This window comes from Planotetraspora sp. GP83, assembly GCF_041262585.1.
Lineage (GTDB): Bacteria > Actinomycetota > Actinomycetes > Streptosporangiales > Streptosporangiaceae > JAOEGB01.
In genome coordinates this window covers 1-114,530 of sequence record NZ_JBGCBZ010000003.1, presented here as the reverse complement: position 1 = coordinate 114,530, position 114,530 = coordinate 1, and the positions used below count along the sequence as shown (strand labels likewise).

105 protein-coding genes, 1 tRNA gene, 1 pseudogene and 1 other annotated feature (1 of these 108 running past the window's edge) are annotated in these 114,530 nt (G+C 67.3%); of the genes and pseudogenes, 45 read left to right on the top strand and 62 right to left on the bottom strand.

Annotated elements, in window-relative coordinates; translation table 11 throughout:
- A protein-coding gene (locus tag ABH927_RS05345) for a response regulator (RefSeq protein WP_370018591.1) crosses the window boundary here: on the top strand, positions 1-561 show its 3' portion. 87 nt of this gene lie to the left of the window's left edge; 561 of the gene's 648 nt are visible here — the last part of the coding sequence; its start codon lies off the left edge, out of view; the stop codon is at positions 559-561.
- Between the two features lie 72 nt (positions 562-633).
- Here ABH927_RS05345 and ABH927_RS05340 read toward each other — a convergent pair whose 3' ends face one another.
- The 5 genes from ABH927_RS05340 to ABH927_RS05320 form a co-directional block, all read right to left on the bottom strand.
- Entirely contained in the window at positions 634-2,553 is a 1,920-nt protein-coding gene (locus ABH927_RS05340) for a multicopper oxidase family protein (RefSeq protein ID WP_370018590.1), read from the bottom strand.
- Positions 2,550-3,017 carry a DUF6220 domain-containing protein gene (locus tag ABH927_RS05335; RefSeq protein ID WP_370018588.1) on the bottom strand — a complete coding sequence of 156 codons (468 nt, stop codon included), beginning with the start codon at positions 3,015-3,017 and terminating at the stop codon, positions 2,550-2,552. Before ABH927_RS05335 ends, ABH927_RS05340 begins: the two co-directional genes overlap by 4 nt.
- A 183-nt stretch (positions 3,018-3,200) precedes the next feature.
- Positions 3,201-4,715 (bottom strand): MFS transporter, encoded by a 1,515-nt coding sequence (locus ABH927_RS05330; protein WP_370018586.1) that lies wholly within the window; start codon positions 4,713-4,715, stop codon positions 3,201-3,203.
- Entirely contained in the window at positions 4,712-5,359 is a 648-nt protein-coding gene (locus ABH927_RS05325; RefSeq protein ID WP_370018585.1) for an LppX_LprAFG lipoprotein, read from the bottom strand. The genes ABH927_RS05330 and ABH927_RS05325 overlap by 4 nt, the downstream gene beginning before the upstream one ends.
- 83 nt (positions 5,360-5,442) lie before the next feature.
- Positions 5,443-5,910, bottom strand: a complete 468-nt coding sequence (locus ABH927_RS05320) for a MarR family winged helix-turn-helix transcriptional regulator (RefSeq protein WP_370018583.1) — start codon at positions 5,908-5,910, stop codon at positions 5,443-5,445.
- A gap of 48 nt (positions 5,911-5,958) precedes the next feature.
- Between ABH927_RS05320 and ABH927_RS05315 the strand changes: the two genes are divergently transcribed.
- Entirely contained in the window at positions 5,959-6,900 is a 942-nt protein-coding gene (locus ABH927_RS05315) for a cation diffusion facilitator family transporter (RefSeq protein WP_370018582.1), read from the top strand.
- Here the strand turns inward: ABH927_RS05315 and ABH927_RS05310 are convergent.
- The gene (locus ABH927_RS05310; protein WP_370018580.1) at positions 6,880-7,527 is read right to left on the bottom strand and encodes a 4'-phosphopantetheinyl transferase superfamily protein; all 648 of its coding nucleotides are present in this window, start codon (positions 7,525-7,527) and stop codon (positions 6,880-6,882) included. The two genes, ABH927_RS05315 and ABH927_RS05310, sit on opposite strands and share 21 nt — an antisense overlap.
- A 364-nt stretch (positions 7,528-7,891) precedes the next feature.
- On the opposite strand from ABH927_RS05310, the gene ABH927_RS05305 reads away from it, so the two are divergent.
- Positions 7,892-8,320: a CBS domain-containing protein gene (locus tag ABH927_RS05305; RefSeq protein ID WP_370018578.1), complete on the top strand. Its 429-nt coding sequence runs from the start codon at positions 7,892-7,894 to the stop codon at positions 8,318-8,320.
- Between the two features lie 79 nt (positions 8,321-8,399).
- Here the strand turns inward: ABH927_RS05305 and ABH927_RS05300 are convergent, their stop codons facing one another.
- Positions 8,400-11,744 carry a S8 family serine peptidase gene (locus tag ABH927_RS05300; protein ID WP_370018576.1) on the bottom strand — a complete coding sequence of 1,115 codons (3,345 nt, stop codon included), beginning with the start codon at positions 11,742-11,744 and terminating at the stop codon, positions 8,400-8,402.
- 235 nt (positions 11,745-11,979) lie between these two features.
- On the opposite strand from ABH927_RS05300, the gene ABH927_RS05295 reads away from it, so the two are divergent.
- Positions 11,980-12,231, top strand: coding sequence for a Smr/MutS family protein (locus ABH927_RS05295; protein ID WP_203880454.1), 252 nt, complete (start codon positions 11,980-11,982; stop codon positions 12,229-12,231).
- 343 nt (positions 12,232-12,574) lie between these two features.
- On the opposite strand, the gene ABH927_RS05290 is transcribed toward ABH927_RS05295, so the two are convergent.
- Positions 12,575-13,975, bottom strand: a complete 1,401-nt coding sequence (locus ABH927_RS05290; protein ID WP_370019035.1) for a dihydroxyacetone kinase subunit DhaK — start codon at positions 13,973-13,975, stop codon at positions 12,575-12,577.
- A complete protein-coding gene (locus ABH927_RS05285) occupies positions 13,891-14,148 on the bottom strand; it encodes a hypothetical protein (protein ID WP_370019058.1) in 258 nt (85 codons plus the stop codon). Before ABH927_RS05285 ends, ABH927_RS05290 begins: the two co-directional genes overlap by 85 nt.
- 114 nt (positions 14,149-14,262) lie before the next feature.
- On the opposite strand from ABH927_RS05285, the gene ABH927_RS05280 reads away from it, so the two are divergent.
- The 7 genes from ABH927_RS05280 (at position 14,263) to ABH927_RS05250 (ending at position 25,672) form a co-directional block, all read left to right on the top strand.
- Positions 14,263-14,883 carry a hypothetical protein gene (locus tag ABH927_RS05280; RefSeq protein WP_370018575.1) on the top strand — a complete coding sequence of 207 codons (621 nt, stop codon included), beginning with the start codon at positions 14,263-14,265 and terminating at the stop codon, positions 14,881-14,883.
- Positions 14,884-15,224: 341 nt separating this feature from the next.
- Positions 15,225-20,462 carry a LamG-like jellyroll fold domain-containing protein gene (locus ABH927_RS05275; protein ID WP_370018573.1) on the top strand — a complete coding sequence of 1,746 codons (5,238 nt, stop codon included), beginning with the start codon at positions 15,225-15,227 and terminating at the stop codon, positions 20,460-20,462.
- A 198-nt stretch (positions 20,463-20,660) separates the two neighbouring features.
- Positions 20,661-21,515, top strand: a complete 855-nt coding sequence (locus ABH927_RS05270; protein WP_370018572.1) for a hypothetical protein — start codon at positions 20,661-20,663, stop codon at positions 21,513-21,515.
- A gap of 121 nt (positions 21,516-21,636) precedes the next feature.
- Positions 21,637-22,410, top strand: coding sequence for a cyclase family protein (locus ABH927_RS05265; RefSeq protein ID WP_370018570.1), 774 nt, complete (start codon positions 21,637-21,639; stop codon positions 22,408-22,410).
- Positions 22,407-24,167, top strand: coding sequence for a thiamine pyrophosphate-binding protein (locus tag ABH927_RS05260; RefSeq protein WP_370018568.1), 1,761 nt, complete (start codon positions 22,407-22,409; stop codon positions 24,165-24,167). The genes ABH927_RS05265 and ABH927_RS05260 overlap by 4 nt, the downstream gene beginning before the upstream one ends.
- A gap of 322 nt (positions 24,168-24,489) precedes the next feature.
- Complete coding sequence (locus tag ABH927_RS05255) at positions 24,490-25,236, top strand: lysophospholipid acyltransferase family protein (RefSeq protein ID WP_370018567.1); 747 nt, start codon at positions 24,490-24,492, stop codon at positions 25,234-25,236.
- 10 nt (positions 25,237-25,246) lie between these two features.
- Positions 25,247-25,672, top strand: coding sequence for a PPOX class F420-dependent oxidoreductase (locus tag ABH927_RS05250; RefSeq protein WP_370018566.1), 426 nt, complete (start codon positions 25,247-25,249; stop codon positions 25,670-25,672).
- Positions 25,673-25,692: 20 nt separating this feature from the next.
- Here ABH927_RS05250 and ABH927_RS05245 read toward each other — a convergent pair whose 3' ends face one another.
- Entirely contained in the window at positions 25,693-25,935 is a 243-nt protein-coding gene (locus tag ABH927_RS05245; protein WP_370019057.1) for a hypothetical protein, read from the bottom strand.
- Between ABH927_RS05245 and ABH927_RS05240 the strand changes: the two genes are divergently transcribed.
- The 3 genes from ABH927_RS05240 (at position 25,858) to ABH927_RS05230 (ending at position 27,515) form a co-directional block, all read left to right on the top strand.
- Positions 25,858-26,121 (top strand): hypothetical protein, encoded by a 264-nt coding sequence (locus ABH927_RS05240; RefSeq protein WP_370018564.1) that lies wholly within the window; start codon positions 25,858-25,860, stop codon positions 26,119-26,121. The two genes, ABH927_RS05245 and ABH927_RS05240, sit on opposite strands and share 78 nt — an antisense overlap.
- A gap of 65 nt (positions 26,122-26,186) precedes the next feature.
- Positions 26,187-27,050: an LLM class F420-dependent oxidoreductase gene (locus tag ABH927_RS05235; RefSeq protein ID WP_370018562.1), complete on the top strand. Its 864-nt coding sequence runs from the start codon at positions 26,187-26,189 to the stop codon at positions 27,048-27,050.
- A 132-nt stretch (positions 27,051-27,182) separates the two neighbouring features.
- Positions 27,183-27,515 (top strand): putative quinol monooxygenase, encoded by a 333-nt coding sequence (locus ABH927_RS05230; protein ID WP_370018560.1) that lies wholly within the window; start codon positions 27,183-27,185, stop codon positions 27,513-27,515.
- Positions 27,516-27,603: 88 nt separating this feature from the next.
- On the opposite strand, the gene ABH927_RS05225 is transcribed toward ABH927_RS05230, so the two are convergent.
- Positions 27,604-28,323: an HAD family hydrolase gene (locus ABH927_RS05225; protein ID WP_370018559.1), complete on the bottom strand. Its 720-nt coding sequence runs from the start codon at positions 28,321-28,323 to the stop codon at positions 27,604-27,606.
- Positions 28,324-28,395: 72 nt separating this feature from the next.
- On the opposite strand from ABH927_RS05225, the gene ABH927_RS05220 reads away from it, so the two are divergent.
- Genes ABH927_RS05220 through ABH927_RS05210 form a run of 3 tightly spaced genes read left to right on the top strand, consistent with a single transcriptional unit; the run spans position 28,396 to position 30,016 of the window.
- Positions 28,396-28,821, top strand: a complete 426-nt coding sequence (locus tag ABH927_RS05220) for a hypothetical protein (protein WP_370018557.1) — start codon at positions 28,396-28,398, stop codon at positions 28,819-28,821.
- Positions 28,815-29,048, top strand: a complete 234-nt coding sequence (locus ABH927_RS05215) for a helix-turn-helix transcriptional regulator (RefSeq protein ID WP_370018555.1) — start codon at positions 28,815-28,817, stop codon at positions 29,046-29,048. The genes ABH927_RS05220 and ABH927_RS05215 overlap by 7 nt, the downstream gene beginning before the upstream one ends.
- Positions 29,045-30,016: an NAD(P)-dependent alcohol dehydrogenase gene (locus tag ABH927_RS05210; RefSeq protein WP_370018553.1), complete on the top strand. Its 972-nt coding sequence runs from the start codon at positions 29,045-29,047 to the stop codon at positions 30,014-30,016. The genes ABH927_RS05215 and ABH927_RS05210 overlap by 4 nt, the downstream gene beginning before the upstream one ends.
- 82 nt (positions 30,017-30,098) lie before the next feature.
- Here the strand turns inward: ABH927_RS05210 and ABH927_RS05205 are convergent, their stop codons facing one another.
- The 3 genes from ABH927_RS05205 to ABH927_RS05195 all read right to left on the bottom strand — a co-directional run bounded on the left by ABH927_RS05205 (position 30,099) and on the right by ABH927_RS05195 (position 32,109).
- A complete protein-coding gene (locus ABH927_RS05205) occupies positions 30,099-30,782 on the bottom strand; it encodes a hypothetical protein (protein WP_370018551.1) in 684 nt (227 codons plus the stop codon).
- Positions 30,779-31,372 (bottom strand): RNA polymerase sigma factor, encoded by a 594-nt coding sequence (locus ABH927_RS05200; protein WP_370018549.1) that lies wholly within the window; start codon positions 31,370-31,372, stop codon positions 30,779-30,781. The genes ABH927_RS05205 and ABH927_RS05200 overlap by 4 nt, the downstream gene beginning before the upstream one ends.
- Positions 31,373-31,614: 242 nt before the next feature.
- Complete coding sequence (locus tag ABH927_RS05195; RefSeq protein WP_370018547.1) at positions 31,615-32,109, bottom strand: MarR family winged helix-turn-helix transcriptional regulator; 495 nt, start codon at positions 32,107-32,109, stop codon at positions 31,615-31,617.
- A gap of 95 nt (positions 32,110-32,204) precedes the next feature.
- On the opposite strand from ABH927_RS05195, the gene ABH927_RS05190 reads away from it, so the two are divergent.
- Entirely contained in the window at positions 32,205-33,071 is an 867-nt protein-coding gene (locus ABH927_RS05190) for a haloalkane dehalogenase (RefSeq protein WP_370018545.1), read from the top strand.
- A 315-nt stretch (positions 33,072-33,386) separates the two neighbouring features.
- Here ABH927_RS05190 and pruA read toward each other — a convergent pair whose 3' ends face one another.
- Together pruA and ABH927_RS05180 are read right to left on the bottom strand one after the other, a co-directional pair.
- On the bottom strand, positions 33,387-35,012 hold the full coding sequence (gene pruA / locus ABH927_RS05185; RefSeq protein WP_370018544.1) for an L-glutamate gamma-semialdehyde dehydrogenase: 1,626 nt from the start codon (positions 35,010-35,012) through the stop codon (positions 33,387-33,389).
- The gene (locus ABH927_RS05180; RefSeq protein ID WP_370018542.1) at positions 35,013-35,924 is read right to left on the bottom strand and encodes a proline dehydrogenase family protein; all 912 of its coding nucleotides are present in this window, start codon (positions 35,922-35,924) and stop codon (positions 35,013-35,015) included. It lies immediately after the preceding gene.
- Between the two features lie 75 nt (positions 35,925-35,999).
- Here ABH927_RS05180 and ABH927_RS05175 point away from each other — a divergent pair, with 75 nt between their 5' ends.
- Positions 36,000-37,160, top strand: a complete 1,161-nt coding sequence (locus tag ABH927_RS05175; protein WP_370018541.1) for a PucR family transcriptional regulator — start codon at positions 36,000-36,002, stop codon at positions 37,158-37,160.
- On the opposite strand, the gene ABH927_RS05170 is transcribed toward ABH927_RS05175, so the two are convergent.
- The 5 genes from ABH927_RS05170 to ABH927_RS05150 form a co-directional block, all read right to left on the bottom strand.
- Positions 37,114-38,301: a glycoside hydrolase family 16 protein gene (locus tag ABH927_RS05170; protein WP_370018539.1), complete on the bottom strand. Its 1,188-nt coding sequence runs from the start codon at positions 38,299-38,301 to the stop codon at positions 37,114-37,116. The two genes, ABH927_RS05175 and ABH927_RS05170, sit on opposite strands and share 47 nt — an antisense overlap.
- A gap of 109 nt (positions 38,302-38,410) precedes the next feature.
- Entirely contained in the window at positions 38,411-39,457 is a 1,047-nt protein-coding gene (locus tag ABH927_RS05165; RefSeq protein WP_370018537.1) for a glycosyltransferase, read from the bottom strand.
- 113 nt (positions 39,458-39,570) lie between these two features.
- Complete coding sequence (locus ABH927_RS05160) at positions 39,571-40,500, bottom strand: anti-sigma factor RsbA family regulatory protein (RefSeq protein ID WP_370018535.1); 930 nt, start codon at positions 40,498-40,500, stop codon at positions 39,571-39,573.
- Positions 40,497-41,321, bottom strand: a complete 825-nt coding sequence (locus tag ABH927_RS05155) for an MEDS domain-containing protein (RefSeq protein ID WP_370019034.1) — start codon at positions 41,319-41,321, stop codon at positions 40,497-40,499. Before ABH927_RS05155 ends, ABH927_RS05160 begins: the two co-directional genes overlap by 4 nt.
- A gap of 46 nt (positions 41,322-41,367) precedes the next feature.
- Positions 41,368-43,173, bottom strand: a complete 1,806-nt coding sequence (locus ABH927_RS05150) for a SpoIIE family protein phosphatase (RefSeq protein ID WP_370018534.1) — start codon at positions 43,171-43,173, stop codon at positions 41,368-41,370.
- Between the two features lie 98 nt (positions 43,174-43,271).
- On the opposite strand from ABH927_RS05150, the gene ABH927_RS05145 reads away from it, so the two are divergent.
- Positions 43,272-43,979, top strand: coding sequence for an ANTAR domain-containing protein (locus ABH927_RS05145; protein WP_370018532.1), 708 nt, complete (start codon positions 43,272-43,274; stop codon positions 43,977-43,979).
- Between the two features lie 164 nt (positions 43,980-44,143).
- Here the strand turns inward: ABH927_RS05145 and ABH927_RS05140 are convergent, their stop codons facing one another.
- The gene (locus ABH927_RS05140) at positions 44,144-44,500 is read right to left on the bottom strand and encodes an STAS domain-containing protein (RefSeq protein WP_370018530.1); all 357 of its coding nucleotides are present in this window, start codon (positions 44,498-44,500) and stop codon (positions 44,144-44,146) included.
- A 185-nt stretch (positions 44,501-44,685) separates the two neighbouring features.
- On the opposite strand from ABH927_RS05140, the gene ABH927_RS05135 reads away from it, so the two are divergent.
- From ABH927_RS05135 to ABH927_RS05125, 3 genes are all read left to right on the top strand, one after another.
- Positions 44,686-45,465, top strand: a complete 780-nt coding sequence (locus tag ABH927_RS05135; protein ID WP_370018529.1) for a SigB/SigF/SigG family RNA polymerase sigma factor — start codon at positions 44,686-44,688, stop codon at positions 45,463-45,465.
- Positions 45,466-45,590: 125 nt separating this feature from the next.
- A complete protein-coding gene (locus tag ABH927_RS05130; protein WP_370018527.1) occupies positions 45,591-46,004 on the top strand; it encodes an ATP-binding protein in 414 nt (137 codons plus the stop codon).
- A gap of 18 nt (positions 46,005-46,022) precedes the next feature.
- Positions 46,023-47,321, top strand: coding sequence for an NAD(P)/FAD-dependent oxidoreductase (locus ABH927_RS05125; protein WP_370018525.1), 1,299 nt, complete (start codon positions 46,023-46,025; stop codon positions 47,319-47,321).
- A 207-nt stretch (positions 47,322-47,528) separates the two neighbouring features.
- Here ABH927_RS05125 and ABH927_RS05120 read toward each other — a convergent pair whose 3' ends face one another.
- The 4 genes from ABH927_RS05120 to ABH927_RS05105 form a co-directional block, all read right to left on the bottom strand.
- Positions 47,529-47,924, bottom strand: coding sequence for a CBS domain-containing protein (locus ABH927_RS05120; protein ID WP_370018523.1), 396 nt, complete (start codon positions 47,922-47,924; stop codon positions 47,529-47,531).
- Positions 47,925-48,026: 102 nt separating this feature from the next.
- Positions 48,027-48,218, bottom strand: coding sequence for a hypothetical protein (locus tag ABH927_RS05115; protein WP_370018521.1), 192 nt, complete (start codon positions 48,216-48,218; stop codon positions 48,027-48,029).
- Positions 48,219-48,225: 7 nt separating this feature from the next.
- Positions 48,226-49,266: a hypothetical protein gene (locus ABH927_RS05110; RefSeq protein WP_370018519.1), complete on the bottom strand. Its 1,041-nt coding sequence runs from the start codon at positions 49,264-49,266 to the stop codon at positions 48,226-48,228.
- The gene (locus tag ABH927_RS05105; RefSeq protein WP_370018517.1) at positions 49,266-49,859 is read right to left on the bottom strand and encodes a hypothetical protein; all 594 of its coding nucleotides are present in this window, start codon (positions 49,857-49,859) and stop codon (positions 49,266-49,268) included. The genes ABH927_RS05110 and ABH927_RS05105 overlap by 1 nt, the downstream gene beginning before the upstream one ends.
- A gap of 121 nt (positions 49,860-49,980) precedes the next feature.
- On the opposite strand from ABH927_RS05105, the gene ABH927_RS05100 reads away from it, so the two are divergent.
- Positions 49,981-50,316 (top strand): DUF6458 family protein, encoded by a 336-nt coding sequence (locus ABH927_RS05100; RefSeq protein WP_370018515.1) that lies wholly within the window; start codon positions 49,981-49,983, stop codon positions 50,314-50,316.
- A 99-nt stretch (positions 50,317-50,415) separates the two neighbouring features.
- On the opposite strand, the gene ABH927_RS05095 is transcribed toward ABH927_RS05100, so the two are convergent.
- Positions 50,416-50,862: a hypothetical protein gene (locus ABH927_RS05095; RefSeq protein WP_370018514.1), complete on the bottom strand. Its 447-nt coding sequence runs from the start codon at positions 50,860-50,862 to the stop codon at positions 50,416-50,418.
- Between the two features lie 88 nt (positions 50,863-50,950).
- Here ABH927_RS05095 and ABH927_RS05090 point away from each other — a divergent pair.
- A tRNA-Pro gene (locus tag ABH927_RS05090) sits at positions 50,951-51,024 on the top strand.
- Between the two features lie 339 nt (positions 51,025-51,363).
- Here ABH927_RS05090 and ABH927_RS05085 read toward each other — a convergent pair.
- The gene (locus ABH927_RS05085) at positions 51,364-51,540 is read right to left on the bottom strand and encodes a hypothetical protein (RefSeq protein WP_370018513.1); all 177 of its coding nucleotides are present in this window, start codon (positions 51,538-51,540) and stop codon (positions 51,364-51,366) included.
- 63 nt (positions 51,541-51,603) lie between these two features.
- On the opposite strand from ABH927_RS05085, the gene ABH927_RS05080 reads away from it, so the two are divergent.
- Complete coding sequence (locus tag ABH927_RS05080; protein ID WP_370018511.1) at positions 51,604-52,032, top strand: pentapeptide repeat-containing protein; 429 nt, start codon at positions 51,604-51,606, stop codon at positions 52,030-52,032.
- 419 nt (positions 52,033-52,451) lie between these two features.
- Here ABH927_RS05080 and ABH927_RS05075 read toward each other — a convergent pair whose 3' ends face one another.
- The gene (locus ABH927_RS05075) at positions 52,452-53,375 is read right to left on the bottom strand and encodes an NmrA family NAD(P)-binding protein (RefSeq protein WP_370018510.1); all 924 of its coding nucleotides are present in this window, start codon (positions 53,373-53,375) and stop codon (positions 52,452-52,454) included.
- A gap of 94 nt (positions 53,376-53,469) precedes the next feature.
- Between ABH927_RS05075 and ABH927_RS05070 the strand changes: the two genes are divergently transcribed.
- The gene (locus tag ABH927_RS05070) at positions 53,470-54,036 is read left to right on the top strand and encodes a TetR/AcrR family transcriptional regulator (protein ID WP_370018509.1); all 567 of its coding nucleotides are present in this window, start codon (positions 53,470-53,472) and stop codon (positions 54,034-54,036) included.
- Positions 54,037-54,204: 168 nt separating this feature from the next.
- On the opposite strand, the gene ABH927_RS05065 is transcribed toward ABH927_RS05070, so the two are convergent.
- The 5 genes from ABH927_RS05065 to ABH927_RS05045 form a co-directional block, all read right to left on the bottom strand.
- The gene (locus ABH927_RS05065) at positions 54,205-55,536 is read right to left on the bottom strand and encodes a hypothetical protein (RefSeq protein WP_370018507.1); all 1,332 of its coding nucleotides are present in this window, start codon (positions 55,534-55,536) and stop codon (positions 54,205-54,207) included.
- Between the two features lie 139 nt (positions 55,537-55,675).
- Positions 55,676-56,359, bottom strand: a complete 684-nt coding sequence (locus ABH927_RS05060) for a 7-carboxy-7-deazaguanine synthase QueE (RefSeq protein ID WP_370018505.1) — start codon at positions 56,357-56,359, stop codon at positions 55,676-55,678.
- Positions 56,356-56,727 (bottom strand): 6-pyruvoyl tetrahydropterin synthase family protein, encoded by a 372-nt coding sequence (locus ABH927_RS05055; protein ID WP_370018503.1) that lies wholly within the window; start codon positions 56,725-56,727, stop codon positions 56,356-56,358. Before ABH927_RS05055 ends, ABH927_RS05060 begins: the two co-directional genes overlap by 4 nt.
- Complete coding sequence (gene queC, locus ABH927_RS05050) at positions 56,718-57,437, bottom strand: 7-cyano-7-deazaguanine synthase QueC (RefSeq protein WP_370018502.1); 720 nt, start codon at positions 57,435-57,437, stop codon at positions 56,718-56,720. Before queC ends, ABH927_RS05055 begins: the two co-directional genes overlap by 10 nt.
- A 239-nt stretch (positions 57,438-57,676) precedes the next feature.
- Positions 57,677-58,000, bottom strand: a complete 324-nt coding sequence (locus ABH927_RS05045; protein WP_370018501.1) for a hypothetical protein — start codon at positions 57,998-58,000, stop codon at positions 57,677-57,679.
- A gap of 224 nt (positions 58,001-58,224) precedes the next feature.
- On the opposite strand from ABH927_RS05045, the gene ABH927_RS05040 reads away from it, so the two are divergent.
- On the top strand, positions 58,225-59,787 hold the full coding sequence (locus tag ABH927_RS05040) for a hypothetical protein (protein ID WP_370018499.1): 1,563 nt from the start codon (positions 58,225-58,227) through the stop codon (positions 59,785-59,787).
- Positions 59,775-60,698 carry a hypothetical protein gene (locus ABH927_RS05035; RefSeq protein ID WP_370018498.1) on the top strand — a complete coding sequence of 308 codons (924 nt, stop codon included), beginning with the start codon at positions 59,775-59,777 and terminating at the stop codon, positions 60,696-60,698. Before ABH927_RS05040 ends, ABH927_RS05035 begins: the two co-directional genes overlap by 13 nt.
- 263 nt (positions 60,699-60,961) lie before the next feature.
- Here the strand turns inward: ABH927_RS05035 and ABH927_RS05030 are convergent, their stop codons facing one another.
- Positions 60,962-62,890, bottom strand: coding sequence for a hypothetical protein (locus ABH927_RS05030; RefSeq protein ID WP_370018496.1), 1,929 nt, complete (start codon positions 62,888-62,890; stop codon positions 60,962-60,964).
- 732 nt (positions 62,891-63,622) lie between these two features.
- Between ABH927_RS05030 and ABH927_RS05025 the strand changes: the two genes are divergently transcribed.
- Positions 63,623-64,237 (top strand): dihydrofolate reductase family protein, encoded by a 615-nt coding sequence (locus ABH927_RS05025; RefSeq protein ID WP_370018495.1) that lies wholly within the window; start codon positions 63,623-63,625, stop codon positions 64,235-64,237.
- Between the two features lie 178 nt (positions 64,238-64,415).
- On the opposite strand, the gene ABH927_RS05020 is transcribed toward ABH927_RS05025, so the two are convergent.
- From ABH927_RS05020 to ABH927_RS05010, 3 genes are read right to left on the bottom strand one after another with little or no spacing between them, the layout of a single operon-like run.
- Complete coding sequence (locus ABH927_RS05020) at positions 64,416-65,633, bottom strand: RNA polymerase sigma factor (RefSeq protein ID WP_370018493.1); 1,218 nt, start codon at positions 65,631-65,633, stop codon at positions 64,416-64,418.
- Positions 65,630-65,968 (bottom strand): YciI family protein, encoded by a 339-nt coding sequence (locus ABH927_RS05015; protein ID WP_370018492.1) that lies wholly within the window; start codon positions 65,966-65,968, stop codon positions 65,630-65,632. Before ABH927_RS05015 ends, ABH927_RS05020 begins: the two co-directional genes overlap by 4 nt.
- Before the next feature lie 14 nt (positions 65,969-65,982).
- Positions 65,983-66,573, bottom strand: coding sequence for a dihydrofolate reductase family protein (locus ABH927_RS05010; RefSeq protein WP_370018490.1), 591 nt, complete (start codon positions 66,571-66,573; stop codon positions 65,983-65,985).
- 275 nt (positions 66,574-66,848) lie between these two features.
- Between ABH927_RS05010 and ABH927_RS05005 the strand changes: the two genes are divergently transcribed.
- Positions 66,849-67,163 carry a hypothetical protein gene (locus ABH927_RS05005; RefSeq protein WP_370018488.1) on the top strand — a complete coding sequence of 105 codons (315 nt, stop codon included), beginning with the start codon at positions 66,849-66,851 and terminating at the stop codon, positions 67,161-67,163.
- A gap of 214 nt (positions 67,164-67,377) precedes the next feature.
- On the opposite strand, the gene ABH927_RS05000 is transcribed toward ABH927_RS05005, so the two are convergent.
- The gene (locus tag ABH927_RS05000; RefSeq protein ID WP_370018487.1) at positions 67,378-68,349 is read right to left on the bottom strand and encodes a helix-turn-helix transcriptional regulator; all 972 of its coding nucleotides are present in this window, start codon (positions 68,347-68,349) and stop codon (positions 67,378-67,380) included.
- A 44-nt stretch (positions 68,350-68,393) separates the two neighbouring features.
- Here ABH927_RS05000 and ABH927_RS04995 point away from each other — a divergent pair, with 44 nt between their 5' ends.
- Positions 68,394-68,867 (top strand): hypothetical protein, encoded by a 474-nt coding sequence (locus ABH927_RS04995; RefSeq protein ID WP_370018485.1) that lies wholly within the window; start codon positions 68,394-68,396, stop codon positions 68,865-68,867.
- The gene (locus ABH927_RS04990) at positions 68,864-69,319 is read left to right on the top strand and encodes a hypothetical protein (protein WP_370018484.1); all 456 of its coding nucleotides are present in this window, start codon (positions 68,864-68,866) and stop codon (positions 69,317-69,319) included. The genes ABH927_RS04995 and ABH927_RS04990 overlap by 4 nt, the downstream gene beginning before the upstream one ends.
- 132 nt (positions 69,320-69,451) lie before the next feature.
- Here ABH927_RS04990 and ABH927_RS04985 read toward each other — a convergent pair whose 3' ends face one another.
- Positions 69,452-70,288 carry a MerR family transcriptional regulator gene (locus tag ABH927_RS04985; RefSeq protein WP_370018482.1) on the bottom strand — a complete coding sequence of 279 codons (837 nt, stop codon included), beginning with the start codon at positions 70,286-70,288 and terminating at the stop codon, positions 69,452-69,454.
- A gap of 153 nt (positions 70,289-70,441) precedes the next feature.
- On the opposite strand from ABH927_RS04985, the gene ABH927_RS04980 reads away from it, so the two are divergent.
- A protein-coding gene (locus tag ABH927_RS04980; RefSeq protein WP_370018480.1) for an IS3 family transposase occupies positions 70,442-71,655 on the top strand; the annotation gives its coding sequence in 2 pieces (ribosomal slippage) (positions 70,442-70,721 and positions 70,721-71,655; 1,215 coding nt in all).
- Positions 70,720-70,836: a sequence feature (AL1L pseudoknot), on the top strand. Its footprint overlaps the gene before it by 117 nt.
- A gap of 388 nt (positions 71,656-72,043) precedes the next feature.
- On the opposite strand, the gene ABH927_RS04975 is transcribed toward ABH927_RS04980, so the two are convergent.
- The 4 genes from ABH927_RS04975 to ABH927_RS04960 form a co-directional block, all read right to left on the bottom strand.
- Entirely contained in the window at positions 72,044-73,351 is a 1,308-nt protein-coding gene (locus ABH927_RS04975) for a hypothetical protein (RefSeq protein ID WP_370018478.1), read from the bottom strand.
- Entirely contained in the window at positions 73,341-74,243 is a 903-nt protein-coding gene (locus ABH927_RS04970; RefSeq protein ID WP_370018476.1) for a phosphotransferase enzyme family protein, read from the bottom strand. Before ABH927_RS04970 ends, ABH927_RS04975 begins: the two co-directional genes overlap by 11 nt.
- A 591-nt stretch (positions 74,244-74,834) precedes the next feature.
- On the bottom strand, positions 74,835-75,050 hold the full coding sequence (locus ABH927_RS04965; protein WP_370018474.1) for a hypothetical protein: 216 nt from the start codon (positions 75,048-75,050) through the stop codon (positions 74,835-74,837).
- A gap of 47 nt (positions 75,051-75,097) precedes the next feature.
- Positions 75,098-75,301 (bottom strand): GNAT family N-acetyltransferase, encoded by a 204-nt coding sequence (locus ABH927_RS04960; RefSeq protein ID WP_370018472.1) that lies wholly within the window; start codon positions 75,299-75,301, stop codon positions 75,098-75,100.
- A 180-nt stretch (positions 75,302-75,481) separates the two neighbouring features.
- On the opposite strand from ABH927_RS04960, the gene ABH927_RS04955 reads away from it, so the two are divergent.
- Positions 75,482-76,321: an IS5 family transposase gene (locus ABH927_RS04955; RefSeq protein ID WP_370018470.1), complete on the top strand. Its 840-nt coding sequence runs from the start codon at positions 75,482-75,484 to the stop codon at positions 76,319-76,321.
- Between the two features lie 78 nt (positions 76,322-76,399).
- Here the strand turns inward: ABH927_RS04955 and ABH927_RS04950 are convergent, their stop codons facing one another.
- The 10 genes and pseudogenes from ABH927_RS04950 to ABH927_RS04905 all read right to left on the bottom strand — a co-directional run bounded on the left by ABH927_RS04950 (position 76,400) and on the right by ABH927_RS04905 (position 85,417).
- Positions 76,400-76,957, bottom strand: a complete 558-nt coding sequence (locus ABH927_RS04950; protein ID WP_370018468.1) for a hypothetical protein — start codon at positions 76,955-76,957, stop codon at positions 76,400-76,402.
- Between the two features lie 4 nt (positions 76,958-76,961).
- Entirely contained in the window at positions 76,962-77,948 is a 987-nt protein-coding gene (locus ABH927_RS04945; protein ID WP_370018467.1) for a hypothetical protein, read from the bottom strand.
- 6 nt (positions 77,949-77,954) lie between these two features.
- Positions 77,955-78,356 (bottom strand): hypothetical protein, encoded by a 402-nt coding sequence (locus tag ABH927_RS04940; protein ID WP_370018465.1) that lies wholly within the window; start codon positions 78,354-78,356, stop codon positions 77,955-77,957.
- An 18-nt stretch (positions 78,357-78,374) separates the two neighbouring features.
- The gene (locus ABH927_RS04935) at positions 78,375-78,767 is read right to left on the bottom strand and encodes a DUF4913 domain-containing protein (RefSeq protein WP_370018463.1); all 393 of its coding nucleotides are present in this window, start codon (positions 78,765-78,767) and stop codon (positions 78,375-78,377) included.
- Positions 78,764-80,506, bottom strand: coding sequence for a type IV secretory system conjugative DNA transfer family protein (locus tag ABH927_RS04930; RefSeq protein ID WP_370018461.1), 1,743 nt, complete (start codon positions 80,504-80,506; stop codon positions 78,764-78,766). Before ABH927_RS04930 ends, ABH927_RS04935 begins: the two co-directional genes overlap by 4 nt.
- Positions 80,503-81,708, bottom strand: coding sequence for a hypothetical protein (locus tag ABH927_RS04925; RefSeq protein ID WP_370018459.1), 1,206 nt, complete (start codon positions 81,706-81,708; stop codon positions 80,503-80,505). Before ABH927_RS04925 ends, ABH927_RS04930 begins: the two co-directional genes overlap by 4 nt.
- Before the next feature lie 175 nt (positions 81,709-81,883).
- Positions 81,884-83,328: pseudogene (locus ABH927_RS04920) on the bottom strand (SCO6880 family protein).
- Positions 83,325-84,446, bottom strand: coding sequence for a hypothetical protein (locus ABH927_RS04915; RefSeq protein ID WP_370018457.1), 1,122 nt, complete (start codon positions 84,444-84,446; stop codon positions 83,325-83,327). Before ABH927_RS04915 ends, ABH927_RS04920 begins: the two are co-directional and overlap by 4 nt.
- 66 nt (positions 84,447-84,512) lie before the next feature.
- Positions 84,513-85,130 (bottom strand): hypothetical protein, encoded by a 618-nt coding sequence (locus tag ABH927_RS04910; RefSeq protein ID WP_370018455.1) that lies wholly within the window; start codon positions 85,128-85,130, stop codon positions 84,513-84,515.
- Complete coding sequence (locus ABH927_RS04905) at positions 85,127-85,417, bottom strand: hypothetical protein (protein WP_261587598.1); 291 nt, start codon at positions 85,415-85,417, stop codon at positions 85,127-85,129. The genes ABH927_RS04910 and ABH927_RS04905 overlap by 4 nt, the downstream gene beginning before the upstream one ends.
- Before the next feature lie 193 nt (positions 85,418-85,610).
- Here ABH927_RS04905 and ABH927_RS04900 point away from each other — a divergent pair, with 193 nt between their 5' ends.
- The 3 genes from ABH927_RS04900 to ABH927_RS04890 are packed head-to-tail and all read left to right on the top strand — an operon-like array spanning position 85,611 to position 87,046.
- Positions 85,611-85,886 (top strand): helix-turn-helix domain-containing protein, encoded by a 276-nt coding sequence (locus ABH927_RS04900; RefSeq protein WP_370018453.1) that lies wholly within the window; start codon positions 85,611-85,613, stop codon positions 85,884-85,886.
- 15 nt (positions 85,887-85,901) lie between these two features.
- Positions 85,902-86,825 (top strand): NlpC/P60 family protein, encoded by a 924-nt coding sequence (locus ABH927_RS04895; protein ID WP_370018451.1) that lies wholly within the window; start codon positions 85,902-85,904, stop codon positions 86,823-86,825.
- Entirely contained in the window at positions 86,822-87,046 is a 225-nt protein-coding gene (locus ABH927_RS04890; protein ID WP_370018449.1) for a helix-turn-helix domain-containing protein, read from the top strand. The genes ABH927_RS04895 and ABH927_RS04890 overlap by 4 nt, the downstream gene beginning before the upstream one ends.
- A gap of 183 nt (positions 87,047-87,229) precedes the next feature.
- On the opposite strand, the gene ABH927_RS04885 is transcribed toward ABH927_RS04890, so the two are convergent.
- The 6 genes from ABH927_RS04885 to ABH927_RS04860 all read right to left on the bottom strand — a co-directional run bounded on the left by ABH927_RS04885 (position 87,230) and on the right by ABH927_RS04860 (position 94,732).
- A complete protein-coding gene (locus ABH927_RS04885; protein WP_370018447.1) occupies positions 87,230-88,363 on the bottom strand; it encodes an IS630 family transposase in 1,134 nt (377 codons plus the stop codon).
- 162 nt (positions 88,364-88,525) lie between these two features.
- Positions 88,526-89,380, bottom strand: coding sequence for a phosphoadenosine phosphosulfate reductase (locus tag ABH927_RS04880; protein WP_370018445.1), 855 nt, complete (start codon positions 89,378-89,380; stop codon positions 88,526-88,528).
- 152 nt (positions 89,381-89,532) lie between these two features.
- On the bottom strand, positions 89,533-90,189 hold the full coding sequence (locus ABH927_RS04875; RefSeq protein ID WP_370018443.1) for a hypothetical protein: 657 nt from the start codon (positions 90,187-90,189) through the stop codon (positions 89,533-89,535).
- Positions 90,190-90,342: 153 nt separating this feature from the next.
- Positions 90,343-91,254: a phospholipase D family protein gene (locus tag ABH927_RS04870; RefSeq protein ID WP_370018441.1), complete on the bottom strand. Its 912-nt coding sequence runs from the start codon at positions 91,252-91,254 to the stop codon at positions 90,343-90,345.
- A complete protein-coding gene (locus ABH927_RS04865) occupies positions 91,251-93,116 on the bottom strand; it encodes an ATP-binding protein (RefSeq protein ID WP_370018439.1) in 1,866 nt (621 codons plus the stop codon). The genes ABH927_RS04870 and ABH927_RS04865 overlap by 4 nt, the downstream gene beginning before the upstream one ends.
- Positions 93,113-94,732: a DEAD/DEAH box helicase gene (locus ABH927_RS04860; RefSeq protein ID WP_370018437.1), complete on the bottom strand. Its 1,620-nt coding sequence runs from the start codon at positions 94,730-94,732 to the stop codon at positions 93,113-93,115. The genes ABH927_RS04865 and ABH927_RS04860 overlap by 4 nt, the downstream gene beginning before the upstream one ends.
- 319 nt (positions 94,733-95,051) lie before the next feature.
- Between ABH927_RS04860 and ABH927_RS04855 the strand changes: the two genes are divergently transcribed.
- The 6 genes from ABH927_RS04855 (at position 95,052) to ABH927_RS04830 (ending at position 106,362) form a co-directional block, all read left to right on the top strand.
- Complete coding sequence (locus tag ABH927_RS04855) at positions 95,052-96,317, top strand: cysteine desulfurase family protein (protein WP_370018435.1); 1,266 nt, start codon at positions 95,052-95,054, stop codon at positions 96,315-96,317.
- Between the two features lie 57 nt (positions 96,318-96,374).
- The gene (locus ABH927_RS04850) at positions 96,375-97,487 is read left to right on the top strand and encodes a DUF4007 family protein (RefSeq protein WP_370018433.1); all 1,113 of its coding nucleotides are present in this window, start codon (positions 96,375-96,377) and stop codon (positions 97,485-97,487) included.
- Positions 97,484-101,062 carry an ATP-binding protein gene (locus ABH927_RS04845; protein WP_370018431.1) on the top strand — a complete coding sequence of 1,193 codons (3,579 nt, stop codon included), beginning with the start codon at positions 97,484-97,486 and terminating at the stop codon, positions 101,060-101,062. Before ABH927_RS04850 ends, ABH927_RS04845 begins: the two co-directional genes overlap by 4 nt.
- Positions 101,059-101,886, top strand: coding sequence for a phosphoadenosine phosphosulfate reductase family protein (locus tag ABH927_RS04840; RefSeq protein ID WP_370018429.1), 828 nt, complete (start codon positions 101,059-101,061; stop codon positions 101,884-101,886). Before ABH927_RS04845 ends, ABH927_RS04840 begins: the two co-directional genes overlap by 4 nt.
- Before the next feature lie 779 nt (positions 101,887-102,665).
- A complete protein-coding gene (locus ABH927_RS04835) occupies positions 102,666-103,979 on the top strand; it encodes a DNA sulfur modification protein DndB (protein ID WP_370018427.1) in 1,314 nt (437 codons plus the stop codon).
- Positions 103,980-104,382: 403 nt separating this feature from the next.
- A complete protein-coding gene (locus tag ABH927_RS04830; protein WP_370018425.1) occupies positions 104,383-106,362 on the top strand; it encodes a hypothetical protein in 1,980 nt (659 codons plus the stop codon).
- A gap of 185 nt (positions 106,363-106,547) precedes the next feature.
- On the opposite strand, the gene ABH927_RS04825 is transcribed toward ABH927_RS04830, so the two are convergent.
- On the bottom strand, positions 106,548-108,017 hold the full coding sequence (locus ABH927_RS04825; RefSeq protein ID WP_370018423.1) for a DNA phosphorothioation-associated putative methyltransferase: 1,470 nt from the start codon (positions 108,015-108,017) through the stop codon (positions 106,548-106,550).
- 171 nt (positions 108,018-108,188) lie between these two features.
- Between ABH927_RS04825 and ABH927_RS04820 the strand changes: the two genes are divergently transcribed.
- The gene (locus tag ABH927_RS04820; protein ID WP_370018421.1) at positions 108,189-113,576 is read left to right on the top strand and encodes a sacsin N-terminal ATP-binding-like domain-containing protein; all 5,388 of its coding nucleotides are present in this window, start codon (positions 108,189-108,191) and stop codon (positions 113,574-113,576) included.
- Positions 113,577-113,873: 297 nt separating this feature from the next.
- On the opposite strand, the gene ABH927_RS04815 is transcribed toward ABH927_RS04820, so the two are convergent.
- A complete protein-coding gene (locus ABH927_RS04815; protein WP_370018419.1) occupies positions 113,874-114,386 on the bottom strand; it encodes a hypothetical protein in 513 nt (170 codons plus the stop codon).
- Positions 114,387-114,530: the final 144 nt, after the last annotated feature.

Below are 114,530 nucleotides of genomic sequence, written 5' to 3'. Positions count from 1 at the left end.
GCCGTCGGCACCGGGAAGGACCTGGTCGAGGCCGTCGCCGGGCACCGGCCCGACGTGTCGGTGGTGGACGTCCGGATGCCGCCGTCCTTCACCGACGAGGGGCTCAAGGCCGCGGTCGAGGCTCGGGAGAAGGTCGAGGGCACGCCCGTGCTGATCCTCTCGCAGTATGTCGAGGTGTCCTACGCCGAAGACCTGCTGGCCGATGCCCGCGGCGGGGTCGGCTACCTGCTGAAGGACCGCGTCGTCGACGTCGAGGAGTTCATGGACGGCCTGCGCCGCGTGGCGGCCGGAGGGACCGTCTTCGACCCCCAGGTGGTCGCGCAGCTGATGGTACGGCGGCGCCGCGACGACCCCCTCGCCTCGCTGACGCCGCGCGAGCGGGAGGTCCTCGGGCTGATGGCCGAGGGCAAATCCAACCCGGCAATCGGGCGCCGGCTCGTCGTCACCGACGGCGCGGTGGAGAAGCACATCCGCGGCATCTTCGCGAAGCTCGGCCTCCACGCCGAGGACGGCGACCAGCACCGCCGCGTCCTGGCGGTGCTCGCCTACCTCCGCTCCTGAGGCCGGTCAGGCGGGCCTCAGGAGCGCCTCATACGGGCGTCAAGCGGGCCTCACGCGGGCCTCACGCGGGCCTCAGGCGGGATGGTTGCCCGCCGACACGTCGAAGGGGGTGGTGATCCCCTCGTAGGCCAGGTGGAACTCCATGCCCTGGGCGGCGTGGTTGAGGTCGTGGCAGTGCGACATCCAGATGCCCGGATTGTCCGCTATGAGGGCGACCTCCCAGACCTCGCCGGGAGCGACGTCGAAGGTGTCCATCCGCAGCCCGTTGGCCCGGACCCCGTCGCGGGACAGGATCTGGACGTGATGGCCGTGCGGGTGCATGGGATGGGTGTCCCTGCCCCGGTTCACCACCGTGATCTTGATGGTTTGGCCCTGCCGTACGAGCGGGGTGGGGATGTAAGGCCAGGCCTTGCCGTTGACCGTGTAGCCGAGCTTCGGCACGCCGTCCACGAGGGCCAGCGTCCTGTCCAGCACCCAGGTGACCTCCTGGTCGAACCGGCCGGGCACCGGGACGCGCGAGCCGTACCGCGTGATGTCGACGACCGGCCCCGAGGCGGCCGCGGGGGCCGGGGCGCCGGGGCCCGGGTTCCTGATCAGCAAGCCGGGATGACCTTCGGCGCACAGCAGGACCGGGCGGGACGGCATGGTGAAGGTCAGGTCGTAGCGCCCGCCCGCCGCCAGGTGCAGGCGCCGCCCGGTCAGGTCCGTCGCCCCCGGCACGTCGCCGCCGTCCACCGCCGCGATCCGGTACGGCACGCCGCTGAGCCCGAGGGTCAGCGGCAGGGAGTCGGTGTCCACGATCCGGAGCCGCACCGGGCTGCCAGGGGGGATGCTCGCCGTGGCGCGCTCGTCGGTGGGCGCGGAGCCGTCGACCGACATCGTGAGGCGGTCGCCGAACGTGTGCAGCGCGACCGTGTGATCCCCCTTCGGCGGCTGGGCGGGATCGACGATGAGCATCCCGAACAGGCCGCGTGGCACGGCGAGGCTGGAGTTCTGGTGGCTGTGGTACCAGTACGTGCCGGGATCGGTGGCCCGGAACCGGTAGACGTGCGACTGGCCCGGCTTCACCGCGTCCTGCGTCACGCCGGGGACGCCGTCCTCACCGCCGGGCACGTCGTAGCCGTGCCAGTGGATGGTGACCGGCTGGCCGGGCAGCCGGTTGAGCAGGGTGACCTCCACCAGGTCGCCCTGGCGGACACGTAACACCGGGCCGGGCACCTGGCCGTTGAACGACCACGCCTCGACCGTCCGCCCGGACGGCAGGCGGACCGTGGCGGGCCGCGCGGTGAGCGTGAACCGGCGGGCCTCCCTGCCAGAGGGGCCGAGCAACTGGTCGACGGGGACGCCGAAGGCCGTCGCGTCGTGCCCGGCGTGGAGGTGGCCGCCGGACCAGTTTCCCGATACCGCCCAGATCAAGGCGACGAGGAGCACGCTCACCCCGGCGAGCCGCCACCGGTCGCCGGACCGGCGTCCCGGAGAAAGACGTCCAGGAGAAAGAGGCCCGGGAGTGAGGAGCCGCCACGTGAGGGCGGAGGCACCGGAGAAGAGGGCCAGGACGGCCACGACCCCGCCGGCCGTCACGGGGTAGGAGATGACGACGCCGCATATGATCCCGGCGGCCGCTCCGTAGGCGGTCACCAGGAGGGGGAACGCGACACGCCGGGCGGACGGTTCCGGGCCCGGCCGCAGCAGCCGGGGCAGGCTGATCACGGCCGAGGCGAGCGCCGGAACGACGACCAGCGGAAGGGCGAGGGTCACCTTCTCGGCGACTAACGACCAGCCCGCGCGGGCGAGGCCGACGGTGACGAGCAGCCGGAGGGCGGTCACGGCGATCGCCGCGGCGCACAGCGCCGCGGCGGCCAGGAAGGTGCGGCGGGCGGCCTCGCGAGGCTGCCGCGCCGCCGTCAGGGCCACGCCCCCGGCCGCGGCCCACACCGCCGCGACCAGGATGAACAGGATCTGATCGAGGGCGATCAGCTGGGCCGTCGTCACGCTGGCGTGGTCACCCCGGTGCCGGACCGCGTCAGGACGGTCGTGTCCTTCGCCAGGGCGCGGGCCTTGCGGACCAAGATGACGGCCACGGCGAGGATCGCCACCCCGTCGAGAGCGTGGAAGCCCAGGACGGCGAGGCCGGCGGTGGTCGTCTTCGTCTCCGTCGCGCCGGCGATCTCGGCCAGCGGGAAGATGACGAACAGCTGCACCGCGACGAGCACGAACGGCACGATCGACAGGCCGATGAGCCTGCCGCCGGCCTTGGCGAAAGCGGCGGCGATGGTGGTGATCAGCGAGATCAGCGGGATGATCATCGTCCCGTTCATCACGTGGTAGCCGATGGCGGCGTTGGGGTCGCCGGGCGCCGGATGGGGTGTCTCGAACGCGCCGAAGGTGGCGAAGTAGAACTGGGCGAGCACGGCGACGAGTTGCAGGACCGTCAGCACGAAGTAGGCCTTGCGCATGGGGGGCTCCTTAAGCGAGCGGGAAAGCCCCGGGGGTTCTGCGGGGCCGTACGGACTTGCGTCTTACGGGGCCATGGTGCGGCGCGCGGCGTCCCGGGCGCACGGGACACTCGTCCCTGCCGGACCGGGAAATCTCACCACCGGGAAATCTCACCGCCGCCCGGTTCGGCGTCGACGCCTGCGTCAGGACGGGTGGGCTTCCGCGACGGGACTGCCGGCCACGCTCCTGCCGCGTTCGCGCCGGGGGAGGGCGAGGGCCGTCACCGCGCCGATGGCGCACAGGACCGCCGTGATCAGGAAGATCTCGGAGTATTCGAGGTGCAGGGCCGCCCTGACCTTGGCGGTGTAGCCGGCCACCCTCCTGGCGTACTCCACCGCGTCCACACCGATCGGCAGCGGCGTGTCGAGGTTCGCCGTGAGCGACTGGAAGCGGTGGAAGCCCCAGGCGGACAGCGCCGCCACGCCGAGCAGCATGCCCATCATCCGCGCCACCACGACGGCCGCCGACGCCACCCCGTGCTGTACGGCGGGCACGACCCGCAGCACCGCCGACGAGACCGGCGCGATGACGGCGCCCAGCCCGAGCCCGGCGACGACCAGGTCGGCGTCCACCCGCCAGCCGGCGGCGGCCAGGTCGGCGGGCCAGCGGGAGATCATCAGGTAGCCGGCGGCGGCGACCGCCATCCCGGCCACGGCCACCGGCCGCTCGCCGAAGCGCCGGGTCAGCGCCCCGCCGAAGAACGCCGCGACGGCCAGCGCGACCAGGAAGCGGGTCAGGACCAGCGCGCCGCCCACGGTGTCCTTGTCCAGGAGCGTCTGCGCGGCCAGTTGCACGTCCACGAGCGTGACCAGCAGCGCGGCCCCGGCGAGGAAGCTCACCGCGAGCGTCGCGAGCAGCGGCCGCCGGGGCACGCCCGTCAGGTCGAGCAGGCGCACCGGCGAGCGGACCTCCCAGGCCACGAACAGCACGGCCGCCACCGCCCCCGCCGCCACGCACGGCAGGCCCCACGGCGGCAGCACCGACCGGTCCGGCGACGGGTTGTAGAGCCCCGCCACGAGCAGGCCCAGCGCGAGGGCGAGCAGCACTCCGCCGCCCACGTCGACCCGCGTCTTGCCGTACGGCTCCCGCCTCGCGGGCACGCTGCGGTGCACGGCCACGGCGGCGAGCAGGGCGAGCGGCACGTTGATCCAGAAGATGCCGCGCCAGCCGGTGAGCGCGGCCAGCCCGGCTCCGTAGAGCGGGCCGAGCACGCTGCCGAGCTCCTGCGCGGCCCCGACGGTCCCGAGCGCCAACGGGCGGGAGCGCTCGTCCCACAGGTCGCCGACGAGCGCCATCGTGATCGGCAGCAGCGCGCCGCCCGCCACGCCCTGGAGCGTACGGCCCGCCACCAGGCCCGGCACGTCCTGAGCCAGCGCCGTGACCAGCGACCCGGCGGCGAACCCACCCAGGCAGGCGTGGATGAGCGGGCGCCTGCCGTACCGGTCGGAGAGCTGGCCGAGCAGCGGCATCGCCGCGACGTAGCCGAGCAGGAAGCCCGTGACGATCGGCGTCGCGCGCTCCAGGTGGTTCAGCGGGACGCCGACGTCCTTGGCGAGGTCGACGAGGACGGTCACGACCACGTACGCGTCGAGTGCCGCGAGCAGTACGGCGGTGCCTCCGACGCCGAGCGCGACGCGGCGGCTGTCCACGGCGGTCATGACGCGGGCGGCGTGATCGTCACGGGCGCGTCGTAGTCCGAGAGGGTGACGGCGACCGAGCCGCCGTTGAGCGGAAGGTCGATCTTGAGGAGCCTGCTGGTGGCCTTGTCGATCCACACGGTTCCGTTGACGCCCTGCTGGACGCCGGGGATGAGCTTGGCCAGGACCTGCTGGGCCAGCGTCACCGCCACTCGGTAGGCGTCCGCGCCGCCGACCTTCTCGACCGCCTCCGACCGGGGGTCCTTCGCCGTGGACAGCAGCTCGGGCACGCCGGTCAGCACCGCCGACGGGTCGTAGATGGCGGCGAGCTGCTGGCGGGTCATCGTCTGGAAGCCGCCGGTCGGGCCCTTGAAGTGCACCGTGTCACCGGCCAGCACGAACTCGAGCTCCTGCAGGCCGCCGAAGTCGATCTGCAGCGTGCCCTTGGCGTCGCCCTCCTTGGTGAGGCTGCCCTCGGCGTGCCGGACCGGGACGGCGGGGCGGTCCTTGGTCTCGATCGTGAAGGCGACGGTCTTGACGGTCTTCATCGCCTCCGCGGACCGCTTCAGCAGATCGGCGCCGCTGGGGATGGCGGCCTCGCTCTTGGAGCTGCAGGCCGTCGAGAGCAGGAGGGCGGCCACGACCAGCCAGACGATTCTTCTCACACGCGGATCGTAGCGATCGGTCCACGACGGCACGCGCTTGTGCGCGTATCGGTTTGGCCCACCCGCCCGATCGGACGACGGCCTCACCTGGCGGAGCGGACCTCCTGGAGGTGGTCGACGACCTGCGTGTAGATCTCCTCCACGGTGGCCACCTGAGCCGGGGTGAGCAGGTCGATGAAGTGACTGCGGACGCTGGCCACGTGGTCGGGGGCCACCCGCCGGATGGTGTCCCAGCCGTAGCCGGTCAGCACGGCGAACGTGCCGCGCCGGTCGTCCTCGCAGTGCTCCCTGATCACCAGGCCGGCCGCCTCCATGCGGGAGATCTGGTGCGACAGCCTGCTGCGGGACTGGATGGTGGCGTCGGCGAGCTCGCTCATGCGCATTCGATGCTCGGGGCTCTCGGATAGGTTGACGAGGATCTCGTAGTCGCTGAGTGACAGCCCGAACTCCTGCAGCTCCCGGTCGAGCTGGTGGGACAGCAGCCGGTGGGCGGCGAGATGAGCGCGCCACGCGCGCTGCTCCTGCGGGCTGAGCCAGCGGGGGTCTTCCATGTGCAAAGCATAAGATCGCAGGGGCCGGGCAGAGCGGACGGAGTGGCGATGGGCGAGAACGAGAACGGCGAGAGCCTTGGCACGGTTCTGGTGGCGGGCGCGGCCAACCTCGTCATCGCGCTGGCCAAGCTGGTCGCCGGCCTCATCAGCGGGTCGTCGTCGATGCTCTCCGAGGCCGCCCACTCGGCCGCGGACACCATCACCGAGGTGCTGCTCTTCACCGCGATCCGGCACGGCGAGCGCCCCGCCGACCGGCGGCACCCGCTGGGGCACGGCTCGGCCAGCTACCTGTGGGCCATCGTCGCGGCCGGGTTCACCCTGGTGGGCGGCGCCGGCTTCTCGCTCACGCATGGCTGGCACACGATCACCCACGGCGAGGACCTGGGCGACATCGGGATCTCCTACATCGTGCTCGCCGTGTCCTTCGCCATCGAGTCGGTCTCCCTGTGGAAGGGCCTGTCGCAGCTCCGCAAGGAGGCCGGCCGGTGGCACGTGAGCTCCGGCCGGCTGCTCAGGCGGACGGCCGACACCATGCTCAAGGCGGTCGTCTACGAGGACATCGCCGCGCTGGTCGGCATCGCGATCGCGGGCGCCGGTCTCGGGATGGCGCAGCTCACCGGCTCGTCCGTCTGGGACGGGATCGCGTCGATCGCCATCGGACTGCTGCTTCTCGTGGTGGCCCTCGTCCTCATCAGGACCAACGCCTCGCTCCTCATCGGCCAGGCGGCCCCCGCGATGCTGCAGGAGGAGATCCGGGCCGTGCTCGTGGCGCAGCCGGAGGTCGAGGCCGTGGTAGATCTCGTGACGCTGATGATCGGTCCCAACCAGATCATGGTCGCGGCCAAGATCGACTTTCTGGACGAGACGACCGGCGAGCGGCTGGAGCTGGCCTCCGACCGGGTGGAGAAGTGCCTCACCCAGCGGTTCCCCGAGATCAGGCAGGTCTTCCTCGACCCGACGCCGGGCCGGTCAGCCCCCCAGCAGGCGTAGCTTCGCGGGCTCGTCCGTGATCGCGGTGGCGATCACCGTGCCCGCCGTCCATTCGAGCAGGTGGCGGCCGTCCCATTCGAGGCTGCCGGACAGGCCGTCGTCGAGCGGCAGCCCGGACAGGTCGGCGTCCCGCAGCCGGTCGAGGGCCAGCTCGCCGCGCTTCACCAGAGCCTCCTTGCGCACCCACTGCCGGATGAGCTTGCGGTTGTCCCGCCCCACCAGCGCCGACTCGGACGGTGTCAGCGCGAGCGCGGCGAGGTTCTCGTCCGCCGGGCCGTCCGTCGCGTGCTCGGCGTCCACGCCGACCCTCCCGGGGCCCGCGGCCGCGCACACGTACCCGGAGGTGTGGGCCAGGCTGATCGACAGCGCGGGCTCCTCGGCCAGCCACGGCCGTCCGTGGGCCTGGCCGCAGTGGTCGCACCGCTGGACGACCGTCAGCATGCAGGCCCGGGTGCCCAGGATCTCGGCCGCGCAGTGCCGTACGAGCAGGTGGGCCGCGACGAAGTCGAGGCGGTCCTGCTTGCGGGTGAACCGTTCCGCGCGGGTGCGTTCCGCCTCGGTGAGCGTGCCTCCGACGACGTCGAGGACTGCGTCGGTGTAGCCGGCCACGGCCAGTGGGGGGCGCACCGGATCACCCTATGGGACCTATGTGACGACCGAGTGAACTGGCGGCATGGGAACGGGCCATTACCGGGCCCTTCTCCGTCGAGGCCGGCGGAGGCCAGTGGAGGCCGGTGGAGGCGGTCAAACCGTGGGGATCACCTTGGGGATCACCGTGCCCCCACAGGGTCAAAGGCCCTCAAGGGGAGAGCCGGTTGACGGCCATGTTTCTGGACAAGGGAGGGGCGATATTTTCCATACCCTGGGGTCAGGGGTCTTGACGGAGTTGGACAACCACTGTTGCCTGGGAAAACAGGCTTTGCCGCTCCCGCCGGACGGCCGGAGCGAGAGACGGGGTTCGCCCCCCGGAGCCCCGGAAAGGCGGTGTCGATTGCTCATCGGCTCGATCTTGCAGGCTAAGGGAACCAGCGTGGCGACGGTCCCCCCGGATGCCACGGTCATCGAACTACTGGCCACGCTGGCGAAGCTCAACATCGGTGCGGTGGTCGTGTCGGAGGACGGCACGACCATCGCGGGAATCGTCTCGGAGCGTGACGTCGTACGGCGGCTGCACGAGCGTGGGGCGGGCGTCCTCGGCCAGCCGGTGTCCTCCATCATGACGGCGGAGGTCCGCACCTGTGGTCTTGACACGAACGTGGAAGAGCTCCGCCGTACCATGACCAACCACCGCATACGGCACGTCCCGGTTGTGCGGGGCGGCCGGCTCGTGGGCATCGTGAGCATCGGCGACGTCGTGAAGAGCGCCATCGAGGAGCTGGAAACCGAGAAGGACGCCCTCGTCGGCTACCTCCAGAGGTGACCGGCGGGGTCACGGACAGAGGTGACAGACGCCAGGGGGCCCGGCGGACGATCCGCCGGGCCCCCCGCCTGCCTTCGCGCTACTGGACGGTGATCTTGTCGACCTCGACCGTGATGCCTCTCACCTGCGGGGTGGAGGTCCCGGTCGTGACCGTGCCGGTGCCCTTGGACACGCCCTTCGCCTTGAACGAGTAGGTGAGCGTGCCGCCGGGGGCGCCCGGCGTGCTGGTGATCCGGTAGTCCTGCGTGGGCGGACCGCTGATCTGGCCGCCCGCGTTGCCCTCGGCGTTCTCGGCGCCGACGGTCAGGCCGTAGGCCGCTCCGGGGTCACCCGGCAGGTGGGCGGGGTCGTAGGCGTAGGTGATGTCCTCGGTGCCGTTGAGCCCGATCCACTGCTGGAAGACCTTGAGGTCGCTCGTGCCGTACAGGTTGACGTGCCACTCGACGACCAGCCACCGGTTGGTCCCGTCGCTGAGGGTCCCGACGTAGACGCCGGGCGCGCCGGTGCCGTTGAGGTCGGTCCAGTACGACGCGAGCACGCCGTTCGGCGGCGCCTGGTCGGGGAGCGTCTGCGGCGCGAACGCGATGTCCGCCGAGCCGTTGGTGCCGCCCGCGACCGTGTAGCCGTTGGAGACGATGCCGATCTTGTTGTAGGTCCGGCCGGCGAAGACGTACGCCGGGACGTTGAAGTTCAGCGCCTCCTCGTCACCGATGGGCTGCGGCGCGATGCCGAAGTCCGCCAGTGACAGCCAGCCGCCGGCGGGGTTCTCGCCGGGCGCGATGCCCGGCTTGTCCGGCTGCCTGGCCGCGAGGGTCGCCTTCGCCGTCACGATCTGCGAGCCGATCTGGGTGGCCCCGGTGACGCCGGTGAGCCGCAGCTTGGAGTTGAGCGTGCTGACGGCGGTGACCTCGGAGTTCTCCAGCGTGTTGTTCTGGACGGACACGGTGCAGGTGGACTCCGCCGAGTTCAGGGCGATGGTGCTCGGCGCGCAGGTCTGGTCGATCGGGACCGCGCCCTCCTGGCGGAAGAACGCCACCGGGAGGTGCTGTTCCCTCGTGCCGCCGATCTGCTTGAAGTTCACCTGGCCGAAGTACTGCCCGTCGGGCAGGTCCGGCGCGGCGATCACGATGGTCACCTTGACGCTCTTGCCCGGCTTCACGCTGAACAGCGGCGGCAGCACGGTGATGCTCGCCCCGCTGACGGTGGTGCCCGACGCGGAGTAGGTGAGCGTCCTGCCGGTCGCGTTGACCAGCGTGCGCTTGGCCGTGATCACACCCGGCATGGTCGGCGCGTTCACCGACGGCAGGTTGAGGTCGATCCGGTTGAGCGGGTCGGCGGCGGAGGCGAGGTAGTTCGCCGCCGTCTCGTCGATGGTGAGGCCCGCGTCACCGGCCTTGGACAGGTCGATGCGGCCGCCGCCCAGGTCGAACGGGTCGGCCGGCGTGGTCCGGTCCGGCTTGGTCACCTTGGTGACGGCGGTGGTCTCCAGGGCCGACTTCACCTGGCCGGGAGTCCAGTCGGGGTGCAGGGCGAACACCAGCGCGCCCGCGCCCGCGACGTGCGGCGACGACATCGAGGTGCCCGCGATCGCCTGGAACAGGTTGCCCGGAGGGCCGTCCACCTCCGCCTCGGGAGTCGGGGTCTGGCCGGCGAGGATGTGCAGGCCCGGCGCGGTCACGTCCGGCTTGAGGAAGTCGCCGCCCGGTCCCCGCGAGGAGAACGTGGTCATCACGTCGCCCTGCCAGGTGGCCTTCTCGCCCTGGGTGAAGGTGGCCGTCGCGCCCGGGTGGGAGCTCAGCCAGCTCAGCAGCACGTCGGTCTCCGGCTTGTCGATGTGCACTGCGGGCAGCCAGTGGTTGTCGGTCATGATGTCCAGCGGCGTCGCGTTGTAGAGGATCATGCCCGCGGCGCCGCCCTTCTTGACCTGGGCGCCCTTGAGCACCCGGTTGGCACCCCGCTGGCAGGCGACGATCTTGCCGGTGAACAGCCCGGCTGGTGGCGTGCTGACGCACAGCGCGTCGTTGTACGGCGGAGCCGACGCGAGCACCACGGGAAGCGGTGTGGAGATCCCCTGCGTGATCGACGCGCCCTTGATGGACGGCCCGCCGGTCAGGGTGATCGTCGACTGGTACGTCCGCGCCTGGGTGGACGCGGCCACCGTGGTCACCCACGGGCTGCGGTGGTCGGTCGTCCCCGCGCCGGGCCCCGAGTTGCCCGCGGAGGCCGAGACGAACACGCCCGCCGCGTACGCGTCGAGGAACGCCAGCTCGACCGGGTCGCTGTAGGGGTCCGAGCCGCCCGAGATCGAGAAGTTGATCACTCGTACGCCGTCGGCGATGGCCTGCGCCACCGCGGCGGCCGAGTCGGACTGGTAGCAGCCCTCCGCGCCGCAGACCTTGTAGACGGCGACGTGCGCGGCCGAGGCGATGCCGTGGATCGCGCCGCGGTCGATGCCGAGCGGGTTCGCGTGCTCCACCGGGCCGCCCGCCGACGTGCTCGCGGTGTGCGTGCCGTGGCCGTTGGAGTCACGGGCGCTGTCCGGGTACGTCTCGCCGCCGACCAGCGCGTTGTACGTCGCGAGGAACGGCTGGCCGGAGATCAGCTTGTGGTTGCAGGCGAAGACGTCGCTCGCCTGCGTGAGGGGGTTGTCGCCGAAGTCGCAGGTCCGCGGGGTCCCGTCGGCCCTCGGCGGGGGAGCCGGGAGAGTTCCCGGGTCGGCGAACGACGGGTGCTCCGGCCACACGCCCGAGTCGAGGATGCCGACGATGACGCCCTTGCCCGAGGAGTTCGCGCCGCCGAGCTGGTTGTAGATCGTGTTCGCGCCGATGAACTCGGGGCTGGAGTCGGTGAGGGGCTGCTCCCTCTTGTCCTCCTGGACGGCGGCCACGCCCGGCAGCTTGAGCAGGTCGGCCGCCTTGTTGGCGGGGACTGTGAGGGCCACGCCGCCGTAGACCGTGCGGAGCTTCTGACCGACCTTGGCCCCGGCGACCTTCTTGCTCAGCTCGCTGAGGAAGGTGTCCTCGATGCCCTCGATGTGCTTGGTGTATTTGGCGGCGTCCGCGCTCTTGAGGTTGAGCGACCTGCCGGTGACCGACGGGCTGGTGCCCGGCAGGCCGGGCAAACCGCCCTTGTACGCGGCGAGCGAGTCGTAGTCGAGCTTGACCACGACGCTCGCCGGAGCCGCCGACTGCGACTTCAGCAGAGACTCGTCGCTCTTGGCGAGCTGGCCGCTCGGGGACTTCGCGCCCTGGACGCGCTCGGCGCCGGTGACCGCTGTAGCGTTCCAGGATCGCGACGGCGTGGGACTCGGGTCCGCGGCGGCGGATCCCGCGGGGACCATCGCGGCGATGAGGCCGAGACCGGCGACGACCGCGCTCGTGCGCAAGCTCGTGCGTAAGTAGGTAGGCGGGGGCTTCCTTGACACGACACCTCCCTGGAGACCGGTGAGGACCCGCCGCCCGCAGGCAGAGAGAAGTCGTGCCGCCCAGTTGGCATGGGAAGGTACGGCCCCTCCCCCTTGGGCGGCGAGCGAACGGCCACCCGTGTGGGTGGCCGAACCTGACAGGGAGTCTAACTAACGATCATTTTCAAGGCTAGATCGCTTTTTATGTTGATTTGGCATCCGCTTGGTGCCGGGGGCGAGCTTTAGACTCGTATCCGTGAAGCTCAAGCTGGATCTCCACGACATCTACAACAAGGGCGGCGAGATCGACCGGGCGCTGCGCGGCATCATCCAGGAGGCCGTCCAGAAGAAGGCCACCCAGGTGGAGATAATCCCGGGCAAGGGCTCCGGCCAGCTCAAGAAGAAGGTGCTCCGCTTTCTTGAGCAGAAGGAGATCAAGGCGCTCTACCACCGGATCGACAAGGACGCCAAGAACCACGGCCGCCTGTTCGTCTACTTCCGCTGGTAGGGAAAGAGTGAAAAGGGAGAGGGAAGAAGGGGAAGGGTTTTGATCATGCACGGGCTCCCGGAGGGGCCTGTGGCCAGGGCCAACCCGCGGCGTGATCATGCCCGGGTTCCGGGAAGTGTCCCGTCGGCAGCGCACCTCTTGAGCGTGATCATGCAAACGTTCCCTGCCGGGCATCCTGGCCAGCGCCGATGTCGACCGTGATCATGCACGGGCGCATCGGGTGAGAGCGGTGCATGATCGCCGAAGGGGGACGGCCATGTAGGACGGGGTGCCGAGGAAGGAGTGCATGATCACGCGCTGCGGTGTCGCAGCTCAACGCGGATGTGCGGGAGCCTGTGCATGATCACGCGGTGCGGTGTGTGATCACCCCCAAGAGTGTGTGATCACCCCAAGATGCCGGCTGGTCAGAGCTTGCGGAAGGTCCTGGCCTCTTCGGCGGCGTTGAGGACGGCTGCCAGGGACGCGACGCCTCCGCCGCCACCGCCACCGCCACCGCCGCCGCCGCGGCCAGTGCGTCCTCCATGGTCTTGTCGCCCTCGGCGGCCCCGCCGAGCTTCTGAACCCCGGCCAGCGCCGCGTCGAACGCCGCGGCCAGCTCGGCCAGGGCGACCTCCGGAGGCTCGCCCAACGTTCGCCCCATCTGCCGGAAGGCCGTGCCGTACAGGGGGCCGGAAGCACCCCCGACCTTGCGGATCAGCGTGGACCCGGCCAGCACCAGCACGGCGCCGTGGGTCCCGGGCGGCCCGTCCGCCAACGCCTGCCGTACCGCCATGAAGCCTCGGTCCAGGTTCGCGCCGTGGTCGGCGTCGCCGATCGCGGCGTCGAGCTCGGTGAGCCGGTCACGCTCGGCCTGTACGGCTGTCGCGATCTCCTCGATCCAGGCCAAAAAGAACGGTGTGTCCACCAGCGGCTCCTCGCGGGCGGTCGTCATCGGCCCCAGCGGAGCCCGGGGGTCCACCGGCGCGTCCCAGAGCCGGCTCAGCTCGTCGGTCAACTGGCACACCGTGACCGAGAAGCCCTGCATGTCCAGGCTGGTCACGTAGTTTCCCACCAGGCTGCGTACGGCTGTCGCGCCCTTCTCCTGGAGGTACGCGAAGACCTCGGCGAACAGGATGTACAGCTCCATGAGCGGGGTGCCGCCCATCCCGTTGACGAGGACGAGCGTCTCTCCGGACAGCGGGAGGTCGTCGTGAATGGCGCCCATGGCCGGCCGTACGATCTCGCGGGCCTCGCCGTGTGACGTGCGGGTGCGGCCGGGCTCACCGTGGATGCCGATGCCCAGCTCGATCTCAGTGTCGCCCAGCTCGAAGGTCGGCTTGCCGGCGGCGGGCACGGTGCAGGGCGTGAGGGCGACCCCGAACGACCGGCTGCGCTCGTTGACCTCCCGGCCGATCCGGGCGACGTCGGCCAGTGGCGCCCCGGTCTCCGCGAGGGCCCCGGCGATCTTCTCGACGAACAGCGTCGCGCCGGTGCCACGGCGGCCGGCGGTGTAGAGGGAGTCCCGCACGGCGACGTCGTCGTTGACGAGCACGCTGGCCACCTCGACGCCCTCGTCGGCGCAGAGCTCGGCCGCCATCTCGAAGTTGAGCACGTCGCCGGTGTAGTTCTTGACGATGTGGAGCACCCCGGCTCCGCCGTCCACTCCCTTGCCGGCCTCGATCATCTGGTCGGGGACGGGCGAGGTGAAGACCTCCCCGGGGCAGGCCGCGTCGAGCATGCCGTACCCGACGAAACCCCCGTGCAGCGGCTCGTGGCCGGACCCTCCGCCGGAGACCAGCCCGACCTTACCCCGGCGCGGGCGTCCCTCCGGAAGATCACCTTGTTGTCGAGGTCCACCCGGAGCGAGGGGTGCGCCGCCGCCAGGCCGCGCAGCGCGTCGGTGACCACCGTGTCGACGCCGTTGATGAGCTTCTTCATGACCCGCCGTCCTTATCGGTCTTAAGGACAACTTCTGCCCCAATCTGCCGTACGGCAAGCCCGAGGTGCTGGGAAGATCAAGCGACGGGGCCGGAACGGACATATGAGGTCGCGATGGATTTCGACCAGTGGGTGCATCGTGTGGTCGTCCTTCGGGACGGGGACGCGGACGATGTCGGCCCTCTCGACGTCGTTCGCGGGCTGACGGAACTGTTCTCGTCGGCTGGACGGCTCGCCGAGAAGTACTCGACGGGGCAGATCAATGCCGGGCTGTGGTTCCTTGTCGGTGAATGCGACATGCTTCATGGGCTCTATGACAAGGGCGTGGACCAGGCGGTGAGAGTCCGGTGCGCCGACTCCATCCGTCAGCTGTATCGGCAACTGTTCACGCCGCTCTGCCAGAAGGTGTTGAGCAACGGACGGGAAGGGCGCTCGGGCGACGAGCCGCTCAACAGCATCTGCTACATGTGGTGGGACGTCTTCCCGACCTGGGGAAGGCCGGACCGGCCCGAGTCCCGGGAGATTAATTTTGTCCTGCTCGACGTGATGCGCGAAACTCTCGGCAGCGACAACGTCGCCTGCGTCGAAAGCGGCCTCCACGGACTGGGGCACTGGCATCTGAGCTATCCGGAACAGACCGAGGCCATCATCGACGGCTTCTTACGCGCCCGGCAGGATATCAGCTCGCCCCTCAAGCAGTATGCGAGCGATGCCCGATCGGGACGTGTTCTATGATCCGTCCGCACACCGCACGGTCGTGGTGGCGTTCCACTACGAACGCTCAACTGACTCCATCGAAGCCGTGGAGAGTGTGCCGAGTCGATTCCGGCGATCAGTAGTGGCGGTTGCATGATGCCCGTAATCCGGGCAAGCCAGATTACCCGATACCCTGTTATGTTTCAATTTCTCGTATATGTCCCTATTTCATAGCATGCTATAGCTCGTGAGCGCCTTGCGGGCAATGTGATCTATATCACTTGTAAGGTCAGCATAAATCCTTGTAGAAGATCACCTGACAGTCGACTTACTGCCAGACGGGGTTCTTAGTGAGACAGTCAGGAAGATCGGCACTATCATTGATATTAGGGGATCTAGCCGGTAAGGGGTCGCGGAAGCGGCTGTTTGCGGCGGTCGTCACGGCGTCACTGCTGTCAGGAGCGGCCGTACCGGCCGCTGCGGACGACGCGCAGCCGAGTCAAAGCCCGGCATCATTCACGGCGCCTCCGCCGTCCAAAACAGCCTTCCCGAAGCCGGACGATACCGACGCGGATCTTCGGACGGGGATAGCCGAAGCCAAGAAGCAGAACAAGCCGGTCGAGGTGAAATCGGCGGGCACCGAATCGAGCTGGTCGTGGGCGTACCCCGACGGCCATATCGCCACGGAGACGTGGGCGGGCCCGGCCAGGGTCAAGCAGGTCGACGGATCGTTCCGGTGGATCGACACAACGCTGACAGAACGTGATGGATCGCTCCAGCCGAAGGTAGCCAAGGCGGACATCCGGTTCAGCAACGGCGGCAACACTGAACTGGCGTCCCTGGAACGCGACAGCGACAAGCAGCGGTTCGCCCTGGAATGGCCCACACCGCTGCCCAAGCCGCAAATCCAGGGCAACAAGGCGGTGTACACCAACGCGGCCGGTCCTTCCGCGGACCTCGTCGTGACCGCCCTCGCCACGGGTTTCCGGCACGACGTGGTGCTCCGCGAGCGCCCGACCGGTCCGGTCGAGTTCCGCCTGCCCGTGCAGTCCAAGGGCCTGAAGCTCGGCGAGACCAAGGCCGGCGGGCTCAAGCTGACCGACAGCAAGGGCAAGACGGTGGCCTCGGCTGCCACCCCGTACATGGCCGAGGCTCCCAGCGCGGACGTGAAAAGCCTGCCGAACCAGCGGGGCGAGATCGACGCCGAGGTCGTCACGGAGTCCGATGGCCGCCAAGTGCTCGTGATCAAGCCGGACCCGAAGTTCCTGGCGGACGAGAAGACCACGTATCCGGTAACGGTCGACCCGACGGTCACGCTGACCGCGACGACCGACGCCTGGGTGCAGAGCAAGACGGGTGCTGCGGACTCGACCGGGTCGGTCCTGAACGTGGGCACCGGGACCTACTGGCAGTCGGAGCGCCGCTGCACGGGAAGCGTGTGCACCTACACCAACAAGATCTACCCCAACTTCCTGCGCGGATACGTCAGCTTCGGCGACACCAGCGGTTTCGCGAACAAGTACGTCGAGTCGGCCAGCGTTCAACTGCTGGGCTCCTACAGCGGCTCGTGCGTCTCCCGCACGATCACGATGTCGCCGATCACGTCGTCGTGGAGCACGAGCTCGCTGTCCTGGAGCAGCCTGCCGGGCACATCATCGACCGGAGCGGTGACCATCACGCCGAGCTGCGGTTCAGGCGTGGTCAGCACTTTCGATGTCACCCAGATGGCCAAGGGATGGGCGTCTGGCAGTGCCAGCAACGGCGTGGAGCTGAAGTCCACCGAGGACCCGCGCACCAGTTGGCCGGACGACCCGAACCCGGTTTCGGCCCAGTACTGGTCGTTCAACTCGGTCGAGTCGGGCCAGTCGCCGCCCAAGCTGAGCGTGAACTACCTGCTGCCGCCGGAGATCCCCACAGTGACGGGTGAGTCGATCGACTCGATGGTGGGCAACGACGCGATCTCGCGGACCAGCGACGTCAAGGTCAACTACTCGTCCACCTCGATCGACGGCAAGAAGCTCGACTACCTGGTGTCGATCTCCGACCCCACCACGCCCATTCCGGTTCCGACGGCCACGCCATCGCCTACTCCAACGCCTAGCCCGTCTCCAAGTCCGTCGCCGACCCAGACCGGTGTGCCTGGTCTGGTCGCCGCGTACGGGATGAACGAAGGCACCGGCACCGCCGTGGCGGACGTCTCCGGCACAGGCAACGCGGGTACGGCGAGCGCCGCGACCTGGGCAACGGGCAAGTACGGCCAGGCCTTGTCGTTCAACGGCACGTCCAGCACGGTGACCGTCTCGGACGCCGCCTCCTTGAGGATCACAGGCAAACTCACCCTGGAAGCCTGGGTCAATCCCACGACCCTGGGGGCGACTCGTCCGGCACTGGTCAAGGAAGCCGCGTCCGGACCGGCCTACGGCCTGCACGCTGGATTGAAAACCTGTACCGCGGCTCCCTTCATGTGCGCCATCATGCCGACCTACACCTACGTGCCCAGCTCGCAGGTCAAGATCGGAGGAACGGGCTACTCCGCGACCGGGACCACGGCTCTGCCGACCGGGTCATGGAGTCACATCGCGAGCGTCTACGACGGCACGACCGTGAAGACCTACGTCAACGGATCTCCGGTCGCCACCACTTCCGTGAGCGGTGCGAACGACACGAGCACCTCACCGCTGCGGATCGGCGCCGACACCGTCGCGGGCACGTACTTCAGTGGCCTGATCGACGAGGTGCGGGTCTACAACATCGCTCTCACCCAGGCCCAGGTCCAGAGCGACATGACCACGCCGGTCACCGTCTGGACTCCGCCCGTGGACAACCCACCGACAGCTCCCGGCACCCTGACCGCGGTCGCCGGCCCCGATACCGTCGCGCTTTCCTGGGGCGCGGCCACCGACGACAAACCTGGCGTCACCTACGAGGTCCACCGATCGACGACCTCCGGGTTCACTCCGTCGGCGACCACCAAGGTCGCCACGACCAGCACGACGTCGTACACCGACAGCGGCATGGTGCAAGGGCAGTACTACTACCGCGTGGTCGCCGTCGATAGCGCATCGCACTCTGGCCCTCCCTCGAACGAAGTGGCGGCCAGGACGTCGGCACAGCTCTTCCCGCCCATCAGCGGCGCCAACTCGGGGCAGGTGATCAGCAACCAATTCAAGCTCGGCAGCCCCGACAGCTTCAAATTCAAGATCAAGGCATGTCTCGCCGGCATCACCCCGCGGATGTGCAACGAAACCCCGTACTACCGCATAACCACCGACGCGCCCTGGACCCCCACAAATCCGGAGACAGGAATGGAAGACCCGTTCCTGCCCATCCTCTCGGGAATGGTCGCCCGTCCCTCTAATGGACCGGTCAGTGCTAAGTTCTACCTGTTTGATAAGGACGGGCTGCCCGTGGGTTCCAGCCCATTGGCACAGGTCGCGGTGAACGGTGGCGAGCGGGCCTCTTTCCAGCTCTCAGAGGGAACCGTTGCGGCCGGCGGCACCTACAGCTGGCAGATGCAAGCATGCGCGGAAGAGATATGCAGCTCCAGGACCAACGTGGTGAGCTTCACCGTGCCGGGCACCCCTTCGAGTGAAACCGATGACGTCCACACCCTCAATCTGATGAAGGACAATTTCGTCATCAAGGTTGGGAAGACGGATCCCACCGCGTGCGACGGAGCGCCCTGCGCCCTGTCGGACTCCTCGGTAATCCAGGTCGGTGGAGAGGGTCCTCAGAAGCTTGCCACCGCCGTCGGGTTCCGATTGGATGCTCTTCCGGATGGGGCCGCCGTGGTCGATGCCGTTCTGAACCTCGGTTCGGCTATCTGCCCGCCAACCGCGTGTCCAGCGGATCGTTCACTCACTGTCGTTCCGCTCAAAAACCCGGTCACGTCCGATACAAATGGCGCCGATCTGCTCAAGGATGCCGACACCACCACCAGTTACACGCTGCCCGTGACAGCGCCTCACGCCGACATCTCAGCGAGTGACGCCGAATACGGCTGGGTAATGATCACCTCAGATGGCCCAGAGCCGATCGGCTTTGGAGCGCCAGAAGCGTCTGAGCAACCGAAATTGGCGCTGACATACTTCCCTCCTGGTCCCCCGAGCAAGGTGCTCAACCTGACGGCGGAACCTGCCGACAGCGGTGCCATCGCAGCGTGGGGTCTGCCGGAGAAGACCGGCGGAATGGCGATGCTCGACGGCTACGACATCCAGGTGCTGGGGCCAGATGGGTCAGTGCGCGGAACGTACGATGTCCCAGATCCCACGGCGACCATTGATGGTCTCACAAACGGGGTTACTTACACAGTCAAGGTGAGAGCCCACACCGTTTATGGGACCGGCGACTGGGAATCGACGAGCGTCACACCCAAGCCCCTCATAGGGCCTTGCGGAATCTCGACCTACGTGCAAGCCCTCAACGACTATTACGCGAAGCAGATCGCGGTATTGGAAGGTGCCGCATCGGATGTGTGGGCGGCCGGCGCGGCACCCGCAGGTAAGACCACAGCCCGGCTCGCCTTGGACAACCCCGCGCTGATCGCGGAAAAGCAATCCATGGACGCGCAGGGCATCGCACGTAAGAACAGTGTCGTCACGATCACACATGCGGTTGGTCGCGATCTGTCTGATGGGCGAGTACAGGTCAACGCTACGGTTGAACAGACGTGGAACATCACGAAGATCGCCAGTGGCGAAACGGACTCCGAGACCAGTGCGGACGAAGTTGTCTACACCTTCGGGCGATGCGGAGAATTGGGGGTCGACTCGGAGTCGGTCGATGTGGAAGAGGATTCCACCGATTTCGCCTACGATGACGCGTTCTACCTTGACGATGACGCCGATCAGAACGTCGTGGGCGGCTCGCCGGCCGAGGCCAGGGCGGGTTCGATGAAGACCATGACGACGTCAGCGCGCCGTGTTCCCTGTGGCCGGGCACAAAACGGAGACGGCTACTATGCGACGGAGGACACGTATCGCTCGACCAAGAGCAACCTCATCCGGTTCACCGAGAAAAAGAAGAATAAGAAGAAGGTCTGGAAGGGCTGGTGGCTCAGCGTTCACGGTTGCTCTCGCTGGTATGTTCCGTGGATCGCGAGCACTCCCACCACGGACTCCTGGCGAATCTCCGAAAACATCAACTATGTACGAGTCCAAGGGCCGTCCAACTGGCCGAGAAACGAGGCCAAGTACATCAAGAGCAACCTGTACATGGAGAGCTCCGCGTCGGCCTGCTTCCTCGGTAAGAGATTCAACGGAGCTTTCGGGGTGTCGATCGACACCTCGCGTACGGGTGCGGTGTCCGTGGAGGTGAGCGGATCCAAAGAGATAGTCTGCAAAGACTACACGGAGACCGGCCCGGACAAGCCTTCAACAGGGGGGGATTTCATTCTGTACCCCATCTGGAATAGGCATAATCCAAGGGCCGACTGCTTCATGAACGCCACCACCGTGTGCCAGGTGGAAGGCTATCAGCACATATTTACGCCCAAGGTGAAGCTCTTCTATCACCCGAATAACAACAAGTATACTCCGGCGTATCGGGTCCTGTTCGCTCCCGGTGAGCAGTACAGTCCGTGGATGAAATATGACGGGACCCGATACAGCGACTGGTAGTGGGAACTAGTCCCAAGAGAGAGCGCCGTCTGGTGTTCCCTGAAATCGGGGAACACCAGACGTTGCCATATGCGGGCTCTTCAAAGTCGCCTGTGGGTGAGGTCGTGCTCGCGGGAAGAGAGAGATTTGGATCGCTCTTGAGGGGACTCTGTAACTCAATGGAAGAGCCTCGGGCGGTAGCCTAGGAGGGAATATCTGATGCGATCGGAGAGACGAGTCGTGGCGTCGGCGACGCTTGTCGTGCTGCTCATGGCATCTATTAGCGCGTGTATCGCGACCGGAACTCGATCCGAAGTGGCCGGCCAGCCGTCTCAACATCTGAGAGAGTTGTACGGGGTTGCGCTATCGATAATCCGGCCGGATTATTTCGTCGACCTGGATGCGGATTCGGTTCGGAACGTACGGGCCGAGAAAGATGAGATCCTGATCGCTGTCGAGTCCATACCGCAGACCGGGTTCGATTCGGCTGGAGCTGGCACTCGTAAGGAGGTGACCATACGCACGGACACGGAAGGCGACCTCGACTTCCATCCGCTCGAAAAAGACGACGCCACGTACACGCTTGAACGGTACATGGCGGGCAAGGGTCGAAATGAGCTGGCGAAGCGCCAGGTTGCACATGTACTGAAATGGATGGACGATGACCATTTCATGGTCACGGTGATCGTAGAGCTCAAGCGGGGGATGACCGACGAGGAGTTGGAGAAGGCCGATCTCGGCGGTGCACAGAAGGCTCTCTTCCCCGCGGGGGGAGGCCGACTCCCCATCGCCTGGGCGGACTCGAATTGCAGATACCTCTCCCTTGCTGAATGCGACGACTCCGTCGTCAAACCCTTTCGTGCGTGGTTGGCGAACCTCACCGCCTCCGACCGCGAACTGCTGCTCAGGAAGAGAATCGCACTGGATTATCTGGAGAGGCTGGCCGGAGATGGCAGGGTGGCTGGGCTGATGTACGATCTGGCGCTGCCGTCCGGAATGTTATCGGTGGTCAATAATCCAGAGGTCCGGGCCGTCTACCTTACGGGAGTTCAGCTGCGAAAGCCCATATCGTGATTCGAATCTCTCAGCGCCGATCACTGGTGGATCACGTCACGGCGATCGCGCGGCGATCCTGGCGTTTGGGTGTTGGACTGTAGGAGGATTTCACTGATTCGGGAGACGATCGGAGGCGCGCATGTCGGTGTTGCGGGATCTGGTGGAGGGCATCCGGAGCGGGGGGATCGAGGTGCTCGATCTGACCGCGCCGTTGAGCGAGACGACACCGATCCTGCTGCTGCCCGAACCGTTCGGGCAGACGGCGCCGTTCACGCTCCAGGAGATCAGCCGGTACGACGACCGCGGCCCGGCCTGGTACTGGAACAACATCTCGACCGGCGAGCACACCGGCACCCATTTCGATGCGCCAATCCACTGGGTGACCGCGCGGGACGGGGAGGACGTGTCGCAGGTCCCCGCCAAAAAGCTCATCGGACCCGCGGTGGTGCTCGACTTCACCGAACAAGCGAGACAGAATCCCGACTTCCTCCTTGAGATCGACCACGTCACCGCCTGGGAGAAGGAGCACGGTCCGCTGCCGGAGGGCGGCTGGCTCCTCTTCCGCACCGGCTGGGACTCCCGCGCCCACGATCAGGCCGACTTCCTGAACGCCAACGAGACCGGCCCGCACACGCCCGGCATCTCGGTCGAATGCGCGCGCCACCTCGCCGAGCGGACGCCGATCGCCGGCATCGGCGTCGAGACCGTCGGCACCGACGCCGGGGCGGCGCACTCGTTCGACCCGGCCTTCCCCTGCCACTCCTTCCTGCTCGGCGCGGGCAAGTACGGCCTGACCCAGCTACGCAACCTCGACCGGCTGCCTCCCACGGGGTCGGTCGTCATCGCCGGTCCGCTGCCGATCGTCGGCGGCTCGGGCAGCCCGGCCCGCGTTCTCGCCCTGGTGGAGCGGTGAACGTCGCCGAGGCCGTCGGCGCGGTCCTCGCCTCCTTAGGCGTCCGGGCGGCCTTCGGCGTCGTCGGCAGCGGCAACTTCCACGTCACCAACTCCCTCGTCCGGCACGGTGTGCGATACGTCGCCGCCCGGCACGAGGGCGGCGCGGCGACCATGGCCGACGCCTACGCCCGGATGAGCGGGACGGTGGCCGTGCTCAGCGTCCACCAGGGGCCGGGCCTGACGAACGCGCTGACCGGCATCACCGAAGCGGCCAAGAGCCGCACGCCCCTGATCGTGCTCGCCGCTGAGGCGACCGCTCCGCTGTCCAACTTCCGGATCGACCAGGCCGCTCTCGCGTCGGCGGTGGGCGCGCACGGGGCCCGGGTGTCCTCGGCGGAGACCGTGGTGGACGACACGGTGATGGCGTTCCTCGCCGCGCTGCTGGGCCGCCGGACCGTGCTGCTCAACCTGCCCCTCGACGTGCAGGCCGAGGTCCTACCCGACGAGGTCGCGCATGCCGTACAGGAGTTGCGGGCCGGTCGCGGGCGCGGGCATCAGGACGCGGTGAGCCGGTTGGCGGCCACCCCCTGGGGCCTGACCTTCCCGAGCGACCAGGAACGCCCCACTGACCAGGCGTGGGAGTCCGGTGAGGAGCCGGCCGCGCCCTCGTCGCCGTCTGAGGCCATGGGACGGCTCGCGGACCTGCTGGCGGCGGCCGAGCGGCCGGTGTTCCTTGCCGGGCGTGGGGCGCGTGGCGCCCGCCACGAGCTGGAAGATCTGGCCGGCGAGGTGGGCGCCCTGCTCACGACGTCGGCGGTCATGAAGGGCCTTTTCCGCGGCAGCCCGTGGGACCTGGACGTGAGCGGTGGATTCGCGTCGCCGCTGGCGGCGGAGCTGATCCGCGAAGCCGACGTCATCGTCGCCTGGGGCTGCTCCCTCACCATGTGGACCACCCGGCACGGCACGCTGATCGGGCCGGACACCAAGCTCGTCCAGGTGGACCTCGATCCCGACGCCATCGGCGCAAACCGCCCGGTCGATCTCGGCGTCGTCGGCGACGTGCGGGAGACCGCGCGGGCCGTGCGCGCCTCACTCGGGACTTCCGGTGACGCGGTAAGCCGTGGTTACCGGAGCCCGGAGCTCGCGGAACGCATCGCGCGGGAGGTGCGCTGGCGGGACGTTCCGTACGACGACACGAGCGGGAACGGTCGGATCGACCCGCGGACGCTCTCGATCGAGCTGGACGATCTGCTCCCTGAGGAACGGCTTGTCGCCGTCGACTCCGGCAATTTCATGGGATATCCGGCGATGTACCTATCGGTGCCCGATGAGGCGTCGTTCTGCTTCACGCAGGCGTTCCAGTCGATCGGCCTCGGGCTGGCCAGCGCGATCGGCGCCGCCCTCGCCCGGCCGGACCGACTCCCGGTGGCCGCCCTCGGCGACGGCGGAGCGCTGATGAGCGTCGCGGAGTTGGAGACGCTCGTACGGCTGGGCATCCCCATGGTGGTCGTGGTCTACGACGACGACGCCTATGGGGCCGAGGTGCATCACTTCGGGCTGGACGGGTTCCCGCTGGAGACCGTGACCTTCCCTCCGGTGGACATCGCGGAGATCGCCCGCGGCTTCGGCTGCGAGGCAGTGGCCGTACGGGAGAGAGGCGATCTGGCGGGGGTCGCCGAGTGGCTGAAGAGCCCGCGCGACAGGCCGCTCGTCGTCCATGCCAAGGTGACCGCCGAGGCCTCCTGGTGGCTGGAGGAGGCCTTCCGGGGTCACTGACTCGCCGCCCCTCTTCGGCGTGATCATGCACAGGTTCCTGGACGGGGGGGCCAAGCAGGGACTTCGGCGTTCGTGATCATGCGCGGGTTCCACGTCACAGGCAGTGAGCAGCCAGGAGGACGTTCGTGATCAAGCACTCCGGCAAACGTGCATGCTCACGAGATGGGTTGCCGCAGCTGAGAATGGGTGGCGGGGAATTCTCGCATGATCACGCGCCGGATTGCGGCCGGCGGGGCGCCCTACCCGGGAAACCGTGCATGATCACGCGCGGGTGGGGGGTGGAGAGGGCGCAAGTTACTGGGTCGTAGGTTACGGTTCAGGCATGGCTGAGATCGTGTACCCGCCGGTCATCTGGACCGCCCTGGCCGCCTTCAAGCTGCTGGACCTCAAGTTTCACATTGAGGGCTCCGAACGCGTTCCGCGGTCGGGCGGCGCGGTCATGGTGAGCAACCATGTCAGCTATCTCGACTTCATCTTCGCCGGCTTCGCCGCGCGGCCCGCGGGGCGTCTCGTGCGGTTCATGGCGAAGAAGGAGGTCTTCGCCAACCCGGTCGCCGGGCCGCTGATGCGGGGCATGCACCACATCCCCGTCGACAGGTCGGCCGGAGCCGGAGCGTTCGACGCGGCGGTGAGAGCGCTCAAGTCCGGCGAAATCGTCGGCAACTTCGCCGAGGCCACGATCAGCCGGTCCTTCACGGTCAAGGACATCAAGAGCGGCCCCATCCGGATGGCCGCCGAGGCCGGGGTTCCCCTGATCCCCGTCGCCCTCTGGGGCGGCCAGCGGCTCTGGACCAAGGGACGGCCGCGCAGGCTGACCCAGCGGCATGTGCCGATCACCATCCTGATCGGCGAGCCCATCCGCCCCGAGCCGGGCGACGACATCGGCGCGCTCACCACGGAACTGCGGCGGCGCATGGCGGAGCTCCTCGACCGAGCCCAGCGAGACTACCCGGAGACCCCGCAGGGGGTCTGGTGGCAGCCCGCCCACCTCGGCGGGACCGCCCCCACGCCCGAAGAGGCCGCCGCACTGGACGCCGCCGCGAAGAAGCCGCGCCGCTCCACCGCGTAGCGTTGGATCCATGGAACGGATGACCGACGCCGAATGGCGCGAGTTCGTGATGGCCGGGACGCGGACGGGCAAGCTCGGAGTCACCCGGTCCGACGGCAGGCCGCACGTGACCCCGATCTGGTTCGTCCTCGACGGCGACGACGTGGTGTTCACCACGGAGGAGAGCAGCGTCAAGGGCAAGGCGCTCGCGCGCGACCCACGGGCCACGCTGTGCGTCGACGACCAGCGGCCGCCGTACTCCTACGTCATGATCGAGGGCACGGCCACGCCGTCGTCCGAGCTCGACGAGCTGCTCAAGTGGGCCACCGCGATCGGCGTCCGGTACATGGGGGAGGACCGCGCCGCCGAGTTCGGTGAGCGCAACGGCGTGCCCGGCGAGTGGCTCGTACGGCTCCGCGTGAACCACGTCGTCGCCTGGCGGGACATCTCCGCCTGAGACGGGCGGCCGGCGGGCGGTCAGAACGTGCAGAGGTACCGCGACACGGCGGCCGGTTCGCCGGTCGCGGAGTCCCAGTTGTAGCGGTCGAAGGCGTGGGCCAGGTCGTTGTCCCCGTCGTTGTCGCCGTCGTTGTCGTCGGTGACCTCCCGGAGCGCCTGCCCCGCGAACACCCGGTAGTCGGCATGCCGGTGCTCGTCGTCGGTGTACTGCGAGGCCACGTCCTTCAGGCCGCCCCGCTCGGAGACGCGCTGCCGGTCCACCCGGTCACCGAGCCGGGAGCGGCGACGTGGGAGACCTACCTGCCGGAGGGTCGCTGGGTGGATGTGTGGTCGGGCGACGAGCTCGCCGGAGGGGCCGTGACATCGCGCGACGTCCCCATCGGCATCATCCCCGTCTACTGCCGGGCCGGAAGCTGGCCCGCCATGCGGGAGATCTTCGCAACCTGATCCACTTCGGGGGCGCTTCCATGTAAATATGGAATGGTCTGGACGTCGCCCCCGGAGGTCGTTTCATGAAGGTCGGACTGCAGATCAATGGTTTCACCTATCCCGGAGGGCCGGCCACGCTCGGCGCCGATCTGGCGGCGATCGCGAAGACGGCGGACGACGCCGGCTTCGCCACGATCACGGTGATGGACCACTTCTTCCAGATCGGGGTGGTGGGCCCGCCGGAGGACGACATGCTGGAGGCGTACACCACCCTGGGTTATCTGGCCGCCCACACGTCCAGGGCCAAGCTGCTGACTCTTGTCACCGGGACCATTTACCGTCAGCCGGGGCTCCTCGCCAAGATCGTTTCTACTCTCGACGTGCTCTCCGGCGGCCGGGCGTGGCTCGGCATCGGCGCGGCGTGGAACGACGAGGAGTCCCGGGGGCTGGGGTTCCCCTTCCCGCCGGTCGCGGAGCGGTTCGAGCGGCTGGAGGAGACCGTCCAGATCTGCCTGCGCATGTGGTCGGGCGACGAGAAGCCCTACAACGGCAGGCACTACCAGCTGGAACGCCCGCTGAACCGGCCGCAGCCGCTGTCCCGGCCGCACCCGCCGATCATGATCGGGGGCGGCGGGGAGAAGAAGACCCTCCGCCTCGTCGCGCGGTACGCGCAGGCCTGCAACCTGTTCGCCGGCCCCGACCTGGCCAGGAAGCTCGACGTGCTGCGCGCCCACTGCGAGGCCGAGGGCCGCGACTACGACGAGATCGTGAAGACCGTCTACTACATCTACGACGTCACCCAGGGGACTCAGAAGATCGTCGACGACCTGGGACACCTGGCCGAGCTGGGCTTCAGCGAGGCGCTGGGCATGGTCAAGGACGTCCACCGGCTGACGCCGCTGGAGACGATAGGCGCCGAGGTCATCCCCGCGGTGGCCGCCCTCTGACCATCCCCGTCTCGCGGTCATGGGCCGATCGGCGACCGCGGATCCGCCCTCCGGGGAAGGCCGCTCATCGGTGAGTTACTAGCATCGTTGGTGCGTATCCGCTGATTCGTCTGATTCGTCGAGAGAGATTTCATGATTTTCATTACCGCGAAGTTCCGGGTGCTGGCGGAGGAGGCCGACCGGTGGCCCGAGATCGCCGGTGAGTTCACCGAGGCGACACGTGCCGAGCCCGGCTGCCTCTGGTTCGACTGGTCCCGCAGTGTCGAGGACCCGGCCGAGTACGTGCTGGTCGAGGCCTTCAGAGACGGGGACGCCGGGGCGGCGCACGTCCAGTCCGAGCACTTCAAGAAGGCGCAGCAGACCCTGCCGCCCCACCTCGCCGAGACGCCGCGCATCGTCAACATGACGGTTCCGCAGGACGACTGGTCCCTCCTCGGCGAGATGGCCGTTCCCGAGCGGGGCTGACCCTCCGTCACGGGGGGCACGATCGCGAGCCGCCCGGCCGTACCCCCCGTACCCCCCCCGCCCGGCGCCCCGCGAGAGGAGCGGGCGGCTAAGGGGCGCTCCCCGCCGCTTCGCTGAGCAGGGCGGGCAGCTCCGGGAGTGTGCGGACCGTTCGCCACGCCGCTTCGGCATGAGGAGCGGGTGACGCCAAGCCGCCGCGGACGAGCCAGACCGCCCGCATTCCGGCGGCGGCTGAGGCGTCCACGTCCTCGGTGATGTGGTCGCCCACATGCACGCAGTCCTCCGGCGCGACGCCGAGCCGCGCGGCGGCACACCGGTAGATGGCCGGATCGGGTTTGCGGTGCCCGCAGTCGGCGGCGACGACGGTGACCGCGAGGAGATCCCCGAGCCCGAGCAGATCCGGCCTCGAATTGCCATTCGTGATCAGACCGAGGCGGAGTCCCATCGCGGCCAACGCCTCCAGGCACGGCGACGAGTCGGCGTACAGGCGCACGCCGGCATGCCGGGCCTCCATGTAGGCGCCGAAGACCGTCCGCGCGAACTCCGGGCCCGCGCCCGTCTGCCTGGCCGACTCCTCGAAGGCCGTCAGGCGGATGTCCTCCATCCGCGCCAGACGAAGCTCCGGGCGCGCGGCCGTCGTTTCCCGGACCTCCGCCAGCCATCGCGCGGTGACCGGCCCATCGGCCCGTGTGAATCCCGCCGCGTCGAACGCCTCCGCCGCACCCTCCAGCGCGCGCCGCATCGCCCCCTGGAAATCCCACAGAGTCTCGTCGCCGTCGAAAGTGACCACTGACGGTGCTCGGCCCATCGCAACCTCCTGGTATGCGGCATGGAGTTAAGAAAACTAGACACGATGTCTGCTTTGCTTTACATTCGGGGCATGGCATTCGAAGAGAAGCGCGCGTGGATCATGGTGGTGGTCACGGTCGGCGCGTACGCGGCGTACCTCGTCATCATCCTCAGCCGGGCGGGAACCACCCCTCTTGCCGAGGTGCCGTACGTAGCGGCGCTGCTGTGGACCGTCGGCGCCTCGATCACGGCGTCGATCGTGCTCAATATCGTGACCGCCATCGTCTCTCCCAAGGACGCCGACAAGAAGGACCAGCGCGACAGGGAGATCAGTCGCTTCGGCGACCACATCGGCCAATCGTTCGTCATCACGGGCGGAGTCGCGGCACTCGGCATGTCGATGGCCGAGCTGAGCTACTTCTGGATCGCCAACACGATCTACCTGGCGTTCGTCCTGTCGTCGCTCCTCGGATCCGCGGCGAAGATCGTCGCCTACCGCCGGGGTCTGCCGTGGTGAAGCCGACCAGGGTCACGAACAGCATCCGATCCCTCCGATTCGCGCACGGGGAGATGACGCAGGCGGATCTGGCGGACCGCATCGGCGTGACCCGTCAGACCATCATCGCCATCGAGCAGGGCCGCTACTCGCCCTCCCTCGAAATGGCGTTTCAGATCGCCCGGGTCTTCAAGGTCCCGCTCGACGACGTGTTCCAATACCCGGACAGTGAAGAGGAGACACCATGAAGGCCATCGTCCAAGACAGGTACGGCTCGCCGGACGTCCTGGAGCTCAGGGAAGTCGGCCAGCCGGTGGCCGGGGAGAACGACCTGCTCGTGCGGGTGAACGCGGCCGGCGTCGATCCGAGCGTCTGGCACCTCATGACCGGCCTGCCGTACCTGGTCCGCGCCTTGGGCTACGGGGTCCGGGCGCCCAAGGTCCGCATCCGGGGCACCGATGTGGCGGGGCGCGTTGAGGCGGTCGGCGCCAACGTGACCCGGTTCCGGCCGGGCGATGAGGTGTTCGGCACCTGCGACGGCTCCTTCGCCGAGTACGCGTGCGGTCCCGAGGAGAGGTTCGCGCCGAAGCCGGCGAACCTCACCTTCGAGCAGGCGGCCGCCGTCCCCATCTCCGCCTGCACCGCCCTCCAGGGCCTTCGCGACCAGGGACGGGTGCGGCCGGGGCAGAAGGTTCTGATCATCGGTGCGGGTGGAGGCGTGGGAACGTTCGCGGTGCAGCTGGCCAAGGCCCTCGGGGCGGAGGTCACCGGCGTGTGCGGCACGGCGAAGACGGACCTGGTCCGATCGATCGGCGCGGACGACGTCATCGACTACACACGCGACGACTTCGCCGACCGGGCGCGCCGCTACGACCTCATCCTCGACACCGCGGGCAACCGTTCGCTGTCCCATCTCCGGCGTGCCCTCACCCCCGGAGGGACTCTCGTCATCATCGGCGGCGAAGGGGAAGGACGGTGGTTCGGAGGCACGGAGCGCCTGTTCAAGGCGCTCATGCTGTCGCCGTTCGTGAGCCAGAACCTGCGCGGGCTGTTCGCGACGCAGCCCAGGGAAGACCTGCAGCTCCTGACGGAGCTCATCGAGGCCGGAAAGGTCACGCCGGTCATCGACAGGACGTACTCCCTGAAAGAGGCCCCCGACGCCGTCCGGCACCTGCGGAACGGCCACGCACGCGGCAAGGTCGTCATCACCGTGTGATGCCCCTCATCACAGGCCCGTGGGCCTCGCCGCCGGCGTCCGGCCGTGCCGTACGGCCCGCGGAGCCGTACGGCACAGCGGATCAGCTGCCGGCCGGTGGCGTGCCGGTTCCGATGTCGAACGCCGAGGGGTCGTCGACGATCTGGCATGGTTCGACTGGGCCGTCCGTCAGGCGGCCGCTGAACTGCCAGGCGACCCCGGAGCGCTTCACGGTCGGCTCCACCGGGTTCTCCATCACCTCGATCAGGACGATCTGGCCGGGCTTGATGTATCGGGGATAGATCGTGATGCCGTTCTCCGGGCGGATGGCTTTGACGGAAGCCGTGTTCTCCGCCCTCTTCCGTATCCTCGCCTGGACGGCCGGATCCTTGCTCGCCAGTTCCTGTGGCGTCGTGGAGGTGTGATCGCCCGCCACGAAGGGGGCGCGGGCGTTTCCGCACTGCTTGCCCAGGGGCAGGTAGGTGATGTCGGCCCGCACACCCAGCTCTGCCAGGTCCCTCTCGACCTGCCGCGGATCCCTGAACTCCTTGATCCACAGGTTGATCGAACCGTCCGCGTTCTTCGTCACCGCGTACGCCGGGGTCTGCGACCCGATCACCATGGGTACGGCGACCGCCGTGCCCGCGGCGACCGCGACGACTCCGGCCATGGCCAGGAACCGCTGGCCGGTCAACCGGCGCGCGGCCGGGGCGCGCCCCTGTGCCGCCCGTGCCGCGATCTCCGCCTTGAGCTCCGCGAGGAGCCTGTCCTCGAAAGTGCTGTTCAACTCGTTCCTCCCATCACCGGCAGGACACCGGGAACCTGCTGGATGAAGCGCCGGGCGCGGTGAAGCCTGACTCGGGCGGTGCCCTGCCGGATGCCGAGCGCGGCGGCGGCCTCAGCGGGGCTGAGGCCGTCGACGGCCACCAACTCCAGCAGCGCGCGTTCACTCTCGGGCAGCTCGGCCATGGCCTCAAGGGCGCGGCGGGCCGGTGACTCGGCGTCGATCCGGTCCTCCAGGCGCGCCACGTCGTCGGGGTCGAGCGGGCGATGCCCCGCCATCCGGCTGGTCGCGCGCGACTCCCTGGCCGAGCGCCGCCATTCGGCGTAGAGGGTGTTGCGCGCCACGCCGTACAGCCAGGCGGTCTCACTGCCACGCCCCACCCGGTAGGTGTGCGCCGAGTCGAGGACGGCGAGGAACACCTCGGCCGTGAGATCGGCCACGGTGTGCGGGTCAGCCACCCGCCTGGCCAGGAACCGGGTCACGGCGTCGAAGTGACGCCGGTAGAAGGCTTCGAACGCCTCGGGATCGCGGACGACGTCCGCCAGGCTCGTCTGTTTCAGGGTCTGTTTAAGGCTCGTCTGTTTAGGGCGCATCAGCGCTCCTTGCCATGCGTCTGAACACACCCCTACTTGGACGAAGCCCGACCCACCGTTACAAGAACCGTTCCGGTCTCAGGGGAAGCGCATGACGGACGTCCGCTCTCTCAAGCGGGCTTGGCCGGCAATCCGTCCCAGGGACGCCGAGACGGCGGACCGGGGCAGGGGCCGTCCGGCTGGGCTGCCCGCGTGGAGCGGCGTCCGGAGTGGCGCTGGGGGAGCGGCGCGTCCGGCCCCGCTCAGGCGTCCTGGCCGTGGGACCTCGCGTGGTGGTCGAGGAGGCGGGTGAGCAGCTCAGTCAGCTGGTCGCGTTCCGGCTGGGTCAGGGGCGCGAGCGCCTCGTCCTGGAGGGTGGCGAGCAGCTTGTCGAGTCTGCGCAGGTGGTCGCGGCCCTGCCGGGTCATGGTGATCACGTTGCGGCGGCGATCGGCGGGATCCGGGGCGCGTTCGACGAGAACGCGGTCGGCCAGCTCGTTGATGACGGCGACGAGGTCGCTGCGGTAGATGCCGGTCCGGCGGCTCAGCTCCGCCTGGCTGGCCGGGCCGGACTCCCGCAGCGTCACCAGGACGGCGTAATGCCATTTGCGGGCCTCCGCGGCGGCCAGCCCCTCGGTCACCAGGCGGTCGGAGTGCATGGCGACCAGTGACAGAAGCCGGGTCGGCAGGCTTCGCAGCCGGGCAGGGGTGTCGTGCTCATCCCCGTGGTCCGTCATGTCGGGCACGCCGCTGCTCATACCGATGATCCTACCCTTTGCGTTAGTCGGACTAACGATATATGTTCGTTAGCGCGACAAACGTTAGCGTAACTAACGGACTGAGAGGACATCCCATGCCCGTGATCGACGTGCTGGACTCGACGATGTACTACGAGGAAACCGGCAGCGGCACCCCCTTCGTTTTCCTGCACGGCAACCCCAGCTCGTCCCACCTGTGGCGGAAGGTGCTGCCCGGGATCGGTGGGCCCGCTCACCTGCTCGCGCCTGACCTCATCGGCATGGGCCGGTCAGGCAAGCCCGGCGTGCCGTACCGGTTCGCCGACCACGCCCGCTATCTGGACGCCTGGTTCGAGCGGCTGGGGCTGGAGGACGTGGTGCTCGTCGGCCACGATTGGGGCGGCGCGCTCGCCTTCGACTGGGCGGCCCGCCACCCCGGCCGCGTCCGCGGCGTGGCCTTCTTCGAGACGATCGTCCGGCCGATGTCCTGGAGCGAGCTGGGCGACGGCCCGCGCTCCCGCGCCGAGACCGTGCGCGGCCCGAAGGGCGAGTCGCTGGTGCTTGACCAGAATTTCCTCATCGAGACGGCGTTCACCGGAGGGGTGCTGACGCCGCTGAGCCAGGAGGACATGGAACCGTACCGAGCGCCGTATCCCACCCGCGAGAGCCGCCGCCCGCTTCTTGAGTGGGCGCGCTCGCTGCCGCTCGACGGCGAGCCGGCCGACGTGGCCGGCCGGGTCGAGCGCTACGACGAATGGCTCGCCGGCAGCGACGACGTCCCCAAGCTGCTGCTCACCTTCGACTCCTCGCCGACCTTGCTCATCGGGAAGGAGATGGCCGACTGGTGCGCGGAGACGATCGCCGGCCTGGAAATCGAGCACTGCGGCCCGGCCGGCCATCATGCCCCGGAGGACCGGCCCGAGGCCATCGCCACGGCGATCAACGCCTGGGCGAAGCGGCACGGGCTGGGGCCGGGAGAGTGAACGGAGACACCGAACGGCGGACGATAGCGCTCACCCGATCTCCGCGGCCAGGCCGTACGCCGGCGCCCCGAGGTTCGTAAGGGAAACCCGGCGGCTCGGAACCGCATGCATTCCGCATGCCAAATTGCTTGCATGGAACCATGCGGATCAGGGATGTCCCTGACGCCACTGAGCGGACGCTGAAGGCTCGGGCCGAGCGCGAAGGCAAGTCCCGCGCGTCGGGCCGCAGGGGCAGTGGTTATGGCGGCTACCCCGACGCCGCCGGGGTAGCCGGGCTTGTCCGGGTCAACCTGCCGCCGACCCGGCTGAGGCAAGTCAGCCCATGTGGGGGTAGCGGTGGTCGGTGGGCGGGACGAAGGTCTCCTTGATCGTGCGGGCGTTGACCCAGCGGATCAGGTTGAAGATCGACCCCGCCTTGTCGTTGGTCCCGGAGGCCCGGGCGCCGCCGAACGGCTGCTGGCCGACGACCGCCCCGGTGGGCTTGTCGTTGATGTAGAAGTTGCCCGCCGCGAAGCGCAGCCGCTCCGCGGCCGCCGTGATGGCGTACCGGTCCTGGGCGATGACCGAGCCGGTCAGCGCGTACGGCGTGACGCCCTCCATCTGGTCGAGGACCGAGTCGTACGACGAGTCGTCGTAGACGTGGACCGCGAGGATGGGGCCGAAGTACTCCTTCACGAAGACCTCGTCCGTGGGGTTGGAGCACTCCAGGATGGTCGGCTTCACGAAATATCCGGTCGAGTCGTCATACGACCCGGTGAGCACGTTGATGGAGCCCGTCGAGCGGGCCCGGTCGATGGCCTGCCTGTGCTTGGCGAACGCCCGCTCGTCGATCACGGCGCCCATGAACGTGGACAGGTCGGCCGCCACGTCGCCGACGGTCAGCGACTCGGCCACGGAGACGAAGTCGTCCCGCATGCGCGCCCACAGCGACCTGGGCACGTACGCCCGCGAGGCCGCCGAGCACTTCTGGCCCTGGTACTCGAACGCGCCCCGCACCAGGGCCGTCGTCAGCACCTCGGCGGAAGCCGAAGGGTGGGCGAGGACGAAGTCCTTGCCGCCGGTCTCGCCGACGATCCTCGGGTAGCCCCGGTAGCCGGCGATGTTCTCGCCGACCGTGCGCCAGAGGTGCTGGAAGGTGGCCGTGGAGCCGGTGAAGTGGATGCCGGCCAGCTCCGGATGCGCCAGCGCCACCTCGGAGACGGCTGCGCCGTTGCCCGTCACCAGGTTGATGACGCCCGGCGGCAGCCCGGCCGCCTCAAGCAGCCGCATCGTGAAGTGCGCGGCGAACTGCTGCGTCGGCGACGGCTTCCATACGACGACATTTCCCATCAAAGCCGCGGAAGTCGGCAGATTTCCGGCGATGGCGGTGAAGTTGAACGGCGTGATGGCGAGCACGAAGCCCTCCAGCGGCCGATACTCCATGCGGTTCCACACGCCGGGAGACGACACCGGCTGCTCGTTCAGCAGCTGCCGGGCGTACGAGACGTTGAACCGCAGGAAGTCGATCAGCTCGCAGGCCGCGTCGATCTCGGCCTGCTGGGCCGACTTCGACTGCCCGAGGACCGTGGCGGCGTTGAGGGTGGCCCGCCACGGGCCGCTCAGCAGGTCGGCCGCCTTGAGGAAGATCGCCGCCCGCTCCTCGAACGGCAGGGCCCGCCAGGCCGGGGCCGCGTGAAGGGAGGCGTCGATCGCGGCCCGCACGTCGGCGGCGGTGGCGTCGCCCATCCGGCCGAGCACCGAGGCGTGGTTGTGCGGCTGGACGACGTCGATGGGGGCGCCGCCCGCCATCCGCTGCTCGCCGCCGACCGTCATCGTGAGGTCGAGCTGGGCGCCCTGGAGCTCCTTGATCCGGTTCTCCAGGGCGGAGCGCTCGGCGCTGCCGGGCGCGTAGCCGTACACCGGCTCGTTCGCCGGGACCGGGACGTTCGTGATCGCATCCATTTACTTACCCCTCAAGGAACGCAGGAAGAAGGCGACGTTGGCCGGGCGCTCGGCGAGGCGGCGCATGAAGTAGCCGTACCAGTCGTCGCCGTAGGGCACGTAGACCCGGACCCGCGACCCGGCGCCCGCGAGCGCCTCCTGCTTGTCGGTTCGGATGCCGTAGAGCATCTGGTACTCGTAGCTGTCCCGCTCGCGGTCGTTACGGTCGGCCAGCAGCTCCGTGATGGCGATCAGCCGGTCGTCGTGGGTGGCCACCATCGGATATCCCGTGCCCGCCATGAGGACGCGCAGGCACCGGACGTACGCCTTGTCCACCTCGGTCTTGCTCTGGTGGGCGACCGAGGCGGGCTCGCGGTAGGCCCCCTTCACCAGGCGCACCCGCGACCCGGCGAGATCACGGCAGTCCGCCTCGCTGCGGAACAGATAGGCCTGGATCGCGACGCCGGTCTCGGGGAAGTCCTCGCGCAGCGCGCGGAGGATCTCCAGCGTGGAGTCGACCGTGGTGTGGTCCTCCATGTCGAGCGTGACGGTGGAGCCGCAGTCGCGGGCGGCCGAGCAGATCTGCCGGGCGTGTTCGAGCGCCATGGCGCCGTCGAGCGCCTGCCCGACGGCCGAGAGCTTCACCGACACCTCGGCGCGGCGGCCCAGCCCCAGCGGGCGGAGCGCGTCCAGCAGGGTCACGTACGCCTTGGTCGTGCCGATCGCCGCCCCCGTGTCGCGGACCTCCTCGCCGAGGTGGTCGATCGTCACGGCCAGCCCCGAACCGGTCAGGCGGCGGGTGGCGGCGACGGCGTCCGCGGTGGACTCCCCGGCGACGAACCGGTCGACGACCCCGCGCGTGAGCGGGAACCCCGACACGGCCTTCCGGGCGAGCGGGCTCCTCGAGCCCGCGAGAAGCAGTGAACCGAGCATGTCCACAGGCTAAATCCGCAGCTCACGACTGGTCCACGGACATCCGCCACAGCGTTTTCATACAGATGTACAACAATGGACCGCATGCAGGACATCGCCGATGAGATCGCCCGGCTGCTCGACGCGTCGGTCACGATCGAGGACCGCTCGTTCAACCTCCTGGCGTACGGCGCGCAGAGCGGGACCATCGACACGGTCAGGCAGGAGTCGATCCTCCGCAGGCGGGCCACCGACGAGGTGCGCGCCTATTTCGAGGCGTACGGCATCGCCACGGCGACCGGGCCGGTCCGCATCCCGGGCCTGCCGGGCATGCTGGGGCGGGTGTGCGTGCCACTGCGGCACGGCGGGGTCAACTACGGGTACCTCTGGGTGCTCGACGCGAGCCCCAGGGAGGCGGGCTCTCTCGACGCGGGCCCTGAAGACTCCGGCCCTGGCGACTCCGGCTCCGGCGCCTCGAAGGGGCTGACCGACGAACGGCTGGCCGCGGTGGCGCCGCTGGTGGCCCGCGCGGCGGCGCGCCTGGCGCGGGAGGCGCGCGGCCGGCACGCCCGGCTCCGGGACTTCTTCTCGGCCGACCCCGGCATTCGGGCCGCCGCCGGCGTGACGGCCGAGGGCCCCGTGGCGGCGATAGCCGTACGGACCTCGCCGGACCGCGCGGGGGCGCCCTGGACGCTCCCGCGCGGCGTGCTCACCGACCCCAGCCCCGACGAGCCGCTCGTCGCCGTGCTCGCCCCCGCGCCGCAGGCCGCCGAGGTCGCCGGACGGCTGCACGACATGTACGGCAGGGCTGCCGGAATCGGGGGACCCCGCGACGACCCGGAGGAGGCGTGGGAGAGCTGGCGGGAGGCGCTGGTGGCCCTGCGGGTGGCCGAACACGTCGAACGGCACGCCCCCGTCGCCGGCTGGCCCGAGCTTGGCGTCTACCGCCTGCTCGCCAAGCTGTCGCCCCGCGACCTGGCCGAGCTGGCGGCCGAGTCCGCCGCGCTGTCGACGGCCGGCGGCGAGCTGGCCGGCACGGTCGAGGCGTACCTGGACCACGCCGGCCACGCCCAGGAGACGGCCGCCCGGCTCGGCGTGCACCGCCAGACGCTCTACTACCGGCTGGGCAAGGCCGAGCACCTCACAGGGCTCGACCTCGCCGACGGCGGCGACCGCCTGCTCCTTCACCTATCCCTGAAGGCGGCCGCCCTCACCGGGGAGCCCGGTAGATCCGCACCCAGTCGACGTACATCGTGACCGCGTCGGGGGTGGTGGCGTCGCGGCACGGCGCCCATTGAGTGCACACGATGTCGTTCTGCAGCGTCAGGCCCATGGTCTGGTTCCCGGGGATCGGGGAACCGGTGTAGTTCCAGACCGGGCTGCCGTCGAGCCAGAACGTCAGCCGGTCGGGCAGCCAGTCCACGGCCACCGTGTGCCACTGGGTGAAGTCGGTCCGCATCACGCTCTGCGCCACGGTCTGGTGGCCCACATGAACGAAGATGCCGGCCTTCTGCCGGGTCGGATCGCCGATCTCCGCGATGTTGATCTCGGCGAACTCCGCCTTGCGCTCCTCGCCCCACAGCAGCACGACGGGGGAGTACCCGGCGCCCCGCTCGGTCCTGAAGCGGACCTCCCACCGGCCGTACATCTGGTTCAGCGAGCTGGAAACGCCCCCCGACATGTCCCTCCCGCCGTAGAAGCCGTCGGTGAGGCGGAGCATGCCGCCGCCGACGCTGGTCGCTTGGGAGGTGCGGGGGTTCACCCGCGCGCTGGGGGAGTTGTAGACGCCCCACTTGCCGTGGTCGATCTGGGTGCCGTTGAAGTCCTCGACCAGGATGGGGCTGCCCCATCCGGCCCCGGTCGTGGAGCCGGCCAAGCCACCGGAGCCGGATGAGCCGCCCGAGCCGGTTGAACCGTTGGCGCCGCCTGACCAGCCCGAGGATCCCGAGGAGCCCGGCGTGCCGGCCGTGCCGGACGGGCCCGGCGGGTGCGTGCCGTAAGCGCCGCCGCCCTGCTGCTCGGGGACGAAGGTCCCCTCCTTGGAGGACGGCTGGTCCGCGATCGTGTAGTCGTCGTCCGGAGCGGGCTCCGGCGCAATCATGGTCACGTCCCGGGGTTTGGGCTTCGCGGGCTCGGCCAGCTTCAGCGCCGGCGGTGCGGGCCGGTGGGTCGGCGGGGGCGTCGGGTGGGGCGTCGGCGTCACCCGCCGCTTGAACGGGGTGGCGGGGGCCGACGGCGCGACCGTGGCGGTGACCGTCGCCGTGACTGTCGCCGTCACCGCCTCTCCGCCGGAGGTGGAGGACACGTCGGCGGCGGATTCGCCGGCGGCGGTGAAGACCTTCGTGGAATCCCCGCTCGCACACGCGGTGGCGGCGGCGATGATGATCGCCGCCGCCACCGCTAAACCAGGTCCATGAAGTGACATGGACGCATCAAATCACGGCATTTAACTTCAATAACGGAATCACCCCAATTCCGCATCCGTAACCCTGTTAATGAGCGTCCGCTCAGGCGCAGGTCTTCTCGTAGACCCGGAGGAGCTCCATGCTGATGCGCTCGACCGAGTAGCGGGAGCGGGCGCGGTCGGCGGCGGCGTAGCCGATCGCCGTGCGCAGCGTCGGGTCGCCCAGGAGCTGGCGGATCCGCCCGGACAACTCGCCCGGCCGGTCCGGCCGGATCAGGAAGCCGGTCACGCCGTCCACGACCGAGTCGAGGTGGGCTCCGGCGGCCGAGGCGATCACCGGAATTCCGCAGGCCATGGCCTCCAGCGCCGCCGTACCGGTCGGAACGGCCGGCGGGAGCGTCAGCACGAGGTCGGCGCTGCGCATGAGCTTCGGCATCGCCGTGTGGGGCACCATGCCCAGCAGCTCGACCCGGTCGGCGACGCCGCGGTCCGTGGCGCGGACGCGCAGCCGCTCGATGCTGAGGTCGTCGCCGCCCGCGATCACGAGCTCGGCCTCCGGGACGGTGAGCAGGGCGTCCACCGCGCTGGCGGCGCCGATGTGCCCGACGTGGAGGAGGCGCGGCCGCTCGCCGCGGGGGAACGCCGGGCCCTGGCGGCGGAACCGCTCGATGTCGACGCCGTGGGGGACGACCGAGATGTTGCGCCGGGGGACGCCCATCCGGATCAGCTCGGACTCCTCGTCCGCGCAGGTGGCGATCACGGCGCGGGCGCGGCGGCCGATCGCGCACTCCAGTCGCCGGACCGGCGCGGGGGTCTCGGTGTCGTGCGCGTGGAAGGTCTGGGTGACCGGAACGCCGAGCCCCTCGGAGCCGGCGATGGCCGCGAGGCCGCTGGTCCACGAGTGCGCGTGGATGATGTCGGGGCGGTTCTTCGCCCACCGCCGCCGCAGACCCGCGCTGAAGTCGGAGATGTAGGGCAGAAGGTCGCTCTCGGAGAGCTCGACGTCGGGCCCCGCCGGGACGTGCTCGACGCCGGTCCCCTTGGCCTTGGAACGCGTGTAAACGGTCACCCGGTGGCCACGAGCCAGCTCGCGTGCGATGGCCGGAGTGTCAGGGGTCAGCTCGTGAGCGGAGACGATCGCGATATCCATGGCAGCACACACCTCAAGACGGAAAGGCTTGAAAGGGTGTGCCTGCGTCTTAGGCACGATCTATGATGCTGTTTACCTTAGTCTGATTCCCGCTAAACACCTAATCGGGAAAATCATGCGCTCTCTTGCAGGCGTGACGTGGCCGCCTGGAGCCTGATCGTGCAGCCGGAGTCGTCCGACCGGATGTCGACGTAGTCGCAGACCTGCCGGGCCAGCCAGAGCCCGTCCTCCTGCCGCTCATCCGGGCCCGGCGGCCGGAACCCGGCGAGGGGGTCGGAGATCGGTCCGCGCTGTCCTCGCAGGTCGCAGACGAGAGCGCCGAACCTCTCCCAGACGCGGGCCGTGAGCGGCACGCCCAGGTAGCGGCTCGCCTCGTGCACGGCCACGGCGAGCATGGTCGCCCGCTCGCCGGTCAGGCCACGCCGGCGCCCCTCCTCGGCCACGAGCCGGCGCACGTCCTGCAGGTCGTCGATCGTGACGGTGAGGCTGCCCGGCGGGGCCTCGGGCAGCGGCGCCGCGTCGCACTGGCCGATGAAGTCCACCGGGTCGGCGTAGGTGGGCGACGGCTCTATCTGCCTGCCGTCGGCGCTCAGGGACGGGTGGGTCCGCATGGCGTCCCGGGCGACGTCGGCGCTGACCGTGCGGGTGTCGTACGGGCAGATCATCCAGACGCCGGTCCCGGCGAGGATCAGGTTGAGGCCCGACTCCATCCGCTTCCACGCGAGCACGTCCCGGGCCGACTTCCCCGACCAGACCGGCTCCGCGAGGATCCGCACCCGCTTGTGGTCGGCGTAGCGCCGCCAGTAGCGGAGGAACGCCGTGGCCCGCTGCGCCGTCCTGCGGCCGAAGTATGCCGTCTCGGCGTAGTCGACGTGCCTGGCGTCGTCGCCCAGGGCCTCGCCGAGAAGCTCGAGGTTGCCCGATGTCGTGGTCACCATGACGGGCTCGCCGTTCGCCAGGCCGTCCCGGACGAACGGCACGGCCATGTCGAGGAACTCAGCGTCCGAGCCGTACAGACTGGCCTGATGGATCATTTCGCTCATCGGGGATCGCCCCCATGCAATCTCAAGCCCGGTGTGCCGTCCCAGCCGATCAGCTTGATCAGTTGGAGGACGTGCTCGGGAACGGGGTCCAGCACGAGGGACCGGCCGTCGCCGATCGCGCCCGCCGTGTCGACGAGCGCCCGCAGGCCGGAAAGGTCGATGAAGGAGACCTCGCCCAGATGCACATGCACGTCGCCCGGCTCTCGAAGGACCGCCGACGAGAGTGCCTTGTTCAGCTCTCCAAGCGTGTTCGCGTCCACTTCGCCTTCCACGCGGATGCCGGGCGGATCAACGGTTCGCCGGATGCGCATAAGCGCGCCGTCGAACTCCAAATCCATGTCTCTTCCCTGATGTATCCGTTGTAATTCGGCCAAAACGACTGGCTGGAAGAGCCGCCGGTCGTACTGGCAGATGCCCATGGCGAGGCCTGTGTCGAACAGGCTCTGGACCTTGGTCTCGTAGGCCGCCAGCCTGGCCGTGCCCTCGCGGACGGCCCAGCTCATCTCACCGGTGACGCGCAGAGCCCGGTAGCCCTGGGCGCGCGCCTGCCGGGCGGCCTCGGCGAGGTGGTTCACCAGCAGGTCGGGGTCGCTCGTCTCCATCTGGCGCACGTCGAGCCTCCCGTCCGCGATGTACGCGTCGGGGCCGACGCCCCACGCCCGCAGCAGCCCGGTCACGATGGCCGGATGGGTGATGTCGGTGAAGTAGAGGACCTTGTCGGATCCCGCCAGCCCTTCCGAGAGGAAAGGGGCGAGCACCGGCTCAAGCTCGGCCTCGTCCGAGTAGGTCACCGAGCGATGGTCTCCTGGCCGCATCTTCACAACGGTCAAGTGCACCATCCGAGCGAGCCCGGCCGCAAATGCCACCTCACCGCGACCGCCGCAAAGTGAGCACGGTGACCTCGTCGACGACGTGGGCGCCGCAGAACGCCCGGTGGTCCTCCTCGATCGCTTTGACCACACTGGCGGGCGGCTGGCCCACGCAGCGGGCGAGGACCTCGGTGAGCCGGTCCTCGCCGTAGTTCTCCCCGGTGGCGCTCTGCGAGCCGACCAGGCCGTCCGAGTAGAGGACGAGGGTCTCCCCGGTGGCCAGGGTCAGCTCCTCCGTGGCGGGCACCGAGCCCTCCTCGAACCCGAGGGGGACGCCGCCGCCGTCGGAGAACCGGACGCCGCCGTCGGGCTGGAGCAGCGCCGCGGGGTGGTGCCCGGCGGAGGCCAGCCGTACCTTGCGGCCGCGCACGAAGCCGGCCGCGGCCATCACGAACAGGCCCGTGTTCTGCGCGACGAGCGCGTCGTTGACCTTGCGCAGAGCCTCGCCCGGATCGCTCTCGTAGACGCTGAGCACGCGCAGCCCGTTGCGGACCATCGCGGTGACGGCGGCGGCCTCCTCGCCCCGGCCGGCCGCGCTGCCGATCACGAAGCCCCAGCCGTTCTTCACCGGGAACACGTCGTAGAACTCGCCGCCGATCGCCCGCAGGCCCGACCCGGGGTGGTAGATCGCCGCCGTCTCGAAGCCCGGGATGTCCGGCAACGTGCGGGGGAGGACGCCCGTCTGCAGCGTGTCGGCGGCGTGCGCCCGGCGCTGGAAGCTGCGCTGAGCCCGCATGGCCAGCCCCAGGTGGAGGCCGATCTCCTCAAGGAGGCCGAGGTCCGCCAGGCCGAACGGCGGCCGGTCGCGCAGCCGTACCAGCGTGAGGACGCCGTGGACCTCGTCGTCGGTCCGGATCGGCACGCTGAGCAGCGAACCGGCCCGCATGGCCTGCAGCACGTCGCCGCCGAGCAGCGAGTCGTCGGAGAGCATCTCGTGCACGATGCCGCTCTGCGTGGCGAGGACCTGGCCGACGATCGGCGCGGCGGCCGGGGGCATCGTCTCCATGGCCCGCTGAAGGCGGGTGATCGGCTGGTCGTTGGGGCCGATGACGGTCGCCCGCTGGAGGACTCCGTCCCTGATCACGTCGGCGACCACCCAGTCGGCCGTCTCCGTGGCGAGCAGGCGGGCCGCCCGTATGAGCGCCACCGGCTCGCGCAGGCTCTCCTCGTCGAGCAGGAGCCGGGTCAGCCGGGAGAGCAGCTCATGCCGCCGGGCCGCCGCCATGATCACCGACTCGTCGGGGGCTCCGCCCGGATCGGGGGCCTCCGATAGCTGCACCTCCGTGGGCAGCGCGACCGCCGCGATCATCTCCTGCGGCTCGCCCGGCATATGCAGCCTGCTGAGGACCAGCCGGACCGTGTGCGTCCGGCCCTGGTGAGCCAGGCGGGTCAGGAACGCCGCGCTCTCCTCGCTGCGCAGGACGGCCGTCAGGTGCGAGCGGAACGCCGCCCGGCTGGCCACGTCGATCAGAAGCGGGAAGGCCCGGCCGATGAGGTAGCCCGCGGGGCTGCCGAGGAGGCGCGTGGTCTCGTTGTTGATCCGCCGGACCGTGCCGCCGGTGTCCATGATGATCACCGGCACCGGGAGCGCGCGGAACACCTGCCGCAGGAGCTTCTGCTCCCTCTGGTTGCCGCCGTCCTTGCGCCTGCGGCTACGCGCCAGCTCGGTCAGCGCGCTCCTGAGCAGCTCCTCCGCCGCCTGCAGCTCGCGCAGGGCGGCACCCTGCTCGGGTTTGTCCCTTAGGGTGGCGATGCGGTCGGCGAGCCCGCTCAGCGCGCGCTCAAGCTCGGCTATGTCGGCCAACGCTGCCCCCCTCTCACGACGTAGACGCTACGCCAAAGACCGGATCTAATCGATCCAGCCTGGATTAACACGGAAACTACGGGAATGGTCTTTCTACCATGGAGACAACATCCATCCTCGCGCGTGACCTCGCCGCTCTGGGGCGAGTGACCGAGGGGACATCCTGCGAGAGCGTCCTTCGTGGCATCACCGAGGCCGTCGCCCACGGCGTGCCGGGCTGCGCGGGCGGCACCGCCGAGCTGTGGATGGAGGAGCGGGTCCTGCTCGCGGCCTCCCACAGTGAGCTCATCGCGCTGACCGACCGCGAGCGCGACCTCCGCGAGGGCCCGTCCAGGGAGGCGCTGTCCTCCGGGCGGCAGGTCGCCGTCCCCGACGTCATGCGCGACCCCCGCTGGCCCCGCTACGCGGCGACAGCCGTACGGCACGGCGTGCGGTCGGTGCTGGTCCTGCCGATCGAGGTGGACCACGCGGTCGTGATCGTCGGCCTGTACGGCGTGCGGCCGGGCGTCTTCACGGACGGGGAGTCGCTGATGGGCCTGCTCCGCGGGCAGATCACGGTGGCCCTGGCGAACATCTGGGAGTTCGACGACGTCCTCACCGGGGCAGCCCAGATGCAGGAGGCGCTCGCCGGGCGGTCCGTGATCGACCAGGCCAAGGGCATCATCATGTCGAAGAGCGGGTGCTCGGCCGAGGCGGCGTTCGAGGAGCTCAGAAGGGTGTCCCAGCACCACCAGGTCAAGGTCGCCGACCTGGCCAGGCTGCTCGTGACCGAACACCAGCAAAAGCACGGCGGCGCCAAGCCGTAGCGCATGATCACCGGTGGTGGAACGCCTGCACGGGCGCACGTCCGGGGCATCTCTGCATGATCGCGCAGAGTGAAACCCATGGTGGGCGCGCATTTCCGGGAACCTGTGCATGATCACGGCGAACGTGCCGTGGCGAGTGGGGCCCGGGGGTGGGGCCTGGGGGGTTACGCGGCGAAGGCCGCGAGCGCCTCGTCGAGGGTGTCGAAGAGCGGCAGGCGCTGCGACAGGCCAGTCACCCACATCACCTTGGAGCTCGGGTACTGCACGGCGACCAGCGCGAAGTTGCCGCCGGCGGTGGTGGAGCGCTGCCAGTGGTGCACGATCAGGCCGAGCGCGCGGGAGTCCATGAACGTGACCTTGCCCAGGTCGAGGATCATGTCGGGCCCGTGGTCCTCCGCCACCGTGTCCAGGTAGTCCGAGAACTGCTCCCGAGTCGTGGCGTCGAGAATGCCATCGATGTGGACCACCACGATGCCGCCGGCCGTGGTGGAGTTCAGGGACAACAGACCGTTGTTAGACACCTCGCGCCTCCTCTGCGGCAACATTACTGGTGCCGAAGGGGTGGTGATACTCCCGATTTTGGGGCAATATACTGAACCAGAGGTCCAGCAGAGGGCCTCGTCTCGATACTGTAGCGAGGCATGCCTTCTGCGTGGGTGACCCCCGGCCGTCGGCGCCTCGCAAGAAATACGAGGGGACTGCGCAGATGGCTGCCGAGGTCCGAGTAGCGACCATCAGCAATCCGACCGCCGAGGAACTTCTGGCCGAGCTGGCCGAGGACGGCCTGTCCGAGGAGCGGCGGGAACGCCTCCGCGAAATGATCGTCGAGATGCACCGCCCCATGGCGAGGGACATCGCCAGGCGGTACCTCAACCGGGGCGAGCCCATGGAGGACCTTCTCCAGGCCGCCTACGTGGGCCTGATGAAGGCCATCAACGGCTTCGACCCCAGCCTGGGGCACAGCTTCCGCGGCTACGCGATGGTGACCATGACGGGCGAGGTCAAGCGGCACTTCCGCGACCGCACCTGGGCCGTCCGGGTGCCCCGCCTCTACCAGGAGCGGCGCTCCGAGCTGAACCGGCACGTCGCCGACATGACCCAGGAGCTCGGCCGGTTCCCCACGGTCGCCGAGCTCGCGAAGAAGATGCGCATCTCCGAAGAGGACATGCTGCTCACCATGGACGCCTCCGCGGCGTACAGCACGCTCTCCCTCGACGCGCCGCTGGGTGCGGACGACGACGCGGCGGCCCTCGGCGACGTCCTCCCCGATGAGGACGACGCACTGGCCACCCTCGTGGACCGGGAGGCCGTGAAGCCCCTCATCGACCTTCTTCCCGAGCGGGAGAAGAACATCCTTCTGCTGCGGTTCTATGGCAACATGACCCAGGCCGAGATCGCCGCGGAGTTCGACATATCCCAGATGCACGTCTCGCGGATCCTCCGCAAGACCCTCGACCAGCTGCGTTCCGAGCTCGTCGCGGGATGACGGCACACAGCAGCGATGCCCGGGACACCGCCGCCCTGGCGGCGGTGTCCCGGGGTATCTTCGTCCGTAGGCCGCGACCCTTCAGGTCGTACGGCTGAGCGATGTCCGGCGGGAGGCGTTACCGGGTGAAAGAAGACGGCGTTCCGCCGCCCGTCGCCGCGACGGCCAGGGATCTGACCTTCTCCTTAGCCGATCTGCCCGACGTGCGGGAGTTCGCCGCTGCCCAGGCACGCCGGCGCGGCATGAGCGAGGACGCCGTCGGGGACTTCCTCGTGGCGCTCAACGAGGTCGCCACCAACGCCGTGACCCACGGCTCCACCAAGGCGCGGCTGCGCATATGGGACGACGGCGACGCCCTCGTGGTCGAGGTCCACGACGACGGCAGGCAGTGGCAGCCGGAGGGGGCCCCCGGGCACACACCGCCAAGGGAGAACGCCACCAGTGGGATGGGGCTGTGGGTGGCCCGGCTGCTGAGCACGGACCTTGATGCGCGAACCGGGGCCAACGGGACGACAGTCACCATGCGTTTCCTGGTTTAGGCAGGGTAAGGGACACCCATGGCTGTCCCACGGATCCTGATCGTCGGCGGCGGTTACGTCGGCATGTACACCGCTCTCCGCCTGCAGCGCAGGCTCCGCCGCGGCGAGGCCCGCATCACCGTCGCGGACTACGACTCCTATATGACCTACCAGCCGTTCCTGCCCGAGGCCGCGGCCGGGAACATCGAGGCGCGCCACGTGGTCGTCCCGCTCAGGCGGGTCCTGCACTCGTGTCAGATTCTCAGCGGGCGGGTCACGTCCGTGCGACTGGCGGACCGCAAGGCCGAGTTCCAGCCCCACGAGGGGCCCGATCTCACGATCGACTACGACTACCTCGTCTTCGCCCCCGGATCGGTGTCCCGGCTTCTCCCGATTCCCGGGCTGGCCGAGCACGGCATCGGCTTCAAGACCGTCGAGGAGGCCATCCACCTCCGCAACCACGTGCTCGGCAAGCTGGACGTCGCCGCGTCGACCCCGGTCGAGGAGGTCCGCCGCCGGGCGCTGACCTTCGTCTTCGTCGGCGGGGGATACGCCGGCGTCGAGGCGCTCGCCGAGCTGGAGGACATGGCCGGCGACGCCATCAAGTATTTCGACGGGCTCCGCCGGGAGGACATGCGCTGGATCCTCGTCGAGGCCACCGACCGCATCCTTCCGGAGGTCGGGGCCGACATGGGCCGGTGGACCGCCCAGGAGCTGCGCGGGCGCGGCATCGAGGTCCGGACCGGCACCCGCCTGAAGTCGATGGAGGACGGGCACATCGTGCTCGACGACGGTGACGAGTTCGACGCCGAGACGCTGGTGTGGACAGCGGGCGTGAAGCCCAATCCGCTGGTCAAGGCGGGGGATCTGCCTCTGGACGACAGGAGCCGGGTCAAGGCCAACGCGTTCCTGCAGATCGAGGGGGCGCCCTTCGCCTTCACTGCGGGCGACGCCGCCGCCGTCCCCGACCTCACCAGGCCGGGCGAGATGTGCCCGCCCAACGCCCAGCATGCCGTACGGCAGGCGAGGCGGCTGGCCGACAACCTCCTGGCGACCATCAGGGGCGGCACGCGGGAGCCGTACCGGCACAGGAACGCCGGCTCGGTGGCCAGCCTCGGGCTCTACCAGGGAGTGGCGCAGATCTACGGCCGCGAGCTGCGCGGGTTCCCCGCCTGGTTCATGCACCGGACCTATCACCTGACCCGGATGCCGACCGTCAACAAGAAGACCCGCATCCTGATGGACTGGACCCTCGGGCTGTTCTTCCCCAGGGAGATCGTGTCGCTGGGCGCCCTCCAGCGCCCGCGCGAGGAGTTCAAGCTGGCCGCCCGGATGTGATCAGAGGCTTTCCGTCCTCCGCGCTCACAGCGAGACCTGCCCTTACGGCGAAACCTGCCCTTACGGCGAAGCGCCGCGTGACCCAGGCCCCAGGGTCACGCGGCTTGCTCGGTGTTCTTCATTGGTGGCTTCGTCGCGGGTGGCCGCATGTGACGGTTCGTCGAGCAGGTCCTGACGGGCGAGCTCTTCTACGGCCGGCCGTACGGCTCAGCTGTTCGGGGGAGCGGCGGAGATGTCGGACAGGGCGGAGGCTGGGTCCCGCTCCAGCGCCATGTCCCCGAGGGTGACGATGCCGACGGGACGGCCATCGGCCACGACAGGAACCCGGCGCACGGCCTTCTGGCGCATGAGGCGGATCACCTCGTCGGCGTCCTGGTCAGGGGTGACCGTGATCAGCTCTGACGTGCACAGCGTCCCGACAGGGGTGGCGCTGACGTCGCGCGCCTCGGCGACCGCCCGGACCACGATGTCCCGGTCGGTCACCAGGCCGCGCAACTGGTCGCCCCTGACCACCAAGACGTCGCCGATGCCCTGGTCACGCATCAGCTTGGCGGCTTTGACGATCGGAGCCTCCTCCGGCAGTGCGACTGGGGCCGGAGTCATGATTTCTTCGACTCTCTGCGACATGTGGCTCTCCTGGGCGTAGGGATGGGCGAGCTTGTGGGTTGAGGTTTCCGGGTCTTCGACCCGGCGGCCTCAAGGACGTCAGCGGCGGGCGCGGCCGCGCCAGTTGCCGCGCCAGGAGTTCATACCGGCCGTGCCGATGCCGGCCTGGTGCAGTGCCAGCAGGCACAGCCCGAGCGCGATCAGCGCGGTCAGCCCGATGCCGATGCTGGCGTTGAGCAGGTCGAGCAGGAACGCGATGCCGAAGACGATCGCAGCGGCGATGGCGAGCATGGATGCCTCACTTTCCGGTCAACTGAAGGAGGAGGGCGTAGTAGTCGCGCAGGGCGAGCCGCAGCGCCTCCGTGTCGTTCTGGTCACCGTCGTTCTGGTCGTTGTTCTTCCACCGGTCCAGCAGCGCCTGGCGGCGGGTGGTGAAGAGCGCCACCGCCTTCTCGACGAGCGCGTCGGCCTGCTCGACGGAGCTCCGCGGATCGTCCACGAAACCCGCCTTGATCTCGTGCCACCGCCTGTCGAAGTCGATGCCGGAGGCGGACTCCTCGCCCGGCTCCGCGATGCCGGAGGCGCCCTCAGCGGCGACCAGGGTCTCGCTGGACGTCGTCTCGGCATCCAGGTCGGGAGTGGCGGTCGATTCGGCGTCGGTGCCCGGTGTGCCGGTTGTTGATTCGGCGTCGGGCCGCGTGGTGCCGAGCGTTGATTCGGCGCTGGGGCGCGTTGCGTCAACCGTCGAGTCGGCCGTCGAGTCGGCGCCGGGGAACTCGACGTCCTCCGGGTGCGCGGCCGTGCGCCCGTCCGGATCCGGCGCGAGCACGTCGTCGCGGGCGTCGACCCGCTCCAGCGACTCGCGGGCCGCGGGAGTGGCCCCAGTCCGTGGGGCGGGGACCGAATCAACCGCCTCGGCGTCGAAGGTCCGGTCGCCCGGAGCCTGCGAGGCGTACGCGCCGTCGCCGGAGTGACGGTCGAACGTACGGCCGTCGGCGGTGCCGGCGGTGTCAGCGGTGTCTTTCGAGGTCTCCGCGATATCAGCAGTCCGGCTGTCGGCGGTGTGAGCGGTGACGCCGCTGCCGGCGACCCAGGTGCCGGGGGATTCGGCGTTCCGGGTGTCCCCGCTGCCGTCGGCGTAGCCGGACTCTCCGGTGTAGCGGGAGCCGTCGAGGTCGGCGCCTTCGGCGGAGTAGACGGGGCCCGGGCCCTCGTGCGCGTCGTGCCGGCCGCCGGCCAGGGCCTCTTCCCTGCGGGCCTCCTCCTCCAGAGGCTCGGGCGTCTCCGGCGTCGGCTGCTCGGCCGTGCCGTACCGGTTGTCATAAGGGTTGTTCTTCATCAAAGGTCAGCCTCCTCGGCGGTGGAGCGTGCGGCGTGCCGGCTGTTCTCGGGGTCGCCGGCGGTCTCGCCGAGCAACTCCTGGAAGAGCGCGCGGTAGTGGACCATCGCCTGGCGGAGCTCCTCGGTCGTGGCGTCCTGCCGGGCGGCGCGGCTGCTGATGTCGTGGGCCTGGCGATAGTGGCCGAGCGTGGCGGCGTGGGTGACCGACAGGTCGCTCAGGCGCTGCTCGAACTCGTCTGTCGGATATCCGCGCTCGGCCATGACAGCGCTGACCAGAGCGTCGGCCTCGGTCACGGCGAAACCGGGCGCGTCGACGAACCGCTCCTGGACCTCAGTCCATTTCTTCGCGTAGGTCTCCCGGGTCTCGGGGTCGAGCGGCCGGATGTCGAGCTTGGCGTGACGCTCCTCACGGGCGAGCAGCTCCTGCTCGGCCTCCCGGCGGCTCTCCCTCTCCTCCACCGTCCGGTCGTACTCCGGGCCGAAGCGCTTCTGCAGGTGACGCCGGCGATTCTGAGTCGTGACGAAGTAGCCGATCGCCAGGATGACCACCAATGCGGCTATGACGACGACCACCCATCCTGCGGCGGACATATCTGCCTCCCAGGGGTGAATGTGCGTTGTTCATTCGCACTGCCCTCGAAAGCACCCTTCACGCCTGCGTAATCACCGGTTTGACGGGTAGAGGCCGTCATTACCATCACAGGAGGTAACCATGGGCTTCGGAGCCAGTCTCGCCTTCATCGCGATCGGCGCAGTCCTCGCCTTCGCCGTGAAGTGGGACATTCCCGGAATCGACCTGCAGATGATCGGATGGATTCTGATGGCCGTCGGTGTCGCCGGCGCGCTGCTGACAGGCCTCTACACGCGCCGTCCGCATGCCGAGGACACGGTCGACACCATCGAGCCGGACATCATGTACACGGTGGACCCGTCCGCCGAGCCGCATGTCCACGTCCAGGAGACCGAGTCGCACACGACCGTGCACCCGAACGAGCGGCACGTGCACGTCCGGGAGGAGACCGCGCCCATCCGTCGCGAGGACGCCTGACGCCTGCCTTTATCGGCGATTTGAACGTTATGCCGCCGTCTTTCAGGCTTTGGCTGGGAGCAGTGGGAGACGCGGAGTGGAGCGGTGACGCTGGAACGCCTATTCCGCGGGATCTGGAGAGCCGTCGGTCAGGCCAAGGGCCTCCCGTGCTTCGGCGAGCACCAAGGCGACGTGGGAGGTCCCCTCAGCTAGAACCTCCCGGAAGCCTTGTTCGGGGTCGTATGTGATGTCGAGGCCGTTGTCCGCCAGGCGGCTCGCCCACCGGATGGCGGTGTTGAGCTTCTCTTTCGTGATCGTACGGCCCTGCGCCACGGCGGAGAGATTGCGGAGGTTCGTGGCGGGGCCGGTCTGGCTGTGCTCGCGCCTCAGCTTCCAGGGCAGGGCCCGGCTGTGATCCGTCATCGCCTTCGACAGGCCGGCCGCCCGCTTCGCCTGAAGGATCCCGGATTCGGTCACGCCGAAGTGCGCGGCCAGTTGGGCGTTGGACCACCCTTCGGCGGCCAGGCGGCCGAGCTCCTCTTGATCGACCCGAGGCTTCCTTCCCATGATCCAAAGCTTAGGCGCGGAGGGCCAACCGTGTACGCACCGGGCCGGAAACTGCGCTAAGGTTGGTGAAGCCCGGCCAGCCGGGCAACGGGACGTAGCGCAGCTTGGTAGCGCACTTGACTGGGGGTCAAGGGGTCGCAGGTTCAAATCCTGTCGTCCCGACACTGTTTCGGCAGGTCGGAGCCGTGATCGCGAGAGACGTGATCACGGCTTTTCTGTTTCTCGTTGCTCATTTGTTGCTCGGACGAGACGTCAGTTGCTGGCAGTCGGCTGCTCCTCATTACCGCAGGCTGTCGCATGTTCCAGGTCACTGACTTCAGGACAGGTCGCGATGTTCAAACGGGTTGCTCGCAACTAGGATCACATTGATCTACGACGTAAAGGCGTTCGCTTTCGGGTTCATCCGAGCACCCGGGCGGAGGCGTCGGGAGTCACGATGGGAATGCCGAATGCGCGGGCCTGTGAAGACGGCGGGAGCGCGCGGTGGCAGTTGAAACCGGGTCATCGGGCGGGCGCCACCCCGGCCGCATAGGTCAGGGCGTCTTCGACGGCCCCCAGCAGCAGATGGAGCAGGGTGGCGACGCGGTCGAGCTTCTGGCGCTCGGCCTCGAGCGCCACACCGTCGGCCAGGGCGGCCCAGGTGATCGCGGTGAGATAGTTACAGTGCAGCCGGTCCAAGTCAGCTCGGCACAGTCCCAGCGTTGCCGCTAGATCGACAAGAGCGTCGGCTTTCCCGGGGGCGTGATCTGGTTCGCGAACGCGGAGTTTTCCGGCGGCGAGGTCTGGTTCTCGAACGCGAGGTTCTCCGGGGGCGAGGTCTCGTTCAAATACGCGGGGTTCTCCGGGAGCGAGGTCTGGTTCGGGGGCGTGGTCAGGTTCAGCGGCGCGGGGTTCTCCGGCGGCGAGGTCTCGTTCGACGGCGCGACGTTCTCCGGCGGCAAGGTCTCGTTTCGCGGCGTGAAGTTCTCCGGCGGTCAAGTCGACATTACTGCTGTTGCCGACTGGACTAGGCCCCCGCTGGGTCTGCCAGACGTGGCTCCAGGCCTGAAGCTTTGGCCGCTGCCCACATCCGATGCCGGTGAAGACAGGCAGCGGACGCCCGAGGTGGATCAGGCACCCGGCGATGGAATCCCGTTGATGGAAACCCGTTTATGGTCCGACCTGCGGTGACACCGAAAATGCGGCTGTCTCCCCCCGCTCAGCGCTGCCGGGTGACCCTGCCGGACGGCCCGCAGAGGGGGGAACGAGCCGCCCGGCCAGGGCCGCACCGTTCTCTGCTTGTCTTCTGTGCTTGTCATCTGACGTAGGGGCGTGGAATCCCGCACATGGGAACCCGCTGATGGAAACCCGTCTATGGGGTGCCGCCGGAGATCTTCCTGCGGTGCCGCAGAGGGGCCGGCCCGTACCCGGGTTGCTCGAAGGTGGGGCACGCGCAGGTCGGCTCGCTCCGGGTCCTGATGAAAGGTGGCACCGGCACGGACCAGGGTGATCCTGAAATGACGGACTGTCACTTTGTTGAAGTGATTCGTCTCGTCCGTGAAAGTCCAGTCCGACCACCCGAGCTTGACCTGTCGAGCCCGGACCTTGTGTCAAGCCGCGGGCCGCAGGTGCTGCCGCGCCCATTCCTCGAAGCTGGTGAGCGAAAGGCCGAGGTCCCTGGCGTACTGCGGGCGGGCCGGCTGGCCGGCTATGTTCATCCACTCGTGTGAGACGCCCATCGCCGGCATCCCGGCGGCGAGCGCCTGCTCCTCGGTCATGTCCGGCGCGGACAGGTGCGTGCCCAGCGCGCGGGAGAGAACCTCGGCGACCTCCGTCATCGACAGATAGTCACTCGCCAGCTCCAGCTCGACCCCATGGAACCGCTCCGGCTCGGCGATGGCCGCGGCGGCCGCCCTGCCGATGTCGTCCACCGCGGCGAGGGACAGCCGGGTCTCCGGCTTCACGACGCTCACCAGGCCGCCTTCGACACCGCGCGGGAACAGGAAAGCCATGGACGGCAGGAAGTTCTCCATGAAGAAGCCCGGCTTGAGGATCGTCCAGCGGGAGAAGCCGGCCGCGCGAACCCGGTCCTGGATCGTGCTCTTGGCTCCCAGGCTGCCGTCCAACGAACCCCAGCGGCCTGCGATCCAGCCAGGAGTCTTGGTGTGCTGACCGGCGCCACTGGTGGACGTGTGTACGAACTGCGGCACTCCCGCGGCCTTCGCGCCCTCGATGAGGTTGACGGCCTGGGTCACCTCTCCGTCGAAATCGAAACCTTCGGCGGTCAGGGCGGCCATCTGAACGGAGAAGACGGCGCGGACGCCCTCGGCGGCCCGGACCACCGAATCGCGATCGTGGAGATCGCCGGTGACCAGCTCGGCACCGAGCGCCTCGACGGCCTTGGCTCGCTCGGTGTCGGGGTAACGCACCAGGGCGCGTACGGGAACGCCTGCAGCGAGCAGGGCATGGGCGGTGGCTCCGCCCTGCCTGCCGGTGGCGCCGGTGACCAGGACGGGTGCGGAATCTGCGGACATGGTGCTCCTCAGGGCATTAAGCGGCGGGGCCCGCCGTTTTCTCTACGGTACAATATGGCGGGCCCCGCCACTTAGCAACCCTGGAGATGACGCCATGCCCGACCGCCAGCGCGCGGACGCCCGGCGCAACTACGCGCGCATCCTCGCCGTGGCCGAGGAGGAGGTCGCCGCGTACGGGGCCGGCGCCTCCCTGGAACAGATCGCCCGCATCGTGGGGGTCGGCTCGGCCACCGTACGCCGCCACTTCCCGACCCGCCGGGCGCTCCTGGAGGCGGTCTCCCATCAACGGATCGAGGCCCTGGCCGCCCGCGCCCACGAGCTGACAGGCAAGGGCGACAGCCGTGACGCGCTCCTGGAATGGCTCAGTGACGTCGTCGCCTACTGCGTCGCGGCCCGAGGGCTGGCGGCGGCACTGGCCTACGACGGGGCCGAGCCCGACCCCGTACACGAGAACACCTGCTCGGCGATGATGGCAGAGGCGGGAAACCCCCTGCTGCAGCGCGCCGTGCAGGACGGGGCGGTGGCGGAAGGCATCACCGTCGCCGACCTGATCGCGCTGATCGTCGGCATCGTCCTCGCGACGGAGCACCACCCTGACCCGGCCGCCCGCGCGGACCGGCTGTTCCGGCTGGCCGTGGCGGGCCTGAGCCCGCAGAGCTGAGAAGCCTGCTCGAAGCTCGTTGCCTCCCGCCGCGTGGGGGCCGGGGGCTCGGAAGCGGGCCAGCGCGTCGGCCACTGAGATGGAGCCTACGCCGCCGCACCGACGCTTGCGGCCCGGTTCCGCCGTATTCCGGCACCCCTCTATGGTTCGAGCGCCCGCTTCACGCCTTCACCGGGACTCCGGCCGGAACTCTGCGAAGGACCGTCCCCAGCCGATCCGCCCGTCCAGGCCCCGCATCCGTTCCCGGCTTCCGTATCCGGCGGCGAGCAGCTCCCCCAGCGCGGTCCCGAGCGCCTCGCGTCCCTCACCGGGCGCCTGGTGGTGCTCGGCGAGCGCGGCGACTCCGCCGACCAGGGCCACCTCGTGCGTGCCGGGCTCGGCGTAGCTGAGCTGAGCCAGCAGCAGCCCCCGCGCCCGGTACGACAACCGCCCGTCCCTGGCGGTCGCGTACGGCGCCCACACCCACGGCTCAGCGTTGCCGGCACCGCCGGGGATCGCGGCGCGGTGCAGCGTGAAGGCCGACCGGAGCCGATCGCCCCGGCCCGGGACGCCGGTCAGGTGGACGTAGCCGGCCGCGCGCAGCTCGGCGACAGTGTGCCCTTCCACCCCCGGGCCGCGCGTGCGGGCCAGGTGCTCGATGGTGAAGGTCCACCCCGGCCGGTCGCACCACCGTTCGGCCAGCAGCCCGCGAGCCCGGTAGCTCAGCCGGTCATCAAGCGCTGCCGCGCGCGGTAGCTTGGCGAACGGCGTCAATCGGGCGGCCGTGTCGGTCACTGTGGCTCCCTGTGGAACTACGGGGGTCCTAACCGACCGATCCAGGACGCGTTCCATCGCTCTTTCGGCCTCCGTACGGCTCGCCGCGAAAGCGCAGTAGTTGTCGGCGAACCGGACGAGGCGCAGGTCCGGGAGCAGCCGGTCGGCGCGGGACAGCCGCAGGTTGATCAGCAGGGGAGACACGCCCGTGCCGGGCGCCAGCGGGGAGGGCAGGCCGGCCAGGGCGGTCCGGAACCGGTCCAGAAACGTGCCGTCGTGGACGTGCACGGCTAGCCAGCTCGTGACCTGCTCGGGGTCGGACCCGTGTGAGACGTGCGCGACGTCGACGTCCGCGACCGAGGTGAAGCCCTGGTCGGCCCAGGCCATCGCCTGCCGGAGCGCGGTGATGCGGTTGCGGCCCGGGCGATAGCCGGACACCCAGTCGGCGAAGACTCCCGCCTCCAGGACCGGCTCGACGGCGTTGCGCATCGCGCGATGCACCAACCGGTCCTCCACAGTGGGAATCACGCAGGGAAGCTCCTTACCGGAGTAGGTGGGGAGCGGGTTGATGCGCAGCGGCCCCGGCCGCCACGCTCCCTCTCGCAGTGCCCGAGCCAGGCGGGGGATCCGGATGGCGGCGGCCCGCCGATAGTCCGCCCAGGTCATGCCGTCGGCGCCGGGACACGAGCGGCGCCGCCCGCACTGCCGCAGGGCGGCGGCCAGGTGCCGCTCTCCGAGAAACGGCATCAGTGAGTGGCTCTGCGGGAGTACGCTCGTGCCTACCTGGGCGGCAGGAACGATCCCCGCTTCTCCGTCAGCCAAGGGCCTGCACTCCAGCACGCGCGGCCCGAGAAGCGCGGAACGACGGCCCCGCTCAGGCCCACTGTTAGCGGACATCGGTACCCTCCAGCAGGATGTGCAGTCGGGTGCTCAGGTTCCAGCCCCGCGCCAGCGTCTCGTTCGCGATCCCCGTCATGACCGCCGTCACCGCAGCTGGCGTCGTCGCCTGCGGCATCACCCAAATCGGCGCGAGGCCGTACTCGGCCTCCAGCCCGGCGACCTCCTCCAGGTCCGCGGGGCCCTCGACGACGAACTTGAAGACCACACGGCGCGAGCCGTTGAGCACCCGAAGAGCCTCCGAGTTGATCCGCTTGCCGTACGGCACGCCCGAGGAGGCCAGCTTGGGTGAGACGTTCCAGTGCTTGACCGCCGCGAGTAGCCCGGACACGGGCACGACGGTGCCGTTCGTCTCGATCTCGACCCGCCGCTCATTGGCGCGAAGCATGTCGGCGAGCCAGACGAGCCGGTCCTGCTGCAGCAACGGCTCGCCGCCGGTGACGACGACCAGCGGCGCGGGAACGGCCAGCAGCTCGTGCAGCACTTCCGACTCGGTCATGCGACGCGTCATGCTCGCCAAATCAAAGCGGCTGGTGTCCCACGTCTCCGGGGTGTCACACCACGTGCAGGTCAAATTGCACCTGCTAAGGCGCAGGAACGCGGCCTGCCGGCCGGTCGACGGCCCCTCGCCCTGGAAGGTGGGGCCGAAGATCTCGGTGACGAGGAGGTTCACGCCGAGCCTCCGCGATATTCGGCCCAGGTCGAGTCGGTCTCAGCGACCCTGACCGCGTACAGGAGAGGCGCGACGCGCAGGTGGGCGGCGCACCACGCGTGGATCACCTGGGCGAGCCGCTCCGAGGTCGGCGGCCCGTCGAGCACGTCGTTGAGATGCCGATGGTCGAAGGAGTCCCGCAGGAAGTCCCGTACGACATCGAGCTCGCGGAAGTCCGTGACGAAGCCGACGTCGTCGAGTTCGTCGGCAGCGAGCTGGATCTCCACCGTGTAGTTGTGGCCGTGCAACCGCCGGCACGGGTGACCCTCCGGCAGTAGCTCCAGCCGATGGCTGGCGCTGAAGCGAAACCTCTTCGCGATCACATGCATGACGCCACCGGTGAGGGATCGTCGTAGTCGGTCGGGTCGTCGACGCGGGCCAGGGAGAAGGCTTCCTTGCGCTCGACACAGGTGCCGCAGCGCCCGCAATGCCGCCGCCCGCCCAGGTAGCACGACCAGGTGTGCGCGAAGGGCACCCCGAGGTCCGCGCCGAGCCGTACGATCTCCGCCTTGCTCATCGCGATGAACGGCGTCACGACCTGGAAGCCGTCTGCCACGAAGCCCTCGGTGGCCTTCGCCGACATCTGCCGGTAGGCCTGGACGAAGCCGGGACGGCAGTCGGGATAGATCGGATGGTCGCCCGCGTGCGCCCCGAAAGCCACCGCATCGGCCTTCGCGGTCGCGGCGAGAGCGACGGCGAGGTCCAGGAACAGTGCGTTGCGGTCCGGCACGACCGTGGCTCGCATGGACAGGTCCGTGTAGTGGCCGTGCGGCACTGAAACGCGCGCGTCGGTAAGCGCGGACCCCGTCATCAAGGTGGCCAGGCCGGGCAGGTCGAGCTGGACGTAGGCGGCGCCGAGCGCCTTGGCCGTGCCGATCAGGTAGGACAGCTCGACGCGGTGGCGCTGTCCGTAGTCGACGCCGAGGAGGGTGAGCTGGGCCGCGCCTTTCGCCGTGAGCCAGTAGGCCAGCGTGGTGGAGTCCAGCCCACCAGAGGCCACGACCACGGCGTGTCCGATGGGGCGTTCGTCTGTGCTCATGGAGGTCCTCTGAGAGTCGGGTTAGACGGAGGCGGGCACCGGCACGAGAGCGCTGGTGGCGTGCCCGCCTCCTGGGGGAGTCCGCCTTCTGGCACGGGGGAACCGGAAGGTGGACTGGTCTTCGTGGGCAGGGCGAAGGCGACCGCCTTGCCCGGGATGCCGGTGGTGTACGTCCTCGTCAGGTAGGCGCTGCACCGACCAGCCGAGAGCCGGTAAACCATGAGGAGGCCTCGGCCGCTCTAGAGGGTGAACGGGTCTGAGGTGCGCAACTCGCGCAGAATCCTCGGGATGTCGGCCAGGTCCTCGTCACCGTCGATGACCTCACACCAGGCCGGGAAACCGTCCACGGTGACGATCCGCAGCTCGTACGGCCGGCGCGCGTGGGTCTCGGCGTTGGCCACCAGCTCCGCCACCGCGCTTTCGGCGTCGCTCACGCCCTCGTCGTCGACACCCGCCGCCTGGAGGACCTGGCGGACGACGATCCGAGCCCGATGAGCGGCGGACCCGGGCCGCAGGACCTTCACGAGCACGCGGTAGTCGTGGAGCCTGACTGGGGGTGCCAAGCCGTACCTCCGGCGGGTCTGTTCGGCGGCCGGTGCTCACCGGCCGCGTTTCGTCACTCAGTGGACCAGGGCCGAAGCGAAGAGTGAACGGTTGTGGGTGGTGAAGGTCGTGAACCTCCCGATCACGCCGTGAAGGTCGTGAAGGTGAGCGGTCCGGGCTGCGGAGGCGTTCACAAGAGGTGACCGACCATGGGGTTACCGTCGCTGCGGAACGGGAGGTGCCGATGCAGCGAGAACCGGGGACGGCGCTGGCAGAGGTTCTGCGGCGCGCCGGTATGAACCCGCGCCAGCTAGCGGCCGCCGTCAACGCGTGGCTGCAAGAGCGTGGTCTCGGCTCACGGCGCATCGACCCCACCGCGCCGTACGCGTGGGTGCGACACGGCTACAAGCCGTACGATCCAATTCCGTCAGTAGTGGCCGCCGTGCTCTCCGAGCACTTCGGCTATGCGGTGCGGGTGGATCAGCTCTGGCCCAGCCGGCAGCGCGGGACGGTGCCCGCAGCTTCCGGCCTGGTCCACGACGGGAGCGTCGATGACATGCTGCAATCGCTCAGCGAGCTGACGACGCTGAGCGCCGGGAAACACGCCGACGTTTCCGCAGCGTCCGGCCCCGATCTGGCGGCAGCCGTACTCGACGGGCTTCGGACGAGCGTGTCCTGGACTCACCGGCGCGCTGGCCGCGAGCGAGTCCTGCCGATGCAGGTACGCCTGATCGGCGCGCATGTCGAGGCCCTACGCAAGCTCGACGATCGTCACGGCGGCGGCGCGCTCAGCCTTCGGTACGTCACCAGCGAACTGCGCAACGTCCTCGACCTGGTGCAGTTCGCCGACTACGAGCCCGCCGTCGGGCGTGAGCTGATGACCATCGTCGCCGATCTCGCCCAACTCGTCGGATGGGTGCACTTCGACGCGCACCGGTACGGTGCGGCCGAGCGATATCTGCTGCTCAGCGAGCGGGTCGCCCGAGGGCTTGGCGAGCATGGCCGGGCGGCCAACGCCATCGGCATGCTCGCCTACGTCTCGGCCTTCGCGGGGCACGGTCAGGAGGCGGTCCACATAGCTTCGGCGGCAGAGCAGTGCTCACCCTGCGATCCAATCCTTCAGGCGAGGATCAACGGCCGCGTCGCCACTGCGGCAGCGGCAGCCGGCAACCTGTCCGGCTTTCGTCGCGCGTGGGAGAAAGCGAGGGAGCTGCTGGCCTCCGCAGACGGCGCTCCGACCTACCTGTACTACCTGGAGCCCGAGCAGCTCATCGCCGAGGCCGGCCAGGCGCTCGTCGTGCTGGGCGAGCACATGACCGTGTATCGCAAGCGCTTGCTCAGTGAGGCCATCGACTTGCTCGCCCCTATCTCGAAGGTCGGCGCTCGGCCCGACTACCCCAGGTCGGCACTGCTGCACGGCGCATTCCTGACGAAGGCGCACCTGCTGAGCGGCGAGCTGGAGCCGGCTGTCGCAGCGGCACGAGCCACGCTCACCCGGCTGAGCGAGGTCCAGTCGATCCGAGGAATCACCTATCTGCGGCGGCTGCGTCCAGACTTCGCCCGGCGAAGTCAAGGGCGTGAGTGTGCGCGAGACGGACAGGCTCTTTTCGGCCAAGGCCGTAGAGCTCTGGCACCGCTTGCTCACGGGACATGCCCGATAGATCTGCCCCCGCCGGTGGCGGCCCATACGTGGTGGCGAGCGTGCGTGAACGGCCGTCTGGACGCTTCAAGGGAGCTGGTCCTCGCAAGGCACGGGCGAGGGTTCGGCTACCTCTCGAGTCTGAGGAGTTTGTCATGGATGGAATGACTGTCACTCTGCTGCGAACCCAGCTGTGCGCGACGGCGGGGTTCGCTGGGGAGCCGAAACGGGAGCCGATCAGCACGTGCTCGCTGTCGGCAGTTGAGCGGCTGCGATTCTCCGACGGCTCGACGGTGATCTTCAAAGTCGTCGCCGAGCCGTTCGCCGGCGAGGAGGGGGCGCGCATGTTGGCCGCTGCGCAGGGCGTGCCGGTGGCGGAGCGGTATGCCTCCCTGATGATCGGTGGGGTCCTGGGGATGCTGCTGCATCTGGGCGAGCCGATCCGCGAAGCCGAGAACGATGATGGAGTGAGAGCGGCGGTACTGCTGCACCAGATTCGACCCGCAGGGCTTCAGCCCCCAACGCTCGACACCGGCGAACTGCGGTTGCTGCCGTCACGGGCACTGGTACATCTTGACTCGCTCCGGGAGGGCCGCCGCTGGAGATCGACCTCCGACATCGCCGAGATGCTGGCAGCCCTCGACAAGGTGGCGCCTGTGCGGGCACAGGGTGCGGAGCTCGAACCGTTCGGCCTGTGTCACGGGGAGTTCCACCCCGTGTCCCTGCATATCGGGACAGCCGGATGGCGACTGTTGGACCTCGCTCGCGCGTTCAACGGCCCGGGCCTGCTGGACCTGGCCTCCTGGCTCGGCACCCAGCGTCCCGCCAGCACCGCCCGGCTACGCCGGTTGATCGAGGCGTACGTCGCCGGAGGCGGCCCACAGGATGCCCTGGCAGAACGCGGTGGCCTTCCGGCGGAAACGTGGGCGCTGGGCTGGCACCGCGCCTGGACCGTCGAGTGGCTGATGGGCCAGGCCAGGCACTGGATCAACGACGCCGGCACTGATCGCCTCTACATCAAGGACGTACGACGTCACCTCCGCGAGGCGATACGCCTACTCGCGCCCGCACAAGCGTGACACGAGCCCATCAGGGAGCACGAGATGTCACTGGAGTTGAGCATATCGAGGACCGAAACCATGCAAGGTCCAGCGACACGGTCGTGAGTACGACATGACGTTTCTCCCACGGGTCTTGGCCCTCAGCCCCGCCGACTGACCATTCTGTGGCGGAGGGACTCAAGCTGTCGTCCTCTTTTGCCGAGAAGAGCGCGCTCCTGCGCATCGAAATTCTGCGATCATGGGGGAGTTAGGATGACGCGAAACCGTCGAGTGAAAAATGATCACGGCTCGGTGCCATACGCCGCGACTGAATGATTCTGTGCAGCGATCCGAGCACGCCAGAAGCTTGCGGCATCCTGGCCATCCTGCATTGCGACGAACTCGTCCGTTCTGATCGCCAGAGCTGCGGCGGGTGGTGTGCCTTCGACGAAAGACTCGAGACCACGGTTGAGTGCGCTGCCGCCGAGGAAGTCGGCATACTCCCGGACGGACTGCACGACCGCGAAGCTCGCGGGGTTTCCGTGGACCAATGCGTTGCGAACGCGGCGGCGGCGCGCTTCGAGCACTTCGCCCTCGGCCGTGTACTCATGGATGAGGGTGCTGTAGGTGGCGTGATCGCCAACGCTCGTGAACATCCGCGCGATCCAGGCGCGCTCATGCTCAAGGCGGCACAGCGACAGGAAGTCATCGGCTCGATCGGCAAGAAGCAGGATCCACGGCTGCTTCGGTCGGCTGGACAACCATTCACTCGTGAGCTCGGTGAGCAGCTCATCGCGCCGACCACCGCCGAGTAGGCACATCCCCGCTGCGCGCCGAAGATTCGTGAGCCATCGGGCATGCGGCCAGCGCTCTCCGAGCAGTGCGAAGAGATCGTTCGGGTCCATGGCCGCGTGTGCAGCGATGTGCTGCACCACTCGGTCCGAGAGCGGGATCACGCTGCTGATGTCGGCTTCCGACGGCTTCCGCAGCGCCATATCGCGGCTGAAAGGGTGATCGGCTGTCGTCTGCACTTCGATGGCCGCAGCCAGGAACCTGGGGAGTTCTACTCGGGCAAGTGCCTCGGCGATCCGCGGTCCATGTTGTTCGATCGCCTCAGCGGTAATCCCAGCTCCGTAGTAGTCGTCGGGAAAACCGGTCTCACGCCAAACGGCCAAGAAGCCAGCGGAGCCGGGTTTCCCCGAGCGAATGACGGCGTGCTGAGCTAGCCGCGGACGGATCCCGCCACCGTTGTGCATCGACACATTCAGGATGGTGTCCACGATGTCGACGGCGCGCGAGACTGCACCAGCAGCCGTCGTGTTGCCGAGGTCGACGCGCACAAGGATGTCGACGTCGGACTCCTCGTCGACCATCTTCGCAACCTTGAACATAAGGCCGTCCCGGACCAGCTCCGAGAGCTCTGCCTTGTGGGCGAAGTCCTGCCTGCCAGGCTCAGCGTTCGGAACGGCCCAGTGCGCGTCGAGGAAGGACACACGCCCGGCAGAGAGATGAAGATGAATACGTCCTTGGTAGCCCAACCAGACGACGATCGGTTCGACCTGGGCGGGTGTGCCGACGAAGGTGCGCGCGTTCGTCAGCCGCTGATCGAGGGGCACGTCCTTCTCGCCGATGGGGACATCGTTAGGGTCGCGGCCGAAGGCCACGATCGACACGAGCTCGCGGAAGGCTCCCTCCGCGCTGAGACCCCGCCGCTGCAGCTGCTCGAACAGAAGCTCAGCGATAGGGCGATGCTCCCGCCGCGCCAGGGTCCGATCCTGCGCGGTCGCGACCAGATCGTCCCAGCTGGCGCGTACCGCATCGTCCGAGTCGAGCTCTTCGAGAAGCTCGCGCGCGGTGGAGAGCAGGTTTGTCCAGGCCGCGTCAGTACGAGTGCCGGGCGGCTGGGCGAGCACCGCCGAGGGGCTCGTGGAGAGCTGCAATAGGGCTGCTCGAAATGCGGCGAGCTTCCCTGCGACGTGATTGCTGAGGGTTGCGCCAACCGCGCCTACCGACTCGTCGAGGTCTAACCGGAGAGAGGAGCGGTTGGCAAGCTTCTTCCACGCGTCGGTGCCGCTGGCAAGCTCGACCCACTCGGCGATCTCCTCGACGATGACCGTGAGCGGCAGAACGCTGCTGAGGCCGTGACGGCGGTCGAGCGAGGAGACCAGGGACTTCGGCCAATCGGGATAGCCATCGGACCAGTGGTCGCTGACGTTGTAGTCGATCATCATGGGCGTTTCCGATCACACGGGGGTTGCCACGACGATCACACCGCTGTCGTAGCTGTAGTCACCACGGTAGCCACCACCGCACGTCAAGAGGGGCAGCGATTCGCTGCCGACGCCAGCGAGCGCTTCGGACCTGCCGATGGCGTGAAGCCTCGGGAGCGCATCCTGTCTGGTCAGCGCAGGTGGACTCGTGAGTGCGTCTGCGGCGCATACGTAGGCTGCGACAACAGCTTCACGGGGCGCGATCGGCGGATCGGCAAGCAAAGTCAAACTGCGAGCTCGGATACCGGCTGGAAAGCCAGTCGCGGCTGTGAGACATCACGTTCGCCGAGGTAGACCCAGCCTCTTTGAGACGGTCCGGGCCCGCGACAGAGCAAAGGCGCTCCAGAATCCTGCCACCCGTTCGGGGTCGAGGCAGTCGGTCGTCACACTGGACCACACGTCCGCCATGGGCTCGATCCTGACAGGTCGCCGGCTCGAGTTTGACGCGCACTGATCTGCCGCAGAGGGTGCGGGCTGATCGAGATCCCTTGAACGCATCACCGGTCGGGACAGAACGACAGGGCTCGAGGAACCCGGTCGCCCATCTGCATCCGGTCGACGAAACTGTGCCGATGCATCACGCCGACCTCGAAATGCCGACTCTCCATCGGGACGGGTCTGTGGCCGGCGATGAGTATGGGATGCTGCGCCGGTCTACCTACCGATACCGCCTGACTCGAAGGGATCACCGCGATGGCAAAGGTCATCTCCACGCTGTTCATCTCGGCCGACGGTGTGGCCGAGATCAACCCCGATTGGCACTTCCCCTACTTCGATGAGAACATGGGCCGCGCCGTCGGCGAGGACTATGACACCGCTGATGTGCTGCTCATCGGCAGGGAGACCTACGACAGCTTCGCCGGAGCCTGGCCCGACCGCGAGGCCGCGGGTGGGGACGACGCACCGTTCGCCAAGCAACTCGGGGACGTGCGCAAGGTGGTTGTCTCGCGCCAGCCGCTGGAGTTCTCCTGGCGCAACTCCGAGCTGATCAAGGGCGATCTCCTCGATGCCGTCACCTCGCTCAAGGCCGATGCCGGCATCAGAGGCGTCCTCATCCCAGGCTCGATCTCCGTGGTGCAGCAGTTGCTCGCCGCGGGGCTAGTCGATGAGCTGCGCCTGCTGGTGCACCCGGTGGCGGCGCGTAAGGGCCGCAGGCTGTTCGACGACGGCGAAGCGCCGTACCACCTGAGAATGACGGCGACGGAGGCGTTTCCGACGGGCGTGATCCGCGTGATCTACTCGCCGACCGAGGCACCCACCAAGGTCGGCTACGACGAGGTCAAGGACCAGGTGCCCGGCGGGAAGTAGTGGCCTTCTCGGGAGGATCGCCGTAGCGGTGCCACATCCGGTGGTCGGCGATGTGATCGTCCGATGGCGCCCCACCTGGGCAGGGTGAGCCGAGAAACCAGGTGGGCGGATGCCGGACTACTGGGTTCAGTCTCATGCCGCGAGTCGCGCGCTCATGCCGAGTTGAGTGCGGTGTGGCTCAAGCGGAGAGGGCGGCGCGGGAGTGGAGGAAGCGGCGCTCGGCGGCGTTGTCGGTGAGCGCGGCGGCCCGCTCGTAGGCCGCCGCGGCGTCTTCAGCACGGCCGAGGCGGCGGAGCAGGTCGCCGCGTACCGCGTGGAGCACGTGATGGCGGTCGAGGCCGCCGAGGGCGTCTACGAGCGGCAGAGCGGCAGCCGGACCGTGCACCTCGGCCAGCGCGACCGCGCGGTGCAGTGTGACGACCGGGGTGGGTATCAGGGCGGCCAGGTGGTCGTACAGGGCAAGGATTTGTCGCCAGTCGGTGTCGGCGGCCGTGGCGGCGTCGCTGTGCACGGCGTTGATGGCCGCTTGCAATTGGTAGGGGCCCGGCTGGTTGCGGCGCTGACACTGCCTGAGCAGATCTTGACCCTCTGCGATCAGCTTGTGGTCCCAAAGCGTGCGGTCCTGTTCGGCGAGGCGCACGAGGCCGCCGCTGGGGTCGGTGCGCGCCGGTCGTCGCGACTCGATCAGCAGCATCAGCGCGAGCAGGCCGAGCACCTCTGGCTCGTCGGGCATTAGTGCCGCGAGCAGACGGCCGAGCCGTACGGCCTCGGCGCTCAGGTCGTCGCGGGCGAGCTCGTCGCCGGAGCTCGCGGTGTAGCCCTCATTGAAGATCAGGTAGACGACGGCGAGGACTGCGCGGAGGCGGTTGGGAAGGTCGGCGTCGCGGGGCACGCGGTACGGGATGCCGGCGTCGCGGATCTTGCCCTTGGCGCGGGCGAGTCGCTGGGCCATGGTCGGCTCGGGCACGAGGAACGCGCGCGCGATCTCCGCGGTGGTGAGCCCGCCGAGCAGCCGGAGCGTGAGCGCGACGCGGGTGGCGGGCGCGAGCGCGGGATGGCAGCAGATGAAGATCAGGCGGAGCCGGTCGTCGCGCACAGGACCTTCCTGTCCGGGATCGGGTGCATCGTCGGACGCCCGCAACAACAGCGCCTCGGCGTGCCGGTCGGCCCGCGTCGACTCGCGGCGCAGCCGGTCAATCGCCCGATTACGGGCGGTAGTGATGATCCAGCCGGCCGGGCTGGGCGGCACCCCGTCGACCGGCCAGCGCTGCACGGCCGTGGCGAACGCGTCCTGGACCGCGTCTTCGGCGACATCGATGTCGCCGAAGACGCGGACAAGGACAGCGACAGCGCGGCCGTACTCCTTGCGGAAGATCCGCTCGATATCGGCGCTCATGCGACGGGCCGCACCTCGACCGGCAGCGTGGAGGCGCGGGCCATCCTGGCGCCCCACGCCAAGGCGGCGTCGAGGTCCGGCGCGTTGATGACAGTGAAGCCGCCGAGGTGCTCTTTGCCCTCGGTGAACGGGCCGTCGGTGAGCAGCGCTTCGCCGTCACGGTCGCGGACAACCGTCGCGGTGCTGGCCGGGTGGAGGCCGACGGAGAAGACCCAGGCGCCGGCGGCCCGCATCTCCTCGGCTAGGGCGCCGAGGTCGGCCATGATCGGGGCGAGGACCTCAGGCGACGGCGGGTCGCCGTCGGGCTGGTAAACGCTGACCAGGTACTGCCTCATGTCACGTGATCCTCTCAGGCAGTAGGGCGATAGGTCGCGATGATCACGCCGGTCGTCGTCGGCACAGCCTGGACCAACTCGAACGTGCCGTATCCGGCCTTTCCCTCGGCGAACAGCTTCGTCCCCATACCCAGCGTGAGCGGGTGGATCGACACCGTGAAGACGTCGACCAGGCCAGCTGTGGCCAGCGACCGCACGAGCTCGCCGCTGCCGAGCACGACCAGGTCGCCCTCGACGTCGCGCTTCAGCGCCACCACGGCGTCGGCCACATCGCCCTTCAGCAGGGACGAGTTCTTCCAAGGGAGGGGCTCGGCCAGGCGCCGCGAGGCGACGTACTTGTGCTTGCGGTTGAGCACCTCGGTGTACGGGTTTCCATCAGTCTGCCTCGACCAGAAACCGTGGAACTGCTCATACGTGCGGCGGCCGAACAGCATCACGCCGTCCTCGCTCATACCCTTGCCCATCGTCTCGGCCATGACGTGGTCGGCATACGGGTGGGCCCAGCCGCCGTACGGGAAGTCACCCCGCGCATCCTCGTCGGCCCCGCCCGGTGCCTGCATGACCCCGTCGAGCGTCACGTTCTCAACCACAACGAGCTTGCCCATCGCGCTCTCCTTGCGTGCAGAGGCCAACCATCGCCGGCCCGTCACCAGCTACACGAACGACCCGCCCCCGGATCGACAACGCGTGGGAATGTCATCCGGGGCCCATACTCGGGCGCCGTTTCGACCACTCAGATGTAACGCACTACTTTGCCGCGAAGCGCGTGGTCTTCGACTGTTGCGCCGTCGTCCGACTCTGCCGATGAGCGGTTGCCCAGACTCCACAGGGGGGCAAGCATGGGCCTATGGCGTCAGACAGTGAAAGGCATACTTTCGGAGTGACTCGCCGTGCTCACACCCGACCCGCCGCCCTGTCCCAAGAGGCGACCGGCTGGCTGAACATCATGGTGACGCTGCCCGGGGCACCCCTGGCCGATCACCGACCCGACGTGAACGGAGACCCCATGCCGATCGTCCTACCACCCGCAGACGGCAGCCCGTCTCCCACGTTCGTCGTCTGCCCGTTCTGTGGCGCTCAGCCCGGCGAATACTGCACTCTCGCCAACAGCACCGTCCCGGCGTCGCGGACACACGAGGCCCGGCTCAACGTCTGGCGCGAGGAGCTCCGGGTCTGGCGCGAGGAGCGCCAGTGACCGCCTGGCCGATCATCGACCCGACCGCTGCTACCACGTGCCCACATCGCCCGGGCAGACCATGTGCACCTGCCTCGACTACATCAGGTGGTCGAGGTGACCCGCCGCCGCAACTTCGCGGTCCTGCAGCACGGACGCCTTACAGGCGACCGCTCATGCCGCTGGGCGGGCGTCGGAGATCCGAATGCGGGTCACGTCCGGCTCTGCCGATGAGTCACGTGTAGAGCGAGGCGAGGGCCTTTGCTGTGGTGGCTAGCTTGGCGCGGAGGGTCGGCGGGTCGAGTACCTCGCATTCCGCGCCTAGCTTGAGGAACTCGCCGTGGGCATGGATCAGCGACTCGATCGGGACCGTCGCGGTGACCCAGCCCTGGTCGTCGGGGGCCGATGCTGTCTCGTCCACTGCGTTGACCACCTGGGAGCTCATGCACTCGGTGAGTCGCTCCCTGCCGGCCGGTGACAGCCGTATGACGGCATGGCCCTGGATGAGGCGCGCACGGAAGTCGACCAGGTGGTTCCGCCAGAAAGCGCCGAGGTCGAAGCCGTTGGGGCGAGTAAAAGTCTCGTCCGCCACCTGGAGGTCGAGGATCTGGTTGACGCGGTACGTCCTCATCGTCCCCTCGTACCTGGCGACGAGGTACCACTTGCCCGCCTTGAGGACCAGTCCGTACGGCTCCAGCGTGCGCTTGACTTCGTACGGCTCGCGCCAGCGGTGGTAGAGCACGTGGATGATCCGCTTGTTCCAGACCGCGTCGGCGACGGCCGGAAGGTGGGGGATCTGGTCGCCGTCGTAGTACCAGCCGGGCGCGTCCAGGTGGAAATGCTCGCGGATACAGCGGGAGCCTTCACGTAGGTCCGCAGGGAGCGCCGCCTCGATCTTGAGCTCGGCGGCTGCGGCGAGCGCGCCCAGGCCGAGGTCGGCGGCGGGGCCGGGCAGCCCGGCGAGGAACAGCACTTGGGCCTCCTTCTCGGTCAGCCCGGTCAGCCGAGTGCGGAAGCCGTCGAGTAGCTGGTAACCACCTTCGTGTCCGGCCTCGCCGTACAGGGGAATCCCCGCGGCGTGCAGCGAGTCCACGTCCCGGTAGATGGTGCGCACGCTGACCTCCAGCTCGTCGGCGAGCTGCTGTGCCGTCATGCGGCCACGGGCCTGAAGGAGCAGGAGTACGGACAGAAGCCGAGAAGCTCGCATACCACTGACAATACGTGTCAGTGGATCATTCGTATGGTCCGGTCATGGCATTCATCGAGAAGCACATGCGGCCTGTGGACCCGGTAAGAATCAACGGCCGACCGTACAAGTGCTATCACGTCGACGGGCCCGGCCACGAGCTGGAGTGCGAGGTGGAGAAGGCGGCGTACGAGTTCGCTCCTCAGCTTGTCCCGCCGCCCGCCCACGACTCCCCGACCGGTTGGATCGTCCTCCACCGGGGCGGGGACACCGGTGCTTACCTGCTCGTTTACACATGGTCGTGGGACAACGTGGTGGAAGCGCACGTGGCCGCGGCGGGTCAGCCCGCACTTGGGTGCCCGGACGAGGACCCCACGCATTTCATTCGCGAGACCAGACACTTCGTCGGATGCGTCTGGGAGCTGCCCGCACTTGAGCACGAGCGGGCGTCGTTCGTCCGGCACATGCTGGTGCCCGACGAGCCGGACCTCGACGCGTACATGGCCGACGTTCGCCCGGCCCGATTGGTGGGACTGTGAACAACTTCGACTTCTTGGTCGGCACCTGGGACGTCGCCAACCGCAAGCTGCTGAGGCGCGGGGTCGGCAATGACGAATGGGAGGAGCTCCCGGCCCGGTCGGTCGTCCGCAGCTTCTTCGATGGCGCGGGCAACTTCGACGAGATCACGTTCTCGACCAAGGGCTACAGCGGGGCGACCGTCCGGCTCTACGACCCCAAGACGGACTTGTGGTCCCTGCATTGGATCGACGGCAGGGTCGGCATGGACCCGATTCCCTGCGTGGGGCGGTTCGGCGACGACGGGGTGGGCCGGTTCTTCGCCGACGACTCATGGGAGGGCCGGGCGATCCGGGTGCGGTTCCTCTGGTCCGCGATCACGCCCACATCCTGCCGCTGGGAGCAGGCGTTCTCCTACGACGGCGAGGAGACCTGGGAGACCAACTGGATCATGGACTTCACCCGCCTAAGCTAGCGAGAACTGCCGTCCATCCAAGGGCGGGCATCAGTGCTCGAAACGCCCTCTCATGCCGCTGGTCGAGCGGGAGCACGCACGAGTGCTCGACCAGCGGATGTGCGGACGGTCGACGCGCCGGTGCCCTGCGACCTATGTCCGAGACACGCCGAGCTGGAACTCGTGCACCCAGTTAGCCGGGTTCTGCCGGTCGAACTGCAGGCACACCTCCCGCGCGTAACCCACCGGCTTGTACCCGTTGTCATCGATCCACCGGGCCAGGATTTGCATGCTGCGGTCCGCCTCGTCCATCGGACCACGATGCACGATCGTCGCGGCGGACTCGATGCCTGGCAGATCCAGCACGTCGAAATCCCAGTCGGCGCTGGTGTCCCGCGCCACCTCGACGGCCGCATGCACCATCACAGCCTGCCCGTCCCCGGTTGGCCCAGGGGCAGCCACGTAGTAGGCGATCGGTGCCCCGGATGGACGAACCCCGGCGACTTCCATACGCCGCCAAATCTCCTCGTACAGCGGTCCGATCACCGGGCCGATGTCCTCACCTTCGTAGCTGGCAGCCGGCGCTGACAGTTCGGCGACGCGGGCGGGCGCGACCTGCTTTAGTACCACGTCTTCGGTATTCATATGCCCTTCCTCTTCGATCATGCTTAGCCGTGCCTCGACCCGGGTGAGCCGGGCGGCGTCGGCGGACAGCTGCGCTTCCAGTTGTGCCCTGCGCAGCCGGAGCATGCCGTGCAGTTCGGCGACGCCGACCTTGTCATCGAGGATGTCGGCGACCTTCTCGAGAGTCAGGCCGAGGTCCTTCAGGGCGATGATTCGGTTGAGCCGGCGCAGCTGGTCGGCCTGGTAGTGGCGGTATCCGCTGGCCGGGTCAATCTCGGCCGGCCTGAGCAGCCCGATCGCGTCGTAGTGACGCAGCATGCGCACGGATACGCGGCCAAGTGCGGCGAACTCTCCGATGCTGAACACGGCTCCATCCTGGCTCCTGACACGGTGTCAGAGTCAACGGGCCACGTCCGCACATGCCGCGAGTCGCGCCCCACTCATACGTGAACCGCTCCGGGTTTCATGGAGGCCCTGAAGCCAGCATGATCTTGCTGGCGGAAGGGAGAATGTCGCACGATGCCAGCCCCGAGGAAGTACCCCCAAGAGCTCCGCGAGCGCGCGGTGCGGATGGTGTTTGAGATCCGGCAGCAGACTGGGCAGGCTCCCGACGCGATCGCGCGGGTCGCCGACCAGCTCGGGGTCCACCGCGAGGCGCTACGTGGATGGGTTCGCCAGGTCGAGATTGACGACAAGCAGCGGCCCGGTACCTCGAGCGCGGACGCGCAGCGGATCGCTGAGCTGGAGCGGGAGGTCCGTGAGCTGCGGCGGGCCAACGAGATCCTCAAGGCCGCGGCCACTTTTTTCGCGAAGGAACTCGACCCGAGACCGCCCAGGTAGTCGCCTTCATCGACGTTCACCGGGATCGGTTCGGGGTCGAGCCGATCTGCGAGGTCCTGCAGGTGGCGACCTCTACCTATTACGCGGCCAAGACGCGCCCGCCCTCGGCGCGGGCGGTGCGTGATGAGGAGCTCAAGGCCGAGATCATCCGCGTCTGGAACGACAACTTCGAGGTGTACGGCGTGCGCAAGATGTGGAAGGAACTCACCCGCCAGGGAGTCACCGCGGCCCGTTGCACGGTCGCGCGGCTGATGGGACAACTCGGGCTGACCGGTGCGGTCCGCGGCGATCACAAGAAGCGGACCACGATCGTCGAGCCGCAGATGCCGCGGCCTGGCGATCTGGTCGAGCGCGACTTCACCGCCTCGGTGCCCAACCAGCTGTGGGTTGCCGACCTGACCTATATCCATACCTGGTCGGGGTTCGTCTACGCTGCGTTCGTCATCGACGTGTACTCGCGGATGATCGTTGGATGGCGGTTGGCCGACCACCTGCGCACCGATCTGCCCTTGGACGCGTTGGAGATGGCGATCTGGCGACGCGGCGGAACAGTGAACGGCCTGGTACACCACTCCGACCGGGGGTGTCAGTACTTGTCGATCCGCTACACCGAGCGTCTCGCCGACGCCGGCGCGGTCTGCTCGGTCGGCTCACGCGGCGACAGCTACGACAACGCTCTCGCCGAAAGCACCATCGGGCTGTACAAGACGGAGCTGATCCACCGACGAGGCCCCTGGAAGGGCCCGGACGATGTCGAGATCGCCACCATGGAATGGGTGGACTGGTACAACAACCAGCGGCTTCACAGCGCTTGCCAGGACCTTCCACCCGCCGAATTCGAAGCCCTCTACCGAACAGGGATCACCCCGGCTATCCTCGCCGGAGCCAACTAACCCGGCCTCCATCAAACTCGGCGCGGTTCAGTCCAGCCATGCCGGTAGATGGAGCCACACGCGCTTGTCCTACAGCAAGGGCCCCTACCGATTCGACCTGCTTCCCGTCGTCAAGCACGCACGGAGGGCCCGGGACCTGGAGACCGCGCAACACGCGGACGTACTGGCAGCATTCGCCGTTGGTCTCCGCAACCACGTTTCTCGCCGTAATCGGCTGACTTCCCGGCGGGTCGGCGCGTACGGTGCAGGCGTGAGGCGCTTCATCCGGCCTGGCGCTCTGTGCCGCCACTGCTGGCCGGCGAACGCGGTGTGGCTGCGCTACCGCCTGCGGTCTGTCGTGGCGGCTGTGGCCGCGCGCCTTCGCCTCTCCAAATAGACGGCCGGTGCATCAGTCGGCTGATTCGTGTGGCCAGCCGTTGCGCCGCATCGCGCGGCGTTGTTGCATGTACAGCGCGACCGACACCAGTGCCCCGATGAGCACGAGGATGACGGCGAGCAGGTACACCGCGAGGTAGTGGCTGTCGAACATGGACCAGTGGTTGTCCACCTCGCGGGCGTTGATGCCGAGAAACGCGAGTACGAGGCCCACCGGCACGGCGACGGTCGACACGAATCCGATCGCGACGGTCCAGCGCAGCCGCCGGTCCTCGTCGGCGCGTCTTTCGAGGCTTTCGATCGCCGTCAACTCGGCGGCGATGGCGCGCTCCAGCCGGCGCAGCATCCTGGCGACGGTCTCGGCCTTGTCCACCAGGCCCATCGCGGCGTACAGCGCTTCGTGGTAGCCCACCACGCGGAGCGAGGGGACGAGCAGTCCGAGGTCCGCCGTCGCCTCGACGCTGTAGCTGAGCTCAAGTTCCATGTCTCCGAGCTGGTCGCTCAGCCGTTCCAGGGTCTTGCGCCGGACCTGCGTGCCATGGTGTGTGCGCTCGCCACTCCGGAAGGTGGCCACCGCGGAATAGGCCGCAGTCCGGATCTCACGTAACCGTGCCGCACTCGCCACTCCTTGCACCGCCGACAGGAAGACGGTGTTTTCCACGTAGTCCTGCTGCCCGCAAAGGACGCTAACGTACGGCCCGACCGCGGCCACCGTGTCCGGGCGCCGGTTCAGCTCGGAGGGGTAGGTAATCGCGCTGAACTCCTTCCGATAGGGAAGGTCGCTGCGGTAGATCACGCGCTGGACGATGTCGTCGCATTTGGCCGCGGACAGCATGGGACCGAAGGCGATCTGGTGCCGCTCAGGAAGGAAGGCGCCATCCACGTCGAGCGTCTCGGCTGCCAGAGTCGTGATCGACTGGTCCCCGACCTTCACATCGAGGTAGTAGCAGTCCTCAAGCAGGTCGACGGTGCCCGCCATCTCGCAGCGGACGTCGAGGCTGAGCACGGACACGATCTGCCCGGAGGGGACCGCGAGGAGCCATAGCCGAGCGCCGGTCAGCGAGCGGGTATGGTCCCAGCGCCGGAAGGTGATCTGCTCGTGGTCGAGAACGATGCGGTCAATCACCTTCGGCAGTTGCTCGGCAGAGCTGGTGAAGTACTCCTCCAGCCGGCCCAGCCGCAGATGCTCGCCCGGCAGGGCCAGGTCTTTGTCCTGCGGGAGGTGCCACGGGGTCGCGTAGATGTTGGTCAGCCGCACGCAGTCGCGCTGCGCAGGCGGGTCGAAGAGTCGTTTGCTGTTGGCGCGCCGTCTAGAACGCATGCCAGACAACGTCGCGGTCTCCCTCGCGCAGGGACCTGACTCGGAGCGCGAACTCCTCGGCGATGCGGGGATCCTCGCCGACGTTCTGCATGAGCCAGGTCGTCATGGTCACTTCACGAACGTCCCGAAGAACCGTGTAGCCCGACCAGCTGCGCACGTCAAACCCGTAGGCATTCGAGAATGCCCGATATTGCTCCTCCGGCAGGCCGAAACGCTCACCGGAAACCGAAGTCGGAACCAGGTCCCACTCCCGCGGTCCGCGCGCCACGACCTCGAAGTCCAGCAGCACAACGCCTGCGTCGGCGCGGAGAAGGTTACCTACGTGCGCGTCCCCATGGATGGGGCCGTACGGCAGGACGAATTCCAGTTCGGCATACCGCTTGACCAGCTCACGGCATCGTGTACGGAGGAAGTCCCGGTCCTCATCGCGTACGGCTTTCGCCGCGTCAAGCCGAGGCTCCACCTGGTAGAGCGGGTTGAACTCCGGAAGCTCACAGGGCGCGTCGCCGGCGTTATGGAATTGGCGGAGCAGGTTCGCGAGGTCGGCTGGGCCCGGTGGGGGACCGGTGGGTGTGACCGCTTTCCAGAATGATACGGGATAGCCGTCGACGACGAGTGGCTGCGCGATCTCGTCATACGGCTCGACAGCGGGGACGCCCGATGCCCGCAACCAGGCCGCGACGCACAGCTCCTTCTCCGCGACCGGCAGTCGCTCAGGTCCGCGAGCGATCCGCAAGACGACGCGTTCGGACGCGAGCTGGTAGATGGCATTCTCACCTAGTCGCAGCAGCTCGGCCTCTGCCGGATCCAGCCCGGCCGTACGGCACGCGGTCGCCATGACGTCGGTGAGTACATCCGGGGTGAAGTCGGCGGCCATAAGATCAACCCTCACCCGGCATCCACGCGCCCGTCAAACCGCGACACGGCCGCTCTTCTAACCTTGGATCATGGACGTCATGCAAGGACAGCTCGTCAGGGAGGTGTTTCCCCAGCTTGCCGCCGAGCTGAGGCCGGCTGCTGCGCATCCGCAGGAAGAAGAAACTCGCCGCCTCCGTGAAGAGCCTGCGGTTCCACTCCTGGTGCGACTGCGGAGATCGCTTCTGCAAAAGCTTCTACACCGCTCCGCCGCCTGACGGCGCCTACGGGCCCGGCCACCGGATGATCGCGCTCACGCCCCGCCGTAGGATGCTCGCAGTGGATGTCATCGGAAAGCAGATCATGTACGTCGAGGTACTGGACCGCGGACGGCTCACTTGATTGGTGCGGCTGAGCTCGGCACCGGCCCCCTGTCACGGCGACCAACATCTTTTGCTGCTCCATCGGCAGCGCGGTCGAAGTGGGGATCTTTGGGTGATCTCAGCGCCACGCTGGCTGACTGCTTCGCCCGCCCACCGGTGTCGCAGGCCGGTCGGCCGCCGAACAGCGTCGACGCCACTGTCTTGCAGCACCTTCGGGTCTCTTCCTCCTTGATGTGGTTCGCCGGCTATTCGTTGTCGTGAAGGACCACGCCGCCCTCAGCGAGCTCCGACACGTGGGTGGCCTCCCACGAGCCCGGCCGTCCGGCGATCAGGGTGTAGCTGCCGTCCTCGCAATCGTCCGCGACCGTGGCCAGCACGTTGGCCAGCCAGCCGGGGAAGTCGCGCTCGGACTCAACGGCGCGCCGCAGCACGTGCACCGCCTCGCGGGTGTGGTCGCTCATTGATCGCTCTCCTTCATGTAAGGCCTCGACCGGCGCGAGGCGGTTTCTCAGACGTCGTTGTGGAGGCGGGCGCGCGGTGGCCAGCGGAGATGCATGTCGTGCCAGTCGTCGGCGTGGCGGCCCTCACCGCGTTTCGTGCCCTCCGCGGCGAAGCCTGCGTATTGCGCGACCAGGCAGGACGCGATGTTCGCCGTCGAGTGGCACAGCTCAACGCGGTATAGCCGGAGCGATTCGAAGGACCACGCAGTCATCGCGGGCAGCGCTCGCGCTGTCTCGCGATGACCGGCTGTCGTGGCGAGCTGGCTGAGCTCATCTGCGAGGACGCGCGACGGTCTGGAGGCGCCTACCGTCTCAGTGAGTGTTTGAGAAGGGTTGGTAACGGTCTCGGTATCTCGTCGCGGTGACGGCCGAGGAGTCGCGATCATGGCTTGGTGCCACGCGAGCGCCGTTACCCCTCCGATCTGACCGACGCGCAGTGGGCGCTGATCGAGCCGCTGCTCCCCGCGCCCAGCACGGGCGGTCGGCCGGAAAAGCACCCGCGCCGCGACCTCGTTGACGCGATCCTGTACGTGGTCCGCACCGGGTGCGCCTGGCGGCAGTTGCCGTTCGACTTCCCGCCCTGGCAGACCGTGTACTGGTACTTCGTCCGCTGGGAGGAAGCCACGGTCACCGAGCAGATGCTGGCCGTACTGCGGCGGCGGGTCCGGACGGCGCAGGGGCGGGCCGAGGAGCCGACCGCGGGGATCATCGACTCACAGAGCGTCAAGGGCGCCGACACCGTCGGCCGCGAGTCCCGCGGCTACGACGCCGGCAAGAAGATCAACGGGCGCAAACGGTTCATCGTCACCGACACCCTCGGGTTGCTGCTGGTCGTATGCGTGATGGCCGCCTCCGTCCAAGACCGCGACGGCGCGAAGACCACCCTCCTGGCCATGTACCTGGTCACGCCGGTCCGGTACGTGTTCGCCGACGCGGGGTTCGCCGGGATGCTGGTGGAGTGGACCCAGCGCGTCCTGCGCACCGTGCTACACATCGTCCGCAAGGCGCCCGGCCAGATCGGCTTCGCGGTGATCGAGCGGCGTTGGGTGGTCGAACGGTCGCTGGCCTGGCTGACCAGCCATCGCCGCCTGGCGCGCGACTATGAGCGTCACCCGGCCACCGCCGAGGCCATGATCCGCTGGGCGGCCATCAGCGGCATGGCGCGCCGCCTCACCCGGGGCGGCGCCGCTACACGCCAACAGCGGTACGTCATCGACAAGCCGACGAATTAGCCCTTCTCAAACACGTTCTCAGAGACCGTCGCTCCGTATAACAGCAGGGATGAGCATCCGTGACCGCAGGGTTATGGACTATGGCCTTCTCGAGGTTCTCTGGCTGGATCCGCTGAGCGAGCGCGGCGTCGTGGCGGCGGTGCTGTGCTGATCCGACGTTCGTCCGGGGTCCGCATCCAGAGCGCTGTCGAACATGGCGGCGATGGTGGCGGGATCCCGGCGGCGATCGAGTGTGGATATCGCCGCTGTGAAGTGCGGTCGATGGAGCGGAGTGGCGGTGTCCAGCGTTGCCTGATCCAGGTAGGAAAGCGCAGCGTTGGTGTGGCCGATTATCTCTCGATACGTGCTTAGGAGAGGTTGCACTGCGGGCGCCGCAGCAGGGGCGTACTTCGAAGCGGTAGTCGTAGGAGCAACCTCCAGAATTTTGTGGGTCTGGCTTGCGACCGTGATGTCAACCCTGTCGCGCTCTGCCAGCACGGCGAGAGCCTCCAAGGCGTGCCTAATTGAAAGCAGGATGTTCGGCATGTCCGCGGCGGTCGGGGCGAGTTCGGAAGGGGCTTTCATCGGCATCGCATTACGGAGCTTGAGCGTCCAAGCGGGATCCGTCGACCGCAGCCGCCCCATCCGGGCGACCATTTGATCAAGGTGCGGTGACGGTTAGAGGCTGCCGCTCTGTTGTCAGTCGCTTCCAGCCGCGCCGTACGGCCTGCCATCGCTGTGACACTCGATCAAGTCCTTCAGCTGATTTCCGTAGCTTTTGGCGGAGCAGAAGTTCGCTGGAGGGAAAGAGCTCAACATGGCGGCGGACGAGTAGCGTGACCACGTCGTAGGCGCAGTGGAGGATCACGGCGGCAGCGGCGGCGTTGCGCTCGCATTGTGTCGCGGACAGCGCACTCCAGCCTCGGGAAGGCGTCGCCCGTATCCCCTCGGCGTCCGCGATGATCCCGGTACAGATCTCTTCGACCGACGAGGTTGTACGAATCGGGGCCGGCGCTTGTGCTGCGCGTAGTGGCACCGCCGCCAGGGTCGCTGAGGCCCAAGGCGGGATCGGCCACCCGGCAGCGCCGCCGGAGTCGCGGAGGGTGGTGACGAGCCGCTCCAAGGCGACGGACGGTAGGTCTGCTCTTCGGAGCTCATTACGAGCGCGGTCCATGACGATGCCGAGGAGTTGGGCTTGACGTGCCACCTCATAGACCAGAGCACGTCGGACGTCTTGATGGTCTATGGCGTTTGCCCAATCGGAGCGCGGAGCGTAGTGAGTTTTGAGCAGGTCATGCCCTGTGCCCATTGCAAGTGCGGCAGCGGCCACGTGGGTCGGAACGGCGTCGCCGCCGTTACGGGATTGGCCGGCGACCTGCTGGCTAAGTCTGTGCAGAATCCGCTCCGCCTCCTGCAGTAGCACGCGCGGATCGTTCACCCGGTCCCATAGGAGAAGGTGTCCGCCATGGCTTCGAGCACCCCTGGGGGTGAGCTCATGAAGGTATCTGAGCATCACCTTCGTCATGCGCTGGGCTGGGTCGAGGGTGGCGATGGCGGCTCGTCCTGTTACTCCTCGCTCGGCGCAGTAGGCGGCGGTCTGCATGTGGTCTGACGCTTGCCGCAGGAAATCGCCGTAGACGGCATTCATAGGTGCTCACTCGCCCAGCAGCGTCTGGATTTGCGTACCGCACCGAGCGGCGGACAGCGCTGCTAGCCGAGCGTCCAAGTCGTCGTTGTCATGCGCCACGTCGACCAGCACCTCACGCAGCAGCGAACCCAGGCCGGCCATGGACTCAGCAAGTGAGAACGGGTCATCCGCATCCTCCGTGACCACGGGCACCTCGTACGGCGAGGTGGCTACAGGCCGCAGTGCTGAGAGGCCTTCAGAAGCGGCTTGCCCGGCATACACCCAAGCGGCGAACTCCTCGCGCGGGGCGCCCGACTCCATTACTCCTGCCGCCGCCTCGAGTACGGTGAATGCGTGGAGAGCGGTGCCCATGTCGCGTCGTGACTCCAGTGCCGCGTGCGCCTTGGACAGCTCATCGATCAGGGACAACAGGACCTCCATGAGTTTTCAGACATGACTATCGAGCCGCGGCTCATCTGAGGGGCTATCCGAACCGGGTTCTGTGGATGCTGTCCACCAGCCGGGTGGGGCGGGTTCGAGGACAGCAAGGTGGGGTTCGAGGTGCTCGTCCTCGCTGCACTGGTAGAAGGGGCCGCGAGGGCCGAGCAGGATCGGTAGCTGGTGGTCGAGGTGGTCGCGGTACCAGACGCCCATGCCGGTGCCGGGTTCCAGGCGCAGCGCTTCCCACGCGTGCCAGAGCGCGGTCAGTCGTGAGATCGCCTCGGCGTGCTTCCACCATTGGGCGCACCACCGGAACTCTCCACCGAGGGTGCGCCGGTACATCGGGACAGACCGCTCGGTCACCCATTCCTCGACGGTCGAGTAGACCGGCTCGGTCATCGTGCCGCCCCTTCCGCGATGAGGCGTTCGAGCCGGTCGCGGCAAGCCTGGATGCGGTCGGCGTCGCGGCTTTGGTACCAGGGAAGCAGGGAGATCAGGGCAGGTCGTCCACCCGTGGCCAGCAGCAGCGCGGTTCCCGGGGGCAAGGCGCGGATGGCGGCTGGTTCGAGGATGTCCTGGCGGCGCAGCGAGATCTGCTCTGAGGCACGTCCTTCGGCGTAGGTGACCGAGCGGACGGGGACGTCGTGCTGCCCGACGAGGGTGGCCAGGTCGCGCGCCAACCGAGGGGAGTCGACGCCCGCACCGATGACCTTGCGGGTAGCCGCGCCCCACATCGCGGCCATGCCCGCCTCGCCCCACACCGTCACGCCTTGCTCGTATGACTGGAGGATCGTCACCGGGACGATGCCGCGCGAGCCGAGGTGGCTGTAGAGCTCGGGCAGGTCGGCGATCCGGCAGATGTTGGCTGCCTCGTCCAAGGAGACGACCATCGGTGGGTCGAGCCGTCCGCCCATGCGTTCGGCGCGGCGTTCGGCGGCTCGCATCGCGGTGTCGGTGAGCGCGGCGATCAGTGGCGCGGCAGCCGAGCGTGACTTGGACAGCAGGTAGAGGGTGTCGTTTCCGCTGGCGAAGTCGTGTGGGTCGAAGACCGGCAGTGGCGACGGGGTGACCCAGGAGATGATCGCTTCGTCCCTCAGTGCCTTGGCTGCTGTTCGGGCGGTTTGGTAGATGCCGTCGCGTGTCTCGACCGCGCCGTTTTGCGCGCCGCGCAGAGAGGAGGCGAGCAGCGTGAATCCGGCGGCTTCCAGGAGTTCGACCGGTGTGGGTACGGCTGGGGTGTCGAGCCACTTGGCGACGTCGCGGAGGGTGCGGCCGGAGGCGGCGGCGGCGAGTAACAGAGCGCAGAGCAGGTCTTGGGCGGCGGGTCCCCACAGGTCACGCTTGTTGCCGTCGTCGACGGTGAGGACGAAGTGCCCGGCCAGGCGGTGGGCGTCTTCCACTGTGCTGAGGCCACGCAACGGGTCCCACCACCAGGCCTGCTGCTGGTAGGTGATGTGCTGCGGGTCGAACAGCCACACCGCGCCCTCGGCCGCTCGCAGTGAGGCGGTCGCCGCCCACAGGTCGGCCTTGTTCGAGGTCGCGATGACCGGTCCCGGAGCTGAGAGCACGTACGGAATGCTCAGGCAGGTCGTCTTGCCGGACCTGGGGGCCATGAAGGCGACGATGGTGTCCTCCCAGGAGGCGTACAGCGTGGGGCCGTTACGCATCAGATCGCCAAGCGCCAGCCCGATATCGCACGGTGCCACCGGCCCGGTCAAGGAAGCGCGCAGCTCGCGGGCCTTTTTCTCCGCGGCGTCCGGCTTGAGTACGGCCAGCCCCGGGTTGTCCGCGAGTGCGGCCACCGGATCCACCGGATCGGGCAGCCGCCCGACGATGAACCACCATGCCCCCACGCCGGCGATGAGCGCCGTAGTAATAAGGAGCGCGGCCACCACCACGACGACGGCGGGTGTGGGGGTGTCGGGCCAGGCGGCAGCCGTACGGCCCTCGAACACCTCCAGCGCGAAGCCGGTGCCGAACTCGCTCACCCGCCCACCGAACAGGCCGGCCGCGATCCGAGCGGAGATCCAGATCAGGCCGAAGAACGCGACGACGCCCCACCCAGCCAGCAGCAGCACCCATCCGCCGATCGCGCCGTGTGGGGTGAAGCCGGCTCGTGGTCCCACGGCCCTGGTCACTGGGCGCTCCGCCGGATCGCCTGGTCGGTGTCGTAGAGCTCGTGCTCGGCCCCGACGAGCGCGAGCTCGACGGGGATGCCGAGGCGGTCGCCGGTCTTGATGAGGTACTTTCCCCGTCCCGGATGCCGGGTGCCCGGCTGCCAGGAGTCCGGTGCGGACCAGGACGCGACCAGCTCCTGTTCGGGGCCGGTCAGGCGGGTGATCTCACTGACGCGGGCCAGCTCGCGCGGCGGCAGCCCGGCGAGCACGGTGATGGCGCTGCGGTCGATGAAACCGCGCGCCTTGGCCCGGTCCTCCTCAGTAGGAAGCGCTTCCAGGTCGCCGAGCGAGTGGGTGATCATGATGGAGGCCATGCCCTTGGCGCGGTTGAGCCGGGTCAGGCTGTCGGCGTACTCGACCAGGCCGGGTGCCCCGCGCAGCGCCCGCCACAGCTCGTCCATCACCGCGAGATAGGAGCGCCCGGTCGTGCCGTCGACCATGGCGAAGCCGTACGCCCAGGTGCACAGCATCGCGGCGGTCAGCAGCTTGTCGCCGGCCGCGCCCACCTGGGAGATGTCGACCGAGACGGCCGGCGCGGTCAGATCGATGGGCCGGGTGGTCGGGCCGTCGAAGACACCGGCGAGCGAGCCGGTGCACAGCAGGTCGAGGGTGAAGACGAGGTCGCTGACCCGCTCGCGATACCGTTCCGGGTGGTCGGTCCGTGCGGCCGACCGCAGCGCTTCGGGGCCTTCTTCCAGTACGGCGAGCACATCGGGCACGGTCGGCTCCGCGAGACGTTCGTCCAGCAGGTCGACGGCACGGCCGAGGATCACCTCTTCGGCGTTGCCGATCGGCGCCTCACGGATCAGCGTGCACAGCGCCATCAGCAAGGACAGCCTGCGTCCTCGCATCTCCCAGCGCATCCGCTCAGCCTCGGCACCCTGAAGGGTGCGTACGGCAGTGCCGAGCGGACCGGCGTCCAACGGGTTGATCCGGTCCAGGCCCCGGCCGACGCGAATGACCTGCCCGCCGACGTGCTCCACGAGCATCGTGTAGTCGGGCTTGGTGTCGCCAAGGATGAGCGCGGTTGAGCCGAAGGCGATGGCGCCGGTGATGAGGCGCTTGACCAGCGTGGACTTGCCGGTCCCCGGCTGGCCGAGGACGAAGACCCCGGGGTTGGTGACCAGCCCGGCGCGCAGCCAGGCCAGCGGGTCAAGGCACACGACCTCCCCAAACAGTTGGTGGCGGCCGATCGGCGTTCCGACGGCGGGGGAGCCGGACCCGCCACGAACGGGAATAGGCCGCATACCTGCGCCGTGGTGGCCTGGAACTCCGCGCCGGCCTCGACGTGTACGGCGCGCCCGCCATACGGCTCGGGCCAGCCGCGCGCTGGGGTCTTCACCAGGACCCCCTGGTCAGCTCGGCGGGGCACACGCCACAGGGCAGCGTGGTGGCGAACCCGGCGGACTGGCTGCCCCACAGCCGTCGTAGCCGGATGCGGGAGGCTTCCGCGGCGGCCTCGGTGACCGCGACCGCACGAGCCAGGTCGTCTTGGTGGGTCACCGTGCTGGTGACGTAAAGCGTCACGAGCGTGACCCCGGCGCCGGTGGCCTCTTCGGCTGCGGCTTGCCGGGCACGAGCCTGGTCATAGGCGTCGCGAGCGGTTTCGTCCCGTCCGGTGCGGTGGCGGTAGTGCTCCCGGAACGCGGCGGCGTTGACCTCGTCCTCGAGCACCCGGATGGCCTCAGCGGCGGGCAGCGGCCGGTACTGCAGGCTGACCCGCTTCGAGTATGGGCCGGGGGCGACCAGACGGCTGAGCACGTCGGCGGGGACATTCTGGCGCGGCGCCTCGTGCCAGGCCCAGCTCACACTGATCCCGCTGTCGTGCCGGTAGCGGGGTGCTCCTCCGCGCCGATCGGGCCGGCGTCCGCCCAGGTCAGGTCATCGGCTCGGACCGTGTCCACGCGGGCGCAGGGGTCGAACGCCGCGCGGACGATCCCGGCCAGCTCGCTCGCGGTCGCCCTACCGGTGACGGTGACCCCGCACGAGCCGAGCGCGGAGGCCAACGCTTCCATGGTGCTGCTCAGCTCGCCGATCGCGGTGCTCATGTCGCCTTGGCCGGCGGGGGAGCGGGCGGGGTCGAAGGTCACGCTGACGTAGGTGTCCACGCGGGCGGCCGTCCGCGGAGCCGTACTGACGAGTTGCCGAATGAGCAGGGCTGCCGCTTCAGGGGCGTCGGGGGACAGGCCGCGGCCGATGGTGTCGGCGAGGGCGGAGCCGGGCTCGGGGGCGGTGTCGACGGTGACGGTGACCCAGCGGACGGCCGGCATGTGCCCGAGCGAGGCCAGCCAGGCGCCCCAGTTGGCCACCCACATGTCGGCGTCGGAGCGCTCGGCGAGCCAGGTGGAGGCCGGCGAGACCTTCAGCGTCGCGGTGAACAGTCCGGCGCGGCGGTCCCACACGATCCCGTACGGCCGGCCGAAGACGTCCTCAGCCGACAGCAGCCGGGTCGTGGCCAGCACGCCAGGGAGCTGGAAGGCGCGCGGATGGGCGACGACCACTCCGGCCCGGTAGCAGGTGTGGCCACGCGCCTTGCCGTACGACCAGCGGATCCGACGAGTGACGAGGTGAGCGACGGGGACGCCGCTCACCCGGATCAGCACCAGCGCCCCGGCCAGGGCGGCGGGCGGACCGGTGTAGAGCACCGCACGGGCGTCGATCGAGGCCGCCAAAACCAGGGCGGTGAGCGCACCCAGCGCGACGAACGTCCCGGTCGTGCCCAGGCCGAGCAGGCCGAGACCGCGCCGCCTGCGCCAGCCCCCGTAGGTGCGCGCCTCCGTCATCGCTGGTGGTCCTCTCGCATCGAGTTCGCCGCCGTCTTCGCCCCCGAGGCCAGGCCACCGGCCACGGTCGCCGCCGCTGCTCCTGCCGGTCCTGCTGCTGCGGCGCCCGCTTTGGTGCTTGCCGCTGTTGACCCCGTATTCACCGTCGTCGCCGAGGAGGCGCCTGGTGGAGGAGCTGAGGAGCCGCCGCCCGACGCTTGCCCGCCGCCCAGCTGAGACGACATGAAACCCGCATGGCTGCGCGCATCTCCAGCGGAGGAGGACGAACCCGAGCTGCGGAACGCGCTGAAGGCCACCGCCCCGGCCACGCTCGCGCCGAGGATGCCTCCGCCGCCGCTGCCGGCTGCTGCGAGGGAGCCCGTCGTCCAGGTGAAGAACTTCATCAGGACCGGGAGGGCGATCAGTGACAGGAGGATCATCGCGAAGCCCATGAGGGCCGTCCTCGGATCTTTGCCCTTGCCGATCATCGTGAAGGTCGTCGCGTAGACGGCTGCGGCGGCGGGCTTGTAGAAGACCAGCGCGAGCATCCAGCCAGTCAGCTTACGAAACCACGGCTTGGTCAGCGTGGTCATCGAGCCGGCGGCGGCCAGGGGAAGCATGCCGGACAGGATGACGAGCGCCGCCTCGCGAAACAGCATGAGCGTGGCCTGGATCGCGCCGACCAGGATCGCGATGATGCCCAGGACGATCACGACCCCGGGCGCCGCCGCACCCAAGCCGAGCACCGCCGTCAGCCGTTTCCCGAAGTCGCCCTGAGCGGCGGCGTTGAGGACCCAACTGGACCAGGCGTCACCGGCCTTGACGAGCATGGACGCGGTCAGGACCCCGATGGTTGAGGTCGCCGCAATCACGACCAGGCCCGATCCGACGTCGACCAGCGGACTTCCCTCGCGGGTCAGCGCCATCCGGCCACCAGCGCTGATCACACCCAGTACGGCGACTGCCACCGCGATCGGCAGCGTCCACTGGCGCAGGTGGTCCACAGCCGACTCATTGGCCAGATCCGTTGAGGGAATCTTCAGCCACCAGGACACCGTGTTGCCGACCACCCAGGCGACGCCGTCCTGTATGGCCTTGGCGATTTCGTCGAGTACGCCGTTGGTGGCACCCGCGGCCACCTTCCCCATGACGTATTCAGTGATTGAGCACGTTGGGGATAGCAAGTTTTCGCACGACATGGCTGTTCACCCCTCGAAGGGGGTGTAGCCGCCGAGGGATTTGAGCGGGGTCGCCATCTTGCCCCAGTCGCCATCCAGCGGAGCCACCACGCGCCAGTCACCGTCCTGCCAGACGACCTGGATGCGGGTGGTGGCGCGCACGGTGGTTCCGCGCGGGTCAGGACCGGCGCTGACGATATCCACGGTGGCGGCGTCAGATGTGTAGGACTCCCACCGGTAGGCCTCCTCGTCTACGAATGCCTTGCCGAGCGGGCTGCCCTGGGGGAGTCCGGCTTCCTGCCTGCGCTCCTCGTAGTTGGTCCGTGTCTGCTCCAGCAGTCGGTCGGCATCCGGGCCGGTCACCTGCTCGGTGATGGTGGGCTCGAATACGGCCGGCCCCCACTGGGAGTTCGCCCGTATACCGATGTGGAGCGCGGCGAGCAGTGCGCCTTGTTGAGTGTGGGAGAAGCCTTGGGCTAGATCGTGGGCGAGCACGCGCGGGCCGTCGATGTCCGACAGCGGCAGCCGTACTCCGTGGTAGTCCTGCCAGGTGATATGTGGCTGGCGGGGTGACGGTGTCGGCGTCTGTGACGTGCCGCAGGCGCAGGCCGCGAGCAGTATCAGTACGAGGATTGGTGCTTTCATCGCAGGAACATTCCGACGATGCCGGACGCCGTCGCGGCGAGGCTGAGCCCGCCGAGCACCCAGGGGATGCCGGAGGCGCCGTCGGCGGCGAAGGAGGAGCGGTTCTTGCGGCCGATAGCCATCTGCGCGCCGCAGATGAGCAGGCCCGCGACCCCTGCGACGATCACTGCCCACTTGCCCCAGCCGAGGATCGTCGTGATCGGTTTGTCGAGCCCTGGTGGTGCGATCGGCTTCGGGTTCGGCACCGGCCCCATCTGAAGCATGTCGACAGCTGCGCTGACCAGCATGGATTGCCCTCCCTTTGCTGATGTCGTATCGATGGATTGTCGCAGTGAGTAGCGTGCTCGTCACGCTACGTGGGTACCTTCCAGAGCGCAAGCAGCCTCAAACGGCTGCATCCGACTTCAGGCATTCACAAGACGTGCTGTCGCAGTCGCGTGGGGGAAACTAAACGGTGACCGCCGACCACAAGGAGTGACGATGACCGAGCCGCTTGGCCGTGATCCGGACGTGCTGACCACGAAGGAGCTGGCCGCCAAGCTCGGGCTGTCGGCCCAGACCGTCCGCCGCATGGCCAACGCCGGGCAGATCCCGGCGCTGCGGACCGGCAAGGACTACCGGTACTCCTGGAACGCGGTCCTCGACGTGCTACGACAGCCCCATCCGATAACGGGGGGCAGTGAGAATGAGGAGAACAGGCCGGGCGCCGGACGGCTGGCGACCCGGCTGGCCAAAGAGCGCGCACGGGAGCTGTGACCTCGGCCGGTCCCGGTGACTGGGCGGCTGCTTGCGGTGGCCGCATGCCTGGTCATCGCGGTGCCGCTCGGGCTGGTTCTCGCGTGCTCGGTGTTGAGTGGCTCGGCTAGTTGCGGCCAGGGCCAGGCGGGTGACATCCCGCCGGACTACCTGCGGCTATATCAGCAGGCGGGACAGACGTACGGCATCCCCTGGCAGGTGCTCGCCGGCATCGGCAAGGCCGAGAGTGACCACGGCCGCGGTGTTGCAGTCGGGATTCGTTATGGTGCGAACCATGCGGGCGCGATGGGGCCGATGCAGTTCCTCGGCTCGACCTGGACGACGTACGGCGTAGACGGGAACGGCGACGGGCGAACGGACGCCTACGACTCGGCCGACGCGATCCCATCGGCGGCGAAGTACCTCAAGGCGAGCGGCGCACCGGGCGATTTGTACCGGGCGATCTGGCGCTATAACCACACCGACTGGTACGTGCGCCGTGTGCTCGGTTACGCCCGCGAATACTCCGACTCTCCGCAGTCGGTGGGGGAGGAGTTCTGCTCGTCCCCCGTCGAGTCCAGCGCCGTCGCTGGGCGAGTGGTTACCTATGCGCGCATGCAGCTCGGCAAGCCGTACGCCTGGGGTGCCGAAGGGCCTGGCTCCTTCGACTGCTCCGGGCTGACCATGCGCGCCTACCAGTACGCCGGGATCCTGCTGCCCCGCGTCGCTGCAGACCAATGGCGCCAGGGGCCGGCTGTCGGTCGCGGCCAGGAGCAACCCGGTGACCTGGTCTTCATGCACCCAGGAGTCGGCGGCCCGGGGCACGTCGGGGTAGTCGTCAGCCCCGGTCAGATGATCCACGCACCGCGCACGGGAGACGTCGTGCGCTACGCGTCCTATTCCACTCGTTCTGACGTGGTCGGTTTCACCCGGCCAGCACTCTCGTGGGAGAAGAGATGAAGGTCCTCACCTTGGCCGAGCTGCAGCAGCTCCCGGCCACCGTCGGCTTGCTCACCGCCGCCCGGGCCCTCGGCCTCGGCCGAACCAAGGCGTACGAGTTGGCGAAGAAGGGCGAGTTCCCCTGCCGCATCATCCGCGTCGGCGTCGCCTACCTCGTCCCAACAGCCGAACTGCTCAAGCTCCTCGGCGTCGACCTCCCAGCATCCAACAGGCATGCGTAGCCCCAAGGACTTGAGTGACTCGAGACGTCGGAACGATGCGCCTTGGCAAAGGTACGAATGGGATCCGGGGACCCTGCAACCTCTTGCTAGCGTCTGGCCTGAGGGAGCCTGAACCGCTTTGAGTCGGATGGAGACTCCACCGATTCGGAGCGGTTCAGACTGCTGGGCGTAGCTAGTGCCGTGTCAGGCCACGTTTGCCCTCTTCGCGATCTGGCGTAGGCGGGGGTTATCGACGTTGCGGTTTCGCCAGGCGATGTAGCGGCGGATCATGCTGCCCTGCTCTCGGTGGCTGGCGTGGTCGGTGCCGTTGAGGGTGAACTCGCGCAACGCGGTGAACTGCGCCTCGATCCGGTTCAAGTAGGAGGAGTTGGTGGGCGTGTAGGCGATCTCGACGTTGTTCGCCTCCGCCCACTGGCCGACTCGCTTGTCCTTCCTGGTCGTCAGGTGCGGGCTGAAGTTGTCGCAGATGATCGCGATCCGCACCTCGGCCGGGTGAAGACTGCGCAGGTAGCGGCAGAACTCCAGGAACTCGGTGCGCCGCTTGCGCTTCTTGATGTGCCCGTACATCTTGTCCTTGCCCACGTCTAACGCGGCGAACAGGTGCCGCACCCCTTGGGTGCGCGTGTAGGTGGCGCGCATCCGCGGACGCGGATCCCGGTCGGGATCCTTGCCCTTGCCGCCGACGTCGGTCCACTGCCTGCCGGGACGCGGCTGCAGGTTGAGCGGCCCGAACTCGTCCATGCAGAAGATCACGGTCGGCTCATTGGGCTCGGGGACGACCTCGCCGTCGGCGATCGCGTACAGATGCTCGACGCGGGCCTTCTTGGCCTGGTAGTCCGGGTCGCGGGAGGCCTTCCAGGTCTTTATGGCTTGAAAGGACACACTTTCCGCACGTAGAAGCTCGCGCAGGCCCTCATGGCTGATGTCCTCGACCACCCCCTCGGCGACCAGGAAGTCGGCCAGCTTGGCAAGGCTCCACCGGGAGAAGGGCAACCCATGCTCGGCCGGCTTGGACTTGGCGATCTTCTTGATCTCACGGCGTTGCGGCAGCGTGAACGTCGGCGCCCGGCCGCCCTTGTACTTGGGATACAGCGAGTCGAATCCATCGGTGTTGAAGTTGTGGATCACGTCCCGGACCCGGTCTTCGCTGGTGAACGCCACCTGCGCGATCTTCGCGACAGGCATGCCCTGGGCCGACAGCAGCACCATCTGCGCCCGCCGCCAGGTCACCACCGACCCGCTGCCACGCCGTACGATGCGCAGCAGCCGGTTACCTTCATCGTCATCGATCTCGCGTACGCGAACCCGTTCAGCCACGAGCAGAGTCTGAAGCGATCACGCCGACCAGGGTGGGACCTCGATCGGCGTGTCACCACGAAACAGGGCAAACCCAAGCTGCTACGGCACTAGCACCATTGCGATGATCTGGTCGGGCTACTTGCTGCTTTCTGAGGTGTCGTAGCCCTGGCGGTGCGCAGATCAGGTCATGCACCACCCCGAGTCGCAGCTACCGTCCAACTCACCCACCGAGTCAGACACCGCGTCCGCGGGGATAGCGGCAGCGAGCGGGCGGCCGTAGCGCGTGAGATACACAGGGTCGCGTCCGAGAGCCTTCCTGCGTTGGTTGATGATGTCTTCCAAGCGAGCGGCTTCTGAGAACAGCGCAGGCTCATCCTGTCGCAGTTGACGCCATCCTTGCGCCGACTTGAAGGGGCAGAAGAAGCACGCGCTCTTGGGAGGGATGGGCAAGCCCGCTTCTCTGATGACCATTTCGCAGTCTGCTCTGCGCAACCCGAGGTCCAGAAGTGGGTATGCGACGCGCTCATGCTGTTCCGCTCGGCGTCGGTTTGCGCGATGGATCTCATCCACCGAGATTCCGATGGCGACCGTGGCAGGGGCATCGGCAGTGGCGCCGTGGTCTCGTAGCCACCGACCAATGACTTTGATTTTGAACTCGGCGGTGCAAGAGCGGCGTCCGGGTGCTCCGTTGGCCATTCGCACTGGGATGGGGATCGAGCGGCTCTCGGTCCGCTTCAACCGTTGCATGAGCGTCTCGGTGGAGCCGTCGCGTCGTTTGCGGGCGAGCTGTCTCAGCTCGAGTCCGTACCGCGTTGCGTAGGGGATAGCGACCTCGCGTAGGTAGGTAAGAGTGGCGGGATGCTCGCTGTCATCGCCGACGTTGGCGAACAGGAACGTGCGGTAGGGGAGACGGTTCTGGGCTGCGAGGACTAGGAGGGCAGTCGACTGGACTCCGCCCCCGTACGAAACGACTCTTAGACAGTTCTCTTCGGCGTCGTCCGACAGGGCGGTCGTATAGCTCTCGATGCTGGGCATGCCTCGCCTCTCTGTGTCGCGGACACGTTACGCAGTGTGAGATACTTTATTGATGTGACGCGTGTACATCAACTGTTTATCTCAACTGCAGGGCTGATGCCCTGAGACGTCGCTGTCGAAGACTGGCGGAGTGCGCTCAGGTGTACGGCCTGTCAGGCGCCTCTGCGCTGTGGTCGGATGACGACGGTGAAACCTTCGGACAGGAGCGCATGGAGAAACGCCACAGCGTCGGCCTGCTGTTCGGAGGTAAACACCCTGCTGGCAGCCAGCGGCTTGGGAGTCTTGCGGGTTGTCTGCACGCTTGGGGGGCGACCACGGGATTGTTGTTCCGGTCGCTGGCCTGCGAGAAGGAGTTGGAGTTCTTCGTTGTCGACGTCCCGACCCCGCGTGCGCGCGTCGGCTAGGAGGCTGTCCAGCAGCCAAAGAGGGGAGCGCGATAAGACCAGATCAGCTGGAGCGATCTGCTCTCTATCGCGCCACCGGGCGATTGTCTGGGCGTTCCGGCCGAGCACAAGGCCGGCTTCCTTGGTTCCGACGATAGGGGGCAGTTTGTCGCGCGCCTGAAGCTCGTAACCGTGAGGGAGACTCTGCCGATACGCTTCGAGGCGGTCCGTGGTAACCCTCCGACCACCTGTACCTGCGAGCCGCAGCACGGTGAGCAGCAGCCAGTATGGGTTACCGGAGGCGACGAGATCCGGCTCCGGCAGCGTGCCGTCGGTCCGCCACTTGCGAGAAGTCTGCCGTTCGACTCCAAAGAGGCTGGCGATCTCGGCGTGGCCGAGCAGATACGGCACGCGGGCCGCTGCCATACGGTCTACCTTTTCTCGTCCCCGGGCTGCCGGAAAGCCCACCGCCGTATGCGGGCTGGTCCAAAGATATCGTGGGCGACTGTATGGCAGCGAGGGCCGCCTAGGTTGCAGGCTCGGTGTAGACGGCTCCCGCGAGGGGCATTGTGCTTCCCGTCAGGTGATCGGTTTCCCCTGCCTGATCTCCCATGGCCCGGTCGGCACGAGATGGACCTGGTCGAAGTACCGCAGCCACTCGCCGAGGGTCTCAAGGGCGCGTTGGGCCTGCTCTTCTGTCCATGTGCCGCTCCCTATCAGCTCCTCCTTCGCTTCACCCAAGCTCAGGCGGCCAACCTCGCTGAGCGTGCGGACTTCTGGGAGCTCACGAAGACGCGCGCGGACGCTAGCCGCGAACTGCTCCTCTGCAAGTCCGGGAGGGATGTCAAGCTCGGCGAGGTCGCGGAGCACACCGGCGAGAACGTCACGCCCAACGTTGCGATAGCGTCCGCGGTACACCCGATACAGACGCTCCGGACGTCGTGTCTCCGGCAGCCAGCGTGTGGCTCGGGTTCGCTGTCCCGGGATCACGATTCGAGACGCCTCTTCGTCCGCTTGTAGGAGGCTGGCTTGCTCACGCAGGAGCCTGGCCAACTCTGGCGTCGCCGGGACGGAGCTGCGGTCGATGGCGCTGAGCACCCGTTGCACCTCCGGGTGCCTCGCGTCCTCTTCGAGGAGTAGCTCAAGGTTGGCTGCGGGGAGCCGGCCGGTCGCCTTGCCCGTCAAGTTAGCCGATCCAACCAAGCAGCGCGTGTCGGCGACGTACAACTTGGCATGCAGGTTGTGGCACAGCCGTACGACGGCTCGACCGTCGGTAGCGGCGAGCTCGGCGATCTCGGGGTCGGAGACGCCGGCAGCGATCTCAGCCAGGGACCACCGCGTCACGCATTCAATGTCGGTGATGCCGTTGGGGATGGTATCGAGCACCGCTTGAAAGAGGTCCTTCTTGATGTAGGGAGCGACGAGGATGACCCGGTGGCTCGCGCCCAGTAACAACTGCTTGAGCTGTTGCCAGACGTGATCATCCGTCACTCGTCGTCCTCATCGTCATCGTCAGGGGCGAGGAACTCACGGGCGATGCGACCCCAGTCTTGCCTCATCTGCTTGGCTCGCGCTCGGGGCCTCTCGGGCTGCTCATCCTCGTAGCGGGCCCACGACAGGAGGAGCAGCTTGAAGGCGTCGGCGGCATTGACTAGGCGGTCGGCTAGCTCCTCCTTGCTCGCATTCTCGATGTCCTGGTCGAGCACCGCGATGAGGTCGCTGTAGGCCGGGTGGTCCATATTGAGCGACACCTGCAGCACACCCGGGATGAACTCGACGTTGAAGAACGCTGGAGAGTCCGGGTTCCGGCTCGTAAGGAGCTGGACGTGGCGGTTGTTCGCCTTCGTCTCCGCGATGATGCGCTCCGCATCGACGGGGCTGTACTTGTGGATCTGGACCAGGCTTTCAAACTGTTGCTTCTGGCTCTCTTCCTCGGTCACCTGCTCTGCGAGCTGGTCGGTGAGACTCGGCTGAGTCTCCTCCTTGCGACGGCGCAGGGCATGCTCCGCTTTCGCCTCGACCTCTTCGTGCCGCTTCCGCTTGGACCGGGTCCCCCGGGTCTGATCGTCAAGGTGGCTACGCAGCCTGCCGAGAAGCTTCTCGCGGATGTAGTAGACGATCTCGATCAGGGGCAGGCGGCGGTCTCCTTCTTCGCGGAGCTGTTCGCGGAACTCCTCGAACGACAGACCCGCAGCTTCTTCCCGCCAGTTAAAGCTGGACAGACTGGAAAAGATGGTGGCGGCTTGCTTGTTGTTCGTTACGCCGAATACCTCGTCAAGCTGCGGGGGGAAGTCGATCTCGATCCCCCACCACCGCTCGACTGGGTCGTACGAGTTCGTCCAGTGCGTATCGAGATCGAGCTCCCGGTCGGCTCGGATCAGGGAGACCCCTAGGTTTTTGGCGGCGTGCTTGCCCCAGGGTGCATCACCAGGACTGATGGTGGCAGAGATCTCCTTGGGCCACTCTTCACCTGGGACGTCCGGGCGCCGGGCAGCGTCTACGGCGACGGAGGCCCGCACCAGAACCGGGTACTCCTTGCCGTCCACGCCATGAACCATGAACCGCTCAACGCCGAGTTCACCGGTGTTGCCGCCCCCATAGGGGCGAAACATCGGCTTTTTATCAAATGGGGCCGGCGTTGCGCTAGGCGCTGTCAGGTATAGCGGGTCGTTGGGGAGCGCATCGCGTGCGCTACCGAGTTCGAACCAGTCGCGGACAGGGACGAGCCGGATTCGCGTGCCTTTACTGATGAGGCGTCGGTAGACCCGGCCGATCAACTTCTCGGTGTTGGCGAGCGTGGTCTCTGCTCCGCGCCACTGTACGCGTTCGAGCCTGGTCCACTGCACCAGTGTGCCCGTCGGGCCGAGAGCCTGGGACAGGCGTTGCCACTCCTCAGGCACTGGCTGGCCCTTGGGCTCGGGTACCTCTTCAAGGCCGTCGCGCAGCTCGTCAAGGTCGAGGTAAGTGTGCAGGGCGTTTTCCGGGCCGGTGGTCCAGGACCACACATCAACCCGATCACACTGGGAGATACTGGAGTTGGGCAGACCGACGCCGAAGCGCCCGATGCCCTTGCGATGTTGCCGAGTTCCGGCCCCGAAGCGCAAGGACTGCCTGAGCGTTTCCCCGTCCATCCCATGGCCGTTGTCAAGGACGGCGATCGTCTCGACACGACGTCGAGCCCGCCCGGTTGGCGAATGCGTTCCCTCGAGGACGAAGAGCTCGACCGTGTCCGCTCCCGCTTCGATGCCGTTGTCGATCAGCTCAGCAATCGCATATGCGGTCGACTTGTACCCGCTGTCCTGCAGAGCCTTGACCGTCAGGTCGGACGTGACGATCGAGTACTTAGATGTCATAGAGTCCTCCATACGTCTTCCCAGTTGGTGAACGCCTGCGCCACATCGCCGAAGCCAGGCAGCTCCGGGTCAACGACAGTGACGACCTCGCACGTGGGCGTACCACCGGCTTTCGGCCCCCGGATGACGCGGCCGACCATCTGGCTGTAGAGCACCAAGGAGCGGGTCGGGCGAGCGATGACGGCGGCGCTCGCCGCCGGCGCATCGAAACCGGTCGTCAGGACCCCGAAATTGGACAGGACCATGGGCCTCGCACCCGGGCCCTTGAACCTGCTGATAACCCTGTCACGGTGCCGAACAGATGACTCGGCAGTGACCTGCTCGGCATCTATCCCCAGCATGGACAAGATCGCCGTGATCAGCCGACTGTGTTTCACAGAAGCGGCGAACAGCAAGATACGCCGGTGGTGGGCACTCAAGTCGAGGACCGTACGCACGATCTGTAGGTTCCATTGGACGCTCTCAGCAAGCCTGTCGATGATCGCGTCAGGGATGTCGAAGGACGCCGCCAAGCGACGCCGGTCGTGCGCGCTGAGCTTCCTGCCGGACTCGGCGGCCACGGTACGGAACGTGGGCCGGGCTAAGTATCCCTGTTCAATGAGAGCCGTGACGGGGTTGTCATAGCCCTCGATGTCCAGCATGACCTTTTGCCGGGCGAAGAGCTCTGCGAGCCTCTCGTCCTCGGCGATGTCCGCCCAGGTACGCCCGGGCGTAGCGGTGAGGCCAAGCAAACTGGAGTCGCTGCGCAGCGTCAGCGCATCCAGGACTCTCCGGTAGGTAGGAGCAATTGCCTGATGCGTCTCGTCGAAGACGGTCAGGGTCGTGCGCAACGCCAGGCAGTCCAGAAATGTCTGATCAGACTTGGCCGCTGCGCCAGCCTTGTCGAGGCCAAGGATCACGACGCCGTCGTTGATGTGGTCAAGGTCGGTTGGGTGGTCACCCCACATCCGAACGACCGAGAGTTCCCGGTTGCCCAAGGCAGCCCAGGCGCGCTCGAACTCCAGCGCAGCCTGCTCAAGAAGCTCCTGACCTCTGGCCAGCCAGACCACTACTGTCGGTTCATGTTGCCGTAGATGGTCGCAGACCAGATTCATGCCTGTACGGGTCTTGCCGCCGCCGGTCGGCAGGTGGAGTACAGTCCGCCGCTCCCCGGAATACAGCAGACGACGCACCTTGCTCGCCGCAGTCCGCTGGTATGGAAACAAGCCGTAGGTCGGCGCCACCGGACGGAGCACGGAGACAGGGAGCTCAGGCGCACGGTCGACCACCAACCCCAGGAACCCGAGAAGAAGCCGGCGCTGCTCAAGCGACCAGTCCAGATCAGCCAGGAATGTTGTCGCCGACGTGCTGCTAGCCTGCCCCAGGCGCCCTGCCAGTTCCTCCCGCTTGTTTGGAGGCAGAAGTTGCAGCAACTGACTGCGTTCATCCGGATCGGCTACAAGCTGCTCAGCCGAGACTGCTGAAGCTGCCACTGTGCGGAGGGCGTCATCATCCGCCTTGCTACCCTGGAGTAGTTCCAACAGTTCGCAAACATGCTCGCCCAGCAAGCGCCGCACATACGGGACCGGAGCGGTGGCAAGGACCGTTCGGAACGCGATGCCCGGAGAATCGATCACGCTTTCCTCTCCTGCGCGCTCCGATGCGGGATGAGCTCCCCCTGCGCGAAGTGCAACCATCTGCCTTTCTCTGTATGCCGCCCCGCTTCAACATCCCCTTGATCAGTGGGCGACGAGCTCACCCTAGAACTTCGCACCGACAGTACGGGTCGTTACGGGCGCTTCACTTGTCCGGCAAGGAGTTGCCCTGCTCTGCAGGGAGAGCACTCGTGTGCGGGACTCAATCCCGTCCCGAGCGTATGTTCGGTACAGGAGTGACCTTCGGAGTGCAACAACTTGACTTTGGTCACTTCTGTCGTGGGGTGCCGCTAGGATCTCAATGCACTCCTGGCGGAACGGAAAGCTCCGGCGAGAGAGGGGACCAGGAATGGATGTAGGTCCATTGCGTGAGGGGGCAAGTATGGCGGAGGAGCCCTCCGGAGGCCACCCGGTCTACCTCGACTACAACGCCACTGCACCGCTGCGTCCGGAGGCGCTCGAAGCTACTTTCGCCGCACTCCGGAGTGTCGGCAACGCCTCAAGCGCGCACCGCGCCGGGCAGGAGGCCTCTACGCGAGTGGACTTGGCGCGCCGCCAACTTGCCGCCCTACTCCACTGCTCCCCGAGTGAGATTATTTTCACCTCCGGGGCAACGGAGGCCAACAACCTGGCCCTACGCGCTGCATACACGCGGGGCGGGGCTCTTGTGACTACGGCGGTGGAGCACCCGGCTGTGCTGGAGATCGCCCGTGCTCTCACACAAGACACCCCCGATGCGCTTGTGATCCTTCCCGTGGATGCGGAGGGCGTCGTCGACCTGGCGAAGCTGGATGAAGCGCTGGAGGACCTGGCTGGGCGAGGCGTGGCCCTGGTCTCGGTGATGCTCGCGAACAACGAGACGGGAGTGCTCACTGACCTGCGGCCTATCGTAAAAGCCGCGCATGCGGCTGGGGCTCTGGTGCACACCGACGCCACGCAGTATGTCGGCCGCCTGCCTCTCGACTTAGAAGCGCTGCACGTCGACCTGCTATCGCTGTCTGCGCACAAGTTTGGCGGCCCGCAGGGTGTGGGCGCGCTCTTCCTGCGCCGCGGCGCCTCGCTGCCGTATCACCCCCTACTCGTGGGCGGGGGGCAGGAACGCGGCTGGCGCGCTGGCACACTCAACGTCGCTGGCATCGCCGGACTTGGTGCAGCCGCCGAAGCCTCCCGCCTCAAGATACAGGAGGAAGCTGTCCGGGTTGCCGCGCTCCGCGACGATCTAGAAGCCGGCTTGCTGGCGCGCGTGCCGGGTTTCCGGATCAACGGAGCTAACGTTCCGCGTCTTCCCGGCGTGACAAGTATTACCTTTCCTGGGCTGCCTGCCGATGCTGTATTGGCCGCTATGCCTCATGTGGCGGCCTCCGAGGGCAGCGCCTGCTCCTCGGGGGCGCCGAGCCCGAGCCATGTCCTGCTCGCAATGGGGCGCAGTCGGGACGATGCGGATTCCACGGTCCGCTTCTCGCTCGGCTACGCCACCACGCCTCGCGACATCGCATGCGGCATAGAGGCCGTTACGGCAGCAGTCACGCATGTCCGCTCGTTGATCGCTTTCGACACCGTGCGGTGACCACACACGCATGGATCACCTAGCCTCTCTTTGCTCTCGATCTCGAAAGGCCTGTGCATGTCAGACAGCCAGCTAGCCGGCGCCGTCGAACTTCAATTCAATCGGCATGAGACCTTCGCCCCCCGGTTCGGCTGGTTGCATAAGGCGTATATCCAGGTCAAAGAGGTACCCGAAATCTTCTACCAGGAGGATGCGCCTGTCCGGCTCGGGGTCGGCAAAAATATGGTGAACGCCATGCGCTATTGGTCGCGGGCCTTCAAGCTGACCAAGGAGTACGCTCACAGCGACCCTTCCGCACGCGCACTACTCGCCGCGCCAACCTGGCGGGCGCGCTGGTTGCTCGACGAAGACGGCGCCGACCCCTACCTAGAGGACACCGGCAGTCTGTGGTTGCTGCACTGGTGGCTGCTGTCGTCCGAGCCCGAGGCCAAGTGCCTGGCGCCGAGCTGGTACATCATGTTCAACCTCGCGCCGCGTTCTCGTGCCAGCACCGAGGAGATGGAGAGCGTCATCACGCGGTTCGTCCACGAAAACTTCGCTGAGAAGGACTGCCCGGCTGCGGAGTCCATCAAGCGCGACGTGGACTGCATGATCAAAATGTACGCACAGGGCCAGGAGCTCAACCCCTTGTCTCCGGGCAGTTTTGAAGACCTGCTGATGTCTCCCTTCCGGGAACTCAGCTTAATCGAGGGGCAGGGCAAGGGCCGGGAACGCACCTGGCGCTTCACCAGCGGCGCACGTTCGAACCTCCCGGCTGCCGTCCTCGTGTACGCCTGCCTGGACTACGCCTCGCGTCTGTCGTTGCATGCGGGTTCCATTTCCCTTGCACGGCTCGCAAGCGAGTCTGGCTCTCCTGGCCGTACCTTCCGTATGCGGGAGCCTGAGCTGACCAAGGCCATCGAAGGCTTGGTCGGCGCGCACCCGGGTCTGCAGATCGTCGAAGCTCTCGGCCAACGGAGCCTTGCCTACTTGGAACCACCCCAGAAACTGGCCTGGGACGTCCTGGACGAATACTACGGGCGCATCAGAAGTCGGGATGGCTTTCCCACTCCGGAGGACTGGCTCCGCAAATATCCAGGATTGACCGGTGCCGCCCCTAAGAAGCGGCGCAAGACGGCTCCTCGTCAGGCTGAGGAGTTCGAACTGAGCGAGGAGAAGGTCGGATCATGACCGCGAAGAGTGCCCAGTTCCCCGAAGGCATCGTCCTGGTCGGTTCCGAACTTCGGTCCACGAACCTCGAACGTGACGTCCGCGAGCGCCACCTCAACTCTCCCTATGTCGGAGCACGTGCCGGTGATGTTCTTGAGCGGCTCACTAACGCGCTGAACGACCTCGGGCGCACCCGCGCCTGGTCGTTCACCGGACCCTATGGCTCGGGCAAGTCCACCCTGTCGAACCTCATAGATGCTCTCCTTGGACACGACAAGGCCCGCCGGGCCGAGGCCGAGAAGGCAGTCGCCGCCACCAATCCGCACATCGGGGCCCGGCTAAGCCGGGCCCGGGACGAGCTTGCAGGGAGTGGATTCCTCGGTGCGGTCGCCACCGCGAACCGTGAGCCACTCGTTGTAACGGTTTATCGAGCGTTGCGCACCGCTGCTGAACGACGATGGAATACACACCTTCCGCAGACGGTCGCCCAAGCTTTCGCCGTGTGCGCTGGGCGCGAGACGCCGCGGGCAGACGATCTCGTGGCGGTGGTTGCCGCCCTTTGCGAAACCGCGCCGCTGCTTCTGATCATCGACGAGTTCGGCAAGACCCTCGAATACGCTGCCGGCTCCGCCAATTCGGGCGACGAGGCCAGCGATGTGTACCTGCTTCAGAGGCTAGCGGAGAAAGGCGCCGGCCCGTCGGGCCTGCCCCTATTCATGTTCACTCTCCAGCACCTGGCCTTCACCGACTACGCCGCTCGCTCCAGCAGCGTCCAGACCCAGGAATGGGCCAAGATCCAAGGCCGCTTCGAAGACGTCACCTTCACCCCGAACCTCGGCGACGCCGTCCACCTGATGCGGCGCCGCCTCGACTTCACACGCGTCGCCGAGCCTGGCCGCACTCTCATCGAAGCCCAGTCACAGGCCGCCGCAATGACATGGAGGGAACGCGGCCTAAACGCCGTCGTCGAGGTCTCCGCGGAGATGTTCGCCGATCTTTATCCGCTCCACCCCGTCACCGCCATCGCGGCCCCGCTCCTTGCCTCCCAGATCGGGCAGCACGACCGCAGCATCACCGGCTTCCTCGCCAGCGATGAACCAAACACGGTGCGCCGCTCCCTAGAAAGCCTCGCCTCCAAGAAGCTCGACCACATCTCTACCATCCGGCTGCCGCAGCTATACGACTACTTCTTTGCCTCTGGCCGCACCACCATCCTCGCGTCCTCCAACGCGAGCCGATGGCTGGAAGTCGACATGCGGATCAGCGAAGCCCACGGACTCGCCGCTGAGGACCAAGAGGTCCTCAAGGTGGTCGGCATCCTCAACCTGATCGACGTCGACGGCCTGCTCCGCGCCACGCCCTCAATGATCCACTTCGCACTTCAGGACCCGGTCGATATGGCCGACCCCGAGCGCTTCACGGCCCTGCAAGCGCGGCTAGACAAACTCGTCGAGGACGGCTTCGTCGTCCATCGGGCCTACAGCAACGAATACCGTGTCTGGCAAGGAACGGACGTCGACATCGACGCCCGGGTCAAGGAGGTCGCAGCCCGCATCCAGACGGCCGACGTCGTCGCCTACTTCAGCAAGCACCTAGGCACCGGTCTTCCCGCTGCCGTCGTCGCGGGCAAGCACAGCCAGCAAACCGGCATGCTCCGATACTTTGTCACAGCGGTCAGCCGCGGCAGCGAAAAAATCGACGGGCCCGAGGTCGTCAAAGACGCAGCGGACGGCCTCATCGTCTACCACCTCGGCTCCCTCGACTCCCGCCCTGTGGTTAACTCCCCGCTGCCAGTGTTGATTGGCACCACCGATGAGTCCAGCCGGGTCCTGCAAGCCGGCATCGACCTCGTGGCCCTCGAAGAGCTGCTCGACGATGACACAATCGACCACGTTGCCGCACGCGAGATCGCCGAACGGGCTGCGGACATCTCGCACAGCATCGGTACCCTCCTGGACGAGGCATTCAACCCGCGAAGCCCGCGCTCCACGTGGCATCTGTGGAACGCAGGAAGCGACATCAGTAACCCGCCCGATGCGGTCATCGAGGCCCGTAGCTATGCCAGCCTAGCCTCCCAGGCATGCGACCGCGTCTACCCCTTCACCCCTCACGTCCGCAATGAGATGGCTGGCCGCCACCAGCTCACCAGCAACGGTGCCCGCGCCCGCCGAGAGTTGCTCACCGCGATGATCCAGCGCTCCGGTTTCCACCTCCTCGAATTCGACGAGAAGGGTTACTCGGCAGAACGCGCCATGTACCACGGCGTCACGGAATACCTCGGACTGCACCGCATCGCCGGAGAGGCGAGCAGCGGCACGGACGCCGACAGCATCCTCACCCACGGGATCTCGAGACCCAGCCCCGATAAGAACCCTAGCGTCATCCCCGCCTGGGAGGCTCTCGAACAGGCGCTCACCAACGCCAGGCGACCCACGCCCATCGTCGACATCTATCACCGGCTCATGGCGCCCCCCTACGGCGTCAAAGCTGGAGTGGTGCCCATCCTCGTCGTCGCTGCCCTAATCCTGCGGGCCGAGGACGTAGCCCTCTTCGAAGAGGGCAACTATTGTCCGAGAATTACCCCGGAGCTCGTCGAACGCCTCAATGTTCCCTACCCGGACCGCTTCACTGTCAAGGCTGCACCCGTCGGCCACGGGCTACGCCGACTTGTCGTCGACGGTCTCGCCAAAGCCCTCAACGTCGACGTTCCCCGCTCCCGCTCGGCACGCAACCCCCTGCTCCTGGCCGTCACGCGAACGATCCTGGAGCGGATGATGGTCCTCACTCCCTACGCCCGGCAGACCAAGCGCCTCAGCCCGGAGGCACTGGCGATCCGTGGCACCCTTTCACGAGCCACCGACCCAGACGAGCTGATCTTCGCCTCGCTTCCCAAGGCGCTCGGGTTCCCCGCGATTGACCATGACACACCGGCTGACGACCAGACCGCACAGGCATACGTGACCGCCCTCACCAAGTCGCTTGACGACCTGTCCGGTGCCAGCGCAGCCTTGCGCCAGGAGGTAATGGCGGCGCTCGGCAAGGAGTTTCGCCTTTCGGCAGACATCCAACAGCTGAGGGCCGGCTTGATTGAGCGGCTAAGTGGCTTCGCCGATGCCCAACTCGAAGTCAGCCTCCAAGGCTTCGTCTCTCGAGCGCTCAATGAGTCACTGTCTGACGAAGATTGGCTCGACCCCATCATCATCCGCCTGGCTAACAAGGCCCTCGGAGACTGGACGGACGCCGACGCGGAGACTTTCCCGCGCAAGGTCCGAGAAGTAGCCCGCTCTCTCGACCGTGTTGGTCACCTCTACGAGGTAAGCCAAGTGCCGGGAATCGACTCCAACACGGCATCTGCAGCTCAGCAAATCGAGACCCGTCTGCTTACGCTCACTACCCCGCAGGGGACTGAGGAACGCGCCCTCATCCACGTGCCCAAGCAATCCCGCCGGGCAGCTGACGAGCTCGTTGTCAGTGTCATCAGGCAGGCTGAAGAGGCGCTAGGGCCCGACGGGGCCCGCATCCTGCTCGCCGCCTTGGCCGAACGCCTGGCCGCGAGGGACGGCGACACTTTCGCCAGGAAGGAAGGAATGCTGTGAGCACCACCGGCAGCAAGACACGCCATGTCCTTGGCCTGTCCGGCGGCAAGGACTCATCCGCTCTCGCAATTTACATGCGGGACCGCGTCCCGGACATGGAGTACTTCTTCTGCGACACCGGCGCCGAGCTACCCGAGACCTACGAGTACCTCAACCGTCTCGAAGCTGCCGTCGGCAAGCCCATCGTGCGCCTCAACGCCAGCCGAGACTTCGACCACTGGCTCGAGGTCTACCAGGGCACACTCCCCAGCCCCCAAATGCGCTGGTGCACCAAGAACCTTAAGATCAAGCCGCTGGAGGAATGGGTCGGTGACGACGAGGTGATCTCCTACGTCGCCATCCGCGCCGACGAGAACCGCCTCGGCTACGTCAGCACCAAGCCCAACATCAAGGCCGTCTTCCCCTTCCGAGAAGACGGCATCGACCGAGCTGGCGTCGACCGCATCCTTGATGAAGCCGGCATCGGCCTGCCCGCCTACTACGAGTGGCGCACCCGCTCCGGCTGCTACTTCTGCTTCTTCCAACGCAAGCACGAATGGGTTGGCCTCCGCGACCGCCACCCGGAACTCTTCGAGAAGGCCATAGAGTACGAAGAGAAAGTTAACTACAGGCACACCGCCATGCAGGGCAGGCAATACACCTGGTCACAGGGCGAGTCTCTCGAGGAGCTCATCGCACGCCGCGACGAGATCGAAGCCAAGCACCAAGCCGCACTTGAACGCGCCGCGAAGCGCTTCAAGCCGAATCGCCCGCTGCTGGAGATCCTCGCCGACGCCCACGACGAGGACGACGATCAAGCGGGCTGCGCGGTCTGCCACCTATAGCACTAGCAGCGGAGTCGTTGAAGGCGCTTGGGTATGAAATAACATCACAAACCGGGCGCCTTCCTCATTTCAGGTGTCATGTGTCAGAGGCACGTGCAAGGATGCCGCATATGTTTCTCAAGCGCAGCCGGAGCAGCTCGCGGTATGACGACACCTGAGCCCCTCTTACGCTCCGTCATACGTCACAGCATCGAGAGCAGTCCGGCCCTGGAGATCCAGTTAGGCATCGCGCCAATGCTGGATGTTCCTGCACACAGGGTGCTGCAGGACGACCTGAGGGTGGAAGCGTCACCGTGGGAGGTCCAAGTCGCTGTCGCGAGCCTGACAGACATCTTGCCGGAGCAGCCTGGCCTGTACATGTTCGTATGGCGCCCATCCATTCGGCTGGCCATGGCCGACAACTCCCAAGCGAGCTTCCATCAGGTCCTCTACATCGGGCAGGCTGGAGGGGCCGGACAGCGCGGCAACACAATCCGGAACCGGTTCAAGGACTACCGTAGGCACCTACGCGGCGACCCCGAAGCCTTGTGGACCCAGGAACCGCCCACGACCAGGTCTGCGCGACTTACCCACTACCTCGCGCTGCGTCCGCTGGAGTTCTGGTTCGCCACCGTCGAAGACCGCTCCAAGATTAAAAACTTGGAGAGTCGCTTGATCAATCTATACAACCCGCCACTCAACAGCCAGAACCGCCCACGGCTGCGAGCCCGGGTCAGCACTACCGCTCGCCCTGCCCTTTGTCCCTAACTAGGACCGTTCCATCCCGATCGAGGATTCCCATGCCCTCCAAAACCTTCGTGCCAGCCTTCGAAGCCAAGGTAGGCAACTGGACCTACTACTCCTGTCTAATGAGCTACGCCCAGGTAGCGCGAGAGATTAACTTCGCCCATGAACTCGGCGGCAACCGCGACCTCGGCACCATGATCCAGCGCGGTGTCGGGGACCGTACCGCGCAGATTACCGACTACCTGCTCACCAACGAAAACCGCTTCCTCGGTGCCATCATCGTCGCCGTGTGGGGAGGCAACGCCATCTACCTTCAGCTTGAGATGGATGCCGACGCCGAAAACCAGGCCATCCTCGCCGGCATCGACCGCAACTTCGGCGTTCTGACGTTCGACGGCACGCAGCAGTTCTTCGCCCTTGACGGCCAGCACCGCCTTAAGGCCATCAAGGACGCCGTGAAGCGGGACCCCAACCTCGGCTCAGAGGACATCAGCGTGATCGTCGTCCCTCATTTCGACACGCCTGAGGGCCGGCAGCGAACCCGGCGCCTGTTCACGAACATCAACCGCAACGCAAAGGCCACAAGCACCCAAGAGAACATCGCTCTCGACGAAGACGACAGCTTCGCCATCCTGACCCGCCGTGTGCTGGACGAACATTCTTTCCTGAGCAGGGACAAGGTCGTGCTCGTGTTTAGCAAGGTCGGCGACGAGGGAGAGCTCGTTCTCGCGCAGCGCTCCATCAACCAAAGCAGCCCGGCCTGGAGCACCATCGGCGTGCTCTACGACATCGCCAAGGAGATCGGGTACGACCTCCCATGCACAGCCGACCAGTCCAAGCAGCGAGTCGCCGACGAGATCCTTGAGCAGAGCTACGAGATCTTGGCGCGTAGGCTCGATGATCTCCTCGGCGCCTGCGGAAACCTTCGCGAACGCTACCTCGCTGCGCAGTCGCCGAAGGATGTGCGCGCCCCCAAGGGCCGCGAGGGATCAGGGCATCCGTTTATGCGCCCCGCGGTTCAGGTAACCGTCGCCAAGGCAATCCGGCACGTCCTCGAGCAGGAATCGCTCGGGTGGGACGACGTCATGAAGCGGCTGGCCAGCTTGGACTGGCGCATGGTCGCGGCACCTTTCTCCGCGATGTGGATCGATACCCCCGACGGCCGTACCAAGGGCAAGATGGCTAGTGGCAAGGACCACCTCCAGCTCTTATATAGCCTTCTCATCGCCCACATCGCCCCTCGCACCAAGGTTCAGGTGGCCAGGGCCCTTCGGGCGTACCAAGACCTCAAGAAGGAGAGGTACCCGGTCGCACAGGAAGACCTGCTCGCCCTCATTCCCGCCGACGCCGACGTGGCTGAGAGCTGAGCACCGCCTGGCATGGACCGAGCCGGGCACCGAAACTCGGGCCACGGGGCCCGCGACATGCGTTGACAGGACCGCTCGCCGCCGTAGCGGCAGCGGTCCGAACGGGGTGCAGCCAACTCCCGATCGACATACGCTTTCCCAGCGTCGCACCATCAGGGGGTACTTGATGATCCGTTCGGGAGAGCACGTCGCTGCTCCGGCGTCGGACGCTTCCGCTGCCTTCCGTGAGGCGCTAATTGCAGTGCTGGGGCACTACACCAGTGACTCGCCCACGGTGGTTACAGTAGGTAGCGTCCGGACTTTTAGCCCGGCTCTGTCGACTCCCGCTGACTGGCCCGTCCAGGACCAAAACACGTGGGAGACCCTCCCGAGCCGCATCAACGGACTCCTGCCCGTTGCGCCGGTGCTCGTTCTTCCATCCTTCGCGGACTTGTGTGACCCCGTCGACAATGTCCAGGACTCGGGCGCCGACTCGGCCGCTGTCCGGTTCGAAGCCGCGGTCGCGGCTGTAGCGGCTCCCGGAGGCCCGGCACTGCTGGCGATGCTGCTGCCGGCGAAGTACCTCGCTTCCAAAGCCAAGAGGGGGGTGCGCTTTCGCCGCCTGCTCTCCGGGCAGTGGCGACCCGTGTTCATCCTCTACTCAACGGGAGCTCTTCCAGAGCTTCACAGGGCGAGTGAGGCGGCCGTCGTCGTTTTACGCCCGACGACCACCGAGACGGTGAAAAGCTGCGTCTTCCGGGTGCCCAGAAGCGGCGAGAGGAGCTCAATCGAGGAGGACCTGGAGAGGCTTCTGAAGCTGCCCAAGGGCCGCACGACCTACGGTTATGTAACGAAGGAGACAGCGTTACCGGACGAAGGGTGGTCCTACGCTAGCGCGGATTCGCAATCACCCGATGACCTTACCGTGGCCTCGGTCTTCGATATCGAGCGAGGCGTCGGTGGGCAGTCGACGGATCTCTGTGAAGCCCATGTGCCAGAGGGCGTCCGCCTTCTGCGCGGGCGGGATATCCAGGAGGACGGGACGATTGCCGAGCCAGACCCCGACAGTGACCTGTGGTGCTCTGGCATCCCGGAGCGCTACCACCTACGAGTCGGGGATGTACTCGTCCGGTCTGACTTCCTCCCGGGCCGAGCTGGGGCAGCGCTAGTCAGAAAGCAGGACCTGCCTGCGGCGGCAGGTAGCCACACCATGGCTCTGCGCCCAATCAGCTCCGTCTCGGAGGAGCATATGCGCCTCATTCTGGCTCGTTTGCGCTCATCCGCACTCGAAGAACACGCTGCGCGCGCATCTGGCCTCGTTCACCTACGCAAGCAAGACTTGGAGTCGCTTGCATTGCCGCGATCAGACGAGGCACTGGCGACTGCCCTAAATGACCTAGAAATGGCAGGGCGGCAGCTCGGCAATTGGAGCGCGCAGGCCGTGGCGCTGGCTCGTGCAATCTTCACTGATGCCCGGGATACTGGTCAGGCCCGTCAACGCATCATCGAGGCAGGGCAGATCTTGCGTCTCCGAGCTGAGACCGCCGCCCAACTTGACGACTTCGGACATATCGTTCGAACCCGCTTTCCTTACCCTATCGCGTTGCGGTGGCGCGAGACCGAGGCAAAGAAGAGCGCAGACGATCTGGGCCCTGCCTACGACGCCGTACTCGACGCGACCGAGATCCTCTTGTGCTACACCGCCCTCCTCGCTGCCGCTTTCGCCCGCGCCGCCGGCATTGATCTCTCATCTGTGACCGCGCTGCGCGAGAAGCTCATCAACGACCCGGGCGGCCCCGGACTCGGCGACTGGACTGCGGTGCTCCAAGAAATCTCCGGCAGGCGGAAGCGCCGTGGCCTCGGGTCGGATCACCCGCTGCACGAGCTTGGTGCCGTGTTCGCCGACGCGCAGGTCGGCGCCGCCCGTAAGCGCCATTCGGCTCGACGTAACAATCAGGCGCACCTTCGTCGCGCTGATTCGGTCGAACTCCCCCAAACCCTTAAGGAGTCCTTCGAGGATCTCTCGCTGATGCTAAGGCACACCCGTTTCCTGGCCGACTGGTCACTGATCCAGATCACAGGCGTAACTTGGGATGCCTTCCGGAGTCAAGCTACTGTGAGCTTCAAGCGCCTCATGGGCGACCACCCAGTCGTACCCACCGAGACAATGAAGCACCCGACCAGTGCGCTGGAGAGCGGGAGCCTCTACGTGATCGATCGCAATTATCAGCTCCACCTTCTGCGCCCTTTTCTCACCGGGCGGATCTGCCCCACCTGCCGCAGCTGGTCGACCTTCCACGTCGACAAGGTGAACAACGAGCTCGTACTGAAGAGCCTGGAGCACGGCCACTGCTTCGCCGATCCCACAACCACCGAGCCGTTACGCCACGTCGGCTTGCTGTAGAACCGAGACCGGGCATGAGCCGTCGGCTCGACGGTCGCCGACCTCCCGGAAACGAGGACCCGACCCATCGACTCTCTTATCAGGGGCGGTGTACAGGCCGGGACTCCATGAGATGCCCGGCGGTGCTTCCTCGCCAATACCTGGGACAGGTTAGAGCTGTGAATGCCGGGCTCTTGCCGAACGTCCTAATCGGTCTCGGAGTCAACTGATCCCTGATTATCTGGGCGACGTATCAGCCGGTGTCCCCTAAGGGAACGCCCGCATCGGTAGAGCTCTCTCTCCCATCCTTCCTCCGTCCCGATCAGATGCGGATGTTCGTAGAGCCCTGCTCGTTCCTCCGCGTCTGTGAGGCGGCGGTACTTGGGCACATCAGGATCATCCGGTACAAGAAACTCATGCTTTCGGTGTAGAAGTGGACGGTTGTGGGAGTCGGCATAGGACAGGAATGAAGACTTTAGTGTTTGAAGGTCGACGGTGTATGACGAGACCAAACGAGGATGCGGGTCGGTGTCAAAATCGGGGTAATCGAGCCAGCTCACGCCGCGACCTTGATGACGTAGCTTCGCAACCGTCCACTCCGCAGGACGGCCGACGGCAATACTGGCGCAATGCTCGTATAGGCGGAGTACTACGGGAATCCGGTGGAGCGCCCGGCGGTGTACATACAGGGCTGTCGGGGTGAACTTTCCGGCAACTGACCCGGTCATTGCGCGCCGAACATAAGCGTCATCGCGGAGTTTAAGCAGCAGCCGGTCGGCGCGCTTGCACGCTTCCGCGTATGACGTGAAGAACGCCCGGATGTCGAGTTGGACTGAAAGCGGGAGGCTGCTCGCGGGACCCCGCCCATGGAAGAGCTCGAGAGCGAGGAATAGGAGGGTGTCCAGTGCGGATCGCTTCGCAGCTTCTTCAACCTTGAGCGGATCGGCGGCCTGGTGAGCGAGACGGTTGAGCTCGGGCGGTCGCAGATGCCCGAGGAGGGCGATTACCTGCTGTGGCATTTCCTCCAGGCGGGGGAGGCGGCCTCGATGCTCCAGGTAATCGACGATGACGGCGATGGCAGTAGCTGCATCTTCGGACGTCAGCCATTTCACATCGGGTGTGATCCGGCGGGCGAGATAACGAAGCCGAGCTTCGTCGTCTCTGAAGGCATAGACGATGCCGGGTGCTGAAGGCACGCAGCGGACGCCAGTCACATCCTCGACGTAGTCACGAAGCTCGCCGGCCGCAAATAGGTGTTGGAAAGTGTTGCGGCTTGTAAGAATACCGTCGCCGTATTCACGACCCTTTATCTGGTTCCGCTCCCACCGCAGTCGCGCTGACACCACGAGTGCTGTCCGCGTGTTGTCCCATGCGTTTCGAAGAGTCCCGCGTCGTTCGGTCGGATCTTCGATCACGTTGACGACGTAGGTGAGGAGAACAATGTCAGCGGGTTTGAGGTGGCCTCCAGGGTGGTGAGCCGGATCCCATCCGACGACGTCCAGGCCGAGCTGTCGCAGGGCCTTTACGTCCGCGCCACGACCACAACCGTAGTCGAGTACCGAAGTTCCCGAACCCAGTTGCAGATCAGTCACGGCTTGGCGTGCGGGGGCAGAGAGTCCAACGCGGCCGATCGCAGTCCGTTGACGCTCGCTATTCCATATCAGCGGTCCCTCCACGGCTACAGTTTGCCCGACGTCGCCGGCGTACCCGACAACATTTCCAGTTCAGCCTCGGGAAGGTCGTGGTCCACCAAGGGCGTTCAGGCGTTGTGAGCAGGAATGTCGGAGGTGTGCGTTACGGTTCCGCCAACGCACACGGCAGGCGAGGAACCCATGGTTGAAGCAGGGATGGACAGCGACCTCCGCCCGGAAGAGCGCGCGAGGCAGGGCAGTCATGACCAGGAGCTTCGTAGTTATGCGCTGACGATCCTCCAGGAGTGGCAGGAGACAAAGACCTGGCGGATCGCGGAACAGCTTAAGGCCGCAACCTGGGCGAATGCTCGGGACTACAGAGGGCGTTCTCTCCTTGAATTGCTGCAGAACGCGCATGATGCCCACGCCGGTGACAGACACGAAGGACGCGTTCACATCGTGCTCGACGAGACCGAGGGCGAGTACGGCACGCTCTACGTCGCCAACGGCGGCACACCCTTCACCTGGGAACGCGTCATGGCCATCTGCAAGTTCGCCATGAGCGAGAAGACGGTCGGCGACGGCATCGGTAACAAGGGTGTTGGCTTCAGGAGCGTACTGGAGCTCACCACGGCACCCGAGATCTTCAGCGCCCAACCGGGCGAGTCGGCTGAGAGACCCCTGAGCGGCTATCGCTTTCGCTTCGCGACTCCGGATGACCTGCTCAACCTTCTTGGCGACGAGCAATTGGCCGCCAAGGCCGCCGCTGAAATGCCGCCCTTCCAGGTGCCGTTCCCGATCAGTTACCTCCCAGAGGAGTGCGCGGCGTTGGCCGTCGACGGGTACGTGACCGTCATCCGTCTGCCTTTGAAGAGCCAGAACGCCCTCGATGACGCGACTCGTCTTTGGACCGAACTTGCCACTGCCGATGTCCCGGTCCTGCTTTTCCTCAACCGCCTCGAGCGGCTGGCGCTTGAGCGTCGCACGGACAGCGACGAATCCCAGCACGTTGTCCTTACCAGGCAGGAACGCGCAGCGGACATTGCTGGCCTGGGGCCAGAATGTGGCGGCGAACACCTTCCCACCGTCACGTTCGCCGAGGTCGACCTGGGAGCCCTGGGCCAGTTCCTGGTAGCCCGCGGCCGGATTCCCGACACCAAGCTCCGTGAGACCGTCGATCTGGCCGTCTCGCTTGGCGATCTGGACGAGTCGTGGCAGGACTGGACGGAACCCGCCGTCATCGAGATCGCTTTGCCACTTCAGGAAGACAGCCGGGCGCAGTGGGAGGGCCAGGGCCGCATTTACACGTTCCTCCCGCTCGGCGACGATGTGCGGGCTCCACTCCGCGGACATCTCAATGCGCCTTTCTTCACAAAAGTGGACCGTACCGCGTTGGATCGGCAGCATCAGCTGAATGCAATGCTCCTCAACGCGACCGCCGAAACCTGCCTCGTGGCCGCTGATCGGCTGAAGCGGGGAGCCGATGCCCAGTTTCGCCGGACAGCGGTCGATCTCGTCAACTGGGACCCCACGGAGGACTCCGTACGCCTCCTTTCTGAGGCTGCCCGACGTGTTCATAACCGCGAATTCCGACACATTGCCCTGGTTCCGGTACTCGGTAAGGAGCCCCCAGGATTCTTCTGGGATACGCCGGCGAGTGCGGTGCTATGGCCTCGTCGTGATACCAAGGTGCTCACCATTGAGGCTGCCCGCAGAGCCGGAATCCGGGTGGCTGACCCCGGGGTCGGCACCGCACGACTGGATCGGCTGAACAGACTATGCGGGCTATTCGGCGCCTCCTTGACGCCCACCGACGAGGACCTCGCCGACCAGGTAGAACGGATGGTGGCAGCGCTCCAGCCGCCCCGCGACCATGAACCCCTCGAGCTGTGGAATGACCTCTACATCGATATCTTCCGGCTGTTTGAGCGGCGCCGTGTTGAGGTGTTGCGGGGTAGAAGGTTGTTACTCGCGGACGACGGCAGATTGCGGCATTTTAACGGGCAACACCAGTCGGAGGCTGACAGCTCCGGACGACGCCATGAGGCGTTCTTCCAGCCCACACCGGCCGCTCAGGCAGGCCTGAACGGCATCCACATACCCCGCGCGCTGAGAAAGCGACTCTTCTACGTCCACCAGGGCCTACGGTGGAGCAATGAGCTTGGGCAGCCCAACCGGCAAGACGCGCACGCCTTCCTTGTGCGCCTCGGTCTTGTCCGGCAGTTCGATATCCAAGAGCTTCTTCAGCATGTTCGAGACGCGCTCCGGGAGAGTTCCTCCCAAGATCTTCATCGCCAGTCGCTCAAGTTCGTTTTCCAGCTTTACCGCTCCCGGCAAGGAACTTCCTTGCCGGTCAAGGATCTCGGGCTTCACGTGCCCACAAGGTCGGGCACACTGCTGTCCGCCGCCGATGCCGTCTTCGGGGCAGGCTGGCGCGACACGAACGGCGACGATCTGGCGGCCGTGGTCGAGGAGGGGCGCGACGCCTCATCCGACCTCAAAGCCCTGGAAGTGCGGTTCGTAGCCTCTTCAGAAGAATTCACGCGACAGGGCGGCACCCAGGAAGAGTGGCGTGTTTTCCTTTCGGCCCTTGGAGTAACTGATGGGCTGATTCCCATTTCCTCCGCCGATGCGAGCACGTACATCTACGCGCCCGGAGGCCGGGCTGTCGTTCAAGGCGCAAACACTCCTGACGACGTGAGGAGGCAATGGGAACCGGAAGTCCTACGCCTTGGGATGTACGCGCGGCGCCCGCAGTCATACTACGCAGGCGGCCATGCCTACCGTCTTCCCGGTCAGGGCGTGGTCAGCCAACTCAGCGATCAGGGCCGTCTCGCCTACGCCCGGCTCGTGCTCGACGGCCTGGCCAAGTGGACTAATGATCACTTCATCAGCAAGTGGGTCAGTCGCACCACTCGGGACCATGACACTTGGGAGATCCCCACACCCTTGAGTGCGTTCCTCCGTACCGAACCTTGGCTGCCGGTACGGAAGTCGGACAGGACCGTGGGTTTTGCGCGGCCGGCAGATGTGTGGCACGTCCCGTTGGACAATGAGGACGACCTCATCCCCCTGCGCAGGGTGCATCTCAAGATGCGGAACTTTCTTAAAAACTCCGCCATACAAAATAGACTCCGGGCCGTGGGAATGCCGACATGGGGCAATCCCGAAGACAGCGTAAGAAGCCTTGTGGCACTTGGAGAACTCGTGGCGACGGGCACCGTCGGAGTGCACGATCGCGGCTCTGTCGAACGTGCCAATCGAGAATGCTGGGAACGGTTGGCTGACCGCTCCCGGTTATATGGGTTTTCGGAAATCGAGCTCCAGCCGCTGCTGGAGTCTCTGATCCTCATCGAGCGGGACGAGGCACTGGACGTCATCAGGCTCTCTGATCTGCTTGAGGGCGAAGGAGTCCTGTACGTCAGTGACGAACGCGACAACCTGACGGTGCGCTTCATACGGGAGATGGAGAATGCTCTTCTCATTGTTCCCGGGCGAGCTCGAAGAGTGGCCTATTTGTTAACGCGGCTCTGCTCAGGGCAGATCAAGCACGTCGATGCCGCAGCTTTGGCTGTTGAGATCGATGGCCAGGCGCCGATCTACGGTGAACTCGGGGATCCGCTTCACGCACTACTTCCGTGGCTGCCCAACGTCATCGGAGTGTTGGCCGACCATCACCAGCGCACCATCCGGCCAACTGAGGGTGAACTCGCGGATCTGGTCGCATCATTTCGCGCAATTCGCCTGCACGGGTACGCGTCCCTGAATATTCGCCTCGATGGCGCGCCTGTCCAGCTGCCTGCCCGCCAATGCGGTGTCCTACCCCTCCCAGATGATGATGTGCCCGTCATCGCGGCACCGCGGAGCTTAGCGAACGAGCTCAACTGGGAGTCCTTGGAGAAGCTCTCGGACGCCATCAGCCACGTGCTGGGCAGGCCGGACTTCGCGGTTCGGCTTCAATTGGCGGCGCGCCGCCTGCGTGACTCCTACGCCGACCCTGCCGACCCCGCGAAAGAAGAACTTGCGGCTGCGCTGGACGTCTCGCTGTCGCAGTACGAGGAGACGAGCAGGCGACTTGACGGCTCCCTCGCGGAGATCCTGGTTCGTCTCTACCCGGTGTTCGTGCACACCTTGGGTATGGACGAAGCGCGGGAGCTGACGGACCCGCGCCCCTCGGATGCCAATCAGCTCCAGGTACTCCTCGCCGAGCACGAGGCCCGTCTTCCGTTCGCCTCCGACCAGCTGATACGCACCGCCCGCACAGTTCGTACGGTCGACGAATTGCGCGAAGTGCTGGAAATTGATTTCGCTGAATTCAACCGGACGCTCCTTGAGCTCGCCCCTCGCTACCAGCCGATCAGCCGTGCAGACGTCCACGAGGATGCGATGAGGAGGCGAGTGGGTCAGCGACGGACCGCGATTATTGACCGGCTCCGCCGGGCTTTTCTGAGCAAATTTGATTCCCGTGATCCGATCAATGGTTGGACTGAGCTCCGCTCGCTCCAATGGATCACCGTGCCCGACTCCTGGGCCCTCACGGTGGACAACGTGACGAACGAATATCTTGACGCCCATATCGGCTCGGCCCTTGCCGCCCGTCTGGGCATAGTTTCAGAACCGGAGCAGCGCGTGGAGCTGCCCGACCTGGATCGAGTGCGCATCGACAATCTAACCCTCGTCCAGGCGACCATTCCGGAGCTCAGAACACTGATTAGAGCTGCGGGGCGGTTCCTACCCGCCGCACTGGAGGGCGACGTTGCTGACCTACTGGACCAATGCGGCGTGCTGGACTTCCGCCCCCTCGGCAAGGACGACGTCGTCGCGTGGCTGGCCGTCCTGGGGCACTGGCCTTCGGGGATGCCGCTGACGACGGCCGCAGAAGCACATGGAATCACCCGGGAGTCACTTGCCGCTCAACAATCGGCGGCCGCGCGTGCTCGGGAGGAACAACTCCGGCGACGCCGCATCATTCTCCTTGGCGAACGCGAGTTCGATGCTGGATCCGGAGACTTCACGGACCTAGCCGACGAGTTGCGGCGAAGGTTGAGCGAGAATCCGAGGATCACCGTCAGGAATAATCGCTTTGCGCCTCTGGAACCTGTTGCTCCACGCCAGCGCTCGGTCTCGCCGATTGGTCAAGGCGGTAGCTTGGGTGGTGGACGTCGCGACGAACTCTCCCTGGAACAGCGCATGGCTATCGGTTTCGCTGGCGAGTTGATCGCCTACGAATGGCTCCGCGCTAACTACCCGGCTACTACAGAGGAGAGTTGGGTCTCCACCAACCGTCGGAAAGCCTTTCCCGGCTCTACCGGAGATGACACCCTCGGCTACGACTTCAAGGTGGGCACCGGCAACCACGCCCGAATGTTCGAGGTGAAGGCAACCCAAGCTGATGGAGGTCAGGTGGAGCTTGGGGAAAGTGAGGCTCGTGCCGCACAGCGGTATGCGGGGAGCAATCGCTGGAGTGTCCTCGCGGTGACATGGGTTCTTACGCCCGAGCGGACGGTCGTGCACAGGATGCCCAACCCCTTCAGCACTGCGGGGCGCGGACTCTACCGGATGGAGGGCGGCTCGCTTCGTTTTTCCTATCGACTGGACAGTTGACCGCGCTGGGAAGGGGTCCATCATGTCGATCCAGAAATGGTCCTGCTGTCACTACCACGTCCGGGCCACGAGGAACGGCGGGCCAGGGTGAACGGCAAGTCTGGCGACCTTTAACGGTTGGTGGAACCGGCTTTTGGCCCAACGCGGCGTGCGAGAGCGCCGCGGCAAAGGGACGCATTCCTTGTTGTGACAGTAAGCCGCCGGAGCGAACGCGTGCGAGTCAAGATACATTTGCCCTGGCCTTCAGGAAAGGGATCAGCCGCCGCTTGCGCGAATGGGTTCTGTTGAGATCGATCATCATGAGCGATGGGTTGGGGCGGTTACGGTGACGTAGGCGATTGGGCCGCCCGACGTGGATGTGAGGCGCTTGCCGAGAAGGTGGTCGGCGATTCGCCGGTCGCCAGGTATGCCGCTTTGAACCATGTTGAGGGGTGTATCGAGGTCGAGGTCGTTGATGTAGCCTGCGAGCCTCGCACTGAAACGATGACGCACCAGGCCGTTGTCGGTCAGTTTGGTGTCCCAGCTGTTCAGCCCCGTCAGTAGGGCGACGACGAATCCGCCGAGTGTCACCGGGAGAATGCCAGCCTGCGCGATCTTTTCCGGTGTCCCCACCCACCACCCGCGCAGCGCCTCCAGTAGGTCTTCAGGTGCCAGATCAGCCCGAAAGCCGATGAAGGGGCGATCACCGTCCGGATCATGCTTCGCCACGTCGACGCGCAATACGGCCATCGTGGTGTTGCCGGTTGTCGCGGGCTGCACGTGATGAAGCGCCACGGCCGAGCGAGTCCCGATCCGTTGGGCTACGTCCATTGGGATCATCAACTTGTCGCCGTGTCGCCTGACGGCAGGGAGTAGACCACAACGCCGTTGCGTTTGGCTGTCTGCGGCTGAGTCAAGGGCCTTGAGGACGCGAACGGGACTTCTGGTAGATCAACTTGTGTCGAGCAAGGCGAT

Bases quoted from the DNA above. Each gene is read 5' to 3' on its own strand.
- ABH927_RS05335 (WP_370018588.1), bottom strand. From the start codon at position 3,017: ATGCGCAAGGCCTACTTCGTGCTGACGGTCCTGCAACTCGTCGCCGTG.
- ABH927_RS05330 (WP_370018586.1), bottom strand. From the start codon at position 4,715: ATGACCGCCGTGGACAGCCGCCGCGTCGCGCTCGGCGTCGGAGGCACC.
- ABH927_RS05320 (WP_370018583.1), bottom strand. From the start codon at position 5,910: ATGGAAGACCCCCGCTGGCTCAGCCCGCAGGAGCAGCGCGCGTGGCGC.
- ABH927_RS05315 (WP_370018582.1), top strand. From the start codon at position 5,959: ATGGGCGAGAACGAGAACGGCGAGAGCCTTGGCACGGTTCTGGTGGCG.
- ABH927_RS05285 (WP_370019058.1), bottom strand. From the start codon at position 14,148: ATGAAGAAGCTCATCAACGGCGTCGACACGGTGGTCACCGACGCGCTG.
- ABH927_RS05280 (WP_370018575.1), top strand. From the start codon at position 14,263: ATGGATTTCGACCAGTGGGTGCATCGTGTGGTCGTCCTTCGGGACGGG.
- ABH927_RS05270 (WP_370018572.1), top strand. From the start codon at position 20,661: ATGCGATCGGAGAGACGAGTCGTGGCGTCGGCGACGCTTGTCGTGCTG.
- ABH927_RS05265 (WP_370018570.1), top strand. From the start codon at position 21,637: ATGTCGGTGTTGCGGGATCTGGTGGAGGGCATCCGGAGCGGGGGGATC.
- ABH927_RS05255 (WP_370018567.1), top strand. From the start codon at position 24,490: ATGGCTGAGATCGTGTACCCGCCGGTCATCTGGACCGCCCTGGCCGCC.
- ABH927_RS05250 (WP_370018566.1), top strand. From the start codon at position 25,247: ATGGAACGGATGACCGACGCCGAATGGCGCGAGTTCGTGATGGCCGGG.
- ABH927_RS05240 (WP_370018564.1), top strand. From the start codon at position 25,858: ATGCCGGTGCTCGTCGTCGGTGTACTGCGAGGCCACGTCCTTCAGGCC.
- ABH927_RS05235 (WP_370018562.1), top strand. From the start codon at position 26,187: ATGAAGGTCGGACTGCAGATCAATGGTTTCACCTATCCCGGAGGGCCG.
- ABH927_RS05230 (WP_370018560.1), top strand. From the start codon at position 27,183: ATGATTTTCATTACCGCGAAGTTCCGGGTGCTGGCGGAGGAGGCCGAC.
- ABH927_RS05225 (WP_370018559.1), bottom strand. From the start codon at position 28,323: ATGGGCCGAGCACCGTCAGTGGTCACTTTCGACGGCGACGAGACTCTG.
- ABH927_RS05220 (WP_370018557.1), top strand. From the start codon at position 28,396: ATGGCATTCGAAGAGAAGCGCGCGTGGATCATGGTGGTGGTCACGGTC.
- ABH927_RS05210 (WP_370018553.1), top strand. From the start codon at position 29,045: ATGAAGGCCATCGTCCAAGACAGGTACGGCTCGCCGGACGTCCTGGAG.
- ABH927_RS05200 (WP_370018549.1), bottom strand. From the start codon at position 31,372: ATGCGCCCTAAACAGACGAGCCTTAAACAGACCCTGAAACAGACGAGC.
- ABH927_RS05195 (WP_370018547.1), bottom strand. From the start codon at position 32,109: ATGAGCAGCGGCGTGCCCGACATGACGGACCACGGGGATGAGCACGAC.
- ABH927_RS05190 (WP_370018545.1), top strand. From the start codon at position 32,205: ATGCCCGTGATCGACGTGCTGGACTCGACGATGTACTACGAGGAAACC.
- pruA (WP_370018544.1), bottom strand. From the start codon at position 35,012: ATGGATGCGATCACGAACGTCCCGGTCCCGGCGAACGAGCCGGTGTAC.
- ABH927_RS05180 (WP_370018542.1), bottom strand. From the start codon at position 35,924: ATGCTCGGTTCACTGCTTCTCGCGGGCTCGAGGAGCCCGCTCGCCCGG.
- ABH927_RS05175 (WP_370018541.1), top strand. From the start codon at position 36,000: ATGGACCGCATGCAGGACATCGCCGATGAGATCGCCCGGCTGCTCGAC.
- ABH927_RS05165 (WP_370018537.1), bottom strand. From the start codon at position 39,457: ATGGATATCGCGATCGTCTCCGCTCACGAGCTGACCCCTGACACTCCG.
- ABH927_RS05160 (WP_370018535.1), bottom strand. From the start codon at position 40,500: ATGAGCGAAATGATCCATCAGGCCAGTCTGTACGGCTCGGACGCTGAG.
- ABH927_RS05145 (WP_370018532.1), top strand. From the start codon at position 43,272: ATGGAGACAACATCCATCCTCGCGCGTGACCTCGCCGCTCTGGGGCGA.
- ABH927_RS05135 (WP_370018529.1), top strand. From the start codon at position 44,686: ATGGCTGCCGAGGTCCGAGTAGCGACCATCAGCAATCCGACCGCCGAG.
- ABH927_RS05125 (WP_370018525.1), top strand. From the start codon at position 46,023: ATGGCTGTCCCACGGATCCTGATCGTCGGCGGCGGTTACGTCGGCATG.
- ABH927_RS05120 (WP_370018523.1), bottom strand. From the start codon at position 47,924: ATGACTCCGGCCCCAGTCGCACTGCCGGAGGAGGCTCCGATCGTCAAA.
- ABH927_RS05115 (WP_370018521.1), bottom strand. From the start codon at position 48,218: ATGCTCGCCATCGCCGCTGCGATCGTCTTCGGCATCGCGTTCCTGCTC.
- ABH927_RS05110 (WP_370018519.1), bottom strand. From the start codon at position 49,266: ATGAAGAACAACCCTTATGACAACCGGTACGGCACGGCCGAGCAGCCG.
- ABH927_RS05105 (WP_370018517.1), bottom strand. From the start codon at position 49,859: ATGTCCGCCGCAGGATGGGTGGTCGTCGTCATAGCCGCATTGGTGGTC.
- ABH927_RS05100 (WP_370018515.1), top strand. From the start codon at position 49,981: ATGGGCTTCGGAGCCAGTCTCGCCTTCATCGCGATCGGCGCAGTCCTC.
- ABH927_RS05095 (WP_370018514.1), bottom strand. From the start codon at position 50,862: ATGGGAAGGAAGCCTCGGGTCGATCAAGAGGAGCTCGGCCGCCTGGCC.
- ABH927_RS05075 (WP_370018510.1), bottom strand. From the start codon at position 53,375: ATGTCCGCAGATTCCGCACCCGTCCTGGTCACCGGCGCCACCGGCAGG.
- ABH927_RS05070 (WP_370018509.1), top strand. From the start codon at position 53,470: ATGCCCGACCGCCAGCGCGCGGACGCCCGGCGCAACTACGCGCGCATC.
- ABH927_RS05065 (WP_370018507.1), bottom strand. From the start codon at position 55,536: ATGCCGTTTCTCGGAGAGCGGCACCTGGCCGCCGCCCTGCGGCAGTGC.
- ABH927_RS05055 (WP_370018503.1), bottom strand. From the start codon at position 56,727: ATGCATGTGATCGCGAAGAGGTTTCGCTTCAGCGCCAGCCATCGGCTG.
- queC (WP_370018502.1), bottom strand. From the start codon at position 57,437: ATGAGCACAGACGAACGCCCCATCGGACACGCCGTGGTCGTGGCCTCT.
- ABH927_RS05040 (WP_370018499.1), top strand. From the start codon at position 58,225: ATGCAGCGAGAACCGGGGACGGCGCTGGCAGAGGTTCTGCGGCGCGCC.
- ABH927_RS05035 (WP_370018498.1), top strand. From the start codon at position 59,775: ATGGATGGAATGACTGTCACTCTGCTGCGAACCCAGCTGTGCGCGACG.
- ABH927_RS05030 (WP_370018496.1), bottom strand. From the start codon at position 62,890: ATGATGATCGACTACAACGTCAGCGACCACTGGTCCGATGGCTATCCC.
- ABH927_RS05025 (WP_370018495.1), top strand. From the start codon at position 63,623: ATGGCAAAGGTCATCTCCACGCTGTTCATCTCGGCCGACGGTGTGGCC.
- ABH927_RS05020 (WP_370018493.1), bottom strand. From the start codon at position 65,633: ATGAGCGCCGATATCGAGCGGATCTTCCGCAAGGAGTACGGCCGCGCT.
- ABH927_RS05015 (WP_370018492.1), bottom strand. From the start codon at position 65,968: ATGAGGCAGTACCTGGTCAGCGTTTACCAGCCCGACGGCGACCCGCCG.
- ABH927_RS05010 (WP_370018490.1), bottom strand. From the start codon at position 66,573: ATGGGCAAGCTCGTTGTGGTTGAGAACGTGACGCTCGACGGGGTCATG.
- ABH927_RS05000 (WP_370018487.1), bottom strand. From the start codon at position 68,349: ATGCGAGCTTCTCGGCTTCTGTCCGTACTCCTGCTCCTTCAGGCCCGT.
- ABH927_RS04995 (WP_370018485.1), top strand. From the start codon at position 68,394: ATGGCATTCATCGAGAAGCACATGCGGCCTGTGGACCCGGTAAGAATC.
- ABH927_RS04975 (WP_370018478.1), bottom strand. From the start codon at position 73,351: ATGCGTTCTAGACGGCGCGCCAACAGCAAACGACTCTTCGACCCGCCT.
- ABH927_RS04965 (WP_370018474.1), bottom strand. From the start codon at position 75,050: ATGAGCGACCACACCCGCGAGGCGGTGCACGTGCTGCGGCGCGCCGTT.
- ABH927_RS04960 (WP_370018472.1), bottom strand. From the start codon at position 75,301: ATGACTGCGTGGTCCTTCGAATCGCTCCGGCTATACCGCGTTGAGCTG.
- ABH927_RS04950 (WP_370018468.1), bottom strand. From the start codon at position 76,957: ATGGTCGCCCGGATGGGGCGGCTGCGGTCGACGGATCCCGCTTGGACG.
- ABH927_RS04945 (WP_370018467.1), bottom strand. From the start codon at position 77,948: ATGAATGCCGTCTACGGCGATTTCCTGCGGCAAGCGTCAGACCACATG.
- ABH927_RS04935 (WP_370018463.1), bottom strand. From the start codon at position 78,767: ATGACCGAGCCGGTCTACTCGACCGTCGAGGAATGGGTGACCGAGCGG.
- ABH927_RS04910 (WP_370018455.1), bottom strand. From the start codon at position 85,130: ATGAAAGCACCAATCCTCGTACTGATACTGCTCGCGGCCTGCGCCTGC.
- ABH927_RS04905 (WP_261587598.1), bottom strand. From the start codon at position 85,417: ATGCTGGTCAGCGCAGCTGTCGACATGCTTCAGATGGGGCCGGTGCCG.
- ABH927_RS04900 (WP_370018453.1), top strand. From the start codon at position 85,611: ATGACCGAGCCGCTTGGCCGTGATCCGGACGTGCTGACCACGAAGGAG.
- ABH927_RS04890 (WP_370018449.1), top strand. From the start codon at position 86,822: ATGAAGGTCCTCACCTTGGCCGAGCTGCAGCAGCTCCCGGCCACCGTC.
- ABH927_RS04880 (WP_370018445.1), bottom strand. From the start codon at position 89,380: ATGCCCAGCATCGAGAGCTATACGACCGCCCTGTCGGACGACGCCGAA.
- ABH927_RS04875 (WP_370018443.1), bottom strand. From the start codon at position 90,189: ATGGCAGCGGCCCGCGTGCCGTATCTGCTCGGCCACGCCGAGATCGCC.
- ABH927_RS04865 (WP_370018439.1), bottom strand. From the start codon at position 93,116: ATGACATCTAAGTACTCGATCGTCACGTCCGACCTGACGGTCAAGGCT.
- ABH927_RS04855 (WP_370018435.1), top strand. From the start codon at position 95,052: ATGCACTCCTGGCGGAACGGAAAGCTCCGGCGAGAGAGGGGACCAGGA.
- ABH927_RS04850 (WP_370018433.1), top strand. From the start codon at position 96,375: ATGTCAGACAGCCAGCTAGCCGGCGCCGTCGAACTTCAATTCAATCGG.
- ABH927_RS04845 (WP_370018431.1), top strand. From the start codon at position 97,484: ATGACCGCGAAGAGTGCCCAGTTCCCCGAAGGCATCGTCCTGGTCGGT.
- ABH927_RS04835 (WP_370018427.1), top strand. From the start codon at position 102,666: ATGCCCTCCAAAACCTTCGTGCCAGCCTTCGAAGCCAAGGTAGGCAAC.
- ABH927_RS04820 (WP_370018421.1), top strand. From the start codon at position 108,189: ATGGACAGCGACCTCCGCCCGGAAGAGCGCGCGAGGCAGGGCAGTCAT.
- ABH927_RS04815 (WP_370018419.1), bottom strand. From the start codon at position 114,386: ATGGACGTAGCCCAACGGATCGGGACTCGCTCGGCCGTGGCGCTTCAT.